This window comes from Nocardiopsis sp. NPDC055551 (assembly GCF_053619415.1).
This window is the reverse complement of the sequence record NZ_JBSHJJ010000006.1, coordinates 230686-346028: the sequence shown is the minus strand read 5'-3', so window position 1 is coordinate 346028 and position 115343 is coordinate 230686. Positions and strand designations below refer to the sequence as shown.

106 protein-coding genes, 1 tRNA gene, 1 pseudogene and 3 riboswitches (2 of these 111 only partly in view) are annotated in these 115343 nt (G+C 69.5%); of the genes and pseudogenes, 47 read left to right on the top strand and 61 right to left on the bottom strand.

Going from position 1 to position 115343, the window contains the following annotated elements:
- Together ACWGSK_RS13685 and ACWGSK_RS13680 are read right to left on the bottom strand one after the other, a co-directional pair.
- On the bottom strand, positions 1–585 hold the 5' portion of the coding sequence (locus ACWGSK_RS13685; protein ID WP_358507546.1) for an SseB family protein. 123 nt of this gene lie to the left of the window's left edge; the window shows 585 of its 708 coding nt (coding positions 1–585); its start codon is at positions 583–585; the stop codon falls past the left edge of the window.
- Between the two features lie 228 nt (positions 586–813).
- Positions 814–1287 carry a MarR family winged helix-turn-helix transcriptional regulator gene (locus tag ACWGSK_RS13680; RefSeq protein WP_358507544.1) on the bottom strand — a complete coding sequence of 158 codons (474 nt, stop codon included), beginning with the start codon at positions 1285–1287 and terminating at the stop codon, positions 814–816.
- Between the two features lie 160 nt (positions 1288–1447).
- Between ACWGSK_RS13680 and ACWGSK_RS13675 the strand changes: the two genes are divergently transcribed.
- From ACWGSK_RS13675 to ACWGSK_RS13650, 6 genes and pseudogenes are all read left to right on the top strand, one after another.
- Positions 1448–1990, top strand: coding sequence for a YceI family protein (locus ACWGSK_RS13675; RefSeq protein ID WP_452455944.1), 543 nt, complete (start codon positions 1448–1450; stop codon positions 1988–1990).
- 244 nt (positions 1991–2234) lie between these two features.
- Positions 2235–2543 carry a DUF2470 domain-containing protein gene (locus tag ACWGSK_RS13670; protein WP_358507540.1) on the top strand — a complete coding sequence of 103 codons (309 nt, stop codon included), beginning with the start codon at positions 2235–2237 and terminating at the stop codon, positions 2541–2543.
- A 117-nt stretch (positions 2544–2660) separates the two neighbouring features.
- Positions 2661–2926, top strand: a pseudogene (locus ACWGSK_RS13665) (hypothetical protein).
- A gap of 21 nt (positions 2927–2947) precedes the next feature.
- Positions 2948–4204: an RNA-guided endonuclease InsQ/TnpB family protein gene (locus ACWGSK_RS13660; RefSeq protein WP_452455943.1), complete on the top strand. Its 1257-nt coding sequence runs from the start codon at positions 2948–2950 to the stop codon at positions 4202–4204.
- 214 nt (positions 4205–4418) lie between these two features.
- On the top strand, positions 4419–7133 hold the full coding sequence (locus tag ACWGSK_RS13655; RefSeq protein ID WP_452455942.1) for a protein kinase domain-containing protein: 2715 nt from the start codon (positions 4419–4421) through the stop codon (positions 7131–7133).
- 98 nt (positions 7134–7231) lie between these two features.
- Positions 7232–8158, top strand: coding sequence for an aldose 1-epimerase family protein (locus ACWGSK_RS13650; RefSeq protein ID WP_452455941.1), 927 nt, complete (start codon positions 7232–7234; stop codon positions 8156–8158).
- Between the two features lie 39 nt (positions 8159–8197).
- Here ACWGSK_RS13650 and ACWGSK_RS13645 read toward each other — a convergent pair whose 3' ends face one another.
- The 10 genes from ACWGSK_RS13645 to fmt form a co-directional block, all read right to left on the bottom strand.
- Positions 8198–8821 carry a nucleotidyltransferase family protein gene (locus ACWGSK_RS13645; protein ID WP_358507633.1) on the bottom strand — a complete coding sequence of 208 codons (624 nt, stop codon included), beginning with the start codon at positions 8819–8821 and terminating at the stop codon, positions 8198–8200.
- A gap of 140 nt (positions 8822–8961) precedes the next feature.
- On the bottom strand, positions 8962–10128 hold the full coding sequence (locus ACWGSK_RS13640; protein WP_358507532.1) for an XdhC family protein: 1167 nt from the start codon (positions 10126–10128) through the stop codon (positions 8962–8964).
- A gap of 185 nt (positions 10129–10313) precedes the next feature.
- A complete protein-coding gene (locus ACWGSK_RS13635; RefSeq protein WP_358507530.1) occupies positions 10314–10775 on the bottom strand; it encodes a PH domain-containing protein in 462 nt (153 codons plus the stop codon).
- Positions 10776–10869: 94 nt separating this feature from the next.
- Positions 10870–11343, bottom strand: coding sequence for a 6,7-dimethyl-8-ribityllumazine synthase (gene ribH / locus ACWGSK_RS13630; RefSeq protein ID WP_358507528.1), 474 nt, complete (start codon positions 11341–11343; stop codon positions 10870–10872).
- A 76-nt stretch (positions 11344–11419) separates the two neighbouring features.
- Positions 11420–12724 (bottom strand): bifunctional 3,4-dihydroxy-2-butanone-4-phosphate synthase/GTP cyclohydrolase II, encoded by a 1305-nt coding sequence (locus ACWGSK_RS13625; RefSeq protein WP_452455940.1) that lies wholly within the window; start codon positions 12722–12724, stop codon positions 11420–11422.
- A gap of 65 nt (positions 12725–12789) precedes the next feature.
- Entirely contained in the window at positions 12790–13428 is a 639-nt protein-coding gene (locus ACWGSK_RS13620; protein WP_358507524.1) for a riboflavin synthase, read from the bottom strand.
- Positions 13429–13544: 116 nt separating this feature from the next.
- Positions 13545–13675, bottom strand: a riboswitch (FMN riboswitch).
- Between the two features lie 67 nt (positions 13676–13742).
- Positions 13743–14744 (bottom strand): phosphatase PAP2 family protein, encoded by a 1002-nt coding sequence (locus ACWGSK_RS13615; protein WP_452455963.1) that lies wholly within the window; start codon positions 14742–14744, stop codon positions 13743–13745.
- A 282-nt stretch (positions 14745–15026) separates the two neighbouring features.
- Positions 15027–15695: a ribulose-phosphate 3-epimerase gene (gene rpe, locus ACWGSK_RS13610; protein ID WP_452455939.1), complete on the bottom strand. Its 669-nt coding sequence runs from the start codon at positions 15693–15695 to the stop codon at positions 15027–15029.
- A 136-nt stretch (positions 15696–15831) separates the two neighbouring features.
- Positions 15832–17295, bottom strand: coding sequence for an RsmB/NOP family class I SAM-dependent RNA methyltransferase (locus tag ACWGSK_RS13605; protein WP_358507520.1), 1464 nt, complete (start codon positions 17293–17295; stop codon positions 15832–15834).
- Between the two features lie 76 nt (positions 17296–17371).
- On the bottom strand, positions 17372–18307 hold the full coding sequence (fmt, locus tag ACWGSK_RS13600; protein WP_358507518.1) for a methionyl-tRNA formyltransferase: 936 nt from the start codon (positions 18305–18307) through the stop codon (positions 17372–17374).
- Between the two features lie 125 nt (positions 18308–18432).
- Between fmt and ACWGSK_RS13595 the strand changes: the two genes are divergently transcribed.
- Complete coding sequence (locus ACWGSK_RS13595; protein ID WP_452455938.1) at positions 18433–20595, top strand: primosomal protein N'; 2163 nt, start codon at positions 18433–18435, stop codon at positions 20593–20595.
- Here the strand turns inward: ACWGSK_RS13595 and ACWGSK_RS13590 are convergent.
- The 4 genes from ACWGSK_RS13590 to ACWGSK_RS13575 all read right to left on the bottom strand — a co-directional run bounded on the left by ACWGSK_RS13590 (position 20592) and on the right by ACWGSK_RS13575 (position 24449).
- Positions 20592–21122 (bottom strand): DinB family protein, encoded by a 531-nt coding sequence (locus ACWGSK_RS13590; RefSeq protein ID WP_358507514.1) that lies wholly within the window; start codon positions 21120–21122, stop codon positions 20592–20594. The genes ACWGSK_RS13595 and ACWGSK_RS13590 overlap by 4 nt on opposite strands.
- Positions 21113–21829: an SAM-dependent methyltransferase gene (locus ACWGSK_RS13585; RefSeq protein WP_358507512.1), complete on the bottom strand. Its 717-nt coding sequence runs from the start codon at positions 21827–21829 to the stop codon at positions 21113–21115. Before ACWGSK_RS13585 ends, ACWGSK_RS13590 begins: the two co-directional genes overlap by 10 nt.
- Before the next feature lie 293 nt (positions 21830–22122).
- On the bottom strand, positions 22123–22923 hold the full coding sequence (locus tag ACWGSK_RS13580) for an SAM-dependent methyltransferase (RefSeq protein ID WP_358507510.1): 801 nt from the start codon (positions 22921–22923) through the stop codon (positions 22123–22125).
- Between the two features lie 134 nt (positions 22924–23057).
- Positions 23058–24449, bottom strand: a complete 1392-nt coding sequence (locus tag ACWGSK_RS13575; RefSeq protein WP_358507508.1) for an aminotransferase class V-fold PLP-dependent enzyme — start codon at positions 24447–24449, stop codon at positions 23058–23060.
- A gap of 64 nt (positions 24450–24513) precedes the next feature.
- A riboswitch (SAM riboswitch) is annotated at positions 24514–24628 on the bottom strand.
- A 215-nt stretch (positions 24629–24843) separates the two neighbouring features.
- Here ACWGSK_RS13575 and ACWGSK_RS13570 point away from each other — a divergent pair.
- The 4 genes from ACWGSK_RS13570 to ACWGSK_RS13555 all read left to right on the top strand — a co-directional run bounded on the left by ACWGSK_RS13570 (position 24844) and on the right by ACWGSK_RS13555 (position 28356).
- Positions 24844–25227: a DUF3870 domain-containing protein gene (locus tag ACWGSK_RS13570; protein ID WP_358507506.1), complete on the top strand. Its 384-nt coding sequence runs from the start codon at positions 24844–24846 to the stop codon at positions 25225–25227.
- A 3-nt stretch (positions 25228–25230) separates the two neighbouring features.
- Positions 25231–26514 carry a CaiB/BaiF CoA transferase family protein gene (locus ACWGSK_RS13565; protein WP_452455937.1) on the top strand — a complete coding sequence of 428 codons (1284 nt, stop codon included), beginning with the start codon at positions 25231–25233 and terminating at the stop codon, positions 26512–26514.
- Positions 26515–26557: 43 nt separating this feature from the next.
- Positions 26558–27748: an acyl-CoA dehydrogenase family protein gene (locus tag ACWGSK_RS13560; RefSeq protein WP_358507502.1), complete on the top strand. Its 1191-nt coding sequence runs from the start codon at positions 26558–26560 to the stop codon at positions 27746–27748.
- 140 nt (positions 27749–27888) lie between these two features.
- Positions 27889–28356 carry a nitroreductase/quinone reductase family protein gene (locus ACWGSK_RS13555; protein WP_358507500.1) on the top strand — a complete coding sequence of 156 codons (468 nt, stop codon included), beginning with the start codon at positions 27889–27891 and terminating at the stop codon, positions 28354–28356.
- Between the two features lie 84 nt (positions 28357–28440).
- Here ACWGSK_RS13555 and ACWGSK_RS13550 read toward each other — a convergent pair whose 3' ends face one another.
- The 7 genes from ACWGSK_RS13550 to ruvC form a co-directional block, all read right to left on the bottom strand.
- Positions 28441–29352, bottom strand: a complete 912-nt coding sequence (locus ACWGSK_RS13550; RefSeq protein ID WP_358507498.1) for a GNAT family N-acetyltransferase — start codon at positions 29350–29352, stop codon at positions 28441–28443.
- Positions 29353–29450: 98 nt separating this feature from the next.
- Complete coding sequence (locus ACWGSK_RS13545) at positions 29451–31631, bottom strand: RelA/SpoT family protein (RefSeq protein WP_358507629.1); 2181 nt, start codon at positions 31629–31631, stop codon at positions 29451–29453.
- 659 nt (positions 31632–32290) lie between these two features.
- Positions 32291–32839, bottom strand: coding sequence for an adenine phosphoribosyltransferase (locus ACWGSK_RS13540; RefSeq protein WP_358507496.1), 549 nt, complete (start codon positions 32837–32839; stop codon positions 32291–32293).
- 143 nt (positions 32840–32982) lie between these two features.
- The gene (yajC, locus tag ACWGSK_RS13535) at positions 32983–33351 is read right to left on the bottom strand and encodes a preprotein translocase subunit YajC (RefSeq protein ID WP_067600762.1); all 369 of its coding nucleotides are present in this window, start codon (positions 33349–33351) and stop codon (positions 32983–32985) included.
- Between the two features lie 314 nt (positions 33352–33665).
- Positions 33666–34739 (bottom strand): Holliday junction branch migration DNA helicase RuvB, encoded by a 1074-nt coding sequence (gene ruvB, locus ACWGSK_RS13530; RefSeq protein WP_358507494.1) that lies wholly within the window; start codon positions 34737–34739, stop codon positions 33666–33668.
- Between the two features lie 18 nt (positions 34740–34757).
- Positions 34758–35375 carry a Holliday junction branch migration protein RuvA gene (gene ruvA / locus ACWGSK_RS13525; RefSeq protein ID WP_358507492.1) on the bottom strand — a complete coding sequence of 206 codons (618 nt, stop codon included), beginning with the start codon at positions 35373–35375 and terminating at the stop codon, positions 34758–34760.
- A 48-nt stretch (positions 35376–35423) separates the two neighbouring features.
- On the bottom strand, positions 35424–35972 hold the full coding sequence (gene ruvC / locus ACWGSK_RS13520) for a crossover junction endodeoxyribonuclease RuvC (protein WP_358507490.1): 549 nt from the start codon (positions 35970–35972) through the stop codon (positions 35424–35426).
- Positions 35973–36163: 191 nt separating this feature from the next.
- Between ruvC and ACWGSK_RS13515 the strand changes: the two genes are divergently transcribed.
- From ACWGSK_RS13515 to ACWGSK_RS13495, 5 genes are read left to right on the top strand one after another with little or no spacing between them, the layout of a single operon-like run.
- Complete coding sequence (locus ACWGSK_RS13515) at positions 36164–36940, top strand: NUDIX hydrolase (protein ID WP_358507488.1); 777 nt, start codon at positions 36164–36166, stop codon at positions 36938–36940.
- Between the two features lie 35 nt (positions 36941–36975).
- Positions 36976–38073: a molecular chaperone DnaJ gene (locus ACWGSK_RS13510; protein ID WP_358507487.1), complete on the top strand. Its 1098-nt coding sequence runs from the start codon at positions 36976–36978 to the stop codon at positions 38071–38073.
- Positions 38074–38119: 46 nt separating this feature from the next.
- Positions 38120–39106 carry a hypothetical protein gene (locus tag ACWGSK_RS13505; RefSeq protein WP_358507486.1) on the top strand — a complete coding sequence of 329 codons (987 nt, stop codon included), beginning with the start codon at positions 38120–38122 and terminating at the stop codon, positions 39104–39106.
- On the top strand, positions 39103–40458 hold the full coding sequence (locus tag ACWGSK_RS13500) for an adenylosuccinate synthetase (RefSeq protein WP_358507484.1): 1356 nt from the start codon (positions 39103–39105) through the stop codon (positions 40456–40458). The genes ACWGSK_RS13505 and ACWGSK_RS13500 overlap by 4 nt, the downstream gene beginning before the upstream one ends.
- A gap of 4 nt (positions 40459–40462) precedes the next feature.
- Complete coding sequence (locus ACWGSK_RS13495) at positions 40463–40888, top strand: PPOX class F420-dependent oxidoreductase (RefSeq protein ID WP_358507483.1); 426 nt, start codon at positions 40463–40465, stop codon at positions 40886–40888.
- A gap of 72 nt (positions 40889–40960) precedes the next feature.
- On the opposite strand, the gene ACWGSK_RS13490 is transcribed toward ACWGSK_RS13495, so the two are convergent.
- The 13 genes from ACWGSK_RS13490 to ACWGSK_RS13430 form a co-directional block, all read right to left on the bottom strand.
- Positions 40961–41707 carry a YebC/PmpR family DNA-binding transcriptional regulator gene (locus tag ACWGSK_RS13490; protein ID WP_358507481.1) on the bottom strand — a complete coding sequence of 249 codons (747 nt, stop codon included), beginning with the start codon at positions 41705–41707 and terminating at the stop codon, positions 40961–40963.
- On the bottom strand, positions 41704–42312 hold the full coding sequence (pdxT, locus tag ACWGSK_RS13485) for a pyridoxal 5'-phosphate synthase glutaminase subunit PdxT (RefSeq protein ID WP_452455936.1): 609 nt from the start codon (positions 42310–42312) through the stop codon (positions 41704–41706). Before pdxT ends, ACWGSK_RS13490 begins: the two co-directional genes overlap by 4 nt.
- A gap of 109 nt (positions 42313–42421) precedes the next feature.
- Entirely contained in the window at positions 42422–43333 is a 912-nt protein-coding gene (gene pdxS / locus ACWGSK_RS13480; protein WP_358507478.1) for a pyridoxal 5'-phosphate synthase lyase subunit PdxS, read from the bottom strand.
- Between the two features lie 232 nt (positions 43334–43565).
- Positions 43566–44081, bottom strand: coding sequence for a hypothetical protein (locus ACWGSK_RS13475; RefSeq protein ID WP_358507476.1), 516 nt, complete (start codon positions 44079–44081; stop codon positions 43566–43568).
- A 17-nt stretch (positions 44082–44098) separates the two neighbouring features.
- The gene (locus tag ACWGSK_RS13470) at positions 44099–45295 is read right to left on the bottom strand and encodes a glycosyltransferase family 4 protein (protein ID WP_358507474.1); all 1197 of its coding nucleotides are present in this window, start codon (positions 45293–45295) and stop codon (positions 44099–44101) included.
- Positions 45288–46187 carry a phosphatidylinositol mannoside acyltransferase gene (locus ACWGSK_RS13465; protein WP_358507472.1) on the bottom strand — a complete coding sequence of 300 codons (900 nt, stop codon included), beginning with the start codon at positions 46185–46187 and terminating at the stop codon, positions 45288–45290. Before ACWGSK_RS13465 ends, ACWGSK_RS13470 begins: the two co-directional genes overlap by 8 nt.
- Before the next feature lie 55 nt (positions 46188–46242).
- Positions 46243–46878 (bottom strand): phosphatidylinositol phosphate synthase, encoded by a 636-nt coding sequence (pgsA, locus tag ACWGSK_RS13460; RefSeq protein ID WP_358507627.1) that lies wholly within the window; start codon positions 46876–46878, stop codon positions 46243–46245.
- 135 nt (positions 46879–47013) lie between these two features.
- Entirely contained in the window at positions 47014–47583 is a 570-nt protein-coding gene (locus ACWGSK_RS13455) for an HIT family protein (RefSeq protein ID WP_358507470.1), read from the bottom strand.
- A gap of 121 nt (positions 47584–47704) precedes the next feature.
- Entirely contained in the window at positions 47705–49402 is a 1698-nt protein-coding gene (locus tag ACWGSK_RS13450) for a DUF885 domain-containing protein (protein WP_358507468.1), read from the bottom strand.
- Positions 49403–49490: 88 nt separating this feature from the next.
- Positions 49491–50087: a GTP-binding protein gene (locus tag ACWGSK_RS13445; RefSeq protein WP_067600800.1), complete on the bottom strand. Its 597-nt coding sequence runs from the start codon at positions 50085–50087 to the stop codon at positions 49491–49493.
- 34 nt (positions 50088–50121) lie between these two features.
- Positions 50122–50538, bottom strand: coding sequence for a DUF742 domain-containing protein (locus ACWGSK_RS13440; RefSeq protein WP_223809137.1), 417 nt, complete (start codon positions 50536–50538; stop codon positions 50122–50124).
- Positions 50539–50636: 98 nt separating this feature from the next.
- Positions 50637–51038 (bottom strand): roadblock/LC7 domain-containing protein, encoded by a 402-nt coding sequence (locus tag ACWGSK_RS13435; RefSeq protein ID WP_067600806.1) that lies wholly within the window; start codon positions 51036–51038, stop codon positions 50637–50639.
- 232 nt (positions 51039–51270) lie between these two features.
- Positions 51271–54507, bottom strand: coding sequence for a sensor histidine kinase (locus ACWGSK_RS13430; protein WP_358507625.1), 3237 nt, complete (start codon positions 54505–54507; stop codon positions 51271–51273).
- Positions 54508–55149: 642 nt separating this feature from the next.
- Here ACWGSK_RS13430 and ACWGSK_RS13425 point away from each other — a divergent pair.
- Positions 55150–56274, top strand: coding sequence for a D-alanyl-D-alanine carboxypeptidase family protein (locus ACWGSK_RS13425; protein ID WP_452455935.1), 1125 nt, complete (start codon positions 55150–55152; stop codon positions 56272–56274).
- 8 nt (positions 56275–56282) lie between these two features.
- Here the strand turns inward: ACWGSK_RS13425 and ACWGSK_RS13420 are convergent, their stop codons facing one another.
- The 7 genes from ACWGSK_RS13420 to ACWGSK_RS13390 form a co-directional block, all read right to left on the bottom strand.
- The gene (locus ACWGSK_RS13420; RefSeq protein WP_358507465.1) at positions 56283–56948 is read right to left on the bottom strand and encodes a hypothetical protein; all 666 of its coding nucleotides are present in this window, start codon (positions 56946–56948) and stop codon (positions 56283–56285) included.
- 87 nt (positions 56949–57035) lie between these two features.
- The gene (locus ACWGSK_RS13415; RefSeq protein ID WP_358507463.1) at positions 57036–57260 is read right to left on the bottom strand and encodes a hypothetical protein; all 225 of its coding nucleotides are present in this window, start codon (positions 57258–57260) and stop codon (positions 57036–57038) included.
- Positions 57261–57388: 128 nt separating this feature from the next.
- Entirely contained in the window at positions 57389–58420 is a 1032-nt protein-coding gene (locus ACWGSK_RS13410) for a LacI family DNA-binding transcriptional regulator (protein ID WP_358507461.1), read from the bottom strand.
- 144 nt (positions 58421–58564) lie between these two features.
- The gene (locus ACWGSK_RS13405; protein ID WP_358507459.1) at positions 58565–59959 is read right to left on the bottom strand and encodes a GH1 family beta-glucosidase; all 1395 of its coding nucleotides are present in this window, start codon (positions 59957–59959) and stop codon (positions 58565–58567) included.
- A 181-nt stretch (positions 59960–60140) separates the two neighbouring features.
- The gene (locus tag ACWGSK_RS13400; RefSeq protein ID WP_358515882.1) at positions 60141–61010 is read right to left on the bottom strand and encodes a MetQ/NlpA family ABC transporter substrate-binding protein; all 870 of its coding nucleotides are present in this window, start codon (positions 61008–61010) and stop codon (positions 60141–60143) included.
- A gap of 70 nt (positions 61011–61080) precedes the next feature.
- Positions 61081–61806, bottom strand: a complete 726-nt coding sequence (locus tag ACWGSK_RS13395) for a methionine ABC transporter permease (protein WP_452455934.1) — start codon at positions 61804–61806, stop codon at positions 61081–61083.
- Complete coding sequence (locus ACWGSK_RS13390) at positions 61803–62759, bottom strand: methionine ABC transporter ATP-binding protein (protein WP_358515888.1); 957 nt, start codon at positions 62757–62759, stop codon at positions 61803–61805. The genes ACWGSK_RS13395 and ACWGSK_RS13390 overlap by 4 nt, the downstream gene beginning before the upstream one ends.
- Positions 62760–63378: 619 nt before the next feature.
- Between ACWGSK_RS13390 and ACWGSK_RS13385 the strand changes: the two genes are divergently transcribed.
- Entirely contained in the window at positions 63379–64428 is a 1050-nt protein-coding gene (locus tag ACWGSK_RS13385) for a coiled-coil domain-containing protein (protein ID WP_358515879.1), read from the top strand.
- Between the two features lie 524 nt (positions 64429–64952).
- Positions 64953–65909, top strand: coding sequence for a DUF3558 domain-containing protein (locus ACWGSK_RS13380; protein WP_358515876.1), 957 nt, complete (start codon positions 64953–64955; stop codon positions 65907–65909).
- An 87-nt stretch (positions 65910–65996) separates the two neighbouring features.
- Here the strand turns inward: ACWGSK_RS13380 and metE are convergent, their stop codons facing one another.
- A complete protein-coding gene (gene metE / locus ACWGSK_RS13375) occupies positions 65997–68276 on the bottom strand; it encodes a 5-methyltetrahydropteroyltriglutamate--homocysteine S-methyltransferase (protein WP_452455933.1) in 2280 nt (759 codons plus the stop codon).
- A 141-nt stretch (positions 68277–68417) separates the two neighbouring features.
- A riboswitch (cobalamin riboswitch) is annotated at positions 68418–68640 on the bottom strand.
- Between the two features lie 181 nt (positions 68641–68821).
- Between metE and ACWGSK_RS13370 the strand changes: the two genes are divergently transcribed.
- The gene (locus ACWGSK_RS13370) at positions 68822–70414 is read left to right on the top strand and encodes a polysaccharide deacetylase family protein (protein ID WP_452455932.1); all 1593 of its coding nucleotides are present in this window, start codon (positions 68822–68824) and stop codon (positions 70412–70414) included.
- Positions 70415–70629: 215 nt separating this feature from the next.
- Positions 70630–72072 carry a polysaccharide deacetylase family protein gene (locus ACWGSK_RS13365; protein ID WP_358514760.1) on the top strand — a complete coding sequence of 481 codons (1443 nt, stop codon included), beginning with the start codon at positions 70630–70632 and terminating at the stop codon, positions 72070–72072.
- Between the two features lie 19 nt (positions 72073–72091).
- On the opposite strand, the gene ACWGSK_RS13360 is transcribed toward ACWGSK_RS13365, so the two are convergent.
- From ACWGSK_RS13360 to ACWGSK_RS13350, 3 genes are all read right to left on the bottom strand, one after another.
- Positions 72092–73267, bottom strand: a complete 1176-nt coding sequence (locus ACWGSK_RS13360; protein ID WP_358514765.1) for a quinone-dependent dihydroorotate dehydrogenase — start codon at positions 73265–73267, stop codon at positions 72092–72094.
- The gene (locus tag ACWGSK_RS13355; RefSeq protein ID WP_358514758.1) at positions 73264–74187 is read right to left on the bottom strand and encodes a proteasome assembly chaperone family protein; all 924 of its coding nucleotides are present in this window, start codon (positions 74185–74187) and stop codon (positions 73264–73266) included. The genes ACWGSK_RS13360 and ACWGSK_RS13355 overlap by 4 nt, the downstream gene beginning before the upstream one ends.
- Positions 74188–74393: 206 nt before the next feature.
- Positions 74394–76148, bottom strand: coding sequence for an ABC-ATPase domain-containing protein (locus ACWGSK_RS13350; protein ID WP_358514756.1), 1755 nt, complete (start codon positions 76146–76148; stop codon positions 74394–74396).
- Positions 76149–76293: 145 nt separating this feature from the next.
- Between ACWGSK_RS13350 and ACWGSK_RS13345 the strand changes: the two genes are divergently transcribed.
- On the top strand, positions 76294–77532 hold the full coding sequence (locus ACWGSK_RS13345; protein WP_452455931.1) for a glycosyltransferase: 1239 nt from the start codon (positions 76294–76296) through the stop codon (positions 77530–77532).
- Positions 77529–78032: a hypothetical protein gene (locus ACWGSK_RS13340; protein WP_452455930.1), complete on the top strand. Its 504-nt coding sequence runs from the start codon at positions 77529–77531 to the stop codon at positions 78030–78032. The genes ACWGSK_RS13345 and ACWGSK_RS13340 overlap by 4 nt, the downstream gene beginning before the upstream one ends.
- Positions 78033–78152: 120 nt before the next feature.
- Here the strand turns inward: ACWGSK_RS13340 and ACWGSK_RS13335 are convergent, their stop codons facing one another.
- From ACWGSK_RS13335 to ACWGSK_RS13325, 3 genes are read right to left on the bottom strand one after another with little or no spacing between them, the layout of a single operon-like run.
- On the bottom strand, positions 78153–78590 hold the full coding sequence (locus tag ACWGSK_RS13335) for a hypothetical protein (protein ID WP_452455929.1): 438 nt from the start codon (positions 78588–78590) through the stop codon (positions 78153–78155).
- Between the two features lie 12 nt (positions 78591–78602).
- On the bottom strand, positions 78603–79379 hold the full coding sequence (locus ACWGSK_RS13330) for a PhzF family phenazine biosynthesis protein (protein WP_358514747.1): 777 nt from the start codon (positions 79377–79379) through the stop codon (positions 78603–78605).
- Positions 79380–79402: 23 nt separating this feature from the next.
- The gene (locus tag ACWGSK_RS13325) at positions 79403–79843 is read right to left on the bottom strand and encodes an Lrp/AsnC family transcriptional regulator (RefSeq protein ID WP_358514745.1); all 441 of its coding nucleotides are present in this window, start codon (positions 79841–79843) and stop codon (positions 79403–79405) included.
- A 133-nt stretch (positions 79844–79976) separates the two neighbouring features.
- Here ACWGSK_RS13325 and ACWGSK_RS13320 point away from each other — a divergent pair, with 133 nt between their 5' ends.
- The 3 genes from ACWGSK_RS13320 to ACWGSK_RS13310 are packed head-to-tail and all read left to right on the top strand — an operon-like array spanning position 79977 to position 83397.
- Positions 79977–81074, top strand: coding sequence for a thiamine pyrophosphate-dependent enzyme (locus tag ACWGSK_RS13320; RefSeq protein ID WP_358514743.1), 1098 nt, complete (start codon positions 79977–79979; stop codon positions 81072–81074).
- Complete coding sequence (locus tag ACWGSK_RS13315; RefSeq protein ID WP_358514740.1) at positions 81074–82087, top strand: alpha-ketoacid dehydrogenase subunit beta; 1014 nt, start codon at positions 81074–81076, stop codon at positions 82085–82087. The genes ACWGSK_RS13320 and ACWGSK_RS13315 overlap by 1 nt, the downstream gene beginning before the upstream one ends.
- Positions 82084–83397, top strand: a complete 1314-nt coding sequence (locus ACWGSK_RS13310) for a dihydrolipoamide acetyltransferase family protein (RefSeq protein ID WP_452455928.1) — start codon at positions 82084–82086, stop codon at positions 83395–83397. The genes ACWGSK_RS13315 and ACWGSK_RS13310 overlap by 4 nt, the downstream gene beginning before the upstream one ends.
- 70 nt (positions 83398–83467) lie before the next feature.
- On the opposite strand, the gene ACWGSK_RS13305 is transcribed toward ACWGSK_RS13310, so the two are convergent.
- The 3 genes from ACWGSK_RS13305 to ACWGSK_RS13295 form a co-directional block, all read right to left on the bottom strand.
- A complete protein-coding gene (locus tag ACWGSK_RS13305) occupies positions 83468–84337 on the bottom strand; it encodes a hypothetical protein (RefSeq protein ID WP_358514736.1) in 870 nt (289 codons plus the stop codon).
- A 714-nt stretch (positions 84338–85051) separates the two neighbouring features.
- Positions 85052–86290 (bottom strand): kynureninase, encoded by a 1239-nt coding sequence (gene kynU, locus ACWGSK_RS13300; protein WP_358514734.1) that lies wholly within the window; start codon positions 86288–86290, stop codon positions 85052–85054.
- Between the two features lie 61 nt (positions 86291–86351).
- Positions 86352–87263, bottom strand: coding sequence for a tryptophan 2,3-dioxygenase (locus ACWGSK_RS13295; protein WP_358514732.1), 912 nt, complete (start codon positions 87261–87263; stop codon positions 86352–86354).
- Between the two features lie 203 nt (positions 87264–87466).
- Here ACWGSK_RS13295 and ACWGSK_RS13290 point away from each other — a divergent pair, with 203 nt between their 5' ends.
- Both ACWGSK_RS13290 and ACWGSK_RS13285 read left to right on the top strand, forming a co-directional pair.
- Complete coding sequence (locus tag ACWGSK_RS13290) at positions 87467–87934, top strand: Lrp/AsnC family transcriptional regulator (protein ID WP_358514730.1); 468 nt, start codon at positions 87467–87469, stop codon at positions 87932–87934.
- Positions 87931–88233 carry a DUF4031 domain-containing protein gene (locus ACWGSK_RS13285; RefSeq protein WP_358514728.1) on the top strand — a complete coding sequence of 101 codons (303 nt, stop codon included), beginning with the start codon at positions 87931–87933 and terminating at the stop codon, positions 88231–88233. Before ACWGSK_RS13290 ends, ACWGSK_RS13285 begins: the two co-directional genes overlap by 4 nt.
- A 22-nt stretch (positions 88234–88255) precedes the next feature.
- Here the strand turns inward: ACWGSK_RS13285 and ACWGSK_RS13280 are convergent, their stop codons facing one another.
- Complete coding sequence (locus ACWGSK_RS13280; protein ID WP_358514726.1) at positions 88256–88948, bottom strand: response regulator transcription factor; 693 nt, start codon at positions 88946–88948, stop codon at positions 88256–88258.
- 55 nt (positions 88949–89003) lie between these two features.
- Positions 89004–90602, bottom strand: coding sequence for a sensor histidine kinase (locus ACWGSK_RS13275; protein WP_358514724.1), 1599 nt, complete (start codon positions 90600–90602; stop codon positions 89004–89006).
- Positions 90603–90698: 96 nt separating this feature from the next.
- On the opposite strand from ACWGSK_RS13275, the gene ACWGSK_RS13270 reads away from it, so the two are divergent.
- Positions 90699–91952 carry an MFS transporter gene (locus ACWGSK_RS13270; RefSeq protein ID WP_358514722.1) on the top strand — a complete coding sequence of 418 codons (1254 nt, stop codon included), beginning with the start codon at positions 90699–90701 and terminating at the stop codon, positions 91950–91952.
- Positions 91953–91977: 25 nt separating this feature from the next.
- Here ACWGSK_RS13270 and ACWGSK_RS13265 read toward each other — a convergent pair whose 3' ends face one another.
- On the bottom strand, positions 91978–92748 hold the full coding sequence (locus tag ACWGSK_RS13265; protein WP_358514720.1) for a DeoR/GlpR family DNA-binding transcription regulator: 771 nt from the start codon (positions 92746–92748) through the stop codon (positions 91978–91980).
- Positions 92749–92976: 228 nt separating this feature from the next.
- On the opposite strand from ACWGSK_RS13265, the gene ACWGSK_RS13260 reads away from it, so the two are divergent.
- Both ACWGSK_RS13260 and ACWGSK_RS13255 read left to right on the top strand, forming a co-directional pair.
- Positions 92977–93753 carry a glycerophosphodiester phosphodiesterase gene (locus tag ACWGSK_RS13260; RefSeq protein ID WP_452455927.1) on the top strand — a complete coding sequence of 259 codons (777 nt, stop codon included), beginning with the start codon at positions 92977–92979 and terminating at the stop codon, positions 93751–93753.
- Between the two features lie 224 nt (positions 93754–93977).
- Positions 93978–94598: a TetR/AcrR family transcriptional regulator gene (locus ACWGSK_RS13255; RefSeq protein WP_358516359.1), complete on the top strand. Its 621-nt coding sequence runs from the start codon at positions 93978–93980 to the stop codon at positions 94596–94598.
- 40 nt (positions 94599–94638) lie between these two features.
- Here ACWGSK_RS13255 and ACWGSK_RS13250 read toward each other — a convergent pair whose 3' ends face one another.
- Complete coding sequence (locus ACWGSK_RS13250; protein ID WP_452455926.1) at positions 94639–96540, bottom strand: GDSL-type esterase/lipase family protein; 1902 nt, start codon at positions 96538–96540, stop codon at positions 94639–94641.
- Positions 96541–96983: 443 nt separating this feature from the next.
- Positions 96984–97056, bottom strand: a tRNA-Ile gene (locus ACWGSK_RS13245).
- A gap of 540 nt (positions 97057–97596) precedes the next feature.
- Between ACWGSK_RS13245 and ACWGSK_RS13240 the strand changes: the two genes are divergently transcribed.
- A complete protein-coding gene (locus tag ACWGSK_RS13240) occupies positions 97597–99426 on the top strand; it encodes a tetratricopeptide repeat protein (RefSeq protein ID WP_452455925.1) in 1830 nt (609 codons plus the stop codon).
- 103 nt (positions 99427–99529) lie between these two features.
- Here the strand turns inward: ACWGSK_RS13240 and ACWGSK_RS13235 are convergent, their stop codons facing one another.
- Positions 99530–100027 carry an N-acetyltransferase family protein gene (locus tag ACWGSK_RS13235; protein ID WP_452455924.1) on the bottom strand — a complete coding sequence of 166 codons (498 nt, stop codon included), beginning with the start codon at positions 100025–100027 and terminating at the stop codon, positions 99530–99532.
- 1 nt (position 100028) lies between these two features.
- Positions 100029–100820: a GntR family transcriptional regulator gene (locus ACWGSK_RS13230; protein WP_452455923.1), complete on the bottom strand. Its 792-nt coding sequence runs from the start codon at positions 100818–100820 to the stop codon at positions 100029–100031.
- 624 nt (positions 100821–101444) lie between these two features.
- Here ACWGSK_RS13230 and ACWGSK_RS13225 point away from each other — a divergent pair.
- The 13 genes from ACWGSK_RS13225 to ACWGSK_RS13165 all read left to right on the top strand — a co-directional run bounded on the left by ACWGSK_RS13225 (position 101445) and on the right by ACWGSK_RS13165 (position 111524).
- Complete coding sequence (locus ACWGSK_RS13225) at positions 101445–101696, top strand: hypothetical protein (RefSeq protein ID WP_452455922.1); 252 nt, start codon at positions 101445–101447, stop codon at positions 101694–101696.
- The gene (locus tag ACWGSK_RS13220) at positions 101696–101845 is read left to right on the top strand and encodes a hypothetical protein (RefSeq protein WP_452455921.1); all 150 of its coding nucleotides are present in this window, start codon (positions 101696–101698) and stop codon (positions 101843–101845) included. Before ACWGSK_RS13225 ends, ACWGSK_RS13220 begins: the two co-directional genes overlap by 1 nt.
- Positions 101842–102492 carry a hypothetical protein gene (locus tag ACWGSK_RS13215; RefSeq protein WP_452455920.1) on the top strand — a complete coding sequence of 217 codons (651 nt, stop codon included), beginning with the start codon at positions 101842–101844 and terminating at the stop codon, positions 102490–102492. The genes ACWGSK_RS13220 and ACWGSK_RS13215 overlap by 4 nt, the downstream gene beginning before the upstream one ends.
- A gap of 103 nt (positions 102493–102595) precedes the next feature.
- A complete protein-coding gene (locus ACWGSK_RS13210) occupies positions 102596–103750 on the top strand; it encodes a hypothetical protein (protein ID WP_452455919.1) in 1155 nt (384 codons plus the stop codon).
- Positions 103751–103961: 211 nt separating this feature from the next.
- On the top strand, positions 103962–104402 hold the full coding sequence (locus tag ACWGSK_RS13205; RefSeq protein ID WP_452455918.1) for an RRQRL motif-containing zinc-binding protein: 441 nt from the start codon (positions 103962–103964) through the stop codon (positions 104400–104402).
- A 26-nt stretch (positions 104403–104428) separates the two neighbouring features.
- Positions 104429–104611 (top strand): hypothetical protein, encoded by a 183-nt coding sequence (locus ACWGSK_RS13200; protein ID WP_452455917.1) that lies wholly within the window; start codon positions 104429–104431, stop codon positions 104609–104611.
- The gene (locus tag ACWGSK_RS13195) at positions 104611–104799 is read left to right on the top strand and encodes a hypothetical protein (RefSeq protein WP_452455916.1); all 189 of its coding nucleotides are present in this window, start codon (positions 104611–104613) and stop codon (positions 104797–104799) included. Before ACWGSK_RS13200 ends, ACWGSK_RS13195 begins: the two co-directional genes overlap by 1 nt.
- A 14-nt stretch (positions 104800–104813) precedes the next feature.
- On the top strand, positions 104814–106523 hold the full coding sequence (locus ACWGSK_RS13190) for a hypothetical protein (RefSeq protein WP_452455915.1): 1710 nt from the start codon (positions 104814–104816) through the stop codon (positions 106521–106523).
- 95 nt (positions 106524–106618) lie between these two features.
- The gene (locus ACWGSK_RS13185; protein WP_452455914.1) at positions 106619–108796 is read left to right on the top strand and encodes a hypothetical protein; all 2178 of its coding nucleotides are present in this window, start codon (positions 106619–106621) and stop codon (positions 108794–108796) included.
- Positions 108797–109045: 249 nt separating this feature from the next.
- A complete protein-coding gene (locus tag ACWGSK_RS13180) occupies positions 109046–109234 on the top strand; it encodes a hypothetical protein (RefSeq protein ID WP_452455913.1) in 189 nt (62 codons plus the stop codon).
- A 146-nt stretch (positions 109235–109380) separates the two neighbouring features.
- Positions 109381–109929 carry an NUDIX hydrolase gene (locus ACWGSK_RS13175; protein ID WP_452455912.1) on the top strand — a complete coding sequence of 183 codons (549 nt, stop codon included), beginning with the start codon at positions 109381–109383 and terminating at the stop codon, positions 109927–109929.
- A gap of 72 nt (positions 109930–110001) precedes the next feature.
- Entirely contained in the window at positions 110002–110433 is a 432-nt protein-coding gene (locus ACWGSK_RS13170; RefSeq protein ID WP_452455911.1) for a hypothetical protein, read from the top strand.
- A gap of 545 nt (positions 110434–110978) precedes the next feature.
- Positions 110979–111524 carry a sce7726 family protein gene (locus ACWGSK_RS13165; protein ID WP_452455910.1) on the top strand — a complete coding sequence of 182 codons (546 nt, stop codon included), beginning with the start codon at positions 110979–110981 and terminating at the stop codon, positions 111522–111524.
- Here ACWGSK_RS13165 and ACWGSK_RS13160 read toward each other — a convergent pair.
- Positions 111490–112527, bottom strand: a complete 1038-nt coding sequence (locus ACWGSK_RS13160) for a beta family protein (protein WP_452455962.1) — start codon at positions 112525–112527, stop codon at positions 111490–111492. The genes ACWGSK_RS13165 and ACWGSK_RS13160 overlap by 35 nt on opposite strands.
- A gap of 163 nt (positions 112528–112690) precedes the next feature.
- Here ACWGSK_RS13160 and ACWGSK_RS13155 point away from each other — a divergent pair, with 163 nt between their 5' ends.
- Together ACWGSK_RS13155 and ACWGSK_RS13150 are read left to right on the top strand one after the other, a co-directional pair.
- Entirely contained in the window at positions 112691–113674 is a 984-nt protein-coding gene (locus tag ACWGSK_RS13155; protein WP_452455909.1) for a bifunctional DNA primase/polymerase, read from the top strand.
- Positions 113675–115343, top strand: partial view of an ATP-binding protein gene (locus tag ACWGSK_RS13150; RefSeq protein ID WP_452455908.1) — the 5' portion only. It continues 110 nt past the right edge of the window; 1669 of the gene's 1779 nt are visible here — the first part of the coding sequence; it begins with the start codon at positions 113675–113677; its stop codon lies off the right edge, out of view.

Genomic DNA, 115343 nt, shown 5'->3' with positions numbered 1-115343 from the left:
CAGTTCGAGGCGGATGCCGATGTCGCCGCGTTCGGAGGAGTGGATGCGTACGCGCTCGATGCCGAACTCCGCGTGCGTCACCCGGTAGATCAGGGCCAACACCTGGGGGTCGTCCTTGGGTTCGGGGACGGTGCCCTGTTCGGCGAGCATGGTGAGGAAGCGGCCCTGGATGGTGTGGGGCACCGGGCCGGACACGTCCAGGACGAGCGCGTCGGCGTTCTCCTCCAGGGTGGCCTGGCAGGCGTCCTGGGCGGTGAACGGAACGGGGCGGGCGTCGGGGCGCCAGCGTCGGACGGCGTCCACGGAGGTGAAGGCGAGTACTCCCCGACGACCGTCCTTGCCGGTCATGATGGGGATCGCGACCTCGCTGTTCTTGTCCTTGGTGAGGCCGCCCACTCCCTCTTCGATCTCGGTGGCCACGGCCACGACCGGGATGAGCACTCGGGAGTCGCTGAGCGCGGCCAGGACTTGGCGGTCGCCGATCTTGCCGGCGGCGTGGTCGCGCAGCCGGGCCTCGACTACCGGGTCGGCGCTGCCGTCGTCGTCGCGGAAGTTCTGGGCGCCGATGATGGATGGTCTGCTCACGGGTTCCGACTCTACCTGGGACGCGTGTCCGTCATGGGAACGCTTCTCGGACAGAACGATGTGACCTCTCCCCTCCTCCGGCCGCGGACGGCCACCGTGCGGGGCCGTCCCCTCACTCGCGCGCCGGCCCCGGTCCAGCTTCACAGGAGTGGGCGGTGTGGGCCAGTGGTTCGCCGAAGTAGGCCCGAAGTGGCCGCGGGTGCGATCAGGTGCCCCTCGGATCCGCTATCAGCCCGGGATCCCGTCGGGAGGGGACTCGGGGGTCCCCCCGAGGGCCCGGACGATCTCACGGAGGCCGTCGACCTGTTCGGGGGTGAGCCGATCGAAGACCAGGGAGCGCACGCGGGTCGCGTGCCCGGGAGCGGCCGCGCGCAGGGTTTCTGCGCCCGTTTCGGTGAGCACCGCCCAAAAGCCCCGCCGGTCGTCGGCGCAGGCCTCGCGGCGAACGTGTCCGTCGCGTTCCAGGCGCGCGATCTGGTGGGACAGCCGGCTCTTGGACACGATGACGGTTTCGGCGAGGTCGCGCATGCGCATGCGCCGGTCCGGCATCTCCGACAGGTGGGCGAGGATCCCGTACTCGGTGAGCGTGAGCCCGTCACGGTCGCGCAGGTCACGTTCGAGCTCTTCGTAGATCGAGGAGTTCATCCGCAGGAACCCGCGCCAGACCCGCTGTTCGTCGGCGTCGAGCCAGGTCTTGTCCATATTCGCCGATTCTAACGGGAGGGGCTTGCCAACCCACGAACGATCATCTAAGCTCCTTCCCAGGAAGATACTTCTAAGGCACTTTGCTACCGAGTAAAGTACTTGATCGCAGGAACCTCGACCCCGAACCGGGTCGTACACAGACACAGGGAGAGACACCATGGCCGCTCAGGAACTCAAGCCCGGCACCTGGAAGATCGACACCGCCCACAGCATCGTCGGGTTCTCGGTCCGCCACATGATGGTCAGCAAGGTCCGCGGTCGCTTCGAGAAGTTCGACGCCACCCTGACGGTCCCGGAGGACGCCACCAAGGCGTCCGTCGAGGCCACCATCGACTCGGCCTCGATCAACACCGACAACACCGACCGTGACGCCCACATCCGTTCGGCCGACTTCTTCAGCGTCGAGGAGAACCCGGAGTTCAAGTTCCGCTCCACCGGCATCGAGGCCAAGGGCGAGGACTTCGTCCTCAAGGGCGAGCTCACCATCAAGGGCAACACCCACCCGATCGAGCTGGACCTGGAGTTCAACGGCTCCACCCTCGACCCCTACGGCCTGGACCGCGCGGGCTTCTCCGCCTCCACCACCATCAGCCGCAAGAAGTTCGGCGTGGACATCGAGATGCCGATGGACGGTGGCGGCGTGGTCGTCGGCGACAAGATCACCATCGAGATCGACGCCGAGTTCACCCGCCAGGCCTGATCGTCTTCGACGGGGGACGTCCCGGCCCGGCATCCGACGGCCGCCACCGGCCGGGACCCCCGAGGTCCCTTCGACCTCGGGGAACGATGTCCGGGTGTGACCGCACGGGGGAGCGGCCACCGCCCCAGGCTTGACGACACCACGTCATAACCCTGAGAGGCCTCGGATATCGTCGACGGAGGAGGGCACGACCCCGCCCTCCTCCGTCCTTTTCGTGTGTCCGCCATCGACAGGAGCCCCGACCGTGCCGTCCAACCCCTTCTCCGCCGAGGTCGTCGCCGCCGTCACCCGCCACATGAACGACGACCACCCCGAGGACACCCTCGTCATCTGCCGTGGCCTGGGTGGAGAACCCGAAGCCACCGCGGCCCGCATGGTGGACCTGGACGCCGAGGGCGGCGACTACGCGATCACCGTGGACGGGACCGAACGCACGGTGCGCGTGCCCTGGGGCGAGACGCTCACCGAACGCGCGCAGATCCGCTGGGAGGTCGTGCGCATGTACCGGGAGTCCTGCCGAAGGCTCGGTCTTCCCCCGCGCCGCGAGCACTGACCCGCGCCCCCTTCCGAAGGTGATCGGAGCTTTTCGGGCGGCGCAGACCCTGGGTTCACCCCCTGGGGGTAGCCGTTCTTCCGCGAACGGGATCATTGAACCGCCCTTTGCCATACGATGAGTCACACGTCCGTCACTCCGTGCTCGATCTGCGGCATCACCTTCCCACGAGCCCTCCACGTGCTCTGGCACCCCATGCACCGACGCCGCGTGCCGGGGGGCTGTGTCGAGGAACGGCTGAAGGAGATCGTGCGCGAGGGATCTCGGGCACCTGAAGTCCCGCCCGCCCGATGCTGTGGACCCACGGCTACTTCGTGGCCACCGTCGGAGGCGCCCTGCTGGGAGCGATCGAGCGTGATGTGGGGGGCCAGGAGAGCCGCTGAGAGGGAAGGGGGTGTTGCACGATGTTGACGGGTCGTCGTTACCGGCTTGCTCTGACCGATGCACAGGCCGCGATGTGTACCGAGTTCGGTGACCTGTGCCGGGCGGTGTGGAACACCGCTCTGGATCAGCGCCGCCAGTACGTGGACCGCTACACCCGAGGCCGGCAGGGGCCTTTCTGCGGCTACCACCTCCAGGCCGCCCAGCTGGCCGAGGCCAAGACCGAAGAGGCCTGGCTGAAGGCGGCCCCCTCGCATGTGCTCCAGCAGACGTTGAAGGACCTGGACCGGGCCTGTCGGGAGAAGGGCACCTTCAACGTGCGCTGGCGGGCCAAGTACCGGTGGAGGCCCTCGTTCCGCTTCCCGGCCGGGAACCTCATCACCGTGGAGAAGCTGAACCGCAAGTGGGTGCGGGCCAAGCTGCCGAAACTGGGCTGGGTGCGGTTGCGCTCCTCCCGACCGATCGGGGGCACGATCCGCTCGGCGACGGTGTCCCGTAAGGGCGGGCACTGGTTCGTGTCGTTCCTTGTGGAGGACGGGTTGTTCACCCCCGAGCACCATCCGGGTACCCCGGTGGGGGTGGACCGGGGTGTGAAGGTCGCCGCGACTCTGTCCACCGGCGAGTTCCACGACCGCCCCTACCTCACACCTGGCGAAAAGGCCCGACACCTACGCCTTCAGCGCAAACTGTCCCAGCGTAAGAAGGGGTCGGCCAACCGGGCCAAGACCCTCCAGGCCCTGGGGTCTATCGCCACCCGTGCGGTGGACCGGCGCGCCGACTTCTGTGGCCGGCTCGCCCACCAGCTGACCACCCGCCACAGCGTGGTGGTGCTGGAGAGCCTGCGCACCACCGACATGACCGCCTCGGCCAAGGGGTTCCTGGAAGCCCCCGGTAAGCAGGTGCGTCAAAAGTCCGGTCTGAATCGGGCCATCCTGGACAAGGGGTGGCACCGGCTCGAACTCGCGCTGCGCAACAGCGCGCGCAGGACCGGCACGCGGATCGTGCTGGTCGACCCCGCCTACACCTCGCAGACGTGTTATCGGTGCAAGGTGGTGGACGCGAACTCGCGCAAGAGCCAAGCCGAGTTCGTGTGCACTTCTTGTGCTCATACCGATCACGCCGATGTGAACGCGGCCAAGAACATCCTTCACGCCGCAGGGCATGCGGTGTCAGCCTGCGGAGACCTCGGGGTTACCCGGTCGACGAAGCAGGAACCGGCGCCCCCGCGAGGGCAGGCGCACCAACCGGCGTTGCCGTTGGTTGGAATCTCCCGCCTTTAGGCGTGGGGAGGAAGTCAATCCCGGGACAGGATCGGGAACCGGAACGGCCTCGGCGGAGTCCAATCGGAAAACGGGGGAAGGGGCGTGCACGCCCCGCCGGCAAGGGGTGGGGACACCCCTCCGCTCGGGCACACGTACGGCCTAGTCTGGAAGGGACGTTCCCTCCCCCGGACGCCCGTACAGCCACGCCGCTCGAAGGATGGATCCGGCCTCGATGGTCACGCCCGACCCCGGTGACGACAACGCACCGACCCGACGGATCGACCCCGTCGCGCCCACCACCCGCGTCAACCCGGCGGTGGGGGCCACACGCTGGGTCACACGTGTGTTCCGACCGGGGGCGGCCCGCCCCCCGGGGCAGGGACCCGACGAGTCCCCCACCCGTGTCGTCCCTCCGGCCGGCGCCGGCGCCACCCGGGTCGTTTCACCCGAGGCCGCGGGCCACTCCCCCGCCGCCTCTCCCCCCGGAGCCGACGCCACCCGGGTCCGACGACCCGCCTCCGCGGGCTCCGTGTCCCCGACCGGTTCCGATCGTTCCGACCGGAGCTCCTGGTGGCGTGTGCTCCTCGGCCCCCTGCTGGACTGGGTCGCCCGCCTGGCCTCGCGTGTGGTCATCGGCCCCGCCGGTGACCTCGACTACGCCGTACCCGCCGAGCTGCGACGCCGCTACCAGGTCCTGGACCGACTCGGCGCCGGTGGTGAGGCCGTCGTCTACCTGGCCGAACCCACCGATTCCCCGGGTCGCCGACTCGCCCTGAAGGTGTACCGGCCCGGCCACGACATCAACCGCGAGCTCCTGGACCGGCTGCGCGCACGCGGCACCGGTTCCCCCCACACACCCGCCATCCAGGGATACGGCACCGCCGCCAGCTCCTGGGGCGAGGACCTGGCCTGGGAGGCCCAGGAGTACTTCGCCCACGGAACCCTGCGCGAGATCATCGACGAGGCGCCCTTGGACGACGCACGCGCCGAGGCCGTCGTGCGCTCCGTCACCGACTGTCTGCACCACTGGCAGGCCGAGCTCCAGCACAACCACACCGACGTCAAGCCGGAGAACCTTCTGGTGCGCGACCTGGACCCACCAGTGGTCGCGCTCACCGACTTCGGCGGCGCCGTGCGTGCCACCATGAGCCGTGTCTACGGCGGACAGGCCATCACCGAGGACTACGCCGCCCCCGAGGTCATCGAGGGTCGGCGCGAGGCGCCCGCCGCCTGGTGGTCGCTGGGTGTGATGGTGCACGAGCTGATCACCGGCCGCCGCCCCGAGCGCGGCGGCAATTGGCTGACCGCCCGCAACACCGAGGTCGACATCTCGGCGATCACCGACGAACGCTGGCGGCTGCTGGCCCGAGGCCTGCTCGCGCCCGCGCCGGCGGCCCGTTGGGGACACGACGAGGTCGCCGCGTGGCTGGCCGGCGAGCGGCCCCGCATCCGTACGGCACGCAGGCTGCGCCCGATCTCGTTCGCCGGGGCCACCCACGAGGACCCGCCCAGCCTGGCCTTCGACCTGCTGGACCGCTCCGACACCGGCGCGCTGTGGCTGCGCAGCCACTGGTCGGAACTGCGTACCTGGCTGGATCGCGAGGTCAACGACTACACCTTCGACCGTTCCTACCTCACCGGCCTGGACGAGCGCCCCGACCTGGCGCACGTGGCCATCAGCGCCCTGGCCGCCCGTTACGTGCCCGGCATGCCGCCCAGGTTCCGCGGCCACGAGATCAGCGCCGACGGACTGCTGACCCTGGCCACCGGAGACGCCAGCCGACACTCGGTGGTGCGCGAGGCCGTGGAGTCGGGCGTGGTGGGGCTCGGCTCCCAACACTGGTGCCCGCACCCCACCTGTCGTTCGGGCGGCTCCGGCCGCTGCGCGCTGCTGGAACGCGTCCAACACGAGGTTCCCCTGTTGGTGCGCCGCGTCCAGGAGACCATCGACGGACTGGTGGGTTCGGGGCCCGACGCGCCCCGACGCCCCGCCGCACACGAGATCGACACCACCTGGGCACGCGCCGTCGAGCTGGTCCTGGCCCCGGAGACCGAGTCCCAGAACCGGTCGCTGCTACGCCGCCAGTCCTGGCACCCGCAGCAGCGCAGCTCCGCGCCCAACGCGCCCTGGTGGACGGAGCAGCGCCGCGCCGCGCTGCGTGACGGCGGCGACCCGCTGACCTCGCGTTCTGCGATGCTCACCGCCCTGCTCCTGTTGCCCGAGGCGGACCGGATCGGCTCGGCCGTCGCCGAACGCGAGCGCGCCGACGGCCGTGCCCGCCGCCAGGACCGGTGGGCCTCCCTCGCCGGTTCGGCACGCGAGAGGTGGGACAGCACCAAGGAGAAGGCGGCCTCGGCCAATCAACGTCGGGCCGAGGCGGCCACCCGCCCCGACAACCCGGCCGTTCCGCACGACCCCACCCGCCCACAAGAGGCCGTCACCCCCAAGGAACAGCGCAGGCTGGCGCGTCGACAGGAACGCGACTCCCGCCGGGTCGAACGGACCATGGGGCAGATCCAGCGGGCCATGCGGGCCGGACGCTGTCGCCGGTTCGCCTACCCGGCCGCCCTGTTCGGCCTCGTCGACGGGTTGGGGCGGGCACTGCGCCCAGAGGAGGGCTTCTTCCCCGAGAGCCCCATGGTGGTGGACGCCTACACCGGGCTGTTGGACTTCAGCGCCAACCCGCTGAGCGAAGGGGCCGCCGCCCTGACCGGGTTGTTGCCGGGTGGGATGGGCGCCTCCTGGTGGTTCCCGGTCCTGCTGGCCGTGGTCCTGCTGTACCTGGGACGCACCTCCGCGAAGGAGAAGGTGAAGGCGCGTCGTCGACTGGCCGCCTTCCGACTGGCCGTGGGAGGTTCGATCCTGATGGTGGTCGTCTTGATGTCCACCGGCCTGCTCGCCCTCGGGTCGGGGGTCCTCATCCCGCTGGACACCCTCCTCGGATGACCGGGTCCGGGCCGACCCGCGTCTCCGCCGGTCCGTACCGGTCACGCTAAGATCGCCGGGTTCGGCGTGGGCCGGACCACGATGAGGAAGGCGGACAGGTGGGCGAGGTGTTCGAACTGCGCTCGGGTGACTACCGAGCGCGAGTGGACCGGGTCGGTGCGGGCTTGCAGGCCCTCACCTGGCGCGACCACGACCTGGTGTGGCCCTACACCCGGGGAGAGGGGCCCCAGGCGTTCCAGGGTCAGTTGTTGGCTCCCTGGCCCAACCGTGTGGCCGGGGGGCGATACACCTTCCAGGGAACCGAGTACCGCCTGGCGGTCGACGACCCCGGGACCGGTTCGGCGATCCACGGCCTGGTGCACGACCAGGACTGGAGCCCGGTCGACGCGCGCGAGGACGAGGTGACCCTGCGGCTGGCCTTCGAGGGCACGTCCGGCTACCCCTTCCCGCTGGAGCTGACCGCCCGCCACCGGCTCTCCTCCGAGGGGCTGACCGTGAGCGTGAGGGCAGTCAACACAGGGGAGGGCGACGCTCCCTACGGTGTGGGATTCCACCCCTACCTCACCCTGGGCAGGCCCCTGGACGAACTGTCCGCGCGCGGCGTGCTCACCGTGTCCGCCGACGCCGGAAGCTGCCAGCCCACCGACGAGAACCTCATCCCCACGGGCGCGCCCGTGCCGGTGGAGGGTGGCGGGTTCGACCTGCTCCCGCCCGGCCGCGATCTGGGCGTCACCGTGCTGGACACGGCCTTCACCGACCTACTGCGGGACGAGCGCGGACGCGCCTGGGTGCGGCTCGGCGGACCCGAGCACCGGGTGGCGCTGTGGGCGGGCCCCGGATACGACTGGCTGCAACTGTTCAGCGCCGACACGCTGGGCGGGGACGCGCACCGTGCCCACCTGGCGGCCGAGCCCATGACCTGTCCGCCCGACGCCTTCAACGGCGGAACCGACCTGTTGGTCCTGTCCCCCGGTCAGGCCGTGGAACACGACTTCGGCGTCCTCGCCGAACCGCTGGTGGGCTGAGCCACGCCGGGGCCCGGGCCGCGGGTCGCGCCCGGGCCCTCAGGCGCGGTCGAGCACCTCACTGAGTCGGGCCAGGTCCTCGGCGGTGTCGATGTCCTCGGGGCTGGCCACGTCGTCGCAGGGCACCGTCGTCACCACGTGCGAGTAGGCGCGCAGGAAGGGACGGGCCCCCACGTCGCGTTCGGCCATGGAGTAGACCGTGGACCAGTGTTCACGGCCCAGCAGCACCGGGTTGCGGGGGTTGCCGTTGTAAGTGGCCGCGGCCGCGCGCGCTCCCTGTTCGAAGGCCTCCACCAGACGGCGGACCGCCTCGGGGGTGACCAACGGTTGGTCGGCCAAAGCGACGAGGACGGCGTCGACGGTGTCGGGGAGGGCGTCGATACCCGTCCGCACCGACGAGCCCATTCCAGTGGACCAGTCGGGGTTGTGCACGGTCACGGCGCCGTCGACCGTGGTGTCGGCGGCTCCCAGGACCACCATGACGCAGGCACAGCCTCCCTCCGCCAGGGTGCGCACCCCGCGATCGACCAGACGTTCGCCACCCAGTTCGACCAGTGCCTTGGGTCGACCGAGTCTGCTACCCGAGCCGGCCGCCAACAGCAGCCCGGCGACGTTCCCCCTGTACTCGACCCCTCCGCCCTCCGCTTCTTCTCCTATAGCCATTTCCCCTGTAGCCATGACGCGATGATGCCACGCGTCGAAGCCGCGCATGGGGCGCCTTCAAGAGCCGGTGGAGGATTTTCGCTACCCCGCGTCGCGATCACCGCGCTGAGCTGCGCGTTCACCACCCGAGGCGTTTCGGTTCACCTTCGAGGGTGACCGAATCCGGCCGGAACCAGCGGGGGCACCGGGGTGTCCCGGTGGATGCGTCCGGTGGTCTCACGCAGTGCGCGCCCGCTGCCGCCCCACCGGCTCTGCACCAGTTCGGCCGCGATGGACACCGCGGTCTCCTCGGGTGTGCGCGCTCCCAGATCCAGCCCGATCGGCGAGTGCAACCGCTCCAGGGCCTCCTCTGGGACTCCGGCCTCGCGCAGTCGGTCCAACCGGTCCTCGTGGGTGCGGCGTGAACCCATCGCACCGATGTACCCGGCCTCGGTGCTCAACGCCCGCTTGAGCACCGGCACGTCGAACTTGGGGTCGTGGGTCAGGACACAGATCGCGGTGCGCCGGTCGATCTCCTCGGCGATCTCGTCCAGGAACACGTGCGGCCACTTGACCACCACCTCCTCGGCGGTGGGGAAACGCTTGGCGGTGGCGAAGACCGGCCGAGCGTCGCACACCGTCACCCGGTAGCCCAGGTAGGTACCCAGGTCGGCGACGGCCGCCGCGAAGTCGATCGCGCCGAACACCAGCATGCGAGGGGCCGGGGCGAACGACTGGACGAACACCTCCAGCTCGTCGCCGCGACGCTGCCCGTCCACGCCGTAGTGCAACAGGCCGGTGCTGCCCTGGGCGAGCATGCCGCGCACGTCGTCGTCCAAGGCGTCGGCCAGGCGCTCCCCTCCCGGGCCCAGGTCGCCCTCGGCGTTGTCGGGCCACACCACTCGGCGATGGCCCACCCTCCCGGGCCCCGAGGGATCGGACACGATGGTGGCCACCGCCACCGGCCGGTGCTCGTCGATGGCGGCCAACACGGCGCCCAGCTGCGGGTAGGTGTCCCTGCTGATCGCCTCCACGAACATGTGCAGGGTTCCGCCACAGGTCAGCCCCACGCTGAAGGCGTCGTCGTCGCTCACGCCGTAGGTGCGGCGCGCCGGGTCTCCGGTGCGGATGGCCTCCAGGGACTCCTCGTAGACGGCGCCCTCCACGCAGCCCCCGGACACGCTGCCCGTCACCTCACCCGAGGTGCTCACCAGCATGGCCGCCCCGGCGTCCCGGGGCGCGCTCTTGTAGGTGTCGATCACCGTGGCCATCGCGAACGTCTCACCTGAGGCGTACAGGTCGGACACGGTCGCTCGGATATCACGCACACGGCACCTCTTCCAGACTTCCTCCCGGCGGGTCGATCCCGAGATCCGCCGGACTCGGTACCAACCTATGTGCCCCACACAACACCGAAGAGCCCCCGTTCCTCCAGGAAACGAGGGCTCGATTCGGTTGCTTCTACGAAGAGGCCCGGTCACGGCGGTCGGCGACCGGTGATCGAGACCGGCGACTAGGCGGGCCGGTTCGGCTCGGCGGCCTCGCCCCGGCCCAGCATCGAACGGAACTCCTCCAGGTTGCGCCGGGACAGGTCACCATCGGCGCTCTGGATCCCCATCACCGGCAGCGAGGTGCCATCGGACAGGTCCACGCACGGCCAGGGCTCCCCCACCGGCATGCGGATGTCCAACACCTCGGGCCACGCCAGGTAGTGGGTGCGGATCCCGTTGATGACGACCACGTTGTCCTCGGTGGCGATCAGCCGCGGACGACCCAGCATGTGCAGCCCGGCGGCGATGACCAACCCCAGCCCGACGATCATGATCCGGTCCAGTGGTCGCCAGTCACCGGGCAGGACGATCGCGAGCACCAACATGGTCCCCACGATCAGCACACACATCCCGTAGGCGACCCAGCGCACCGCCCGGGGACGCCAGGTCCTCGGCAGCTCGGGCCGCTTCGACGCCTCGTCCACAGGTTGTTCCTTCGTCCGCACCGACTGCTCCATCCGTGACCACACGGTCCTGCTGGGATACGACTGCGGCGCGCGCCGACGAGGAGGGTGTGGTTCAGCGACGTAGCCCGCGCAGGGCCACCGCCGTGTCCAGGGCGGCCAACGCAGCCTCGGCGCCCTTGTTCTCGGCGCTTCCCGGCAGGCCGGCACGGTCACGCGCCTGTTCCAGGGTGTCACACGTGAGCACACCGTTGCCCACGGGGGTGGATTCGCGCAGGGCCACCTCCGTCAACCCGTGGGTGACCGATCGGCACACGTAGTCGAAGTGTGGGGTACCGCCGCGGATGACGGCGCCCAAGGCGATCACCGCGTCGTGCCTTCGGGCCAGTTCCTGTGCCACGACGGGGATCTCCACCGCACCGGCCACGTGGATCACCACCGGATCGGAGACGCCGGACTCCTTGACGACCTCCAGGGCGTTGGCGAGCATCGGCTCGATGATCGGGGCGTTCCACTTGGTGGCGACGATGCCCACCGAGAGCCCGTCGGCCTCGACCCGCTCTTGTTCGGGACGTCCTGTACCACTCATGACCGGCCTTTCCACGTGATGACGAACATGCGGTGGGCCCGCCCGACGGCGGGCCCGAACTGGGGGGTGGGGCCCGCTAGCGGGCGACGCCGGCCAGGTCGTGACCCATCCGGTCCCGCTTGGCCAGCAGGTAGGCGAGGTTGTCGTCGGTGACGAACGTGGGCATGGGAACCCGTTCGCTCACCCGCACCCCGTACTTCTCCAGTGCCTCGGCCTTGACGGGGTTGTTGCTCAACAACCGCACCGAGGACACCCCGAGGTCGGTGAGGATCTGTGTTCCCGCGCCGAACTCGCGCGCGTCGGCGGGCAGCCCCAGCCGCAGGTTCGCGTCGACGGTGTCCACGCCCTGGTCCTGGAGGCTGTAGGCGCGCAGCTTGTGCAGCAGGCCGATCCCGCGCCCCTCGTGTCCGCCCAGGTAGACCACGACACCGCGGCCCGCCTCGACGATCTCGGCCATGGCGGCGTCCAGTTGGGCGCCGCAGTCGCAGCGCCGCGAACCGAAGGCGTCCCCGGTCAGGCACTCCGAGTGCAGGCGGGCCAGGACGTCGACGCCGTCGGTGAGGTCACCGTGGACCAGGGCGACGTGCTCGGCGCCGTCTGTGGTGCCCTTGTAGCCGACCGCCCGCCACTCACCGTGCCGGTTCGGCACGCGGGTCTCCACCTGGCGTGTGACCAACGCGGGTGCGGCCTGCTCGGCGGTGAGGGTCTCCCCCAGGGCGATGCGGTGGGCGGCCAACTGCTCCACCGACACCAACTTCAGGCCGTGTTCGTCGGCGAACCGGCGCAGTCGCGGCAGACGGGCCATGGTGCCGTCGTCGTTGACCACCTCGGCCAGGACACCGGCGGGGCGCAGCCCGGCCAGGCGGGCGAAGTCGATGGAGGCCTCGGTGTGCCCGCGACGGGCCAGGACACCGCCCGGTCGAGCGCGCAGCGGCAGGACGTGGCCGGGGCGCACGAAGTCGGTGGCGGTGCTCTCGGCGGAGGCCAACAGCCGGACGGTACGCGCGCGATCGGCGGCGGAGATCCCGGTGGTCACGCCCTCTCGGGCGTCGACGGTGACCGTGTAGGCGGTGCGCAGGCTCTCCTCGTTGCGCGCGGTCATCAGCGGCAGGTCGAGGCGGTCCAGTTCCTCGCCCTCCATGGGCACGCACACCACGCCGGAGGTGTGGCGGATCATGAAGGCCAAGAGTTCGGGGGTGGCGAGTTCGGCGGCGAAGATGATGTCGCCCTCGTTCTCCCGGTCCTCGTCGTCCACGACCACGATGGCGCGTCCGGCGGCGAACTCGGTGATGGCGTCCTCAATCGGGTCGAGGACCACGGTGCCCGCGGAGTCCTGCGAGTCGGTGGTGTCGGCGGACGGGGTGGTGTCGGTGACGGTCATTCCCGCTCCCTGAAGGTACGTCGGTGCTGAGTGGTGGGTGGTGGGCGCTCTAGGGCGCGGGTGCCTCAGGTACGGGCGCTCTCGCGGGCGCGTGCGACGGCGGTGATGCGCTCCACGTACTTGGCGATGACGTCGACCTCGATGTTGACGACGGCGCCGACGGCCAGGCCGCCCAGGGTGGTGGCGGCCAGGGTGGCCGGAATGAGGCTGACCTCGAAGGACTCCTCCAGGGCTCCGGGCTCGCTGACCGCGGAGACCGTGAGGCTGGTGCCGTCCACGGTGATGGAGCCCTTCTCCACCACGTAGGGGGACAGCTCCGGGGCCAGGGCGAAGCGGAGCACGTCCCACTTGTCGCCCGGGTCTCGGGAGAGGAGGACCGCGGTGCCGTCCACGTGTCCCTGGACGATGTGCCCGCCCAGACGGCCGTCGCTGCGCGCGGCGCGCTCCAGGTTGACGGGTGATCCGGGGACGAGGGACCCCAGACTCGACCGGTCCAGCGACTCCTTCATGACGTCGGCGGTGAAGGTTCCCTCACCGAGCTCGACGACGGTCAGGCACACGCCGTTGACCGCGATGGAGTCGCCGTGCCCCGCGTCGGAGCTCGCCAGTGGCCCGCGCACGGTGAGCAGCACGGCCTCGCCGGAGGTTCCGGCCGGTTCGACGGAGATGACCTCGCCGAGTTCTTCCACGATTCCGGTGAACACGCCCTACGTCCCTTCGCCTGCTTCAGGCTCCGGGGAAAAGGGTGTGGGAACGGGTCCACGACGAGTCCGGGTCCGAGTGGGTACGCCGATGGTCGGCGACGCTCGAAACCGTCCCAACGCGTACTGCCTCCCATCCGGACTTTAACCGTCGGTACCGGAATTCCACCGGTTCAACCGGTCGATGGATTCGACCGGGTCGCGGACTATCACCGCCGGTTCGGATTTTCACCGACCCCGGAGCACGCGTTCGATAACTACAGCGATCCCGATCCTAACCCCTTGCCGCTCGGGACGCCTAGCCGCTGTGAGGGGTGTCACCCCTGGTCGATGCGCTCGGCCTCTTGCGCCTTGGTGGCGAGTCCACCGGCGACGAACATCCGCGGCGCGCCGTAGGTGGCCCAGAACGCCAGGACCGCGTAGACGACGAAGGAGAACAGGGCACCGATCGGCCCGCCCAGGTCGCCGAAGAGGACCTCGTCCAGGACCACGACGAGCACGACCACGGAGATACCGAGCGCGAACCGCGACACCCGCGCGGTGATGGTGCCCTCGGCGCTGTACCAGCCCCAGCGGTGGAGCAGGGTGAGCCCGAGCACGCCGCCGAGCAACCCCCCGGAGGCCGTGTACAGACCGGTCAGGGAGTGTCCGGCCGGGTCGGCGGGGGTTGCGCCGATCCACTCGGTGGCCGGCAGGACCCAGTCCCCGCGCACCCCGAACTGCCATGCCGCCCCCAGCGCGCACGGCACCAGGGTGATCAGCAGCAGATAGGAGACCCAACGCGTGGTGTCCAGCGAACTCCACCAGGTGAGCACGCGGTCCTCGTAGCGCAGTATCAGCCACAGGATGAGCGCGCCGATGGACAACCCGACCACGACATCGCTGAAGAAGTGGGCGCCCAGGTAGATCCGGGAGAACCCCACCAACGGGATGATCACCACGGCCGCCCACATCAGGGCGCGGCGGCCCGACCGGATCCCCAGGTAACCCCAGGCCACCATGGCGGCCTGGCTGTGCCCGGACGGCATTCCGAAGCTCCCGTGGTGGCTGTGGCCGGTGATCTGGGCGTCGAACCAGTAGGGGCGCGGCGTGTAGGACACCGACTTGAGCAGACCGTTGACGGCGCCCGAGGCGATGACCGCGACGAGCAGTCGAGCGCCCAGACCGGGGTTCACGCACCAGAAGACGGCGGCCATCAGCACGATGATCACGCCCTGGGATCCCAGGTGGGTGATCAACCCGAGTGGATACGAGAGCGGATCGCCGGCTCCCTGCAACCAGCGGATGGCGGCGCTCTCCGCCTCCCAGAGGGTGTCCATGGCCAGGTGTTGGGCTTGCACGCGTGCTCCACGGGGTCCGGCCTGGCAACGCGCTCACGCCGCGCCGCTCCCTGGGTCACAAGGTGGTGCGGGGGAAGACGGAGCCGCGACCAAGCGAAGGTTCTACGACTACCGCCGAAAGCCTAGGCGCCTTCGCGCCCCCTGGCCAGACCCGGTCCTCAAGGCGGGGCGGGATCCTGGGAAGGGAATGGGGCGGGGCGCGGCCGCACCGGGGTGGTGGGTGCGGGCGGCCGCGCCCCTTCGGAGATGGTCTCTTCGGTTCTAGTCCCGACCGCTCGCCTTGCGAGCCTGGGCCCGGAGGGACTCGACGGCGCTCGCGGGGTCCTGTGCCCCGTAGACGGCCGATCCGGCGACGAAGACGTCGGCTCCGGCCTCGGCGGCGCGTTCGATGGTCTCATCGGAGACCCCTCCGTCGACCTGTAGCCAGACGGAGGCCTCCCTGCTGTCCAGGATCTCACGAGCTCGGCGGATCTTGGGCAGAACCAGGTCAAGGAACTTCTGTCCGCCGAACCCTGGTTCGACGGTCATCAACAACAGCATATCCATCTCGCCGATGAGGTCCGCGTAGGGTTCGACCTGCTCGGCGGGGTTGAGGGCCAGTCCGGCGCGAGCGCCCCGCTTGCGGATCTCCCGCAGGGTGCGCACCGGCGCGCCGGCGGCCTTGGCGTGGATGGTGACGCTGCCGGCCCCGGCCTCGGCGTAGGCGGGCGCCCAGCGGTCGGGGTCCTCGATCATCAGGTGGCAGTCCAGTGGGGTGGGGGTCGCCTTGACCAGGGATTCCACGATGGGCAGACCCAGCGTCAGGTTGGGGACGAAGTGTCCGTCCATGACGTCGATGTGCAGCCAGTCCGCGGTCGGCACGGCGGCGGCTTCGTCCGCGAGGTGCGCGAAGTCCGCGTTCAGGATGCTGGGAGAGATCTGAATTGCCACGTCAGCAGTGTATAGGCCTTGTCCGGTGGTCGGCCCCCGAGACTGGAACACCGCCATACCTCCACCTTTACGAGGTAGATCCGAATATGCCCGTTTCGCCCGACACCGAGGGCGTCGGGCGAAACGACGGGTGACGCTATCCGACCTTGCGGCGCAGCAGGGCCAGGAACATGGCATCGGTGCCGTGGACGTGCGGCCAGAACTGCGCGTACCTTCCCTCCGGTCCGGCGGCCAGGCCGGGAACCTCGTCGAGATAGTCGGGGGCTCGCAACAGCTCCAGGTCGTCCCGCTCGGCGAGCACGCCCTGGACGATGGTGTCGGTCTCGTCCAGGTGGGGGGAGCACGTCACGTACGCCACCACCCCGCCCGGACGCACGGCCGACACGGCGTTGACGAGCAGCTCGCGCTGGAGCGGGGCCAACTCGGTCACGTTCTCCGGGCCCCGACGCCAACGCGACTCGGGACGGCGCCGAAGGGCCCCCAGACCGGTACACGGCACGTCCACCAGGACCCGGTCGAAGACACCCGGCCGCCAGGCGGGTCGAGTGCCGTCGGCGGCGATCGCGCGACCGGCGTCACGCGGGGCCCGGCGCACCGCGCCGGCCACCAGCCCGGCCCGGGTCGGCTGCATCTCGGAGGCGACCAGGCGGGCGTCGCGCTGCCCCGCCAGGGAGGCGAGCAGGCCCGCCTTGCCACCGGGGCCGGCGCACACGTCCAACCAACGGGCGTCGTCCCCGTGGACGTCGACCCGGGTCAGGGCCAACGCGACCAGCTGGCTGGCCTCGTCCTGGACGGCGGCCCGATTCTGGCGTACCTCCAGGATCGCGCCCGGGTCACCCTCCGGCAGGTAGGCGGCGAAGGGCGAGTAGCGGCCCGGCTCGGCGCCGTGCTCCTCCAGGTCGGCGACCTTGGACCGGCCCGGTTTGGCGACCAGGGTCACCTTGGGACGTTCGTTGTGCGCCTGGAGCAGCTCCTCGGTACGGGGCAGACCGGCGTCCTTGGCCCGCTCCCCCAGGGCCCGGGCCAGTTCCTTGACCACCCAGCGCGGGTGGCTGTGCACCACCGACAGGTATCCGCTCGGGTCTCGGTCGCGCTCGGGGGCCACGATCGGGAGCCAGGCGTCCAGGTCGCGAGCGCTCACCTTGCGCAGGATCGCGTTGACGAAACGGGAGCGGTGATGGCCCACCACCTTGCGGGCCAACTCCACCGACTCCCCCACCGCGGCGTGCGGCGGGATGTTGGTGGACAGCAACTGGTGGGAACCCATCCGCAGCAGCGGAAGCACCTCGACGTCCACCGAGGCCAAGGTGCGGTCCACACAGGTCTGCAGGATCGCGTCGTAGGTGCCCTGACGACGCAGGGTCCCGTAGGTGAGCTCGGTGGCCAGCGCGGCGTCGCGGCCGTGGATGCCACGCTCGTTCAGCAGGGCCGGCAACAACAGGTTCGCGTAGGCGTCGCGCTGCTCGACCGCGCGCAGCACGTCGTAGGCGACCCTGCGCGCGGGGTCGCGCGGCTGGGGCGGCCCGGACCGCTGACCGCCCTGGCGGGATCCACCGCCCCGGCTCGGACGACGGTTCTGGGAACGGGACTGCTCGCTCAACGTGTGCTCTGCCTCAACAAGCCGGGGACGTTTGTCGGCGAGCGACCGCGCCCACCGGCCTTGAGACTACGACAGGTCAGCGGCCCATCCGGTCGTCTTCGGTGGGACGCACCCCACGCGCCCAGTCCACCGCGGACATGGCCTTCTTGCCCTGGGGCTGGACCTCACCGAGTTCGACCGGGTGGGTGCTGGTGCCCGCCAGAACCCGCTTCTTGTCCACGAACAGGTGGCCGGGGTCCAGGTCGGGGCGGTCGGCGTCGGTGACGGGGCGGACCGGCCCCACCTTCAGACGAGTGCCGCGGAAGGTGGTCCAGGCGCCGGGGGCCGGGGTGCAGGCGCGGGCGACCCGGTCCAGACGCAGGGCCGTCCAGGTGAAGTCGAGTTCGGCGTCCAGGGGGGTGAGCTTGCCGGCGTAGGAGACGTCGGCGGCGGGCTGTTCGACGGGGACCAGGCCACCGGAGGCGATGCCGTCGATGGTGCGTGCCAGCAGACCGGCCCCGGACTCGGCCAGGCGGGCGAGGAGTGCGCCGCTGGTGTCGGTGGGACGCACGGTCTCGGCGACGGTGCCGAAGACCGGCCCGGCGTCGAGTTCCTTGACGATGCGGAACGTGGAGGCGCCGGTGACGTCGTCGCCGTGCAGGACGGCGTGCTGGACGGGGGCCGCGCCGCGCCAGACCGGCAGCAGGGAGAAGTGCAGGTTCACCCAGCCGTGCTCGGGGATGTCCAGGGCGGACTGGGGCAGCAGGGCGCCGTAGGCGACCACCGGGCAGCAGTCGGGGGCGATCTCGGTCAGCCGGGCCAGGAAGTCGGGGTCACCGGCCTTGGCGGGCTTGAGGACCTCGATGCCCTCGCTCTCGGCGAGCTCGGCGACCGGGCTGGCCGACACCTTGCGCCCGCGCCCGGAGCGGGCGTCGGGCCGGGTGACGACGGCCGCGACCTCGTGTTCGGAGTCGATCAGGGCCCGGAGTGAGGGCACCGCCACCTCGGGTGTACCGGCAAAGACCAGCTTCATGTTCGACCATTCCCCCTCGACTGCGACCACACGTCACTGTTCTACCGCACTCCCCACCGAGAACGCGCCTGTGTCGGGCTTCTCGGGTCCCTGGACCGTCGTGGTCATCTGATAGACCAAAGGTGATGACAGCGCAGCCCGACCAGCCCGAAGCGGCCCTCTTCGACCTGCCTGCGGGGGAGCCGAAGGAAACGGCGAAGGCCAGGGCCGCCTCCGCCAAGAGCCGTCCGCCCGCCAAGCGCAGGCCCGCCGACCGGCTCCCGATCGCGCGTGTCGTGGTGGACACCCCGCTGCCGCACCTGGACCGCTACTTCGACTACCGCGTACCGGCCGACATGGACGAGACGGCCGTGCCCGGCTGCCGGGTGAAGGTGCGCTTCAACGGCCGGTTGCTCGCCGGTTTCCTGGCGGAGCGGGTGGAGAGCTCGGAGTTCGCCGGACGCTTGGCCTACCTGGAGACGGTGGTCTCCCCCGAGCCGGTGCTCACCCCGGAGGTCCTCGCGCTGTCCCGAGCCGTCGCCGATCGGTACGCGGGCACCCTGAGCGACGTGCTGCGGCTGGCGGTGCCACCCCGGCACGCGCGGGTGGAGAAGGAGGCCGACCGGCGCGCGCGTGAGAGGGCACAAGACCTGGAAGGGGCCGAGGAGGACGGGCCCGTCGAGGCGCCGCCCGGCGAAGCCTCCGCCGTGCAGGAGACCGTGGAGGCCGCCGTACTGGAGGTCGACCCCGGCCCCTGGGACGCCTACACGGAGGGTCCGGCGTACGTGCGTGCGCTGCGCGAGGGACTCCCCGCGCGCGCCATCTGGAACGCCCTGCCCGGCACCGACTGGACCGACGCGATCGCGGTGGCCGCCGAAGCCGTCCTGGCCGCCGAGCGCGGCGGCGTGATCGTGCTCCCGGACGGTCGGAACGTGGCCCGGGTGGACGAGGCGCTCACCCGCCGGTTGGGCGAGGGACGGCACGTGGCGCTCACCGCCGACCTGGGGCCGGCCGAGCGATACCGACGCTGGTTGACGGTCCTGCGCGGCGAGATCCGGGTCGTGGTCGGAACCCGCGCCGCGGTCTTCGCCCCCGTGCGCGACCTGGGCCTGGTGGTGCTGTGGGACGACGGCGACGACGTGCACGTGGACCCGCACGCGCCCTACCCGCACTCGCGCACGGTACTGGCGATGCGCGCCCACAAGGCGGGCGCCGGTGCGCTCATCGGCGGGCACACCCGCACCACCGACGCCCAACTGTTGCTGGAATCGGGGTGGGCGCACCCGTTGATCGCCGACCGCGCGACGCTGCGTCGACGCGCCCCCCTGGTACGAGCGGCCGGGGACGACCGTGAACTGGCCCGGGACCAGGCGGCGCGTTCGGCGCGCATGCCCAGCGTGGCCCTGCGTTCGGCCCGGGAGGCCGCCCGGGTGGGGCCCGTGCTCTTCCAGGTGCCGCGCCGGGGATACCTCAACAGCCTGGCGTGCGCGGGCTGTCGCGAACCCGCTCGCTGTGACGGCTGTCGCGGCCCGCTCGCGGTCCGTGGGTCGCACGCCCTGCCCTCATGCGGCTGGTGCGGCCGGGTGGCCGGCCAGTGGGCCTGCCCCGAGTGCGGGGTGACCCGAATGCGCGCGGTGGTGGTGGGCGCCCGGCGTACCGCCGAGGAGCTGGGGAGGGCCTTCCCCGCGCTGGCCGTGCGCACCTCCGGACGTGAGGACGTGTTGCCCGAGGTTTCGAGCAAACCGGCCCTGGTGGTGGCGACCCCGGGGGCCGAACCCGTGGCCAAGGGCGGCGGTTACGCGGCGGCGGTGTTGTTGGACGGGTGGGCGCTCCTCAACCGGGCCGACCTGCGGGCCTCGGAGGAGACGCTGCGTCGGTGGCTGAACGCCGCCGCGCTGGTGCGCCCCGGCGGCACCGTGGTGGTGTCCGCCGAGGCCTCGCTGCCGTTGGTGCAGTCACTGGTGCGTTGGGACCCGGCCGGGTTCGCCGAACGCGAGCTGGCCGACCGTCGCGAGCTGGGTTTCCCGCCCGCGGTGTCGATGGCCTCCATCACCGGCGGCCCCGAGCACGTGCGCGAGCTGCTGGATCAGATCGCCCTGCCCACGGGTGTCGAGCTGTTGGGTCCGGTCCCGGTCGGGTCGGAGACGGCCGACGACGGGTCCCACGTGACCGAGCGCGCGCTGCTGCGAGTCCCGCGCAACGGGATCGGTGAGCTGGCGCGTGCGTTGAAGGCGGCGGCGGTGGCCCGCAGCGCCCGCCGCGACGAGCACCTCGCCCAGGTCCGCGTGGACCCCCTCCGCGTCATTTAGCGGGCACGGTACAGGTCCCGGAGGAGGGCCACCTCGGCTCCGTGGTGGATGAACTCCCGGTTCAGGTGCAGGACCAGCACCACCATCGGGAACTCCGACCACTGGGCGGCCTCGGCCCCGCCCACGGGTACGGCCAGGGCGTCGTCGTCGAGTCGTCCCACGTGTTCGGACCAGGTGAGGTAGGCGGTGCGCAGGCGTTGGCGCGCCTCGGCGGCGGTGGAGGGCCAGTCGATGGTGTCACGGCTCGCGGTGCGGTCGCCGAAGTGCCAGTTGATCCGGGTCTCCAGCACGTCCACGATGATGTGGCCCAGCCGCCAGGCGATCGTGGTGACCGGTGGTGGGACGGGTTCGGGGTAGGCGCCATCGGGCGCGTGTCGGCCGTCCTCGCGCCGACGTACCGTCCAGCAGTCCGGCACCGGTTCCCAGTAGAACTCCTCGTCGGTGAGCCCCTCCAGGCGTGGCCACAACGAGAAATCCCAGTAGAACTGCATCTGGGCGAGGATCTCGCCGTTCCAGTTCACCGCCATCGGGTCGTTCCCCCTCCTCGTCTCGACGCGCGGCCCAATCCTGCCAGAACTCCGCTGCCCTGGGCGGCGACGTCCTCGTCGGGGTAGGGCCACCAGGTGAGGTCGGCCACGCCGGGTTCGAGGGGGAGGAAGGGGCCGAAGGCGCGTTCGACGTCGGCTCGGGGCGCCGTGGAGGTGAGGGCCAGGTAGCCGCCGCCGCGCATGAGTCGGTGCAGGGTGTCCAGGCCCGTGGGCGGGGAGTCGGCTCCGAAGGTGCGGGTCATCAATACGGCGATGGGCTCGTCGAGATCGACGAGCCCACCGGCGTGAAGGCGGCGCAGGAGCGTTTCGGAGCACACGCCGTCGCCGGACGGCACGGCGGAGTCGTCCGGGGAGGCCAGGATCCCCGCGGCGCCCTCGGGGGCGATGTGCACGATGGTGGCGTCGGGGTCGGCGCCGTGCACGCGTTCGGCGGTTCCCTGGACGGGACTGCCCCAATCGACGAACTGGCGGATGCCCGCGTCGACGCTCAGGTAGTCGACGACCCGACCGAGGAAGGCCTGGTGCAAACGGACGTGTTCGGCCAGGGCCGGGTCGTGGGGGACATGGGCGCGGCTACTGTCGCCGAGGTCGACCACGCGTGGTCCCCGCCCGGGCTTTCGAAAGGATGTCCTCCGTCGGAACACGGCCGTGAGGGGGCCTGCCTCAGGTCCTCGGACGTCCGTCACGTTCACGCTCCCCCAGCCGGTTCGCTCGTGGGAGGCAGGACGTCCGTTGTCGGTGGACCGATCGGGTCCGCGACGGTGTGCCCTGCCGTCAGGGCCAGATAGTACCGCTTGTGAACGTGATACCCCGCACACACCCAAGTGAAATGGGCCCTATCGCGCCGTTTGTCACGACCTGCGTCGCAAGTTCTTGTGAGTCCAAGGTCCCGAACTCCCATCCACGAACACCGCGGGCCGACCCGGAGGTTCCGGGTCGGCCCGCGGTGGGACTTCGGGCACCGGCCGGAGACCGGCCGTCAGGGCTTGCGAGCCACCCCGCCGTACTGGTCCAGTCCGCGCCGGGCACCCGCGATCGGGGGCCGCCACAACGGGCAGGGAACCACACCGGGCTCCAGCAGCTCCAGGCCCTCGAAGCGCTCGGCGATGGCCTCGGGGCTGCGCAGCAGGTAAGGCACGTCCCCGTGCTTGTTGCCCTCCTCGATGGCCTGGTTGTAGTCCTCGCTCGTGTCGGCGCCGTCGTAACTGACCAGGTAGCTACCCGAGGGCAGGGCGTCCAACAGCCTGCGCACGATCGGCTGGACCTCCTCGTCGGGGACGTGGCCCAGGATCCCCATCAGCATGAGCCCGACCGGCTCGTCGAAGTCCAACGTCTCGGCGGCCTTGGCCAGGATCGCGTCGGGGTCGCGCAGGTCGGCGTCGACGTAGTCGGTGGCCCCCTCGGGGGTGCCGACCAGCAGGGCGCGGGCGTGCGTCAGCACGAGGGGGTCGTTGTCGACGTAGACCACCCGGGTCTCCGGCGCGATCGACTGGGCGACCTCGTGCGTGTTGTTGGCGGTGGGCATCCCGGTACCGATGTCGAGGTACTGGCGGATGCCCTCGTCCCGGGTCAGGTGGGTCACCGCGCGGACGAGGAACTCCCGACTGGTGCGGGCCAGGTCCCGGATCTCCGGAAAGGACTCGGCCACCACGTCTCCCGCCAGACGGTCGACCGGATAATGGTCCTTTCCACCCATCCAGTAGTTCCAGATCCGGGCCGAGTGGGTCCGGGTGGTGTCGATCTTCGACCCCGGGGCCGGGGCGGTCGAATCGTCGGTCATGCGGTCATCCACCTCGATACGCAGGGGGTTCGCGGCAGGGAACGGGAATTCGACGACCGTGCGCAGAACATCCCGTTCCCACCGGTTTTTCCGCATTGATCATAGACGACGGGACCGCTCCGGGCGTGCTCCGTTCAGAGCGCGTCGCGCGGGTCGGAGGCGGGGACCAACCGGCCGTCGAGGTCGACGTACTCCCAACGCGGCCCATGGGCGACCAGATCCGCCACGGCGCCGACCAACCGGTCGACGTGTTCCTCGGTGGTGCCCACGCCCAGGCTGGCCCGAACCGCCTGAGTGTGCCCCTCGGGCAGCAGGTGGGCGGTGAGCGGGTGCGCGCAGAACAGGCCGTCGCGCACCCCGATGCCGTGCTCCGCGGACAGGGCGGCGGCCAGCAGATCGGCGGGCAGCCCGTCCACCACGAACGAAACGATGCCCACCCGCGCCTGTTCGGGCCCCCACAGGGTCAGCTCGTGCACGCCGTCGATCTGGCAGAACCCGGCGCGCAGGCGCTCCAGGAGGGCGGACTCGCGGATGTGCTGCAGGTACAGGGTGTCCTCGGTGAAGGTGGCGCAGGCCGCGGCCAACGCCACGGCGCCCAAGACGTTGGGGCTGCCCGCCTCGTGCCGGGCCGGAAGGTCGTTCCAGAACACGTCGTGGTCGGTGACCTTCCGCGTCGCGCCACCACCGGACAGGTAGGGCGCGGCCTCTGCCAGCCAATCGGCGCGGCCCGCCAGCACACCCGAACCGAAGGGCGCGTACAGCTTGTGTCCGGAAAGCGCCACGTAGTCGGCGCCGGTCTCGGTGAGGCTGAACGGCAGGTGCGGCACGTACTGGGCGGCGTCGACCACCACGCGGGCGTCCTCGGCGTGGGCGGCCTCGACCAACTCCTCGACCGGCCAGATCTCACCGGTGACGTTGGAGGCCGCGGTCACGCACAGCAGCTTCGGACCCTCGGGGGCCTCGCGCAGGGCGGCGCGGGCGGCCTCGACGGCGGTGTCGGGGGTGGCGGGCAGCGGCAGGCGCACCACCTTCGCGGCGCGGGCGGCCGGGTGTTCCCACGGCAACAGGCTCGCGTGGTGCTCGGACTCGAACACCACCACGGTGCAACCGTCGGGTACGCAACGGGCCAGCAGGTTGAGCGCGTCGGTGGTGCCGCGCACGAACACCACGGCGTCGGTGTCGGGGCGGGCGTCCAGGAAACCGGCGACGCCGCGACGGGCTTCCTCGTAGGCCTCGGTACTGATCCGGGAGTGGTGGCCCGCGCCCCGATGCACGCTGGCGTAGTAGGGCAGGGCGGCGGAGAGGGCGTCGGCGACCGCGGTCAGGCAGGGCGCGCTGGCCGCGTAGTCGAAGTTGGCGTAGTCGACGTACTCGCCGGTGACCAGCTGGACCCCGCGGTCCGGGGTGACGATCGAGCAGTCCGGGGCGGCGCCGACGGGGTACGACGCCCGGCGCGCACGCGCGTCCCGAACGGCCTGGCGGGTGCGGGGGCGACGGGTGGAGTCGAACGGGATGACGGTGGTCATGGGGCACCTCTTCGGTGGGTCGTGGGACCCACGGGGTGCGCCGCTCGACGGCCGCGTCTTCCTGGGTCCGCGCTTGTCCGACACGGTCGTGTCGGGACCTGGTCCTCACCCGGGGCACCCCACCGCGGAAGGAGGGTTGCCGACCAGCTAGCCGGGGCTTGACGCTGGTACTCGTGACCTGTGCCGAAATGTAACACATGGCTCGTGCGCGACGCACCCACGGGATTCGTGTGCTCTGGGACACGCCCCCGCTTGACAGCCGGCGCGACGGTGACGACATACTGGTCTCGAACTGCCCTCACGTCGCGGGTGTCCGGTTCCCCCGGTAACCCTTCAGACGCGAGACTCCAGTCGGTAGGAGTTTTCGCGTGCCCGCAGACGAGAGGTGTGTCCGTTGCCCGGCGACGACCGCGTTCAGCAGCTCTTCCGCAACCCCCGGGTTGTCCTCATATCCGGCTACGCCCGTCTCCCCGATTCGGTGGCGAGCCATTCCCAGTACCAGCGGCTCGGTGTCGTGCTCGCCGTGGACACCGCCGACGACCGGATCGTCGCCGCGGACACCACCCTGCTCACCGACCTGGCCAAGGACTTCTTCCGTGCCCTGGTGGAGGGCGCCTCGGTGACCGAGGACATCGCGGAGATCGTCCAGCGGGTGCAGACGCGGTACGCGGGCCAATCGGGCGCCGCGCTCACCACCGCGCTGCGCCGCTGCCTGGAGACCTACTACCAACTGCGTGACGGCGACCAACTGCCCGGTTCCCCCCACGGCGAGGAGTGACCCTTGAACCCTTCCAGTCACGAATCCACAGAGGAACCCGGGACGGGGGGTGCCCCACTCCCCCTGGCCGGTGTGCGGATCACCGACCTGTCCCGGGTCCTGGCCGGCCCCTACGCCACCATGTTGTTGGCGGACATGGGCGCCGAGGTCATCAAGGTCGAACAACCCGGGCGAGGCGACGACACTCGTTCCTGGGGACCTCCCTACGCCGAGCCCACCGAAGAGCACCGCGCGGCGCACGCCCCCGGCGAGGCCGCCTACTTCCTGTCGGTGAACCGGAACAAGCGCAGCCTCGCCGTGGACCTGAAGGACCCCGACGGGCTCGCCGCGGTCCGGGAACTGTGCGCCGGCTCCGATGTCGTGATCCAGAACTTCCGACCCGGGGTGATCGACCGGCTGGGGCTGGGCTACGAGGAGATCGGCAAGCGCAACCCGGCGGTCGTCTACTGCTCGGTGAGCGGCTTCGGGCCCGAACACCGACCGGAGGGCCGCCCCGGCTTCGACATCGTCGTGCAGGCCGAGAGCGGGCTGATGGCGACCACCGGCCCGGCCGACGGACCGGCCAGCAAGGTCGGTGTGGCGCTGACCGACGTGCTCACCGGCCTCAACGCCGCCGTGGGCATCCTCGGCGCGCTCATACGGGCCAAGGCCACCGGCCGCGGTGAGGACGTCAGCGTCTCGCTGGTCAACTCCACGCTGTCGAGCCTGGTCAACCTCACCCAGCAAGCCCTGATCACGGGGACGGAACCAGCCCGGGTGGGCAACGCGCACACCACCATCGTCCCCTACCAGGTCTTCCCCACCGCCGACGCGGAGATCGTCGTGGCCGCGGGCAACGACGCCCTGTACCGACGGTTGTGCGCGGCCATCGACCGCCCCGACCTGGCCGAGGACACCCGCTACGCCACCAACCCCGAACGGGTGGCGCACCGCGAGGAGTTGGTCGGCGAACTCACCGAGACGCTGACCTCCCGCCCCGCCGACCACTGGATGGACGTCCTGGTCACCGCCGGGGTCCCGGTGGGTCGGGTGCGCGGTGTCCTGGACGCGCTGCGTACCGCCGACGCCTCGGGGGACGACGTCCTGCGCACCGTCGAACACCCCACCGCCGGGCCCCTCGAACAGGTCCGGGCGGGCTTCCGGATGGCGGACACCCCCGTCCCCATGTCCGCTCCCCCACTGCTCGGCCAGCACTCGCGAGAGATCCTCACCGAGTTGGGGTTGACCCCCGACCGGATCGAGGAACTGTTCGAGCGCGGCGCCGCCCAACAGACCGACGTCGACTGACCAACGGACTTCGTACACCACGCACCCCGAAGGGACACCCACCATGAGCGACTCTCGCAAGGCCGCCGCCCCCGACCCGCTCGACTTCCTGGCGGTGGACGCCGAACTGTCCGACACCGAACGCGACATCCGCGACGCCGTGCGGGAGTTCTCCGCCGCGGAACTACTGCCCGAGGTCGCCGACTGGTTCGAGGCCGGCACCCTGCCCGACCCGCGCGGCCTGGCCAAGGCCTTCGGCGACCTCGGGGTGCTCGGCATGCACCTGGAGGGCTACGGCTGCGGCGGTTCCAGCGCCGTAGCCTACGGCCTGGCCTGCCGCGAGTTGGAGGCCGTGGACTCCGGGCTGCGCAGCTTCGTGTCCGTGCAGGGCTCCCTCGCCATGACGGCGATCCACAAGTTCGGGTCCGAGGATCAGAAGAACGAGTGGCTGCCGCGCATGGCCGCGGGCGAGGCCATCGGTTGCTTCGGGCTGACCGAACCCGACTCCGGTTCCGACCCGGGTTCGATGCGCACCCGCGCCCGCCGGGACGGCTCCGACTGGGTGCTCGACGGCACCAAGATGTGGATCACCAACGGTTCGGTGGCCGACGTCGCCGTGGTGTGGGCCGCCACCGACGAGGGCGTCCGCGGGTTCGTCGTGCCCACCGACGCCCCCGGGTTCAGCGCCAACGTCATCCACAAGAAGCTGTCGCTGCGCGCCTCCATCACCGCGGAGTTGGTCTTGGAGGGCGTGCGTCTGCCCGCCGACGCGATCCTGCCCGAGTCCAAGGGGCTCGGCTCTCCCCTCTCCTGCCTCAACGAGGCCCGCTACGGCATCGTGTGGGGCGCGGCCGGTGCCGCCCGCGCCTGCTACGCGGCCGCCCGCGACTACTCGCTCACCCGCGAGCAGTTCGGCGGACCCATCGCCGGTTTCCAGCTCACCCAGCGCAAGCTCGCCGACATGGTCGTGGACGTCAACCACGCCGGCATGACCGCCCTGCGCATCGGTCGTCTCAAGGACCGGGGCGAATGCCACCACAACCACGTCAGCTTCGGCAAGTTCGCGAACGTGGCCGCGGCCCAGCGGGTGGCGGCGACCGCGCGCGGCCTGCACGGCGCCAACGGCATCACGTTGGAGTACCCGGTGATGCGGCACATGGTGAACCTGGAGACGGTGGCCACCTATGAGGGCACCGAGGACATCCACGCGCTGAGCATCGGCCAGTCCGTCACGGGGATCTCCGCGTTCCGCTAACGACCGAGACGGCCCGGGAGGCCCGTGTGGTGACGGGTCGCAGGTGAGCGACGTGTGCCGGATCTCGCCGGTATCCCGGGTGCCAACGGGTGCTCCCAGCCACCACAATGGAGAGCAGCCGAGTGAGGGAGTTGCCCAAGATGGTGAACGAACCGACGAAGCGGTTCGAGGCGACCAAGCTGCGCCGCGTCTCGGACGCGGTCGTCAGCAACTTCGTCAAGTACGGGGTCTGCCCGCAGGAGATGCACCTGCTGACCACCCGGGGCCGCAAGTCCGGATTCTTGCGCACCACCCCGGTGAGTGTGCTGGACAGCGAGCGCGGCCGGTATCTGGTCTCCCCGTACGGCGAGGTGAACTGGGTGCACAACATCCGCAAGGACGGGTTCGCGACCCTGCGCCAGGGCGGCTGGATCGAACTGGTGAGCGTGCTGGAGGTGGACCCCGAGGAGGCCGGAACGGCGCTCAAGGAGTACCTGGAGCACCCGCGTTCGGCGATCGTCGGCCCGTACTTCGAGGCGCCGCCGGAAGCCCCGGTGGAGGCCTTCGTGGCCGAGGCGGATCGTCACCCGGTCTTCCGCGTCGTGCGGTCCACGACCATCCGGATCTGACCCGAGCGCGGACGGCCCGAGCAGGAAGGGCCTGAGCAGAAACGGCCCCGGTCACCCCGTCGAGGGGGTCCGGGGCCGTGGTGTTCACGGGGCGCGACGCACGTACACGCGGCCGCGGTCGACCTCCTCGAAGCCGACCTTCGCGTAGGTCCTCGCCGGGGCCGGATACAGCGGGTTGGGTGCGGTGTTGATGAACACGCGGTCGCCGCCTCGGTGGGCGGTCAGGGAACACGCCTCCAGCACCAGGGCGGCCGCCAGGCCTCGATGGCGGTGGACGGGGACCACTCCCAGGGGTTCGACCTCCGAGGTGCCGCTCTCTGCGTCGAACCACACCACGCAGCAGGCGGCCAGGGAGCCGTCCGGGGCCTGGACGACGAGGTCCAGTTCGGGGTCGTACAGCAGGGACGCACGGGTGGCGTCGTAGTAGGTCCGGGAGAAACGGCTGTTCAGCGATGGGTCCACCGGACCCACGCTCTCCGGCCAGGGCAGGTCGGCGGGCTTCCAGGCGAGGCGGTGGCACTCCACCCGGGCTTCCTCCTCGCCCTCGCGGACGGGCCGGATCACGTACCCCTCGGGCAGGGCCGGGGACTCCTCCGTGGCGGCACGACGCATCCAGGTGTCCAGGGTCCCTTCGTGTGCGAAGCCCGCCTTCTCGGCCAGGAACCGGAGCTCCTCGTCACCGTGGAAGACCGGCAGGTGTGTCCCACCCTCGGTACGCGCCAGGGCCCAATCCAGGAGGGCGGCCCCGGCCTCGGGGTCGGTCCGGGCCCCTTCGAGGGTGACCCTGGTGTGCTCGGAGATGGCGTTGGCGCCGGTGACCCCGGCCCAGGCGACGATCTCACCGTCTCGTTCGGCCACCGCCATCGGCCGGGGCATGTCCTCGGTGGCCGCTTGCCAACCCAGACCACCGGGGTGGGTCCCCACCGGCCACGAGCGCCGGGCGAGCAGTTCGAGCGCGCGAGTGTCCTCGGGGCGCGGGGGACGGAGTTCGAGCACGAGGGCCTGCCTTCACCGGTGGGGGGTCGTGTACGCGCACACGCTAACCACCGGTGTCCCGAGGGTGCCATCGGTTTTCCAACGAACCGGGTGGCGGGTCAGTTGCGCACCCGGAAGACGTCGTAGACCCCGTCCACGCCGCGCACGGCGCGCAGCACGCTGCCCAGGTGGGTGGGGTCGGCCATCTCGAAGGTGAAGCGGCTCTGCGCCACCCGGTCGCGGCTGGTCTGCACCGTGGCGGAAAGGATGTTGACGTGCTGGTCGGACAACACGCGTGTTATGTCGGACAGCAACCGGGAGCGGTCCAGGGCCTCCACGTGCAGGGCCACCAGGAACATGGAGTCCTCGGTGGGCCGCCACTCGACGTCGACCATGCGCTCCTGGTCCAGGCTGGCGGCGTTGGCGCAGTCGGCGCGGTGCACCGAAACCCCATGCCCCTGGGTCACGAAACCGACGATGTCGTCACCGGGCACCGGCGTACAACACTTGGCCAGGCGCGCCCACACGTCACCGTCGCCCGCCACGACCACGCCCGGGTTGCCCGAGCGCTGGCGCGTGGTGGCGGCCTTGGTGGGCAGCGAGGACTCGGCGATGTCCTCGGTGTGGCTGTCCAGCCCACCCATGGAGTCCACGAGCTTGCTCACGATGCTCTGTGCGCTCACCTGGTGCTCGCCCACGGCGGCGTACAGGGCGTCCACGTCCGTGTAGCGCAGATCGCCTGCCAGGGCGATGATCGCCTCTCCGCTGAACAGGCGCTTGACCGGAAGCTCCTGCTTGCGCATGATCTTGGCGATCTCCTCCTTGCCCTGTTCGATCGCGGCCTCGCGGCGCTCCTTGGTGAACCAGTGCCGGATCTTGTTGCGGGCACGAGCGCTCTTGACGAAGTTGAGCCAGTCGCGGCTGGGCCCGGCGTCGGGGTCCTTGGAGGTGAGGATCTCCACGGCCTCGCCGTTGTGCAGCTCGTTCTCCAGCGGCACCAGACGGCCGTTGATACGAGCGCCGACGGTGCGGTGGCCGACCTCGGTGTGCACGGCGTAGGCGAAGTCCACGGCGGTGGCGCCCTCCGGCAGGGAGATGACGTCACCCTGCGGGGTGAAGACGAACACCTCCTGCACCGACAGGTCGAAGCGCAGCGACTCCAGGAACTCGCCCGGGTCCTTGGTCTCCTGCTGCCAGTCGATGAGCTGACGCAGCCACTGCATGTCGGTGGTGCCCTTGGGCTTGGTCTCGGTCCCGGTGGAGTTGCGGTCCTCCTTGTACTTCCAGTGCGCGGCGATGCCGTACTCGGCGCGCCGGTGCATGGCGCGGGTGCGGATCTGGAGTTCGACCGGGTTGCCGGAGGGACCGATGACCGTCGTGTGCAACGACTGGTACATGTTGAACTTCGGCATCGCGATGTAGTCCTTGAACCGGCCCGGCACCGGGTTCCACCGCGCGTGGATGGTCCCCAGCGCCGCGTAGCAGTCCCGAACACTGTCCACCAGGACCCGCACCGCGATGAGGTCGTAGATCTCGTCGAAGCCGCAGTTGCGGGCGATCATCTTCTGGTAGATCGAGTAGTAGTGCTTGGGCCGCCCGCGCACGGTCGCCTTGAGCTTGGACTCGCGCAGGTCGCCCGAGACCGCCTCGATGACCTCCTGCAGGTACACGTCGCGCCGGGGGGCGCGTTCGGAGACCAGTCGGGCTATCTCGTCGAAGCGCTTGGGATAGAGGGTGGCGAAAGCCAGGTCCTCCAACTCCCACTTGATGGTGTTCATGCCCAGGCGGTGGGCGAGCGGCGCGAAGATCTCCAGGGTCTCGCGGGCCTTCTTCTCGCGCTTGGCCTTCTTGGGCAGGTAGCGCAGGGTGCGCATGTTGTGCAGGCGGTCGCAGAGCTTGATGACCAGCACGCGGATGTCGCGGGCCATGGCCACGACCATCTTGCGGACCGTCTCGGCCTGGGTGGCCTCGCCGTACTTGACCTTGTCCAGCTTGGTGACGCCGTCGACCAGGAGGGCGATCTCGTCGCCGAAGTCGGCTCGGAGCTCGTCGAGGGAGTAGTCGGTGTCCTCGACGGTGTCGTGCAGCAGGGCGCCGGCGAGGGTGGCCTCCTGCATGCCGAGTTCGGCGAGGATGGTGGCCACCGCGAGCGGGTGGGTGATGTAGGGGTCGCCGCTCTTGCGTTTTTGGTGGCGATGGTGGTGTGCGGCGACCTCGTAGGCGCGCTCGATCAGACGGACGTCCACCTTGGGGTGGGTGGCGCGCACCGTCTTGATCAGTGGTTCGAGCACCGGGTTCATCGTCACTCCCCGCTGGGCGCCGAGTCGGGCGAGCCTTCTGCGTACTCGCACGGTGGAGGGCGTGGTGGTCGCCGGCTGCCGCCCCTGGGCCCCCTGCCCGGAGACGTCCTGCTCGGATACGTCGGAGGGCGCCGCTTGTTCCGCAGCGCCCTCCGGCCGTTCGTCACGTGGTCTGTCATTGGGACCGGTGTGGTCCCCGTCGTTACGCCCCTGCGGCATACCGGCGTCGGCGTCCCCCCGCGAGGCACGTCCCTCGTCGGCGGTCGTCTCCCGTTCGGTGGCCGAACCCCGCGGGGCCTTCGACCCCTGCTCCCGTGCGGACACCGCTCCGGTCGAGACCACTTCGTTTGGCATGCCTACCTCCCGCGGATCCGCCCGGTGGAGCCGACAGTCCAAGGATCGGCTGCCTCCGGAACGCGTGCGTGTCATCAGGGCCGGTCACCGACGTGGCCGCCGCGGTCACCTCTCCCACCAGTCTAGTGGCGCCCGCCCAGGTGGGGCGGGGTGGCGGAACCTGACCCCTCGTGCGTCGCCGTACTCCGGCGGCCCGATGGTACGCGTAGTGACCCTGGTCACCGATTGCGTCACACCGAGTGCTGGTGTAGGTCAACGAGGAGGAACCTTCGCGCTATTCCCACCGTGCGCGCGAGGTCGTCCGGTCAGACCGAGAGGAGGGTGTGCAGCTCCACGTCGGGCAGCTTCTCGCGTCCTCGGAGCGCGGAGAGCTCCATCAGAACGGAGAATCCCACGACCGTACCACCAGCCTTGTGGACCAACTCCACCGCGGCCCTGCCCGTGCCACCCGTCGCGAGTACGTCGTCGACGATGAGGACACGGCTGCCCGGAGTGATCGCGTCGGCGTGGATCTCGACGGTCGCGGTGCCGTATTCGAGATCATAGGCCTGATCGATGGTGTCCGCGGGCAGTTTCCCGGCTTTGCGCGCCGGAACGAAGCCCGCGCCCAGCGCCATGGCCACGGGGGCGCCGAAGATGAAGCCGCGCGCCTCCAGTCCGACGACGTGGTCGACGCCGGCCCCGCGGTAGGGGGCGCTGAGCCCGTCGACCGTGGCGGCGAAGGCCTCCCGGTGGTTCAGCAGCGGGGTGATGTCCTTGAACAGGATGCCCTCGTGCGGGAAGTCCGGGACGTCGCGGATGTTGGCCTCGATCAAGGCGAGGTCCGCGTCGGGCGTCACAGTGTCGTTGGTCATGGCGGCTCAGGCCTTCGTTTCAGATGGGAAGCGGGTTCGGCTGAAGTCACCGAAAAGCAGCGGTACCGGCCCCGGTGTTCGGGGGCCGGTACCGAAGTCTGTGGTGCGCCACGGGCGCGGGAGGGAACGGGCCCTCCGGGATCCTAGCCCTTGGGCTTGTCGTCGTCCCCGAAGTCCGGACGGTCCTCGACCGGGGTGTCGTCGGCCGCGGGGGTGATGACCTCCCCGACACCGGCCTTGAGCATACGGATACGGGTGCCCGGAGCGATCTCCAGCAGCACGTCCTGGTCGTGGATCTCGACGATGGTGGCGAAGATACCCGCCTTGGTCATGACCTCGACGCCGGGAACCAGGGAGGTCTGCATCTGCATCTCCTGCTGGCGGCGCTTCTGGTTCGGGCGCCAGAACAGCAGCCAGAAGACCAGGAGGATCAGTACGAAGGGAAGCAACATGCCGATGATGCTGCCCTCACCCTGGGGGGCGTCCGCTGCGAGATTGATAAGGCCCTGCACGGGGCGTCCTTCCTGACGGTTCTCGTGGACGACGGCTGTCGGCTCGTGACACCCGTGACGACCACCTTGCGGGTCGCCCGACCACGGCGGCCGGATTCGCACCCGGCGTATACAACGCACCAGAGTGCCAACTCGTTCCGCCGATGTCGAAACGACACCTCACGGGGTGGTGCCCCGCTCTTGGCCGGTACGTCCCAGTTTACGTGGCATGAGTCACCGGTCACCAGCCCCCCGGGTTCGGAGGGCTAACGGTTCGGCCCCGTTTTCGTTCGTGGGCTCCATCGTGACAGGTGGAAGCGGTCGACGCCCGGGCTTCAGGGCGTGGCGCCGTTGGTGCCCGTGGTGCCGCCGGTGTTCGCGGCCGCCTGGGCGGCGCCGAACGCGGCGTCGGGTGGCGGGGTGAGTCCCATGTGCGCCCAGGCCTGCGGAGTGGCGACCCTCCCCCGTGGGGTGCGGGCCAGGAAACCGGAGCGGACGAGGAAGGGTTCGGCGACCACCTCCACGGTCTCGGCCTCCTCCCCCACCGATACCGCCAGGGTGGACAGTCCCACCGGTCCGCCACGGAAGCGGTTCATGAGCACGTCGAGGATGGCCCGGTCCAACCGGTCCAGGCCCAGCTCGTCCACTTCGTACAGTTCCAGGGCGGCGTGCGCGTTGGCCAGGGTGAGCTGTCCGTCGCCGCGCACCTCCGCGTAGTCGCGGACCCGACGCAGCAGCCGGTTGGCGATACGAGGCGTACCGCGCGAACGCCCGGCGACCTCGCGGGCGGCGTCCTCGTCCAGGGGCGCGCCGAGCAGCCCCGCCGACCGGTGCAGGATGCGCTCCAGTTCGGCGGGTTCGTAGAAGTCCATGTGCGCGGTGAACCCGAACCGGTCACGCAGCGGGGCGGGCAGCATCCCGGCCCGCGTGGTGGCCCCGACCAGGGTGAACGGGGCGATGTCCAGGGGGATCGCGGTGGCTCCGGGGCCCTTGCCGACCATGACGTCGACCCGGAAGTCCTCCATGGCGACGTAGAGCATCTCCTCGGCGGGCCGGGCCATGCGGTGGATCTCGTCGAGGAAGAGGACCTCGCCCTCCTGGAGGGTGGAGAGCACCGCGGCCAGGTCACCGGAGCGTTCGATGGCGGGGCCGGAGGTGATGCGCAACGGCGCACCGAGTTCGGCGGCGATGATCATGGCCAGGGTGGTCTTGCCCAGACCTGGACCGCCGGACATGAGGATGTGGTCGGGAGCGCGGTTGCGACGCTGTGCGCTGTGCAGGACCAGGGACAACTGTTCGCGGACCCGTTCCTGGCCGACGAACTCGTCCAGTATTCGAGGGCGCAGTGCCCCCTCGATCCGGAGTTCGTCGACGTCGGCCTCGGGCGAGACCGCATCACGTTCGTGCACGGGGTTCTCCTTCGGGCCTTAGGCGCGGCTGAGTTTACGCAGGGCGCTGCGCAACAGGACGGTGACGTCGCTGGTGGTCTCGGCCTCGGCGGCGACGGCGGAGGCGGCGGCCTCGGCGTCCTTGCCGGACCAGCCGAGGTTGACCAGTCCGGAGACCACCTGTCCCCGCCATGCGCCGTTGGGTCGGGCGGTGGCGGTGGGGTCCGCGCCGGGCAGGGTGCCGTCGGTACTGATCGGCGCCTCCAGCTTGCCCTTCAGCTCCAGCACGATGCGTTGGGCCCCCTTCTTGCCGATGCCGGGGACCCTGGTCAGGGCGGCGGTGTCCTCGGTGTGGACGGCCTGGCGGAGGCTGTCGGGGCTGTGCACGGCGAGCATGGCCAGGGCCAGACGGGGGCCCACCCCCGAGGCGGTCTGCAACTGCTCGAACAGGTGCTTCTCGTCGTCGTCGACGAACCCGAACAGGGTGAGGGAGTCCTCGCGCACGACCATGCTCGTGGCCACGGTGCCCTCCTCCCCCACGTGCAGTCGGGACAGGGCGGAAGGGGTGCACTGGACGGACATGCCGACCCCGCCCACGTCGATGACGGCGCTGCCCGCGCCGCGTGCGGCCACCCGGCCGGTGAGGAACGCGATCATCTGTCATGGACACCCGGAGGGGTGTCCGTCTCCTTCCTGGGGGCGGTGTCAGCGGCCGCGCGCTCGGCGGGCCAGTTCCACCTTGCGGGCGAAGTCCTGTTGGGCCTGGGCCGCCCGGGACTGGGCACCGCCGCGCCAGATGTTGCAGATGGCCAGGGCCACGGCGTCGGCGGCGTCGGCGGGTTTGGGCGGGCCATCGAGACCGAGGATACGCGCCACCATCGTGCCGACCTGCGCCTTGTCGGCACGCCCGTTGCCGGTGATGGCGGCCTTGGCCTCGCTGGGCGTGTGGGTGACGACGGGCAGGCCGCGGCGGGCGGCGCAGACCAGGGCGAGGCCGCTGACCTGGGCGGTGCCCATGACGGTGCTCAGGTTGTGCTGGGCGAAGACGCGTTCGACGGCCGCGGCTTCGGGTTCGTACTTGTCGAGCCACTCCTCGATGCCGCGTTCGATGCCCAGGAGGCGTTGGGGCAGGTCGGTGTCGGGGCTGGTGCGGATCGCGTCGGCGGCGATCAGGCGCAGTGGGCGACCGATGGATCCCTCGACCACGGCGATGCCGCAGCGGGTCAGTCCCGGGTCGATCCCCAGCACGCGCACGTGGTCACCCTGCTTTCCATCGATTCATCGAACGTTCGTTCGCACCATGCTAGCGGCGCGGAGTGACAGCGCCCGCCGCCCTTCGGGCGTGTCGACGCCACCGTCCCGGGACTGGACAGCGGACGAAGCTCGGGTTATGTTGTTCTCGAATCGAGAATTACTCAGATTGAGAACAACCAGAGGGGTCAACGGTGTCCGAGGGGATCGATGGGCGATACGACGACGGGGACGAGCGCGGTTTCCTCTCCTCCTACGACCCGCACGCCTTCGCACCCGCCGCGGTGACCGTCGACGTGGTCGCCCTGACCATCCGCGAGGGCCTCCCCCACGTCCTGTTGGCCCGCCGCGCCGCGCACCCCCAACGCGGACTGTGGGCACTGCCCGGCGGATTCGTCCGTGCCCAGGACTCCGAAGCCGGACCGGCCGACCTCGACCTTCCCGACGCCGCGCTGCGGGTCCTCGCCGAGAAGACCCCGATGCCCACCGAGATCCACCTGGAACAGCTGGGGACCTACGGCGCCTTCGACCGCGACCCGCGCATGCGGGTGATCTCGGTGGCGTACATGGTGTTCGCCCCCGACCTGCCCGATCCCGGGACCGGACGCGACATCTCCGAAGCCGCGTGGGTGCCCTGGACGACGAAGGAGGAGACGGCCTTCGACCACGCCCGCATCCTCGACGACGCCGTCGAACGGGCCCGCTCCAAGCTGGAGTACACGTCGCTGGCCACCGCGTTCCTCCCTTCGACCTTCACCATCACCGCCCTGCGCGGGGTGTACGAGGCGATCTGGGGGCGCACCCTGCACGCCGCCAACTTCCACCGCAAGATCCTCGCCACACCCGGCTTCGTCGAGGACACCGGCGAACTGGCCGACCGCGGCGGCTCGGGCGGCGGACGACGCGCCCGCCTGTACCGGGCGGGCGAGGCCGCCCTGCTGCACCCACCGCTGCTCCGCGGCGCCCAATGACCGGCCCCGACCCACACCCCCGAAGGGAGGACGACATGGACGGCGAATCGCGCACGCACGACGACTTCGACTCGGCCCTGCGCGGGGTCGACATGGCCACCGGGCCCACCGACCTGTTCGGAGCACCGCCCCGGGACGGCCGGATCCCGCCGGACGCCACCGCCGTCTACCGCCGGCTCGCCAGGCTCCTGCACCCCGACACCGCGCCCACGCGGCGACGGGACGACGCGGCCGACGGGTTCGCCCGTCTCACCGACGCCTGGCGCCGCTACCGGAACGCGGTCCAGGGCGGTCCGGGCCTGGACGACCTGGTGCTGACCACCGAGGAGCGCACCTACCACGTCGACCGCGGCCGCCCCGTGGCCGAGGGCGACATCGCCGACCTGCGCGCGGTGCGCTACCGGGACGGGGACCGGTGGCGGGACGCGGTGCTCAAACTTCCCCGCGCGCCCCGCGACAACGACCTGGTGCGGGCCGAGGCCGGCGCGCTGCGGCGTATCCACGAACGCGGCGCGCCCCGCTACCGCGCTTTCAGGCCCGAACTGGTCGGAACGCTCCGACACCGGGACCCGGCCACGCGGGTGGAGCGGCACGGCAACGTCCTGCGGCGGCTGTCGGGGTTCTACGACCTGACCGAGGTGCGGCGCGCCTACCCCGACGGGGTCGGCCCCCGCGACGCCGCCTGGATGTGGCGCCGACTGCTGGTGGCGATCGGCGACGCCCACCGGGCCGGCGTCGTGCACGGGGCCGTGGTGCCCGAACACGTGCTGATCCACCCGGACGAGCACGGTCTGGTGCTCGTGGACTGGTGCTACTCGGTGACCTTCGACGCGACCCGTACCGCCCCGCATGTCCCGGCGATGGTGCCGCACCGCAAGGACGTGTATCCACCCGAGGTCGCCGCCCGGCGCCCCGCGCGACCCGCCACCGACGTGTACATGGCGACCAGGTGCGTGGAGTTCGTGACCGCGGGCCGGTTACCGCGTCAGTTGGCGGCGTTCGCACGAGGCAGTTCGCTGCCGGCGCCCGAGCGGCGACCATCCGACGCGTTCGCCCTGCTGGACGAGCTGGACCAGGCCCTGGAGCGGACCTTCGGGCCACCCCGGTTCCACCCCTTCCACATGCCCGACTGAAATCTCGCCCCCGCACCCACCCTCATCACGATCCACGGAGACAGACATGGGAAGCAGCCACTGGTCCACCGACGCCTACCACGCCCGCCAGGCCTTCCGGGACTCGCGCGGCATCGGAGCGTTCGACTACCACGACAACGCGACCAAGAAGGCGCGCGCCGGCTGGAAGCCGCACCCGACCCTCGACCCGCACGGGGTCACCGTCCGCGAGAGCCGCGACTCCGACGCCCACCCGAACTCGCTGGCGGTGTCGGTGCTGTTCGACGTCACCGGCTCCATGGGAAGCGTTCCACGCGTGCTGCGCACCAAGCTGCCCGACCTGTTCGGTCTGCTGCTGCGCAAGGGGTACGTGGAGGACCCGCAGATCCTGTTCGGCGCCGTCGGTGACGCCACGTGCGACCGGGTTCCGCTGCAGGTCGGCCAGTTCGAGTCCGGCAACGAACTGGAGGACGACCTCGGCAACCTGCTCTTGGAGGGCGGGGGCGGAGGCCAGATGACCGAGTCCTACGAGCTCGCCATGTACTTCATGGCCCGGCACACCGCCATGGACTGCCTGGACGAGCGCGGCCGACGCGGCTACCTGTTCATCGTCGGCGACGAGATGGCCTACGGCGCGGTCAAGGCCCGCGAGGTGCGCGAGGTGATCGGCGACGACCTGGACGAGAACATCGCCTTCCCCGCCATCCTGGACGAGCTGCGACGCCGGTTCGAGGTCTTCTTCATCATGCCGACCGGCAGCGCCCACTTCCGTGACGACCGGGTCCGGACCTTCTGGGAGAAGCACCTGGGTCAGAACCTGATCCTGCTGGAGGACCTGGACGCGGTGTGCGAGACCATCGCCGTCACCGTCGGCCTGGGCGAGGAGGCCATCGACCTGGAGGAGGGGCTTCGGGACCTGGCCGAATCCGGGTCGAACGCCGGCGAGGCCGTCGGCAAGGCGCTGCAGCCACTGTCGCGGGGCCGTGGGTCGGTCGTCTCCGACTCGGACGTGAGCGGGCTCGCCGGTGACGGACCGGGGGTGGACCGGCTGTGACCTCGCACGCGATCGTCGTCGACCTGGGGTTCGGCGACGCCGGGAAGGGGGTGACCGTGGACCTGCTGTGCGCGACCGGTGACTACGGCGCGGTCGTGCGGGCCAACGGGGGCGCCCAGGCGGCGCACAACGTGGTCGCCCCCGATGGACGGCACCACACGTTCTCCCAGTTCGGGGCGGGCACACTCGCCCCGGGCGGTCCGGCCCCCACCCACCTGTCCCGGTTCATGGTGGTGGACCCGTTCGCGTTGGCGATGGAGGCCGCGCACCTGGCGTCGCTCGGGATCGCGGATCCGTTGTCCCTGATCACCGTGGACCGGCGGGCGTTGATCAGCACCCCGTGGCACCGGGCGGCCAACCGGGCGCGGGAGCGGGCCCGGGGCGCGGACCGGCACGGATCCTGCGGGATGGGTGTGGGCGAGACCATGGCCTACGCCCTCGATCACCCCGACCTGGCGCCCACCGTGGGCGACTGCGCCACACCCGCGCGGCTGCGCCGCAAGCTGGTCGCCCTGGCCGAGGCGCTCGGACCGTCCGACCCGGATGCGGAGGGGCTCGACCTGGAGGAGTGCCTGGAGGCCTACGCCGCGTTCGCCGAACGAGTGCGCCTGGTGGACGAGACGTACCTGCCCCGGCTGCTGGCTCGAACCCCGGTGGTGTTCGAGGGGGCCCAGGGCGTGCTGCTGGACGAGTGGCACGGCTTCCACCCGCACACCACCTGGTCCACGACCACGACCGCCAACCCGCTGACCCTGCTCGACGAGGCGGGCCGGTCGGGAGACGCCCGCCGGCTCGGGGTGCTGCGCACCTTCACCACCAGGCACGGCGCCGGTCCGCTGGTGACCGAGGACCCCGTGCTCACCGCCCGACTGCCCGATCGGCACAACCGCGACCACCCCTGGCAGGGGGCGTTCCGGGTGGGGCACCTGGACCTGGTGGCGGCCCGGTACGCGTTGGCCGCGACCGGCGGGGTGGACGCCCTGGTGGTGACGCACGCCGACGCCCCCGAGCGGCTCGGGCGGGACCTGCGCTGGTGCACGGACTACCGGGACGGCGCGGGCGCGCCACTGGACATCGCTCCGGGCCCGACCGGTGACCTGGACCGGCAGGCCTCGCTCACCCGGAGGCTGGCCGACGCCCGCCCGGTGCTCGCGCCGATCCCCGAGGAACCGGCCGAGGCGATCTCCCAGGCCCTCGGGGTGCCACTGGCCGCGGTGTTCTCCGGCCCGACCCGAGCCGACGCGCGCGTGGTCACCGAAAGGGGCCGCGCCGCCTCGGGCCCTTCGGCCCGGGGACGACCGGGACCCGGCGTGTCGAGCGCGCGGGCGCGGGCGCGTGTCGGTCTAGCGTGAGGGCATGGCTTCCATCACCGACCCCGAGGTCCGCGCGTTCCTCACCGAGGGGACCCGTACCGGCAAGATCGCCTACACCTCCGCCGACGGTCGCCCCCTGGTCGTACCGGTGTGGTTCGTTCTGGAGGGCGACACCCTGGTGTTCAACACCGGCCAAGGCACCGCCAAGGCACGTTCCATCGCCCGGGACCCGCGCGTCACCCTGGTGGTCGACCTGGAGGAGCCTCCGTTCGGGTTCGTCCAGGTGCAGGGTGAGGCCCTGGTGTCCGAGGACCCCGGCGACCTGCTCCGCACCGCCACGGAGATCGCCCGCCGCTACATGGGCGCGGAACTCGCCGAGGAGTTCGGCCGCCGCAACGGTGTGCCCGGCGAACTGGTGGTGCGGCTGCGGCCCACCAAGGTGGTCGCCGTGATGAACCTGACCGACTGACGAGACGACGCGGGAACACCTGTGGCCGCACCCCGGGGTGCGGCCACAGGTGCTGAGGAGGAAGGGCGAACCCTAGAGCTCGGCCAGGACCTCGTCGGGGATGTTCGCGTTGGTGAAGACGTTCTGCACGTCGTCGGAGTCCTCCAGGACGTCCACGACCCGCAGGACCTTCTTGGCGGTCTCGGCGTCGACCGGGACCTCCATGGTCGGCAGGAAGCTGGAGTCGGCCGAGTCGTAGTCGATGCCGGCCTCCTGCAGCGCCGTGCGGACCGGGACCAGGTCGGTGGCCTCGCAGATGATCTCGAAGGACTCACCGAGGTCCTCGACCTCTTCGGCGCCGGCCTCCAGGACCGCCAGGGTCACGTCGTCCTCGGTGGTGCCCTCCTTGGGCACGAGCACGACACCCTTACGGTTGAACAGGTACGACACCGAACCGGCATCGGCCATGTTGCCACCGTTGCGGGTGACCGCCACGCGCACCTCGGAGGCGGCGCGGTTGCGGTTGTCGGTCAGACACTCGACGAGCAGTGCGACACCACCGGGGGCGTAGCCCTCGTACATGATGGTCTGCCACTCGGCGCCACCGGCCTCCTCACCGGAGCCGCGCTTGCGGGCGCGCTCGATGTTGTCGGCGGGCACCGAGTTCTTCTTCGCCTTCTGGATGGCGTCGTAGAGCGTCGGGTTCCCTTCGGTGTCCCCACCACCGGTACGCGCGGCCACCTCGATGTTCTTGATCAGCTTCGCAAAGAGTTTGCTCCGCTTGGCATCGATGACGGCTTTCTTGTGTTTGGTGGTGGCCCACTTGGAGTGGCCGCTCATGCGTGTCCTTTCACGATGTCGACGAAGAGGCGGTGAATGCGCGCGTCGCCGGTGAGTTCGGGGTGGAAGGACGTCGCCATCAGGCCGCCCTTTTGTACGGCGACGATCCTACCGGCCTCGTCCGGGCCGGTTACTCTCCCGAGGATCGTGACCTCCGGCCCGACCCTCTCCACCCACGGGGCGCGGATGAAGATCGCGTCGAAGGGGTCCTCGCCGATCCCGTCCACGTGCACGCGAGCCTCGAACGATTCGGTCTGGCGGCCGAAGGCGTTGCGGCGCACGGTCATGTCGATCCCGCCGACCGTTCGCTGGTCGTGGGTACCACCGAGGATCTCGTCGGCGAGCATGATCATGCCGGCGCAGGTCCCGTAGGCGGGCATGCCCGCCTCGACGCGTTCGCGCAACGGCTCCATGAGCCCGTAGCGCAGTGCCAGTTTGGACATGGTCGTGGACTCGCCGCCGGGCAGGATCAGCCCGTCCACGGTGTCCAGCCGTTCGGGCGAGAGCACCTTCACCGCGTGCACGCCCAGGGAGCGCAGGACGGCGATGTGCTCGGCGACGTCACCCTGTAGGGCGAGGACTCCGATGGTGGGTGCGGCGCTCAAGTGCAGTTCCTTCTCGGCCGATGGAGAGGGGCGGTGGGAGCCGGAGTGGCGACGGGGGCGGCGGGGCCTCCGTGGGCCCCGCCGCCCCCGTTCGTTCTCGGGTGCGTCCCTACCAGCCTCGACCGGCGTAACGCTGTGAGTCGGGCTGCTCTTCCAGGTTGATGCCGACCATGGCCTCGCCCAGGCCTCGCGAGACACGAGCGATCACGGCGGGGTCCTCGTAGTGCAGGGTGGCCTGCACGATGGCGTCGGCCCGCTTGGCCGGGTCACCGGACTTGAAGATGCCCGAGCCCACGAAGACGCTCTCGGCGCCCAGCTGCCGCATGAGGGCGGCGTCGGCGGGGGTGGCCACACCACCGGCGGAGAACAGCGGCACCGGCAGCTTGCCGAGTCGCGCGACCTCCTTGACCACCTCGTAGGGGGCGCGCAGCTCCTTGGCGGCGCCGAACAGCTCGGCCTCGTCCAAGGTGCCCAGGCGCTTGATCTCGCCCCTGATGGAGCGCATGTGGCGGGTGGCCTCGACGACGTTGCCGGTACCGGCCTCGCCCTTGGAACGGATCATCGCGGCGCCCTCGGAGATGCGGCGCAGGGCCTCGCCGAGATTGGTCGCACCGCACACGAAGGGGACGGTGAACGCCCACTTGTCGATGTGGTGGGCCTCGTCGGCGGGGGTGAGGACCTCGGACTCGTCGACGAAGTCCACGCCGAGGGACTCCAGCACCTGGGCCTCGACGAAGTGGCCGATGCGGACCTTGGCCATCACGGGGATGGAGACCGCCTCGACGATGCCGTCGATCATGTCGGGGTCGGACATGCGGGCCACGCCGCCGTCCCTGCGGATGTCGGCGGGGACGCGTTCCAGGGCCATGACCGCCACGGCACCGGCGTCCTCCGCGATCCTCGCCTGCTCGGGGGTGACGACGTCCATGATGACGCCGTTCTTGAGCTGCTCGGCCATCCCGCGCTTGACGCGCTGGGTGCCGACGGCGTTCTCGGCGTTGTTCGTTGCGTTCTCGGCCACGGTGATGGGCTCCCGTTGTCGTTTTCCGGTTAGGGGCTCGGCCCCTACGTGCGGGCCTCGGTGCACCCTGGGCCCGCGGCTCACCGGCGCACGCGCGAAGGTCACGCGGACACCGTCGGCGCCGCGCACCCTGGGTCGACCAGGCCACCATCCTAGTCAGGCCCCTTTCGGGACTTTTGGCCAGATGGTCGATTGTCGCGAATCGTGCACTCCACGGTGGAACACGACGGGTTCAGCGGGGCCCCGGGGCGGCGGCTCCGGGCGTCTGGTCGTCCATCTCGAAGAACTCGGGCAGGGCGGCGGTGCCGGCCAGACGCAGGAGCCGGACCAGGCGGGAACGTCGTGCGCGACGGGTGTCGCCGACCGCGTCGTTGTGGAAGACGCGGGCGAGGTGGACCCCGCGCGCGGCGACCCGCACCTCCTGGAGCTCCGGGGCGGTGGTGATGTCGGTGCGTGTGTCCAGGGTTTCGCGCAGGGTCGCCGACAGCGCGCTCTCGGCCAGCTCACGGTGGTCGTCGGCGCGGCGTGCCCGGTTGGCGGCCTCGGCGAGCCCGATCGACGCCTCGGAGGTCAGGTGACCGGAGGCGGCGAGGTCGAGGACGGCCGCGGCCCGGCGCAGCAGGGCGGCGTCCAGCGCCGCTCGCGCGGTCTCCACGCGATGGTGGAGCCGGTCCAACCGGGTGGCCCGCCAGGACAGGTAGAAGCCGGCCAGTACCAGGACCAGCAGGACGGCGGCCACCGTGCCCACGAAGGAGGCGTCACCGATCAGGGCCGCTCACCCCGGCGGTACGAGACGGCGGTCAGGGGCCTGTTTCCGGCCAGGACCGTCTCGTACACGTGGGCGATGTCGGCGGCGACGGCGTCCCAGTCATAGGCGCGCACGGCGGCGCGGGCCGCCCGGGAGAGTTCCGCGCGCCGGTCGGGGGCGTCGAGCAGGGCGGCGGCACGTTCGGCCAGGTGTTCGGCGTCGCCGGCCCGGAAGAGCTCCCCGGCCTCGCCTCCGTTCAGGACCGCGTCGAAGGCCGGGATGTCGCTGGCGACGATGGCGGCGCCCGCTGCCATCGCCTCGGTGAGGACGATGCCGAAGCTCTCCCCGCCCAGGTTGGGCGCGCAGAAGACGTCGGCGCAATGGTAGGCGCGGACCTTGTCGGCGTCGTCGAGTCGACCGAGCAGGACCACACGTTCGCGCAGATCGTCGGGGACACCGGACAGGTCGGGGTGACCCGGTCCTGCGACGAGCAGCCGAAGACCCGGCCGGTGCGGGGCCAGGCGGGTGAAGGCCTCCAGCAGCACGCCCAAGCCCTTGCGGGGTTCGTCCAGGCGGCCGAGGAAACCGATGGAGCCGCCCTCGCCGGGCCATCCGGGGAGCGGGTCGGCGTGCGCGAAACGACGCACCGACACCCCGTTGGGGATCAGTACGGCGTCACCGCCCACGTGTTCGACGAGGGTGCGTCGCGCGGCCTCGGACACGGCGATGCGCGCGTTGACCTTCTCCATGGCCGAACGCAGGGCGGTGGAGGTGGCCGACATCGCCCGGGAGCGCGGGTTGGAGGTGTGGAAGGTGGCGACGATGGGACCGTCCGTCGACCAACAGGCCAGCAGGGAGAGGCTGGGCGCGGCCGGTTCGTGGACGTGCACGAGGTCGAAGTCCCCCTCGGCGATCCAACGGCGCACAAGCGTGGAGGCCCGGGGGCCGAAGCGGACGCGGGCCACCGAGCCGTTGTAGCGAACGGGCACGGGACGCCCCGCCGAGACGAGGTGGGCCGGGGTCGGGTGTTCGGGGTCGCCCACGGGGGCCAGGACGGACACGTGGTGGCCCATCCCGATGAGCGCCTCGGCGAGGTCGCCCACGTGCTGTTGGACCCCGCCGGGAACGTCCCAGGAGTAGGGACAGACGATGCCCACCCGTCGCCCACCACCACCCTCAACGGACTCCTCCGGCGCGGTCGTGGCCCTACCCATGGTCCGCCTCGTGGTCGGAGCTGAAGACCGGCTGCAGCATGTGCCAGTCCTCGGGGTGTTCGGCGATGGCGCCCTCGAACACCCGGGCCAGTGCCTGGGTGGTCTCCTGTACCCGTTGGGCTCGGGTGGGCGCCTCGACGACGGGGATCTCCTCGTGCACACGGATGTTCCAGTACGGGCCGTCGTACCAGAGGGAGACCGGCATCAGGGCGGCGCCGGTGTTCAGGGCCAGGGCCGCCGGACCGGAGGGCATGCGCGCCTTCTCCCCGAAGAAGTCCACCTCCGGGCCGTTTCCGTGGATGTCGCGGTCGGCGAGCAGGCACACCAGGCCGCCCTCGCGCAGGCGCCGGGCGAGCACGCCCACGGTGTTGGCGCCACCTCCGGTGAGCGGCAGCACCTCCATGCCCAGGGACTCGCGGTAGGAGGTGAAGCGCCGGTAGAGGCTCTCCGGACTCAGCCGCTGGGCGACGGTGGTCAGCGGGGTGCCGCGGGCCGCGATCCAGGCGCCGGCGTGGTCCCAGTTGCCCATGTGCGGTAGGGCGGCGACCACTCCCCTGCCGGAGCGGATGTGCTCCTCCAGGACCTCCACACCGCTCTGTCGGGTGTGGGAGAGGATGTGGTCGCGCCCCATGGCGGGCAGGCGGAAGAGCTCGTAGTAGTAGCGCATGTAGGAGCGCATACCGGCCTTGGACAGGGCCCTGAGCCGGACGGTGGGGGCATCGGGGCCCATCAGCCGGCGCAGGTTGCGTTCCAGTCCCCTGGTGCCGCCGTCGTGGGTGCGCCAGGAGCGGTCGGCGATCCGGCGGAACACCGCCCGCCCCACGCTCTCCGGTGAGCGGCGGACCAGTGACCACCCGGCCGCGTAGGCCAGGTCGGCCATGCGTTCGTCCACGTCGCGCTTCCTCGTCCCGCTGCTTCTTCGTCGTTACGGTGCCCGGCCGTGTGGCTCAGACGTCGTTGTCGGTCTTGTGGTCGGCGTCCTCACCCTGCTCTTGGGCGAAGTCGGGGTCGTTGAGACGGGCGCGCGTCTCGATGAGCCGTTGGAGGATGGTGATGAGGCTCATCCCGGCCAGGAGCCACAGGCCGCCGGCGAGGATGTAGGGCACCCCGAGCGCGCTCACGCCGACCGCGATCAGGATGATGACCAGCCGTTCGGTGCGTTCGGCGACACCGACGTCGCAGTTGACGCCCAGACCCTCCGCGCGCGCCTTGATGTAGGACACCATGAACCCGCTGATCAGGCAGAACAGCGTGAGTCCCGCGAGCAGCGGGTCGTCGCCCTCACCGACGAACCACCACATGAGTCCGGCCAGGATGGCGGCGTCGGCGATCCGGTCGAGGCTGGAGTCCAGGAAGGCCCCGAAGGCGCTGGCACTGTCCCTGGCCCGGGCCACCGCCCCGTCGAGCATGTCGAAGAGCGCGAAGACGGTGATGACCACCGACCCCGCGTAGAGCTGGCCGCGGGGATAGAAGTAGAGGGCGCTGATGACGACACCCGCGGCGCCGACGATCGTGACGATGTTGGGGGTCAGGCCGATCCGGGCCAGGCTCCGGCCGAGCGGAGCGGTGACCCGGGAGATCATGGGGCGAAGGATTCTCAGCATGTCTTCTTGTGATCGTAGGACGGGAACGGTCATGGGGGTGGGAGCCGCTGTCCGCTGGGGGTGGCGCGTCACCGGGACGGCGATCTCACGGCTCGGGCCCGGGACCGATCGGGCTCACCCTCGCGGCCAGTGCTCGGTCAGGCGGGTCCGGGTCTGCTCCAACATCTCGGGCAGGATCCCGGTGTCGCCGATCACCTGCATGAAGTTGGTGTCGCCACCCCATCGGGGCACGACGTGCTGGTGGAGATGGGCGGCGATCCCGGCTCCGGCCACCGTACCGAGGTTCAGGCCGACGTTGAAGCCCTGCGGTCGGTGGGAGTCGGTGAGCGCTCGGATGCCCGCCTGCGTGAGGGAGGCGATCTCGGCCGTCTCGGTCTCGTCCAACGCGGTGTAGTCGGAGACGTGACGGTAGGGGCAGACCAGCAGGTGGCCGCTGGTGTAGGGGTAGATGTTGAGGACCACGTAGGCGGTCTCGCCGCGCGCCACGACCAGGCCCTCGACGTCGGTCACCTCGGGGGCCCGACAGAACGGGCAACCGTCCTCGGCCCGCGGGCCGGTGGGCTTGCCCTCGCCCTTGATGTAGGCCATGCGGTGCGGGGTCCAGAGCCGTTCCCGACCGTCGGGGACGCCGGTCCCCACCCCCGTCGGGGTCGCGTTGTCGGGCTCGTCGTCGGCGCCGCGCATGACTCGTCCGTCCCCTCGATGACCGTTTTCTTGCGTCTCGTCCCAGCATAGAAGCGTGGTGGAGCGCCCGTGTCGTGGGCCACGGGCGCTCCGATGACCGCGCGGTGAACGAACCCGCCGCTCAGAGCCCCAGTAGGGCTCGCAGGTGACGCGGGGGCGGGGCCCCGTGGGAGAGCATCGCGTCGTGGCGTTCTCGCTCCGACGCCCCGGGCCGGGCGATCTTCAGGTCGTGGGCGATGTCGGCGACCTCCGCCTGACCGACGTAGTAGGTGGACAGCTGCGCGCTGGTGAGTTCGGCCCGGCGCCACTTGCCGCGGGCCTCACCCTCCTCCTGGTGGCCGCGCTCGACCATCAGGGCGATCGCCTCGGCCTCGGTGATGTCCTTGGTGTGCACTCGAACGTCCAGGATGGCGTTGAGGATCATGCGCAGTCGCATCTTGAGCTGGACCAGGCGCAGCGCCAGGTTCTCCCTGCGGGAGGCCTCGTCGGTTCCATCGGTCCAACCGTGCCCGGCCAGGACCGACTCGGCGTGCACCGCCCACCCCTCGACGAAGGTGCCGCTCCACAGGACCCGTCCCACCCGGGTGGAACCATCGTGGCGGGCGGCGTGGGCCAGCTGGAGGGCGTGCCCCGGCAGCGCCTCATGGGCCATCAGGTTGCGCAGCAGCATCCCGTTGTACTCGCGGAAGAACGACTCCCGCTGTTCGCGGGGCCAGTCCGCGGGCGGCGGGGCGACCGCGACCAGGGTGGGCAGTTCGGCCATGCGGGGGTCCAACGGGCCGGGCGGCTCGCAGTAGGCCACGGCCACCCCACGGCGTGACTCGGGCATCGGCACCACCCGCACCGGGTCGTCGTGCACGGTGACCAGGTCGAGTTCGCGCACCCGCTCGTTCAGGTGCGCCAGGGCCCGTTCGGCGATGGGTCGGACCGTGTCCGCGTCGGTGGCGTTCTCCCGGGCCAGGGCGGCCAGGACCTCGGTCGCCTGCCCCCGATGTCGGGGGCGGCCCTCGTACTCGGCGGCGACCTCCGCCAATTCCTCCTCCGTGGCGATGAGGTCGCTCTCGGCGCGCACGCGCAGGGCCTCGGGTGAGAGTTCGGAGTCCAGGGTGTACCAGAGCCGAGCGGCGAAGACCCGCTCCCCCAGACGGGGATCGGCGGTGGCGAACTCGTTCTCCGCCCGCAGCCACGAGGTGTACTCGTCCACGGCCGCCAGAGCCGCCTCACGGGATCCCTCCAACCGGGAGGGCGGGGCGGACGCGGTCGCGGCGAGTACCGGAAGTGTGTCGGTGAGCAGCGTGCGGGCGCCGGCCAATTGGGCCAACGCGGTCTCCGCGTGCGCACGCGGGATACCCGGCCCCTCCGAGAGTCGCTCACGGGCGGTGGCCAGGTGGTCGGGAAGGGCCGCGCAGCGGGCGGCCAAGGCCTCCAGGCGCTCCGGCAACGGCAGGGAGTCGCGTTCGAGGAGGACGTGCAGGGCCTCGCCCGGCGCGTAGGTCAGGGGATCCCAGGTGTGCGGCCGCAGTTCGGTGGTGTGCCAGAGATCGGCCGATACGCGTGAACGCAGGACCTCCAGGTCGACCGAGTCCTCGGTCGGCAACAGGTCCTGGTCGATCTCGTCGAGGGAACCGAGTGCGTCGGTGAGGGTCGCCACACGGCGCGTGTCGGCCTCGACCGTGTGATCGGTCAACCGGTGGGCGCCACGGACGTCGCCGAGGTCCAACGCCCATTCGGGCGCGTCCTCCAGCAACGCGTCGAGCACCCGCTCGGCGACCTCACGGAACCGTCGGGTCATCGCGGCGGCGTCGGAGGAAGAGCTCATCCGGCCATGATGCCGGCACGGACGCCCGGTTCCCGTCAGACGGGAACCGGGCCGTGCTCGTGCGGGACCCCGGCCCGGGAGGTTCCGGTCACCGCCAGGAGTTCTGACCCCCGGTGGAGGTGGGCTGTTGCCCTGCGGCGCCCTCGGGGTCCCCCACCGTGATGGCGTGCTCGACGAGGGTGATGAGCGTCGACTTCGTGGAGCCCTTGTCACGGGCGTCCACCTGGACGATGGGGATCTCCGGGCTGAGCGTGAGCGCGTCCCGGACCTCGTCCGCGGCGTGGGGGTAGTAGCCGTCGAACCCGTTGATCGCGACGATGAAGGGCAAACGCGCCTCCTCGAAGTAGTCGATCGCGGGGAAGCAGTCCGCCAGCCGGCGGGTGTCCACCAGCACGACGGCACCGATGGCGCCCTTGACCAGGTCGTCCCACATGAACCAGAACCGGTGCTGTCCGGGGGTGCCGAACAGGTACAGGATCAGGTCCGAGTCGAGGGATACACGACCGAAGTCCATGGCGACGGTGGTGGTCTGCTTGTCCGGCGTCTTGGCGAGGTCGTCCACACCGACGCTGGCGCTGGTCATGACCGCCTCGGTCGTCAGCGGCACGATCTCGGAGACAGAGCCGACGAATGTCGTCTTCCCGACACCGAAGCCCCCGGCGACGACGATCTTGACCGACGTCATCGCGTTCCCCCCAGCACCGCCTTCCTCGGCTGGGCTAGAGCTTGCGAAGTCCACTGAGCACCCTTTCAAGCAGGTTGGTGTTGGGGCGAGCTTCGTTGTTGAGCGAAGACCTGATCTGGACCAGTCCCTGCTCGGACATGTCCGCCACAAGCACCCGCGCCACGCCGAGAGGCATCCGCAACAACGCGGAGATCTCCGCGACGGAACGCCATTCCCGGCACAGGTCACTGATCGCCTGCCATTCAGGCGTCAGCATGCCCGACTCGTTCCGGGCCGCCTCCGTGGCCGAGATCAGCGCTTCCAGTGGAAGCTGAGACTTCGGCTTGGTACGGCCCTTGGTGACCGCGTACGGACGCACCAGCGAACTGGGCGCGCTGCTCGACGCGGGTCGTTGGTCATACGGTTGTTGGATTGGTCGAGGAACATCTCCGCCGCCCGGCACGGCCGGCATCCCTCCCGTGGGGGGATGGCCCGGCTGTTGACCGAACCACGAGGCGCTCCCGGCATCTCTACTGTGAGGTGCCACCACTTCCTCCTGTCGGTGGTGGATCAGTGGATTCCCGAGGTACGCGCCGTTGGTGTCAGCGCCCTCCCGGCCCGCTCTACGAGCAGGGTCATCTCGTACGCGACCAGACCGAGGTCGCTCTCGGCCGCCGCGAGGACCGCGAGGCAGGAGCCGTCGCTGATGGCCATGATGAGCATCAGCCCCCGCTCCATCTCCACGACGGTCTGGGCGACCGCTCCACCCTCGAACACCCGGGACGCTCCCTGCGTCAGGCTGGACAGGCCGGAGGCGATGGCCGCCAGCTGGTCCGCCCTGTCGGTGGGGAAGCCCGAGGATGACGCCAACGGAAGGCCGTCCGAGGAGACGACGATCGCGTGGGCGACATCGGGTACCCGGTCGGCAAAGTCAGTGATCAACCAGTTGAGTTCATTGACCTGTCGACTCATCTGATCTCCTGTCCAAGTTCGCCGGCTGGTCTTTTGGCACTGCTACCGCCGGCACGGCATGTGACAGCACTGCCTCTGCGAACTGCCCGGCCCCTCCCGTGGGGGAAGCCGGGAGTCTGGTGTTGTGTTCTCGTCAAGTGACGGGTGTGGTGCGTCCGAGAAGCTCGATAGATGCTATTGCATCCTGCTTCCCGGAATAAGAGGGACCCCGTCCCACCACTGGCCACGTGAGTCACTCCTCCGCCGGATTGTCGCCAAGTCGGGTACGCCCGTCCCGGACGCCCTTCTGCAGGCCCGTGAAGCGGTTGCGGACTCGGTCCGCGCTTCGTGTGGGCATCTGCTTGAAGTTCTCCGGCTTGGGTGCGGTCCCTGGGACAAGGTTTGCCTTGGGAACTCGTTTTGGCAAGCCCGAGGTGGTCAGACCACCCGCGAGCGGCTCGGCGGCGGTACGCGCGGCCTTCCAACCACGGTCCGCGGCGGAGTTCCAGTCCTGGTCGGGACCCTGGGCCGGTTCGGCCCGCGGGGCCTGTTCGGCGCGCGGAGCGACCTCGCCGGCCGTGGGACGGCCCTCCGCAGGCGGGACCTGCGGGATCGGACCGGTCTCGGTGGCGTCCACGGTGGGTCCACCACTGCGACGCTTGAACCAGTTGGACTCGATCGCGTCGAAGATCGGCAGCGAGTCGGAGCCTTCACCGGCGGGCGTGGGGGGAACAACGGTGTTGTTCGGTCCCTGAGCCCCACCATAGCGGCGCGAGAGGTAGGCGGTGGAGCCGTAACCCTCACGGCTGTCACCGATACCGCTGCGGCGACCACCGGTCTCGTTGGGGTCGGCCTGGGCCGGCTGCTGCGACTGCTCCGGACCGGCCGGCGCGGGATCCCAGGCGGAGACCGCGGGGAACGACTCGGTGCTGGCCTCGTCGTACCGACCCGCGCCCCGGCCGGAGCCGGTGTCGAACGCACTCGTGCGGTGGGTCCCGGTGTCCGTGGGAGCGGCCTCGGTACGGCCACCGAACGCGTCGTAGGAGTCGGTCTCCCGCCGCTCGGCCTCGGTGGGCCGACGGAAGGCGCCGGTGTCGGCACTCGGTCGACGGAAGGCACCGGTGTCCGGTGCGGAGAACGATCCGGTGTCGGTGTTGCGCGGCGCCGGGTCGAAGAGGCTGCGACCGGTCTGTTCCGGCTTCGGCTCGTCCTCTTCCGGCGTGTCGTAGGGGTCCACCACGGAGCCGACGTTGTCGCCGAAGGCGCCGTTGGTGGGGGAGATCCCCTCGGCCCGCTTGGGTGCTTCCCAGACCGAACCGGTGTCACCGCTCTTGTCGGTGTTCCACAGGTCCTGTCCGCTCGGCGGGTGCTCCTCGTCGCGGGTACCCGCGCCGGGCGTGCGCTTGGGCAGGCCACCCAGCTCGCCCGGGGAGAGACCCGCGCCGTCCTGGTTCTCCCAGGGGTCGCCGGGCTCCTGCGCCGCCGGGGTGGCCGCGAAGGCCGCCTGGGCGTCGGCGAAGGTGTCGGGCGTTCCCGCGGAGAGCTCGGGACGGGCGTCGGGGCCGCCCAGGGCGTGCTGACCGTCGACCGGGGTGATGAGGAGGTCCGGCGGGAAGGTCACGACCGCGGTGGTGCCGCCGCCGTGCGCCTCCTTCAGGCTCATCTTGATGCCGTGGCGGTGCGCCAGGCGCGAGACCACGAACAGACCCATGCGGCGCGAGACCGCGACGTCGATGACCGGCGGGGCCGCCAGTCGGGCGTTGACCCCCGCCAGGTCCTCGGGCGCCATGCCGATGCCGCTGTCGGTGACGTCGACCTGGACGGCTCCGCTGTCCAGGTTCTTGGCGCTGACGAGCACCTCGGTGTCGTGCGGGGAGAACGCGGTGGCGTTCTCCACCAGCTCGGCGACGAGGTGGATGACGTCGTTGACCGGACGGCCCAGGACCGAGATGTGGGAAGGGGCGCGCACGTTGACGCGCTCGTACTGCTCGACCTCGGAGACGGCGCCACGGAGGACGTCGACCAGCGGGACGGGCTGAGCCCACTTACGGGTGTTGTCCTGGCCGGACAGAACCAGGAGGTTCTCGTTGTTACGACGCATACGCGTCGCGAGGTGGTCCAGCTGGAAGAGGTCGGACAGGCGGTCGGAGTCCTGTTCGGACTGCTCCAGACCGTCGATCAGACGCAGCTGCCGTTCCACCAGGGTCTGGCTTCGACGCGAGAGGTTGACGAACATCGCGTTGACGTTGCTGCGCAGCGCGGCCTCGTCGGAGGCCAGTGTCAGGGCGACGCGGTGAACGTCGTCGAAGGCACGGGCCACCTCGCCGATCTCGTCGTGGGTGTCGACCTCGATGGGCGTCACCTTGACGGTGTCGGGGACCGCTCCGGCCTCCTGCATCCGGTTGATCGCGTCCGGCAGGTCGCGTTCGGCGACTCGACGGGCGCCGTCCTCCAGGATGCGCAGTGGGCGCACCAGGGAGCGGACCACCAGCGAGGTCAGGATGAAGACGGCCAGGAGCACGCCGGCGACGATGACGAGGTCCATGATCGTACGCAGCAGGGCTGTGCCGCGCAGGTCGTTGGCGTCCTCGGCGATGCCCTCGGCAAGGCCGGTCTCGACCAGCTGGAGACGTTCCAGGGCGACGTCGGCGATGGCCTTGTAGTCCTCGGGACCGTCGTTGGCGGTCACACCGGTGAGGTCGTCCCCGCGCTCGGCGCGGTACATGACGCGCATGCGCATGGTGGAGACCTGGCTGACCTCCAGACCGGTGAAGTTCTCGTCGAAGATCGCGCGCTGGTTCGGGTTGGCCGCCTGAACGAAGTTGGAGATCTCGTTCTCGTAGCGGGCCCGGCTGGAGTCGATGGCCTCGGAGATACCGCCGGTCATCGAGTTCCGCGCCAGGGAGTGACCCATGAGCGCCGTCTCGTAGGAGAGCTGGTCTCGCGCGTTCGACAGCGCGGTGAGGGCGCGGACGCTCTCTCGCAGGTCGGTGTCGTTGGTCTCGTCCGCGATCGTCTGGTTGAAGTCCGCGAGGGACCGGACGATGGTGCGGTACTTGGTGACCACCGGAAGGACCGTGATGCGGGTCTCGTCCACCTCGGTGCGCAGGGCTTCGAGAGTGGCGAGCTGACTGCGCATCGTGGAGAGCCGGCCTTGGGCCAGGTCCCCGTCCATCTCGCCCATGTCGTCCAGGCGAGCGGTCAGTGTGCTCTGGAGGTCGCGGGAGGAGTCCCGCTCTTCGTCCAGTTCCTGACGGAGGGAGTCCGAACGATTGCTCGGGTCCGCACTGTCGGAGATGTAGACCGCGCTGGCCGTGCGCTCACGGCCCAGTTGGTTGGCCAACTCCACGATGAGGACGCCGACCTCGGCTCTGTCCTCGATGTGCGCGTGGGTGACGGTCGAGACCGAGGCCTCGTAAACCCTCAGACCACCGAGCGCGAGCGCCACGGCGGTGGGAATGACGATGAGGGCCACCAGTCGGGAGCGCACCCGCCAGTTACGTGGCCGCCACCAATTGGCTCTGCGCCGGGGCTTGGCATCGGCGCTGTCGGCCTGCGCGGCCTCGCTCTGCGCGCCGGCCCCGCTTTTCGTCGCTCGTGTCGACACGGACCCTCGCAACCTTTCGTGTCACCGCCTCGAACGGCTGTTGAACCCAGGGGTTGGACCGCTCCGGACCGGAAAATCGGTTGAGACCACGTGGTCCACCAGATAGAGAAAACGGTGGGAGTGTGGGGAGATGTGAAGACTGTCCGCCGGACTCGCCTGGGAGGAGAGGAGCCGCGCACCTAGAAACTTCGAGGTGCGCGTGCGGTGGATAGCGTATCAATGGGCGCGAAGCACTCGCTTCGGTCGTTTGGTGCCGATCCGCAAGATCATCATCGTTCACCCAGGGACATAATGCCCCCTACGTCCACATTATGACCAATCACCCAGGTCAGACGGGGAGACCGAAACCACCTCAGACATTGAGGTAACTATTTGGACACACCCCCACTCCATTACCAAGAGCGACGACTCGTGACATCCTGACAGGACACATATGCAGGTCCGGGGGAGTTTTCGGGAATGCGCACCACACGACGCTCAAATGCGAACACTCAGAGTGATGCTTCTGGCACTCTGGGCTCTACTATGGAATCGGATCGGGCCGGCACACTCGAACATATTTCGGTCATAGGCCTGCTCCCGTTGAGCGTCACCCTGCTGTGCGCGCTCTCCCTCGCCGCCCCCGCCGTGGCCGAGCCCGCCGACGAGCTCCGGACGCTGCGCGTCGAACTCGCCACCGCCCGATCGGAGGTGGCCACCCTCCGAGACGAGGCCACGGAGAAGATCGACCTCTACAGGGAGGAGGCCGGGCGGCTGGAGGAGGCCACCGAAACACGAAGGGCCGCCGACCGACGTTCGCGAACCGCGGCGGAGCGCCACGACGACCGACGCCTGGGCGCCGCCCGCCAGGCCGCCGGCGCCTACAAGGGGGCCGACCTGAGCATCACCCGCGCCTGGGCCGGCCCCGAAGGTCCCGTGGGGCTCCTGGAACGCGGCGCCTACCTCACCCTCCTGGGCGAGCACCGCTCCGCCGACGTGAGCCGGTCGGAGGCCGCCAAGGTCGCCGCCACCACTCTGGCCGAGGCCGCCGGTACCGCTGAGGAGGAACAGGCCGAGGCGACCGACGCCGCCGACGAGGCCCGCAAGGAGGCCGAGGAGGCGATCGAGAGGCAGGAGGAGCGCGCTCGGGATCTACTCGAACAGCAGACGGAGCTGGAGGAGGCCCTGGCCGCGTCCGACGACGGGCGGGGCTCGGGCGAGAAGGGGCGCCGTGACGGGACCCCGCCGGCCTGCGAGGGCGCCTGCGATCCCGGCGACACCACCGGGCCGGCGAACGGTCATGTCCCGGACACGATGCTGTGCCCGCTCCCCCAGACCGGGGAGAGCCTGCGCTCCGACGCAGCGGAGGCCTTCATCGAACTGGACGGCGCCTACCGGTCCGAGTTCGGCCGCCCGATGTGCGTGACCGACTCCTACCGGCCCTACCACGAGCAGGTGCGACTCTTCGAGGAGATGCTGCCCGGCATGGCGGCCCACCCCGGGACCAGCGCGCACGGGATGGGCATGGCCGTGGACCTGTGCGGGGGCGTCAACGAACCCGAGACCGTCGAGCATCGCTGGATGCTCGAACACGCCCCCGAGCACGGATGGGACAACCCCGACTGGGCGCGCGGTGGGTTCGAGCCCTGGCATTGGGAGTACACGCCCTGACCCCTCGGTCAGACCTGGGAGCCGACCCTGACCTCGAAGGTGCCGAGCTCGCCCACGTCGACGAACAGCTCGTCGTCGACCTCCAGAGCCGGTGTGACGACGGTGAGCAGCGCCCGCACCCGACCGGGACCATGGGCGAGCCCCTCGTCCTCCAGGTCGACCAGGCCGCGGCCGTTCTCCTCGTCCTCCACCGAGGTGGCGATCTCCACCGTGCCACCGACGATCTCGTCGGCGGTGGTCAGGACCGGGCCCAACATCAGTTGCACCGCGTCCCCGGTGGCGTCCAGCCACAGGCACGCGGGCGTGTAGGCCAAGGCCTCGCCCCGGCCCACGGTGAGCGCGGCCACGCCGACACAGGCGGTGCGGGCCTCGGAGAGCACGGCGTCGTCGACGCCGCGCACCATCTCAGGGTGGATCTCCAGCTCGCGGTCGCCGATCCGGACCGGGACCAGGGCGGTGGGCGCGACCGGGGCGCACATTCGCGTCTCCGGTTCCACGATGATCTCGATGGCGTGCTCCACGGCGCGCTCGTGTGCGGCCTCCAGGACCGCCGGACCGCCTTCCAACAGCCGGTCCAGGGCGCCCTCGTCGGGGCTGCCCATCACGTCGCCGTCGTCGAGCGCGCCCACTCGGGTACCGCCGCCGCTCGGCGACAGATAGGTGACCCAACGCAATGCGCCCACTCCCCGTGCTGGTCAGGCTCCTCGCGAGGTCGGTCCCCGCGGTCGTCCATCCCACGCGGCCATGGTCCCACCGCGCCCTCAGGTGGCGACCACCGGGCCGTGTTCCTTGCCGGTCCCGGCGCAGCCCCGACAGGGCTCGTCGATCCGCGACCAGACGATCACACCGCTGAGCTCCCGATACGGCCGTTCCGGCCGCCACCATCCGGTGCCACGGCAGTACCGGCATTCCAGCCCGTCCCGATCGCACCAACCGCACCCGGCGATGGCGCATCGGGCGTGGGTGGGCTCCCCCGTCGAATCCATGCGCTCCCACCGTCCCGAAACCTGGACCAGCCTCGCACAGGCCGGACCGGCGAGTCCAGAGGGACGAAAGGGACGAAAGTCCGGGTCAGCGGCGTTGTCGGGGTTCTCGTACCGATCCGGACCCCGGTTCAGGCCGACTCGCGAACCACCAGGTGGGTCTCCAGCGTGACCCGTTCGGAGTCGGCGGCACGTGGGATGGCCACGTCCACGAGGAGTCGGGCCATCTCCTGACCCATCTGGACGGTGGGTTGGTGGACCGTGGTCAGCGCCGGGGTGCTGTGCTGGGCCATGATGCTGTCGTCGAACCCGACCAGGGCCACGTCCTCGGGCACGCTCAGGCCGCGCTCGCGCAGGGTACGGATGGCGCCGATGGCCATCATGTCCGAGGCCACGAACAGGGCGTCCGGGTTCCCGCCCTGGTCGAGCATCTCCGCCATGGCCACGGCCCCACCATCGACGCTGAAGTCGCCCTGCACCACCAGGTTCGGATCGACCTCACGGCCGCTCTCGGCCATGGCCTCCCGGAAGCCCCGCAGACGGCTGATGCCGGCGTTCATGTCCTGGGGGCCGGTGATGGTCCCCACGCGTTCGTGTCCGGTCTCCAGCAGCCGGCGCGTGGCCATACGCCCGCCCTCCACGTTGTCGATGTCCACGAAGAAGCGCGCGGGCACCGCCTCGGAGTAGGGCCGGCCTCCGTGCACGACCGGCACGCCGGAGTCGGCCAGCCGAGAGGTGAGGGGGTCGTCCCGGTGCAGGGAGACGAGCATGGCGCCGTCCACGTGCGAGCCGCTGAGGTACTCGCCCACCCGCTTGTGCTCGGCGTCGCCCCGGGCGGTGGTGAGCATCAACTGCAGGTCGCGTTCGTGCAGCACCGAACTCACGCCGCGGATGATGTCGGCGAAGAACGGGTCTTCGAACAGTCGGTCCCTGGACTCCGAGACGACCAACGCGACCATGTCGGTGCGTCGGGTGACCAGGGTGCGCGCGGCATGGTTGGGGCTGTAGCCCAGTTCCGAGATCGCGTCGTGGACCGCCTCGCGGGTACGAGGGCTGACCTGTGAGGATCCGTTGATCACCCGGGATACGGTCCCCCGGCCGACCCCGGCCCGCTGCGCCACCATTTCCAGGGTCGGTCGCTGTCGACCGCCGCTCTTGGCCACTTCGAGGCTCCTTGCGCGTTCTCTACCGATCCGACCGGACCTTCCGGACGGCGGGCGTGGACGGGTTCGGTCCCGTGCCCGGGGCCGAACCCGTCCCGGAGCGCGTGGGATGCCCCGGAGGGACACCCCACGAACTCTCGTGGTTCACCGTGTGGGGAACCTCCCGGTCCTGGCCAGTTCGGCGTACCAGTGGCCCGTGTCCTTGACGATGCGCTCCTGCGTCTCGTAGTTCACGTGCACGATGCCGAATCGGCGGGAGTACCCCCACGCCCATTCGAAATTATCCAGTAGGGACCACGCGAAGTAGCCGCGCAGGGGGATCCCGGCGTGGATCGCCTCCTTGGCGGCCCGCAGGTGACCCTCGTAGTAGTCGGTGCGATCCACGTCGTGGACGGCGCCGTCGACCACGGTGTCCTCGAAGGCGCAGCCGTTCTCGGTCACGTACAGGTCGATGCCGCCGCTGTCGCCCGCCAGTCGTTGGAGGACGTCGAACAGGCCGCTGGGGTCGATCTCCCATCCCATGTGGGTGACGGGCAGCCCCTGGGAGACGTGCACCTCCTCGGGGTCGGCGCCCAGCCAGGCCTCGCCCTCGCCGCTGACCAGGGCCGGGTCGAGGCCCTTGGCCGAACCCGCGACGAACTCGGGCGAGTAGTAGTTGACCCCCAGGAAGTCCAGGGGGGCGGAGATGGTGGCCAGGTCCCCCTCCTTGACGAAGGAGAAGTCGCTGATGTCGGCGAGGTCCTCCAGGACGTCCGCCGGGTAGGCGCCCTTGAACAGGGGGTCGGTGAAGATGCGGTTGCGCACGCCGTCGGCCCGTCGGGCGGCCCGGGTGTCGGCGGCGTTGGCCCCGTGCGGTCGGATGACCGCCTGGTTGTGGGCCAGGCCCACGGTGGCCGGGTGACCCGTGGAGCGGATCGCCTCGACCGCCAGGCCGTGGCCGAGGAGCAGGTGGTGGGTGGCGGCCAGGGCCTTCTCCGCGTCCCGGTGTCCGGGGGCGTGGTGGCCGTTGTGGTAGCCCAGGAAGGCCGAGCACCAGGGTTCGTTGATGGTCATCCAGTGGGAGACCCGGTCGCCGAGGGCGTCGGCGACGACCTTGGCGTAGTCGGCGAAGCGCAACGCGGTGTCACGTTCGGGCCAGCCGCCCGCGTCCTCCAAGGGCTGGGGCAGGTCCCAGTGGTAAAGCGTGGCCCAGGGCTGGATGCCGGCTTCGAGGAGACCGTCGACGAGGCGGTCGTAGAAGTCGATGCCCGCCTGGTTCACCTTGCCACCGCCCTCGGGCAGGATCCTCGGCCAGGCGACGGAGAAGCGGTAGGAGCCGAGGTTGAGGCGCTTCATGAGCGCGATGTCCTCGGTGTAACGGTTGTAGTGGTCGTCCGCGGGGTCACCGGTGTCCCCGTTGAGCACCTTGCCCGGGGTCTCGGCGAAGGTGTCCCAGATACTGCGGCCTCGGCCGTCGGCGGTGGTGGCGCCCTCGATCTGGAAAGAGGCGGTGGCCGCCCCCCAGAGGAAGCCCTCGGGGAAATCGTTCGGGTTACTCACTGCTTTGTTACGCACCTTCCATGACGAGCGAAATCAGCTTGGGAGCGCTCCCATAACGGAAGCAGAAGCCACGGGTCAAGTCAACTCGCCAGTAGGCCCCCGAAACCCAACCGTTACCGACATGGCTCGGGCGTCGAAGGCGGATCCGCCTTCGACGCCCGAACACGAGACCTCTGGTCCCCTAGTCTTCGTCGTCGTCCCGCATCCCGCCCATGGGGATGACCACGCCCTGCCAGCGCTCCTCCATGAAGTCGCTCACCTCCGGGCTGTGCAGCAGCTCGTCGAGCCGCTCGATCTCCTCGGACTCGGCGTCCTCCGTGCGTACCACCAGACCGTTGCCGTACACACTGCCCTCGGTCTCCTCCCAGGCCATCACGTTCGCGTTCTCGGCCAGGTCGGCCTCCAGCGCGTAGTTGCCGTTGACCACGGCCGCGTCCAGGTCCTCCAGGGAACGCGGCAGCTGCGCGGCCTCCACCGGGGTGAGGGTGATGTCGAGCGGGTTCTCCTCGATGTCGGACTCCGCCGCGTTGTCCCCGGCGCCCTCGGACAGGGTGATCACGTCGTTCGCATCGAGCAGGTTCAGCGCCCGGCCCATGTTGGACACGTCGTTGGGCACCCCGATCTCCGCGCCCTCGGGGAGCTCCTCCAGGTCGGAGAACTCCTGCGAGTACAGACCGAAGGCCTCCAGGTGCACGTTGCTCACGTACTCCAGGTCGGCGTCGGTGTTGCCCTGTTGGTACTCCTCCAGGAACGGGACCGTCTGGTAGTAGTTCGCGTCCAGCTCTCCCTCGACGAGGGCGGCGTTGGGCTGGTTGTAGTCGGTGTACTCGACCACCTCGATGGCCAGGCCCGCGTCGGCCGCCAGCTCATCGTTCACGAACTCCAGGATCTCCGCGTGCGGCATCGGTGTGGCCCCCACCTTCAGGGTCACCACGTCGTCGTCGCCACCACCCTCGTCGGCCCGCTCACTCGGGCTCCCGCACCCCGCCAGCAGCACGGTCGCGGCGCCGAACACCGCGGCGCCCCGCAGTACGTTCGCTCTCCTGGTCATGGTTGTCTCCTTGCCGTTGGTACCGGACGACTCGGGGGGAATCACGGGGGGCGGGATCGAGAGGGACGCGTCAGCGCCTGGACAGTCGGCGCACCAACAGGTCGCCCAGGCTCTGCGCGACCTGCACGATCACCACGAGCAGGATCACGGTCGCCCACAGGTAGTGGTCGTTGAAGCGCTGGTAGCCCTCACGAATGGCGAGGTCTCCCAGACCGCCTCCGCCGATGGCGCCGGCCATCGCCGAGTAGGAGATGAGCGTGACCACGGTCATCACCAGGCCGGCGATGAGCCCGGGCATGGCCTCGGGCAGCAGCACCTTGCCCACGATGGTGAACTTGCGCGTGCCCATGGCGTGCGCGGCCTCGACGACGCCCCGATCCACCTCGCGCAGCGCGGTCTCCACCAGGCGCGCGAAGAACGGGATGGCGCCGATGCTGAGCGGCACGATGGCGGCAGTCGGGCCGAGCGTGGTGCCCACCAGGAAGCGGGTCAGCGTCAGCACCGCCACCATCAACACGATGAACGGCAGCGAACGGCCGATGTTGACGATGGCGCTGAGCACCGCGCGCGCGGCCGGGGCCGGGATGAGGCCGCCCTTGTCGGTGGCCACGAGCAGCACGCCGAGGGGCAGACCGAACAGGACGCTGAAGACCGTGGCCCACCACACCATGTAGACGGTGTCCATGGTTCCCAGCCACAGGCTCGGCCACATGTTCGGCCAGTCCCGGACGAAGTCGGTGATCGCGGTCACCGCGTTGCCCTCCTGGGCCAGGTAGAGGATCTCGTTGGTGATCACTTTCCGGCCTCCTCGACCAGCAGGCCGTTCTCGGACAGGTAGGTCAGTGCCTCACGACGACGGCTTCCACGCATGTCGACGCTGAGCCGGCCCACGGACTGACCGGCGACCTGCTCCACACCGCCACCGAGGATGTTGACGTCCACGTCGAACCGACGGGTCAGTTCGGACATGAACGGTTCGTCGAAGGAGCGCGGGTAGGTGATGAACACCGTCTCCGGCCCCCCGTGCTCCGGCAGCGGGAACAGCGAACGCGCCAGCAGCGAACCGGGGGTCCCGATCAGGTCCAGGACCCGGCCGGACTCACGGAACTCGCCGTCCTCCATGATCGCGGCGGAGTCACAGATCCGCTTGATCACGTCCATCTCGTGCGTGATGAGCAGGATGGTCAGGCCGAGTTCGTCGCGCAGTCGGCGCAGCAGCGCGAGGATGGACTCGGTGGTGACCGGGTCCAGGGCGGAGGTCGCCTCGTCGCTCAGCAACACCTTGGGGTCGGAGGCCAGGGCGCGGGCGATGCCCACGCGCTGCTTCTGGCCGCCGGAGAGCTGGGAGGGGTAGGCGCGGGCCTTGTCGCCCAAGCCGACCAGTTCCAGGAGTTCACCGACCCGGGTGGCGCGCGCGGCGCGGGACATCCCCGTGACCTCCAGCGGGAAGCCGACGTTGCCGGCGACCGTACGCGAGGAGAGCAGGGCGAAGTGCTGGTGCACCATGCCGATGTGGCGTCGGGCCTCGCGCAGGCGGGCGCCGCGCAGCGAGGTGAGTTCCTCGTCCCCGACGCGGACGGTGCCACCGTCTGGGCGTTCCAGGAGGTTCACCGAGCGCAGGAGGGTGCTCTTACCCGCACCGCTTTGGCCCACGACCCCGTAGATCTCGCCGGACTCGACGTGCAGATCGACCCCCTTCAGGGCTTCGATCCGACGTTTCTTCAACCTGTAGGTCTTGTGGAGACCCACTGCGTCAATCACGGTTTTCCCATCGACGTCTGGCGGTGGTGTCACGGCTCCCACGCGCGTGGGGGCGCGGAAGGAGACCGGACTCAGCGTGGGGGTCGACGCCCGCATCCGAGCGTACGAAGCGCGCGGTGGGCGAGCGGCGGCGACGCGCCGGAGCGGCGGTCGGAGGGCGCGGTGGCGCCGAACGGGGCGGGTTCTCGCCCTCGGACTCAGGAACGACGGGACGGACGACAGCGACCACCGGGCAGAGGTACGCACCGCCGGGTGGTGTCCGCCAAGGTGACGGGGGTCGTTTCGTAGTGTTCAGGAGCCATCACGGCACCAACTCAACCATCTCGGATGCCTCGATTCGGCAAAATCCTTGACCCGAATATGGTTATTTAGACCACACCTACGGCTTTGTTGGGGGATGTGATCACCTCGTCCCTCCCGAAGACCCGTGAGAATGCTTAGACTCATTACCGTCCCGTGACCTTTCCCCCTTCGAGCGGGGTGAGTGCGGCGCGGCCCGCGAAGACGACGTGCCCCGCGCCCCGTCCGGGAAAGACGAGCATCTGCGTCCACAGCGTCCCCGTGCCCGCTATGGGGTCCGTGTGTGGGCACGAGGAGCGACCACACCTTGCAGTCAGACGATCCGAGCCGAGTGGCCGACCACGCCGACTTCTGGGCGCCCGATCCTCCCGTCCGCACCTGGCGGGAGCTGATCGCCGACTGCGCGCGCCCGTTTCCGACGGTCGTGCGCACGAACCCGACCCCGGGCCGCACCGCGGCGGTGGTCCTGTCGCTGTTGGCAGCCCTCGCCCTGCCCGCGCCCGCCTTGGCCGCGCCGGTCCCCCGGGACAACGAGGACATGGGCACCCTGGAATCGCGCGCCGAGACCCTCACCGAGGAGTACAACGGCGAACTCCGGGACATGGAGAACGTGATGGAGGAGGCCGACCGCGCCCAGTCGCGCGCCGACTCCACCCGCGAGGACGTGGAGGCCGCCCGTGGGCAGGTCCGTTCCCTGGCGGTGGCGACCTACACCAGCGGCGGAATCGACCCCTCCATGTCGCTGTTCGTCGAGGCCGAGCCCGACGAGGTCATCGAGCGCGCGGTCGTCATCGACTACCTGTCCACCAGCAACCAGGACAAGATCGACCAGCTGGACCAGGCCCTGTCCCGGGACGAGGTCGCCCAAGAGAACGCCGAGGATCGCTTGGCCGAGGCCGAGGCCGACATGGACGAGCTGGAGGATCGTCGCATGGACGTCCGCCGGCTCATCGCCGACCACCCGGAGCAGCCCATGCGACCGCCGGACAACATCACTCCGCGCACCGAGCAGATGCGCGACCTGGGCATCGAGATCTTCGGGCGCGGGTCGGAAGTGGGCGGTGTCGGCTGCTACCGCGCGGTGGGCGGCTGGGTCGTGGGTGAGCACCCCAAGGGCCGGGCCTGCGACTTCATGGTGGACGGCAACGGTTCCATGCCCCCGGAGGACCAGGTCGAGCGCGGTTGGGACATCGCGAACTGGGCCCGGGACAACGCCGACGACCTCGGGGTCATGTACGTGATCTACCGCCAGCAGATCTGGGACGTGCGTCGAGGCGACACCGACTGGCGCCCGATGTCGGACCGCGGCAGCATCACCGAGAACCACTTCGACCACGTGCACATCTCGATGTTCTGATCCCCGGCGGGTGCGGCGAACACGACTTCCCCGCACCCGTCCTCTCGGGACCAAGGGCCGGAAAGGACGGCCCCTTTACCGGTGAAACGACTCGAAAAACCACACAGGATAATCACGATCAAGTCACGCCAAGGGTGACGTGTGGCTCGACCGGAACGAATCGATGACGATTCGCCCCGTTACCCCTGGCCCGCTACGCCGCTCCCCTTAAGGTCACGGTTAGGATGCTTGTCGTCCCGACCCCCGGTCGCCGTGGCCCGTCCCCTCGGCATCATCTCGGCGGTCGGAAAGAACCCCGCGCGCAGTCGGGGCATCCACTCACGACACGGGGAATTCCCGCTCCTCGCCGTACCGCACTCGCCCGCGGACCGGCGTTGGTCCCGGGCTCTCCTCCCCCACGGTCTCCCGTGCCGTCACCCACCCGGCGATCCGCCGGCGGCCGTCACGGGAAACTCGTGAGAACCCACCAATGGGCACACGCGTCCCAGAGAACACGGCCAACACTTCACCGGGCGAGGGGAGCCATGAGCGAAAACGGACCTTACAACCAGCCTCCGCAGAACCCCTATGGGGGCGGCACCGGCGGGCAGCCTGGCTACGGCCAGGGCCCCTACCAGGGCGGCCCCGGTCAGGACCAGGGCATGTACGCGGGTGGCCAGCCGCCCTACGGTGGCCCCGGCGGTCCGGGTGGACCCGGCGGATACCCCCCGCCCCCGCCGCCCCAGAGCGGTGGTGGCGGCGGCAAGGCCGGCCTTTGGGTGGTCATCGGCGGCGGCGCGATCATCGTGGTGCTCGTCATCGCCGTGATCGTCATGCTCGTCACGCGTGACACCGGCGGCGAGGAGATCGCCACCGGTCCCGACACCACCCAGGGCACCGAGGAGACCGACGAGCCGGTCGACGACGACACCGAGGAGCCCGACTCCGGCGGCGGTGACGGGCCCGCCGGGGAGCCGCCCTACGCGCTGCCCATCGAGCCCTGCGACGCCATCACCGAGCAGGTCTCCACGGACTTCATCCTGCGGGACGACCCCAGCAAGAGCGTCTCCGACAACCGCGCCAGCTGCACCGCCACGGGTGACGCCCCCGAGGGCAACCCGGAGCGCGCCTACAGCAGCCTCTGGTTGGAGTACGCCACGCCCTACGCCGGCAGCGACTCCGTCGAGGGCGCCTCGTCGGACTACCAGGACTCCCTCGCCAACTACACCGGTGGTAGCGACTACTACCCGGAGGAGAACCTGGAGGAGGAGAAGGAGATCGACGGTCTCGGCGATGAGGCGCACCTCATCATCACCGAGAACATCATCCTCGACGACCCCGCCCCCACGGCGATCATGCTGGTCCGTTCGGCCAACATGAACATCGAGATCACCTACCAGGTCTCGGACTTCGAGGGCTCCGACCTGACGATGGTCGACGACGTCGAGGCCCTGCTCACCAACTCCGCCGAAGAGGCGATCGCCCTGCTCGGCGCCGAGTAGGAAATCACCGGCTCCTCCCCGGAAGAAACGACGAGAGGGGGCCGCGGCTTCGTGCCGCGGCCCCCTTTTCGTGCGTTCGGGGTGGGATCAGAGGTCGGCGCGCACCCGGCGGGCCGCCTCCACCATGTTGCGCAGCGCCTGCTCGGTCTCGGTGTAACCGCGCGTCTTCAGACCACAGTCGGGGTTGGCCCACAGGTTCGCGGCGTCCACGTGCGAGACCGCCAGTCGCAGCGAGGCCTCGATCTCCTCGACCGAGGGCACCCGCGGCGAGTGGATGTCGTACACGCCCGGACCGATCCCGCGCTTGTAACCGCGCTCGCCCAGGGCCTCCACGAGCTCCATGCGCGACCGGGCCGCCTCGACGCTGGTGACGTCGGCGTCCAACGCCTCGATCCCGTCGACGATCTGGTTGAACTCCGAGTAGCACATGTGCGTGTGGATGGTCGTGCTCGACGCGACCCCGGAGGTGGCCAGTCGGAACGAGTCGACCGCCCACTTCAGGTACGCCGCCCGCTGTTCCTCGCGCAGCGGAAGCAACTCGCGCAGAGCCGCCTCGTCGACCTGGATGTGCCGGATGCCGGCCCGCTCCAGGTCGGCGACCTCGTCGCGCAGCGCCAGACCCACCTGGCGGGCGGTCTCACCCAGCGGCTGGTCGATACGCACGAACGACCAGGCGAGCATGGTGACCGGACCGGTCAGCATGCCCTTGACCGGCTTGTCGGTGCGCGACTGGGCGTAGGTGATCCACTCCACCGTCATCGGCTCGGGACGCGAGACGTCCCCGAACAGGATCGGCGGGCGCACGCACCGCGAACCGTAGGACTGCACCCACCCGTTCTCGGTGGTGGCGTAGCCCTCCAGCTGTTCGGCGAAGTACTGGACCATGTCGTTGCGCTCGGGTTCGCCGTGCACCAGCACGTCCAGACCGATCTCCTCCTGGAGCGCGATGACCCGGTCGATCTCCGCGCGCAGGAGCGCCTTGTAGTCCTCGGTGGGCAGTTCGCCCCGCCGGTGCGCGGCGCGGGCGCGACGCAGCTCGGCGGTCTGCGGGAAGGAGCCGATGGTGGTCGTGGTCAGCGGTCGCAGGGCGGCCACGTCCCGATCCTGGGGACGCTCGTAGGCGTCCGGGCCGAGGGCGTCCAGGCGGGCGCGCACCCGGGCGTCGGTGAAGGACGCGTCCCGCGGCTCGGACGCGCCCTGGTAGTCGGCGTCGGCTCCCTCGGAGAGCACCCGACCGAGCAGCGCGACCTCCCTGGTCTTCTGCTCGGCGAAGGCCAGGGTGGAGCGCAGCTCGGGCGCCAGTGAGGTCTCGGCGTCCAGGTCGATGGGCACGTGCAGCAGCGAGCAGGAAGTGCTCACCGTGAGCTCGTCGGTCAGGGCCAGGAGGGTGCCCAGTTCGGCGACGGCGGCCGGCAGGTCGGTGCGCCAGACGTTGCGGCCGTCCACCACGCCCGCGACCAGGCGGGTGGAGCCCAGCCCCGAGACGGCGGTGAGGTCGGAGGCACCCTCGGAGTCGGTGACCAGGTCCAGGCCCACGGCCTCGACCGGAGAGTCCTTGAGCACGCGCAGGGCGGCGGCGCCGATGGAACCGAAGTAGGTGGACACCAGGAGCGAGGGACGCTCGGTGAGCGACCCCAGGCGCTGGTAGGCGCGCTCCAGGTGGCCGACGGCGGCGCGACCCTCGTCGGTGGCCAGGATCGGCTCGTCGAGCTGGACCTCGGTGACGCCCGCGGCCGACAGGTCGCTCAGGAGCTTGGCGTAGGCGTCCAGGAGCTGGTCGAGGAGCTCGATGGGCTCCCAGCCCTCGGGAGCGTCCTCGGCGGCCTTGGCCAGCAGCAGGAAGGTCAGCGGACCGACCAGGACCGGGCGGGTCTGGAAACCGGCCTCGGCGGCCTCACGGAACTCGGCGAGGGGCTTGTCGCCGACCAGGCGCGGGCGGGTGCTCGGGGAGAGTTCGGGGACCAGGTAGTGGTAGTTGGTGTCGAACCACTTGGTCATCTCCAGCGGCGGCGCGCCCTGCTCGCCGCGGGCGAGGGCGAAGTAGCGGCGCAGCTGCTCGTCCCGCTCCTCTGCCTGGGCCGGGGAGGTGAAACGGGCGGGCACGAGGTCGAACAGGACCGCTGTGTCCAACACCTGGTCGTAGTAGGAGAAGGTGTTCGACGGGATGTCGTCCACTCCGGCCTCGCGCAGTCGGGCGTAGACGCCCTTGCGCAGGTCGGCGGCGACGGCGTCGAGTTCGGCGGCCGTGGTGTCGCCCTTCCAGTAGGACTCACTGGCGCGCTTGAGTTCGCGGGCGGGGCCGATGCGCGGGTAACCGTGGACCGTGGAGCGCACGGACGGCCCGGAGGCCGCGGGGTTGCTGACCATGAAGCTTCTCTCCCTCGTCGAAAGCCGGGTACCGGCCACGAGAGCGGGGCGAGGAGCGCGGCACGACGAGGGGCTCACCCGGGGCGCACGTGCCTGACGACCTCGGCCCTCCCTCGGGGCGCGGGACCACCGGCGGCACAGGCGCACCACCGGGTGGAGGCAGGTCTTCGGACTCGTGGGCGTTTCCGACGTCGTGCGCCGGTCGTCCTAATGATCACCGCTTCCCGGTTTTCCGACTTTTCCGGTCGGATCACCAGTGCTTATGGCGACGCTCGTTCCCACATACCGCTGCGGGGCAGTCCCGGATTCGCACCGGGTTCCCTCTTTCGACACACTCCGACCGACCGGAGCGGGCTCCGGGAGTCGATGGTGGGAGTGTGTACCTTCCACGCCTGCAAGTATAGGGAGCACCCCCTTCGCCCCTGCACCCGGCGTGACCCCTTGGCCCGGAGCACACCAGCGAACCCATTTCGTGTGCCCGGCATCACACCCGATACCAGCGTTACGCGAAAGACCCCCGTCCTTTCGCGAACGTTCGTCTGACGATGAGCGTGGAGAGCCCCCAGGTGAAGCAGCAAGACGGTCCCAGCATGGCCCCCGACCGCCCCGTTCTCACGGCAGCGATCGCGATGGTCGTCCTCTTGGGACTGGTGCTGTCGGCGACACGACCACCGGGCCTGCCCGAGGACGGAGTCATCGAGAGCATCACACGGAACGTGGCGGTGGACACCGACGACGACCTTCCGGCGGAAGGTTCCGAGGAGGGGACGACCGTGGTGGACACGGCCGCGCTCCCCGGCACCGAGGAGGCCTCGGTCGACTACGAGGGCGACAGTGAGGTGGCCGTCGCCTACCCGGCCATCCCCAACGCCGACCCCCTCACCGACTTCCTGGACCGCACCCTGACCGACCAGGTGCACGCCTTCGACGCCGCCAACCCCGGCGCGGCCTCCTTCGAGGGCGAGTGGCGGTTGACCGCCGCCGGTGACGGGGTCGTGGGCGTGCGGATCACCACCACCGAGACCGACTCGGAGGAGACCCGCGTCGGTCACAGCACCTACTGGTACGAGACCGACGACGGCTCGGTGCACGGTTCCAGCGGCCTGCTCGCCGGACAGGACGAGCTGGCCGCGCTCAACGACCGCGTACTCGAAGAGGTCCCGGACACCGTGGCGGCGGTGTCCCTGTACCCGATCAGCGGCCTTTACGACTCCCTCGCGTTCAGCCCCGAGGGCGACCTGATCGTGGAGTTCGACGATGGACAGGTCGCGCCCACCTCCGAGGGTCGCGTCGGCGTCGTGATCGAACGCGACGAGGCCGAGGAACTGCTGTCGGAGTTCGGGGTGCGGGCGCGCGACGCCGCGACCAAGGGCGTCGAGGAGTTCACCGTGGCCGCGGCCCCCGAGGCGGAGAAGGATGGCACCGGCGTCGCCTCCCCCGGTGAGATCTCCCCCGTCGACGACGGGATCGACTGCACCGACCCCGAGACGCGCTGCGTGGCGCTGACCTACGACGACGGCCCCGGCGGCCGGACCTCGGAGCTGCTGGACACACTCGCCGAGCACGACGCCAAGGCGACCTTCTTCGTCACCGGCCACCCGGTGATGGAGGACCCGTTCACGGTGCGCCGCACCTACGCGGAGGGCCACGAACTGGCCAACCACACCCTGGCCCACCCCGACCTGGCCACGCTCGGCGCCGGAGGCGTGCGCGCGGACCTGGACCCGGTCCAGGCGCTGGTGTACCGGGAGACCGGATACACGATGGACCTGATGCGTCCGCCCTACGGTTCCACCAACGACACCGTCGCCCAGGTCACCGAGGAGATGGGCATGGCCCAGATCCTGTGGAGCGTGGACACCAACGACTGGAAGGACCGCAAGGCCGGTGTGGTCGCCGACCGGGCCGTGGACGGCGCCTCGGACGGGGCGATCATCCTGATGCACGACATCCACGACACCACCATCGACGCGTCCCGCGAGATCGTCCGTGAGCTGGACGAGCAGGGCTACACCATGGTGACGGTCTCGCAGTTGCTCGGCACCCCGGAGCCGGGTCGCAGCTACGTCGACGGGGTTCCGGAGGAGCCCGAGGACGAGGAGTCCGAGGGGGCCCAGGGGGCCGCCGAGGACGGCTGACGGGGATCCTGGGATTACCGGGCCCGGGGCGCTGTCCACATGTGGACAGCGCCCCGGGCCCGGCGTTCTTCTCCCCTATGTTGCTCCCATCAGGTGCGGGAGCATCCGCTTTCAGGGAGAGGGAGCCGGGTTTGTCGTCGAGCGAGAACGCACCGGGACACACCACCGCCCGACGTCGTGGGAGCGGTGGGGGACGGCTCTGGCCCGGATCCCTGATGGTCGCCCTGGCCCTCCCCCTCGCCGCGTGTACGCAGGACCCGGCGGGCGGCGGCGACCCCGAGTCGATCGGAGTCCTGTCCGCGGAGATCGGTGACGGCGTCCGGGAACGGACGACCGGCGCGGAGGGGTACGAGGATCACCACCACGTCCCGGAGGCCGAGGTCGCGGTCTCCCTCCCCGAGTTCGCGAACGCCGAGCCCTTCACCGAGACCCTCGCGGCCCGAGCCGACGACGAGGTCCAGGACTTTCGCGCGGGAACCCGCGACCCGGTGAGCCTGGACATCGACTGGGAGCTGGTGGCCGCCGCCGACGGAGTGCTCGGGGTGCGACTCCTGCGCACCGAGGAGGACATGCACGGCCTTCGCGAGGGCTATTCCACCTACTGGTACGACGGGACCACCCGGCACACCGCCTACTCCACCGAGCTGCTCGCCGGGCAGGAGGAGCTGGACGCGCTCAACGACATCGTCCGCGAAGACCTCTCCGAGGACGTGGAGGTCGACCCCGACTCCCTGTTCCCCGTCCTGCGCACCTACGACTCCATCGGTTTCAACGGCGACGGCGACCTGGTGGTGGAGTTCGACGACGGGCACCTGTCACCCGTGGAGGAGGGACACGTGCCCTCCGCCGAGTTCGGCCGCAAGGTCGTGGTGGTCGACCACGAGACCGCCGCGCCGCTCCTGTCCGACCTGGGCGAGCGGGCCAGGGAGGCCTCCCTTGTGGACGAGACCGATCTGACGCTGCCCACCGCCGAGGACGACGACGCGCAGGACCCACCGCCGCCCGGGGTGTTCGTCCCCCATGTCCCGGACGTGGACTGCTACGACGGCGAAACGCGTTGCGTGGCGCTGACCTTCGACGACGGTCCGGTAGAGGCCACACCACACCTGTTGGACATCCTGGCCGAGGAAGAGGTCACCGCGTCGTTCTTCCTGAACGGAGGCCCCACCCTCACCCGGCCGGGGGTACTGCGTCGCGCCTACGCCGAGGGCCACGAGATCGCGAGCCACGGCGACGTGCACGACCCGATGAACCGGATGGAAGCCGAGGAACTGCCCGCCCAGGTCGCGGCGGTGGGAGCGATGATCCGCAGGCAGACCGGGCACACGGTGGAGCTGTTCCGGCCACCGTTCGGCGCCACCGACGAGGACGTGCACGGGGCCATCGCCGAGCAGGAGCTGGTGGAGACCATGTGGACGGTGGACAGCCAGGACTGGGAGGACCTGAAGCGCGACGAGATCGTGGAGAACGTGATCGGCCGGGTCGAGCCGGGCGCGGTGGTACTGATGCACGACCCGCTGCCCGAGACGCTGGCGGCCGTCCCCGAGATCATCGAACGCCTGCGGGGACTGGACTACGTGTTCGTCACCTCGACCCAGGCGATGGGCCACCCCGAACCCGGCTACAGCTTCCCCGAGGACTGGGACGGCGACTGGTGACCGGTCGCCGTCCCGGGCGTCAGCCGGCCTCGGTGGTCTCCGGGACCACCTTCAGGGCGGGGGCCGGGGCGTCCACACCCACGGCCTCCTGGATCGACCGGTAACCGGCGGCACGCACCAGGCGGGCCAGCCCACGGTGGATGCCGCGCGGCCACAGCGGACCGCCATAGATCAGACCGGTGTAGCCCTGCACCAGGGTCGCCCCGGCGCGGATGCGCGCCCAGGCGTCCTCAGGGGTCTCGATACCGCCGACGGCCACCAGGGTGACGCGGTCGCCGACCTTGGCGCGCAGCCGGCGCAGCACCTCCAGGGAACGCGTCTTGAGCGGGGCACCGGACAGGCCGCCGGCGCCGGCCTCCGTCACCCGCTCCTCCGGGGCGTCCAGCCCCTCCCGGGAGATGGTGGTGTTGGTGGCGATGATCCCGTCCAGGCCCTCGGCCAGGGCCAGGTCGGCGACGGCGTCGACGTCCTCGTCCGCCAGGTCGGGGGCGATCTTGACCAGCAGCGGCAGCGTGGGGCGGCCGGCCTCGACCAACGCCGCGCGGACCGCGGCCAGCAGGGGGCGCAGCTGTTCCACGCCCTGGAGGTTGCGCAGGCCGGGAGTGTTGGGCGAGCTGACGTTGACGACCATGTAGTCGGCGTAGCGGGCCAGTCGTAGGGCGCTGAGCGCGTAGTCGGCGGGAGCCTCGGCCTCCGGGGTGACCTTGGTCTTGCCGATGTTGACCCCGAGCAGGGGACGTTCCCGACCTGCGCGGCCTGCCTGGCGCTCCAGACGGGCCTGCTCGTGGTGCAGCCGCTCGGCGACCAGGGCCGAACCCTCGTTGTTGAAGCCCATCCGGTTCACGATGGCGCGGTCCTCGACCAGGCGGAACAGGCGGGGCCGTGGGTTGCCGGGCTGCGGGTGGGCGGTGACGGTGCCCACCTCCACGTAGCCGAAGCCGAGCGCGGCCAGGCCGCGTGGGCTCTCCGCGTTCTTGTCGAACCCGGCGGCCATGCCCAGGGGGCCGGGGAAGTCCCGGCCCAGGGCGTGCACGGTCAGCTCGGGCTCGCGCGGCCCCAGGACCCGGGTCAGGGTCTCGGCCACGCCGGGGATCGCGGTGACTCCGCGCAGTGCGGCGAAACTCAGCTTGTGGGCCCTCTCGGCGTCCATGTGCCGAAGGACCGAGCTGAAGAGGATCTGGTAGAACACGGCTATCCGTTTCCGTCGCCCTCGCGCTCTGCGAGGAAGCGTTCGAGTTCCGCGCCGAGTTCGTCGGCGGTGGGCAGGCCTACTTCGTCCTCGCCCAGCGGGGAGCCCGGGGTGTCGCCCTCGGAGCGCGAGGACATGATGTCGTCGTACTGGCGTTCCAGGTTGGTGACCACACGCTGGATCTCCTCGGAGGACGCTACCTGCTCGGCGATCTCCACATCGGTGGTGGCCGCCGTCTCCTCCACCTCGGTGGTGGACACGGCCAGTCCGGTGGCCCCGGTGACGTAGCCCAGGGCCGCGATGGCCGCGCGCGGGTACTGGGACTGGGACAGGTAACTGGGTACGTGGACGGCGTAGCCGATGAAGTCGTGGCCGCTCTCGCCCAGGCGGAACTCCAGCAGCGACACGGCGCTGCCGGGCACCTCGACCCGACCGATCCAGGGTGTGTGACCGGCGACCAGTTCGGGGCGGGTGGAGTGCGGGGTGACCGTCACCGGGCGGGTGTGCGGAACCGCCATGGGGATCCCATGGGTGCTGACGGACAGCGAGACGGTGAAACGGTCGACCAGCCGCTGGACGGCGGCGACGAACAGCTCCCACTCACGGTCCGGCTCGGGGCCGTGCAGGACGAGGAAGGGCGCGCCCTCGTCGTCGTGCATCCGGTACAGGGCCAGTTTGGGCGCCGTGTAGTCGATCCAGGTGTTCTCACGGAACGTCATCGATGGGCGACGGTCGCGGTAGTCCACGAGCCGGTCGGTGTCGAAGGTCGCGATCTCCTCGGCGGAGAACCGTTCGAAGAGCAACTCGGCCATCTGACGTCCCGCGTGTCCGGCGTCGACGAAGCCGTCCAAACAGACCAGCATCGCCTGCCCGGCGACGTCGTCGAAACCGGGATGGAGTTGGTACAGATCTGCGGGGTCACGCACCGGATTCTCGTCTCCAAAGGGGTCGGGAACGCAGGACGGCACTCACACCGACATCGGTCCGAGATGTTCCGTTTCGATGTCCTTCGGGGCTACCGCACCCTGCGTTTCCACAATACCGACCCGCCCCGACCAACGACCGGCCTCGACCCCCTCCGGGTGACCACGGACACACCGCGGCCACCCCACGGGCGGGTCCCGGCGCGAACTCAGCGTTGTTCGGCCACCCGCATGCTCCGCAACCGGTTGAGGACGGCTGCGATCTCCTGCCTGCGCGGCAGCGCGTAGTCCCCGGCGAAGTCCTCACCGAGCAGGGTCACGCCCCGCTCGGCCAGACCCTCCTCCAGGGAGTCCAGGGCCTCGGCCAGGGTCCTCCCACCGTCCAGGTGGCCACCGGCCACCAGGGCGCGCAACGCCAGCCCCGCTCCGGTGATCTGCCCGGCGTCGACGAACTGCTCCACCGCGCGCACGTCGATGTCGCTCTCGCCGAACACCAGCACGTCCATGTCGCGTCGCTTGAGCTTGGACCGCCCCCGGTCGGTGCGATCGTCCACCGACGCGCGGTCCACGATGCGGGCGCGTGGCAGCGCGAACTCCGCGTCGGTACGATCCCGGGCCAGGTCCCGGGCACGTTCGGTCACGTCGTGCGGGTGGTAGGCGTCCAACATGATCACGTGGTCGGCCACGTCGAAGTAGTCGCCGCTGCCGCCCATGACCAACACGGTCGAGACCCCGTGCTCTCGGCGCAGCGGGCGCACCAGGTCGACGAAGGGCACCAGGGGTTCGCGGTCTCCGTGCACCAGGGACTGCATGCGTTCGTCTCGGATCATCAGGTTGGTGGCGGTGGAGTCCTCGTCCACCAGCAGGGTGCGCGCGCCGATCTCCACCGCCTCACAGATGTTGGCCGCCTGCGAGGTGGAGCCGGAGGCGTTCTCGGTGCGGAAGTCACGGGTGTCCGCCCCGGTGGGCAGGTTGCGCACGAACGGGCTGACGTCCACCCGCTCCACCCGGCGACCCTCCTCGGCGCGGATCTTCACCGCGTCGTCCCTGGTCACCACCAGTTCCCGGCCGTCCTCGGGTACGTGGTCGTACACCCCGCGCTCCAGGGCGTGCAGCAGGGTCGACTTGCCGTGGAAGCCGCCGCCCACGATCAGCGTGATGCCCTCGGACACCCCCATCCCGGTCACCGTGCCCCGGTGTGGCAGGTCCACGCTCACCCGTAGGGAGTCCGGGGAGGTGAAGGGGACCACGCCCTCGCCGCGCATGGGTTCGTCGCTGATCCCACTGAGGCGGGGCAGGATCGCCCCGTCGGCGACGAACGCCACCAGTCCGCGCTCGGCCAGAGAGGCGCGCAGCGCGACGGTGTCGGCCACACTGTCGGCGAAGGCACGGGCGGCGTCCTGGTCGATCTCCTCCCAGTCCAGGTCGTCGACCAGCTCGGGGACGGTGCGGCACAGCTCGCGTTCGGCGGTACGGCCGTCGATGCGCCGCCCGTGCCCGGGCAGGTCCAGGCCGATCCGCAGGTCCAGTGAACCGTCCGCGCCCACCTGGCAGGACGAACGCGCGATGACCTCCTGACCCCCGGTGTCGATCCGCAGCAGCGACCCCTTGAGTCGGCGGCGGGCCAACCGGCCGAGGAAGTCGGCGGTGGCCCGGCGGCGCACCGGATCGGCGTAGGCGCCGCTCGGGATCCCGGCGTCGGGACGGAGGATGCGCACCCGCGAGGGTGGGGCGAACGGGTCGGCCTGGACCCGCTCCACGGTCAGGGTGAAGTCGCCGAAGTCCCAGTCGCCCTTGAGGGACTTGTAGCGCCCGTAGGAGGCGCCGTCCATCCTCAGCAGTTCCTGGGACAGACGGGCGTCGTCGCGCACGCCGCGGATGGGTTCGGGTTCGGGCCTGCGGCCACCACCCCCACGGCCACCGCCACCGCCACCTCGGTGACCGTTCCCCTGACGTCCCGACATCGTTTCCCCCAGTTCGGTGTACTGCGCTGCCCCGCCAGGTTAGGACTTTCCAGAAGTTCTCGCTCCGAGCCTGTGGACAACGTTGCCGTGTCGCGGACCGGGCGACTACGTTGCCTAGAGGCCCTTCCAGACAAGGAGTTCCGCCGTGAACACGGTCCTGTTCGCCCCGGAGACCTTCAACCTCGCCGAGACCACGCGGGCGATCGAGGTGGCCCGTCGACTGCGGGACCGGTACGAGTGCGTCTTCGCCGGTTACTCCGAGCGCTACGCGGGGCTGATCGAGGAGGCGGGGTTCGAGTACCACGCGCTCACTCCCCCGCTCAGCGAGGAACAGGCCGACCAGGCGATCCGCTTCGACCAGGGCGCCGGGCTCGAACACCCCTTCACCCCCGAGATGTTCCGGGAGCGGGTGGAGAGCGAACGCGCCCTCAACGCCCTGCTGCGCCCGGCCGCGACCGTCATCGGCAGTACCCTCAGCCAGTTCGTGTCCGCGCGCGCCGACGGCGTCCCCCTGGTCTACGTCAAACCGTTCGCGTACTCCTGGCCGCACCTGCGCCAAACCTCCGCGCTGCCCGTCGTCCAGGGGCACGGTCGCCTCGCCCGCGCCGTCAACACCACCGCGGCCCGGCTCCTGCGCGAGACCGCCCGGCACACCACCCTCAAACCCCGGGGTTGGGTCCGGATCGCCCAGGAGAACGGCGTGCGCCTGCCCCGGCGCACCGTCGACGCGCTGGACGGCGACCTCAACCTCGTCGCCTCCATCCGGCTGCGCCCCTACCTGTTGCCGCCGAACTACCGCTGGGTCGGGCCGGTCTACGCCCACCTGGACCACGAACTCCCGCCCGAGGTGCCACACCTGGTGCGCAAGGCCCGCAAGAGTCAACGCCCGGTGGTGTACTTCGCCATGGGCAGCTCGGCGAACCGGGACATCGTCCTTCGCGTCCTGCGTGAGCTGTCCCGTCTGCCCGTCACCGTCCTGGCCCCGGTCGCCCGCTACCTGGTCCCCGACGACCACCCGGAACTCGGAGAGCACGTGCACGTGTTCGACCTGCTCCCGGCGCATCGGCTCGACGACCTGATCGACGTCTCCGTCATCCACGGCGGCGAGGGCACCGTGCAGACCGCCGCCGCCTCCGGAAAACCGTTCGTGGGTATCGGCCTGCAGTTCGAACAACGCTGGAACGTCGACGAATGTGTACGCTTCGGCAACGCCGTGGGGCTCAGCCCCCGACAAGCCCACGGAGAGTCCCTCCGCCGCGCCTTCGAAGCGGTCCTGCACGACCCGGCCCTGCGCGCCCGCGCCCAGGACCTGCGCGAGCACCTCGCCCACACCGACGGCGCCCGGAACGCGGCCGACCACATCCACGCCCTGATCACGAGATGATCCGCGTCGAGCCGGTCTTGGAGCTCCCTGACGGAGCCTTCCTACCGCTGTCCGGTGACCTCTCCCCCGCCGAGCTGACCATCTTTCTGCGCGAATGGACCGACTACAACGGTGTCGAGAGCCTGCGCGAACTCCTCACGGAGGAGATGACCCTCGTCCCGGGAGGCCTGCGCACCGTCCACGCCTCCGGAACGGGCGTGAACCCGGGCTGCTGCTGCGGCCTGGAGTACCGGCGAACCTGGCTGGGCCTGCTGGACCGACTGCCCGTGTGGATGGGCCACGACCCCGGCGTCGACCAGGAATTCGTAGGCGACAAGGTGCACCTGTCCCAGGAGGGCCGAGAACAGCGCATCGAGATACCCCTGCGGGATCTGCCCCACTTGCTCGCCCAGGCCCGTGGCCGGCTTCTGGGCCTGCTCGCTCTTGTCGAGGCCGGGGAGGGCCCGGAGGTCGCCGCCCTTCTTGATCGCGACCTCCACATCACCGACCCGTTCCCCTGACCGCGTCGGCTCAACACGTCGGCTCCCGGAAGGGGTGGCGTGAGTGAGTGGGGTGGGTTGGTGGGGCGCCTCGGGTCGGGGCCCCGCCCACACACCCCACACCCGCCCAACAACCCCTGGTCAGCCACCAGCGGTACCGGAGATGGTGGTGCGGAACGCGCGGTCGTGGTCGTCGACGGGCGCGTCATCCAGCGACGCGACGAACACCGCCACGGCCCGACCACCACCATCCCGGAGTTGCTCCGACACCTCCACCCAGTGGTGATGGTTGGGGTGTTCCATCTCGGTGCACCCCACGGCCGGGGACAGACCGGCGATGGCCGTGTCCAGCTGCTCGGGGGTGAGCTCGTAGGTGGCGGTTCCGGAGGTGTGCCCACAGGCACGCCCCAGGGCGATGGCGGGGAGGAGGCGCTCACCGACGTTGACCAGGGTGAAACCGGTCTCGCCCCCTTGGTGCACACCGACGGCGTAGGCGGCGGGTCGCTCCCAACCGGGATGTTCCTCCTCCAGTCGGGTCAGTCCGGCGACGATCTCGTCCCTGGTGTTCCACTGCTCCATGGGGGATCCCTTTCAGACCTTGAGGTCGCCGGTGGCGACGGAGACGGCGTGCCCGCCGATGTGGACCCGGTCGCCGCGCCAACGCAGGAGCAGGTCGCCGCCGCGCGCTGAGGCCTGGTGGGCGGTGAGTTCGGTGCGGCCCAGGCGTTCGCCCCAGAAGGGCGCGAGCACGGTGTGGGCGCTGCCGGTCACCGGGTCCTCCGGTACGCCGGAACCGGGGGCGAAGAACCGGGAGACCATGTCGTACTCGGTACCGGGCGCGGTCACGATGATTCCACGCGCGGGGATGTCGCGCAGGCCGTACAGGTTCGGCTCCAGGCCTCGGACGGCGGCTTCGTCGGCGACCTCGACGAGCAGGTCGTCGGTTCCGCCGCGACCGACCCAGAGGGGTTCCACGCCCAGGTGTTCGGCGAGTCCTTCGGGGGCGTCGATCTTCTCGGCCGGTCGTGAGGGGAAGTCCAGCCACAGCCGCCCGTCCTCCGCGGTCACGGTGAGGGGACCGCTGCGGCTGCTGAAGCGGTAGGGCCCCTCGACACCGAGTTCGGTGAGCACGTGTGCCGTGGCCAGGGTCGCGTGCCCGCACAGGTCGATCTCGACTTCGGGGGTGAACCAGCGCAGTTCACGCGTGCCGTCGGCCAGGGGGCGCGTGAAGGCGGTCTCGGAGAGGTTGAACTCGGCCGCCACCCGCCGGGCCCATGCCTCGTCGTAGGGACCGTCCAGGACGAGTACGGCCGCGGGGTTGCCCTTGAAGGGTCGGTCGGTGAAGGCGTCGACGACTCGATATTCCATACCTTCAGGGTAGGACGTGGCGGTCACTGTAGATGTGGCTCGTCCAGGATGAACATGGTCTGGGTGCTCTTGACCTCGGGCAGGCGTTGGAGGCGTTCGAGGACGAACGTGCGCAGCGCCGCGGCGTCGGTGACGCGTACGAGGAGGAGCAGGTCGACGTCGCCGGAGACGAGTGCGGCGTGGTCGACCTCGGGGATGTCGCGCAGGTATTCGCGAAATCGTTCCCAGGAGTGCTGTTCGATGCGCACCGACACGTAGGCGGACAGGGCGGTGCCGTACTTCTCAGGGTCGATGACGGCGGTGAAGCCCCTGATCACCCCGTCGTTGCGGAGGCGTTCGAGCCGGGAGTAGGCGTTGGCCCGGGAGATGTGCGCGCGCTCGGCGACGGCGCGGATCGACATACGACCGTCATCGCGAAGGAGGGCGATGATCCGACGGTCGGTGTCATCCAGCTGCACGGCCATGTGTCTTACCTCATACCGTCCAGGTGATGGACATATTAGATGTTCTGTACCGGGGGGCACCATGCCGAGCAATTCGTCCAGCATCGGCGTGGAGGGATCGACAATATGGGGTGATTCGGCTCATATTCAAGACATGAAGCACACCGATGAGCGAACTCGTCCGGTTCCTCCCCTGCCCTCCCAGGAACCGGTGCGCCTCGTGGACCGGCACGGCGGCCGTCGCGAACACTCCTCGTTCACCGCTCCCGACCCCGCCGTGCTCGCCGAACTCCACCGAGCGATGGTCATCGGACGCCGCTTCAACCAGCAGGCCGGCACCCTCGCTCGCCAGGGACGGCTCGCGGTCTACCCGTCCTCCACCGGACAGGAGGCCGCGCAGGTGGGCGGGGTGCTGGCCCTGGGCGAACGGGACTGGCTCTTTCCCAGCTACCGCGACAGCGTCGCCATGATCACGCACGGCGTGGACCCGGTGGAGACGCTCACACTCTTCCGCGGGGACTGGCACTGCGGCTACGACCCGCCCCGTTACCGCTGCGCCCCGCAGTGCACCCCGTTGGCCACCAACGCCTCGCACGCCGTCGGCCTCACCTACGCCGCCCGACATAAGGGCCACGACGTGGCCGCCCTGGTCCTGATGGGCGATGGGGCCACCAGCGAGGGCGACGCCCACGAGGCCTACAACTTCGCGGCCGTGTGGAACACCCCGGTGGTGTTCCTGGTCCAGAACAACCACTGGGCCATCAGCGTGCCGCTGCACCGGCAGAGCGCGGCCCCCACGCTGGCCCACAAGGCGGTGGGGTACGGCATGCGCGGCCACCACGTGGACGGCAACGACGCCGCCGCCGTGCACGCCGTGGTCGCCCACGCCCTGGCCGAGGCCCGCGCGGGCGGCGGCCCGGCCATCGTGGAGGCGCTCACCTACCGGGTCGATCCGCACACCAACGCCGACGCCCCGCAGCGGTACCGCGACGACGGCGAGGTGGCGTACTGGGTCGAGCGTGACCCGTTGATCCGTATGGAGACGCTGCTGCGCAACGAGCAGATCGTCGACGACGGACTCCTGGAGGTCTACGAACGCGACGCCGAACGGGTCGCCACCGTGGTCCGCGACCGGATGGCGGGCGAGGACCGACTCGACCCCGCGTCCCTGTTCACCGACGTCTACGCCGAGGTCCCGCCGGTGCTGGAGCGGCAACGGAGCGAGCTCGCCGAGGAGTTGCGGGAGGTCTGATGGCGCACACGTTCCCCACCTCCGAGACCACCATGGGCGCGGCCCTGAACCGTGCCCTGCACGACGCCTTGGCCGCCGACCCGAACGTGCTGGTCTACGGCGAGGACGTCGGACCGTTGGGCGGGGTGTTCCGGGTGACCGACGGGCTGACGGCGGCCTTCGGCGAGGAGCGCTGTTTCGACTCGCCCCTGGCCGAGTCGGGGATCGTGGGCACCGCGATCGGGATGGCCGCGTACGGGCTACGGCCCGTGGTGGAGATGCAGTTCGACGCCTTCGCCTATCCCGCGTTCGAGCAGGTCACCTCACATCTGGCGAAGATGCGCAACCGGACGCGCGGCGCGGTGACGCTGCCCGTGGTGATCCGTGTCCCCTACGGCGGTGGGATCGGCGGAGTGGAGCACCACAGCGACTCCTCCGAGGCCTATTACACGCACACCCCCGGACTGCGGGTGGTCACCCCGGGCACGCCCGCGGACGCCTATTCGATGCTGCGCGAGGCCATCGACTGCGACGACCCGGTGCTGTTCCTCGAACCCAAGCGCCGTTACTGGGCCAAGGAGGCCGTCGAACTGCCCGTACGCACCGAACCCATGGAGCGTTCGGTGGTACGACGGTCCGGCTCCGACGCCACCCTGATCGTCTACGGCCCCATGGTGGCCACCGCTCTGGAGGCCGCCGAGACCGCAGCCGGCGAGGGGCGCGACCTGGAGGTGGTGGACCTGCGTCAACTGGCCCCGTTCGACGACGCCACCGTGACCGCTTCGGTACGCCGGACCGGCCGCGCCGTGGTGGTGCACGAGGCTTCGGTCTTCGGCGGCTACGGGGCCGAGGTCGCCGCGCGCGTCACCGAACAGTGCTTCCACCACCTGGAGGCCCCGGTACTGCGCGTGGGTGGGTGGGACGTCCCCTATCCCCCACCGAAGCTGGAGGAACACCACCTGCCCGGGGTCGACCGGATCCTGGCCGCCGTGGACCGCCTGCAGTGGGAGTCGGAGTGGGTGGAGGACCGGTGAGCACCTTCGAACTCCCCGACCTGGGTGAGGGGTTGACCGAGGCCGAGATCGTGTCGTGGCTGGTGAGCGCGGGCGACGAGATCGCCGTGGACCAGCCGGTCGCCGAGGTGGAGACCGCCAAGGCCACCGTGGAGGTCCCCTGTCCCTTCGGTGGCGTCGTCACCGAACTGCACGGAGCGGTCGGCGCGGTCGTCGCCGTCGGCGCTCCGCTCATCTCCGTCGCCCCCGCCCGACCCTCCGGGGCGGGTGGCGACCCTCAGATCACCGTGCCGAGCACACGGGAGGCCCCGGACTCCGCGGGCGGCAACGGCGCCGCCGACCACAGCGCGGATTCGGGTGCCGTCCTGGTGGGCTACGGCACGGGAACGGGCGCGCGGCCCTCACGTCGTGCCGCCCGCGGGTCGGGCGGGCCGCCTCGATCAACGGCGATCGACGGCTCGCCCACGACCTCCGATGGGCCGACCAGGGTGATATCGCCCCTGGTCCGACGGCTGGCACGGGAGCACGGCGTCGACGTGTCCGCGTTGCGCGGCAGCGGAGAGAACGGGCTGGTGCTGCGCCGGGACGTGGAGTCTCGGATCGCCTCTGCCCCACCGCCCCGCACGTCCGAGGAACCCGGGGTGCACCGTGCGCCGTTGCGGGGCGCGCACCGGACCATGGCCGAAAGACTGTCGCGTTCACGCCGGGAGATCCCGGAGGCCACCGTGTGGGTGGACGCCGACGCCGGCGCGATGATGGAGCTGCGTTCACGGCTCAACGAGGCGGCGCCGGACCGGCCGGTGAGCGTACTGGGCCTGGTCGCCCGGTTCGCGCTGCTGGGTCTGGCCCGCTTCCCCGAACTCAACGGTCACTTCGACACCGAACGCGGTGAGACCGTGCGCTTCGACGCGGTGCACATGGGGTTCGCCGCGCAGACTCCGCGCGGCCTGGTGGTCCCGGTGCTCGCCGACGCGCACCGCCTCACCACCCGTGAGTTGTCGGCGCGGTTGGGCGAGCGCGCCGAGGCGGCGCGCTCCGGTTCCCTCGGCCCCGGCGAGTTGTCCGGCGGGACCTTCACCGTCAACAACTACGGGGTGTTCGGGGTGGACGGCTCGGCGGCGGTGATCAACCACCCCGAGGTGGCGATCCTCGGCCTGGGTCGGATCCTGCGTCGTCCGTGGGTGGTGGGCGACGACGTGGTGCCGCGCCCGGTGGTGGAGCTCACCCTGGCCTTCGACCACCGTGTGTGCGACGGCGGTGTCGCGGGCGGTTTCCTGCGTTGGGTGGCCGACTGCGTGGAGCGCCCCGAACTTCTGCTCGGCGACATGTGAGGAAGGGCCGCGCGATACGCGCGACCCTTCCTCTGCCCACTCTCCGGTGAACCGTCCGGGGTGGTGGTCTCTACTTGTCCTTGCCACGCAGACGGTCGATGAACGAGGCGATGCCGTGACGGCCGTCGCTCTCGGCCATGAGTCCCTTGCCGCTGTCGTCGGTGGCACCGGCGTGGGCGCCTGAGGGACGACGGATCCAGGCGAAGGCCAGCGCGATGAGGATGGCGGGGATGATCGCCAGGGTCAGCAGGCCGGCGGCCGAAGGGGTGCCCTCGGCGTTCATCAGCCCGAAGCCGGACAGGTCGTTGGCCGCGGTCTCGGCGGTGACGCCGTCGTCCTGGCCCTCGTCCTCGGAGGTCGCGGGAGCGGCGTCCTGCTGCTCCTCTTCCTCGGTCTCCTGCTCGTCCTGCTTCTCGGAGGAGTCCTCGGACTCCTTCTCGGCCTGCTCTTCCTCGGGCTCCTCCTCTTCCTCTTCCTCCTGGGGCAGGTGCTCCTCGGGGACCGGGGCGACGGCGTTCTCGCACTTGTTGTCGGGCTGTTGGAAGGGGTGGGGGGCGCCCTCTTCACCGTTGCCGTCGCCCCATTCGGTGATGAAGTACTCGACCTCGGCGTGACCGTTGCCGCCGTCGACGACGAGGGTCTCGTCGTTCCACTCCTCGCCCATCATGTCGGCGAAGGTCTTGCCGTCGATGTCCAGGAGGACGTCACAGTCGTTGGAGGGCTCACCGGGACCGCGGTCGCCGATGAAGAACTCGTGCTGCTCACCCTCGTACTCGATGTAGCCCTCGGTACCCAACGGCCAACTGGGGCTGGAGAAGAGCCCCTTCTGCATGGGCTCGCCACCTGCGGGCGCACCCGTGTCACCGTTGATGCCGGAACCGTCGTCCCAGAAATAGGTCGCGGTGACTTCGCCGTACTGGATGGGAGTGTCGTTGCTCATGGATTATCAGCCAGGTTGGTGACAGGGCCGAGAAGGCCGCCCAGGACAGGTCGGGGCACACGGGGGCACGCGGAGCGGCACACGGTGGGTGAGATCAGGTCATGGGGCTTCCCGCGTCGCCGGCGGCGAGCGGCGGGTGGGAACGGGGGGCCGGATCGGCTCCGCCGTAACAGCCGGCACTTGGATTCGCGCGGCTCGTTCCCTGAGACGAAAAGAAGGCCTCGTCTTCCCTTCCGGCCTGTGGCCGGTCAAGGGCTCGGCACCGGCTCGTTAAAGATCAATAACGAACCGGTCACGAAGGACACTAACCCAGCGGTTGGCAAAGTACCGAAGGATTCTGGGTAAAATGACGGTCGGCATTCGTGCAATTACCGTATGACGCCACCCGACAAAGGGCCTGAAACCACGAAAAACCCCTGACCACAGGGGACCCAGGGTCTGAACGAGGGCGGCGAAGGGGCCCGATGGTGACCCTCGCCATAAACCGAGATACATGGCGCGAGACCACCCGGAACCCCTCTCAAAGCCCTCATAACGGCCGGTAGGTCACGACACGCCGCATATGTCGGACGTGACTTCGGAGGGGCCTGTCGTGGTAAAGGACACGCAAGTCCATGCCGGCCCGGGGTCAGGTCACATCGGTCGAGGTCCATCGGACGTAAAGAACTCCCCGGTGGGTCGTCCCACCGGGGAGTCGATTCCGGGTCATCCGGGTCAGGTGACCTGTGACCTCCGGTTGAAGCGCTCGTCTCGCCACTCACCCGACTCCACGACCTCCACCAGGTGGGCGGCCGCGTCGAAGACGTCCACGTAACGCAGGTACAGCGGCGTGAACCCGAACCGCATGACGTCGGGGGACCGGAAGTCACCGATCGCGCCGCGTTCGATAAGCGCCTGCACGATCGGATACCCGGCGCCCTCCTCCGGTTCGAGCAGGGACACCTGACTGCCACGACGATCGTGTTCGGCCGGGGTGATCGAGGACAGTCCCACCGAAGCCGCACGGGCCAAGAACAGGTCGGTCATGGCCAGGCTCTTGGCCCGCACCCCTGCCATGTCGGCCTTGGCCCACACGTCCAGCCCCGCCTCCAGCGCGGCGTCCGCCACCAGGGGCTGTGAGCCGCTGAGAAACCGGGAGACGCCCGGGGAGGGCTCGTATTCGGGGGTGAAGTCGAAGGGGCGGGCGTGACCGTGCCAGCCGCTCAGCGGCTGCTCCGCCGTGGTGTGGTGGCGACGGGCCGCGTACAGGAACGCGGGCGCGCCGGGACCGCCGTTGAGGTACTTGTACGTACACCCCACGGCGAAGTCCACGTCCTGGCCGGACAGGTCCATGGGGACGGCTCCGGCGCTGTGGCACAGGTCCCAGACCACCAAGGCGCCGTGTTCGTGGGCCATTCGGGTGATGCCGGCCATGTCGCGCAGCACGCCACTGCGGTAGTCCACGTGGCTCAACAGCACGACGCCCACGTCGCCCCTGGCGAGTTCGGCGGCCAACGCGGGGCCGTCCGGGTCGATCCGGCGCTGGCGGGCGCCGGTCAGGGAGACGGCGCCCTCGGTGACGTACAGGTCCGTGGGGAAGTTGCCGGCCTCCCCCAACACGACCGATCGGCCGGACAGGCGCAACGCCGTGACCAGGCACTTGAACAAATTGGCGGAGGTTCCGTCGCCGACGATCACCTCGTCGGGGTCGGCGCCCACCAGAGGGGCCACCTTCGCGCCCAATGTGCGCGGCTTGTCCCACCAGCCGGCGTCGTTCCAGCTACGGATGAGGTCCTGTCCCCACTCGCGCTCGATCATGTCGGCCACCCGGCCGGGGGTGGAACGCGGCAGCGCGCCCAGCGAGTTCCCGTCGAGGTAGATCACCCCTTCGGGGAGGACGAACTCCTCGCGGAGGTGGGCGAGGGGGTCGGCCGCGTCCAGCGCGGCGCAGTCCTCACGGGTGGTGGGTGTCATCGGGTCCCGCTTCCTACATAGATCCGGTGGGCCGGGGTGGCTCGAAAGGTTCGGGTCGACGTCAGACCGTGCTGCGCAGCGACCACAGCTCGGGGAAGACGTCCTTCTCGACGTTGCGGGCCAACCAGTTCAGTCCGTTGGACCCGCCACTGCCGGGCTTACCCCCCATGGTGCGCTTCACCGCCATCAAGTGCAGGTGACGCCACCGGGTGACCCGCTCGGCGACGTCCAGCAGTCCCTCGGCCAGCAGGAACAGGTCGTTGCCTGGACGGTCGTCCTCGTAGACCCCCAGCCAGACGCGCTCGACCTCGGCGGAGGGTTCGTACTCACCGGTCCAGTCGCGCTCGGTGACCGTGGTGGGGACCGGCAGACCGCGTCGGCCCAGCAGGCGCAGCGCGGCGTCGTACAGACCGGGGCGTTCCAGGATCTCGGCGAGTTCGGCGGCCACACCGGTCATGCCCTTGTGCGGGCGGATCATGGCGGCGGACTTGTTGCCGAGGAGGAACTCCAGCTTTCGGTAGCCGTAGGACTGGAAGCCCGAGGCCTCGCCGAAGGCGTCCCGGAACCGGTTGAACTGGGTGGGGGTCATGTCGGAGAGCAGCCCCCAGGAGGAGTTGAGTACGTCCTGGACGTTGCACGCGCCGCGCAGCGCGACCAGGGCCGCGGGTACGTCGTCGGCTTCCAGGGCGTCGCGGGCCGTCTCCCACCGTCGCTGTACCTGGGGGAAGAGCAGCTCCATGACCTGGGTGGTGACGATGAACGCGGACTCGGCGGGTTCCTCGGTGCGAGGTCGCTCCAGGTCGAGCAGGGTGTCGATGCCCACGTAGTCGACGTAGGGGGTGTTGTGGTCGAAGGCCAGGGTCGGCTCGCCCTTGTTGCTCTCGGCCTTGCGGGCCCGGGCCGTCGCGGCGTCCTGCGCGCCGCCCTCGGCGGGTGCGTAGGGGCACTGCTGGACGGACGTGTTGGAGAGCATGGTCTCTACCCCTCGGGTACGGCGTGGCTTCGGTGTTCGCACGCCCTGCGGCGCCACCGGGTTCCGCCGTGCACGGCGCCGTGAACGTGAGCTCACATGATCGGACATATCACCCAGGGAAGGAATGGCCGATGGTAACGCGGATCCCCCATCGGGTTTACATTCATTACTGGAAACCGATCTCGACCTTGGGAACGAAAAGCATGGCCCCACACACTCCCCTCCCGTTGGACGGCGTTGACCAGCGGATCCTCCACGAGCTCCAACAGGACGGGCGTCTGTCGTTCAACGAGCTGTCCCGCCGGGTCAACCTCTCGGCGCCCGCCGTGGCCGACCGTGTCCGCAGGCTCACCGACCGCGGGGTCATCACCGGCTACCACGCGCACGTCGACCCGGCCGCCGCCGGGCTGCCGGTGACGGCGTTGGTCCGGATGGAGTGCTTCGGCGCCCACTGCCTGCTGCGCGAACGGTCCTCGCTGGAGCTGCCCGAGATCCTCCAGGTCCACCGGGTCACCGGTGACGCCTGCTGCTTCCTGCTCATCGCGGTGCGCTCCATGGAGCACTTCGAGGAGGTCATCGACCAGCTCGCCGAGCACGGTCGGCCCTCCAGCACCATGGTCATGTCCAGTCCGGTGCCCTGGCGCGCGGTGACCGCACCGGAGGCGTCGTGAGCGTCCTGGTCGACAGCCCGGTCTGGCCCGGTCCACGCGGATGGCGCTTCGCACACCTGGTCAGCGACGTGTCCCTCGACGAACTGCACGCCTTCGCCCGCGAGCTCGGGGTTCCCGAGCGCGCCTTCGAACGGGACCACTACGACATCCCCGAGCACGTACACGCCCGGGCGGTGGCGCTCGGCGCCGAACACGTCAGCGGACGCGAGTTGGTCACCCGGCTGCGCGCCTCGGGGTTGCGCAGGCCCAAGCACCGGCCGATGCTCGACCGGAGAAGCCGGCCCTCGTCGCAGGTCTGACGCGGCCGTTCGATCTCGGCGCTCACGTCGGCCCGGGCCCGAGCCTCCCACCGTCGTCGGCGTCCCGCTCCACCAGGCCCGCCTCGTAGGCGAGGATGGCGGCCTGGACCCGGTTCTTCATCCCCAACCGGCCGAGGATGGCGCTCACGTAGCTCTTGACGGTGCCCTCCACCAGGAAGAGCCGTCCGGCGATGTCGGCGTTGGACAACCCCGTGCCGACCAGGGCGAGCACCTCACGTTCGCGATCGGTGAGTTCGGCCAGACGTTCGGCGGCGGCGGCCTCCCTGGCCGCCCTCCCGGAACCGATCCGGCTGATCACCTGCCGTGCCACGTGTGGGGACAGGTAGGCGCCACCGTCCGCGACGGCGTGCACTCCGGAGATGAGCTGGCGCGGGTCACCGGCCTTGAGCAGGAACCCGGCGGCCCCGTCACCGAGCGCCTGGGCGATGTACTCGTCCTCGCCGAAGGTGGTCAGGATGACGACCCGGGTGTCCGGCGCGAGCTTGCGGAGTTCGGCCGTGGCGGCCAGGCCGTCCATCCGGGGCATGCGGATGTCGAGCAGGGCGACGTCGGGGCGGTGGGCGAGGACGAGTTCCACGGCCTCGCGTCCGTCCGCCGCCTCGGCCACCACCTCGATGTCCGGGTCGCTCTCCACGATGGCCCGCACACCCGCGCGGATCATCGCCTCGTCGTCGGCGAGCAGCACCCTGATCACGAACGTTCCTCCTCGGGGGTCGGTGGTCCGCGGGAAGCATCCCACAAGGGCCCGATCACGGCCCCCGCAACTCCTCCTTGCTGACCAGGACCCCGTCCTCGTAGCAGAGTTGGTAGAAGTCCGCGTCGGTGTCGGACGCTCCCTGATCGACCCGGTACTGGTCGCAGTCGGGGTCGGGGTCGGCGACCTCTTCGAGCTGTGTCGTCTGGTCGAGCGGGTAGGCGGGCAGCAGGGGGGCGAGTTCGTCCTGGTCGCGCCCCACCTCGACCTCGGCGTAGTCCTGCGGGGAGAGTGTGGACTCCGTGAGGACGTCGAGGACGAACAGGTACATCAAGACGGCCACGGCCATGAGCAACATGATGGGAGCGGCGAACAGCGCCACGGACCAGTTCCGGACCCCGCGACGGGCATTGTGCCGGAGCCGGTCGATCTCCGCGGCGCCGTCGGTGCGGATCTCCTCGTCCGGAACCGCCTCACCGTCCAGAGGCAGGATCGCGCACACCTCCCAGCCGTTCTCGGCGGGACCGGCCGCGAAGGTGCCGCCGGTCAGCCGGACCCGTTCCCGCAGGCCGGCGAGTCCACGGTGACCGCTGACCGCGCCCTCCCCGGAAGCGCCCTCGGTGGCGGTGTTGGTGACATGGACCGCCAACCTTCGGCTGTCGGCGGTGAGCCGCACCGTGGCCCGCGACTCCGGGGCGTACTTGACGACGTTGGTGAGGGACTCCTGCACCACCCGGTGGGCGGCTCGATCCACCATCGGGGCCAGATCCTCCATCGGTCCCTCCTGGACGAGCATCACCCGGAGTCCGGAGTCGCGGACCCGTTCGACCAACGCGACGACGCTCTCGCCGGCGGGGCCGGTGGGCGCCGACCGCTCGCCTTCGTCGTCGTTCAGGACCCCGATGATCTCGCGCAGGTTCCGGGTGGCCGAGACCGCGGTCTCCCGAAGCTCGACCACCTTCTCCCGGTGCCGTTCGTCCAGGTCGCGGGCGACCTCCAGGGCACCCGCCCGGAGCGCGATGAGGGTGAGTTCGTGGCCCAGGGAATCGTGCATGTCGCGGGCGATGCGGGAACGTTCGCGCATCCTTGCCTGGTCCGCGGTCAGCCGTTGCTCCCGGCGTGACCGGCGGGCCTGTTCCCATCCGCCCTCGATCAGTTCCACGTGTTGGCGTCGGTAGACACCGACCAACCACGGCACGGCCACGGACAACACGGTCACCAGGAGCGAGAGGATCCAGATCACCGGTTCCCCGCCCATCCCGCTGCGCCACACGTCGGCGAACACCACGACCGCGAACACGATGAGGATCGCCACCGGCCTCGCCTTCGGGGAACGCCGTCCGGCCAGGTAGGACGCGCACGTCAGCACGACGACGAAGGCCAGGAGCAGGTAGCCGAGGATCATGGCCGCGCAGGGGGCGAGCAGCGGATGGAGACGGCCGAGCAGTACCACCACCACCGGCCCGATGAGCGCGCCCAGGACTTGCCAAGGGCCGAGGATGTCCAGCACCGACAACGCGTACAGTTCGGCGGCCATGAGCAGGTAGAAGCCCAGTGTCAGGAAGACGTCGCGTACGACCGCGCTCCGGTCGGGCCAGCCGGGCCCGGGGGTGAGGAATGAGCGTGGCCCGCCGAGGGGATGGGGGTGGTCCATGGGAGGGAACCTACACATTCGCGAACCCGAATCGGGACTTCGGTGGACCTATCATGGGATGGTTCGCGGCCGAGGGCGAGTACAGAACGAGGGCGGATGTCACCATTTGAAACCCTGCGGCGCATGCACCGGATCGCCGGTTGGCCGTTGCTCCTCGCCACCTTCCTGGCCCGTCTCCCCATCTCGATGACCTTGATCGGGCTCCTCACGCTCGTCACCGTCACCACCGGCAGCGTCGCCGCGGCAGGGCTGGTCTCGGGCGCGTTCGCCCTCGGAGAGGCCGTGGGCGGCCCCGTCATCGCCCGTTTCGCCGACCGTCACGGGCAACGTCTCCCGGTCCTGGTCACGGCCTTGGTGGACACCGTCCTGATCGCCGCGCTCGTCATCGCGGTGATCGCCGACGCCCCCTTGGCGGTGCTGGTCGCGCTCGCCGCACTCGGCGGCCTGTGCCTGCCCCAGGTCGGCCCCATGGCACGCACCCGTTGGGTGGTACTGATCCGCGAGGGGCCCGAGCGCGGCCTGGAGCGCGAACGCTCGGTGTCGGCCGCCATGTCCGTGGAGGGCGTACTGGACGAGGCGTCCTTCGTCCTGGGCCCGGCGCTCGTGGGCATTCTCACCGTGACCATGTCCCCCACCGCGAGCGTCATCGGCGCCGCCGTGCTCCTGGGCGTGTTCGGCACCGTGTTCGCCCTGCACCCCACCGCCCCGTCCGGCAGCGCGCCGGCGCCCGGTAACGGCGGGCGCATCCTGCGCCCGGCCCTGATGGTGCTGACCGTCCCCATGTTCTGCCAGGGCCTGTTCTTCGGCGGGATGTCCACGGGTGTGACCGCCTTCGCCGACAACGCGGGCCACGGCGACCTGTCGGGGCTCATGTACGCGGTGATGGGGACCAGCAGCGCCGTGGCGGGCCTGCTGATGGCCTCGTTGCCGGTGGGGTTCACCCTGACCGCCCGCACGCGAGTGGCCGCCGCGGGGTTGGCCCTGCTCACCCTGCCGCTGTACCTGGAACACGGTCCCGCGACACTCGCCGTGACGCTCTTCGCGCTCGGCTTCGCGATCGGCCCGCACATCGTGAGTCTGTTCGGTCTGATCGAGCGGGCCGCTCCGCCCGAACGGCTCTCGCAGTCCATGGCCATCGTACTGAGCTGTCTGATCCTCGGGCAGGCGCTGGGTTCCATGGTCGCCGGGGCCCTCGCCGACGCCCACGGTCACTACGGCGCGTTCGCGCTGGGGACGGCGGGCGGTGTCATCTCGCTGGCGATGACCACCCTGGTGATGCGGGGTCGTTGGTACACGCGCCGGAACGAGTCGGCCCCGGAGGCGCCCGCCGAACCCTCGTTGAGGACGTAGTCGGTGCGCCGCCGGGGCCGGGGCGTTATTCGCTGGGGACGATCTGGAGACGGATCTCGCGCTCGGTGAGCTCGTCCACCGCCGAACGGGGCAACCGGTCGTCGGTGACGATCAGGTCGAACTCCTCCAGACGGGCCACCCGGAAGGTGCCGAACTTGCCGTACTTGGTGCTGTCCACCACCAGGACGCTCTTGGAGGCGATGCGCAGCAACTCCTGCTTGGCGATCACCTTGGCCTCGGACGGGGTGGTGGAGCCGCGGTCGACGTCCCAGGAGCTGCTCGCGATGAACGCGAGGTCCACGTTGACCTTGCGCAGGAAGTCCGCGGTGAACTGGCCGACCGAGGAGTGGTCCGAGTGCGAGACCACGCCACCGGTGTGGATCAGCTCGATGCCCGGGTACTCCATGAGGTGGCCGACGACGTTGAAGTCGCTGGTGATGACGGTCAGCCCCACCTTGTCGGTGAGCAGCGGCACCATCTGCAGCGTGGTCGTGCCCGCGTCCAGGTAGATGGTGAAGTTCTCGCGCACCAGGTCGGCGGCGGCGCGCGCTATGGCGCGCTTGGCGGGGACCTCCAGCTGGGCCTTGGCCAGGTAGGAGGGTTCGCTCTTGAGACGGGCGGCCAGACGCACCCCGCCGGTGACCGACAGGACCTTGCCGTCGTTCTCCAGGGCCTGGATGTCCCGGCGCACCGTCATGTGGGACACGGACAGCATCGACGTGAGCTCGTTGATACTCAGCACATGGCGCTCCTGGAGGAGTTTGAGGATGTGCTCTCGTCGTTGGTCCGGAATCATCGTTCGCCTCACACTCGGGGCCTGCCTGAGGGTGCCGTGCCGTCACGACACCCGATAACAAAGTTTCCCAGTTCGTCGCGGTCGGAACGGACCGACGCGACGTGACAACGCTCGCACTGGGTCCGCGGGGGACCATCCATGCGTCCACAAGCCCGACAGGGACGGCCTTGGTAGGCGTTTTTCCTGTTTGCGCCACGTGCGGCGCCGGTTTTTGCGACCCTTGGACACATGACGTTGTCCATCGCACTACGCGGAGACACCGCACGCTACCCGGGTAACACGCTGCCGGCCCTACGTTCAGCCTTGCGCGGCGGGGTCGACCTGGTCAAGATCGACGTCCACCTGACCGCGGACGGATATCCCGTCCTGGTGGACGAACGTGTCGTGACCGTCCCGGGTTCCCAGACTCGCCAGGTGGGTGAACTGACCCTGGCCGAGCTCGCCGCCGCTCGCGAGGACGTGGAGCGGCGTGTCCCGACACTGATGGAGGTCCTGGCCGAGTTCTGCGGCCGGGAGGCCTCCCCGCTGATGATCGACGCGCTCACACCCGAGACGGCCCTGGCCGCCGACAAGGTGTTGCGCGAACACGGTTTCGTCGATCAGGCCCTGTTCACCGGACCGGTGGAGGTGCTCCGGGCGCTGCGCGAGCGCAGCCCGGGCGCGCGGCTGATGCTGGCCTGGGATCGGCCGGGGGCCCCACCGCAGGACCTGGTGCGTTCACTGTGTCCCACTTTCCTGGGCACTCACTACACCCTGTTGGACCGGGAAACGATCGGTGAGATACACCGTTCCGGTCACCGGGTGGTCGCCTGGACCGTGAACGAATTCCCGGAGATGGCACGACTCATCGGAATGGGAGTGGACGCACTGGCCACCGAACGCGTCGACGACCTGGTGTCGTTGACCACCGGCCGGGCGCAGGCGCCTCCGATACCCGTGGAAGCCGATTCCGGTGCCCTTCCCCCCGTTGCCCCCGGGGTGGCCGGCGCGAATCGGGTTCCCTGACGATCCGCACGTGTCAGGGGTGGAGGGAGGGGTCCGTCCACCCCTGACGAAAACGCCGAAAGGTACATCGACCACTTCAACCAGAACATCGACAACATACGTATCGTGATCTCGACATTCCTCATCGAGTTTCGCCGTTCCACGCAATTCGCCACCCCTTCGGCGATATCCTTGGCGCCCTTCCCCTTAAAGGCGTACGACGACCGACTGAGATAACCAGAGCAATGACGGCCGACCTCTCCCCTCACGCACTGCGCACCACGGCCCCCGTCCTGGAATGCGCCGCCCGCCTGTTCGACGAACACGGCTCTCGCGGCATGCCCATGTCCGTCCTGACCCAACGGATCGCCGTCGAGACCGACATCGACGCCGCCGACCTACGGCGTGCCTTCCCCACGCGTTTGGACCTGATCCACGCGGTCGTCCTGCACGCCACCCACGAGCACGTCCAGGACCGGCTGGCCGCCGACGATCCGCGTGCGAGCGCCACCGAGCGCATGGCCGGCCTCGTGCGCGGCCACATCATCGGTGGTTGGAAGCACCGCACCGCCCTCGCGCTCAGCCGCGAACTCATGCCCACCCTGCGCGCCATCGACCCCGCCCGATACCGGGAGATCGCCGGGCTGTACCGCGCCCTGCGCGAACGCGTGCGGGAGATCGTCGTCGCCGGGGTCACCGAAGGCCGCTTCGTGGTGACCGACACGGGCGGGGCCGCCGACAAGGTCCTGGAGACCTTCGACTCCCTCGTGCACTGGTACGACCCCGAGGCCGGGTTGAGTCTGCGGGACCTGAGCGAGGTCTACGTCGACCTGGTCATCCACCACCAGCTGGGCTGTCCTCGCTGAACCGTGCGGCTTCCGCCCCGGGCCGTGCCCCGCCTCCGGGTCACACCCCGAGCAACTCGTACAGGTCCACCGACTCGGCGATCGCGCGCAGACCCGCGTCGTTGGGGTGCAGGTGGTCACCGGAGTCGTACTCGGGCCGCATCCGCGTCGGGAACTCCGGGTCGCGCAGCACCGCTTCGAAGTCCCACACCCCGGCGAACGACGACTCCGGGTCGTACGCCTGTTCGCGCAGGTAGGAGTTGACCCGGCTCCGTTGTTCCTCCACCGTGGCCGTGCAACGCGGCGATCCGGCGCACGGCGCCAACGTCGACACGAACACCCGCACGTTGTGGTCCCTGCCCATCCGCGCCAGCCGGTTCAGACCCGCGATCACCTCCTCGGAGGAGGCACCCCAGCGCAGGTCGTTGATGCCCGCGAACACCACCACGGTGCCCACGCCGCTCTGCGAGAACACGTCCCGTTGGGCCCGGTGCAACATGCTCACACCGTTGGCGTAGACCGAGACGCCCTCACCCGGGTAGCCGTCGGCCGTGACCCGGTTGCCGGCCACCCCCAGGTTCAGCACACCCGGGTCGGGCAGGTCCCGGCTCGCGTGCAGGCGCTGACTGAGCACGTCCGGCCAGCGCCGGTGGGCGTCCCTGGTCGAACGGATGCCGTCGGTGATGGAGTCCCCGAAGGTCACCACCGAGCCCGGACCGTCCGTCACCTCGATCCCGGTGAGGAAGGGCCACTGGTCCACCTCGCCCGTGTAGGGCTCACCCGAGCGGTCCAGGGTCTGGTCTCCGCTGCCCGGGGGGCTGGTGTAGTTGGTGTCCACCGCCGCGTAGTGGATCGGCGCCGACCGCACCTGTTCGGGCAGGTGGATGCTGACCAGGGCCTCGGTCTGCGGTGGTAGCAGTACTTCCACAGGGTCGCTGAACAGGCGACCGCCGGCCGGGATGACGGCACCGGGCGCCCCGTCGAAGGTCAGTGGGACGGCCGCGCCGTACGTGGCCGGGCCGTCTCCCTGCAGGGCGATGGACGCCGCCCCGATGGTGACCGGACGCGCGGCGAAGGTGTTGTCCAACCGCACGCGCACCTTGTGGCCGCCGGTGGTGGAGCGCACCGCCAGGCGCAGGGTCTGGTCCTCCCAGGGACCGACCTCGGCGTATCCGGAGGTGGCGCGCGCCCAGGTTCCGGTCCACTCCTGACCCGCCGGGCGTCCGCCCACGGAGAACACGTGCATGTTCGCTCGGGGGTCGGCGACCTCGGGCATGACCACGTGGTCGACCTCGCGGCCGGGGTCCAGGGGGATCGAGCGCGCGTATAGGCGCACCGAACCGATGGCGTCCTGCCCGAAACCGGTCGAGAAGTTCGCGTAGGGAAGGGTCAGGGCGGCGTCTCCGGCGGGGCCGGCCACCCACTCCGGGACGACCAGGTCGAACTTGTGCTCCTCACCATCGGTGTAGACCACGCTGCCCACACCGCGAACGTCGGCCCCGGTGCCGTCGGTGCGGGTCCCGGTGGCCAGGAAGGTCACCGAGTCCATCCGGGTGGGGACGTCGGTCAGGGCGAGGCGTTGACCTTCGGCGACCATGTGGTCGGGGCGTCCCTCCCCGTAGGCGGGCAGGCGCAGCTCGGTGTCCAGCAGGGTGACCTCTCCACCGGGGAGCCAACCGGCGGATTCGAGCGTGCGCGCGGACAGGCTGTTGCCCGCGCCGTCGAGATCGCCTCCGTCGGCATCGCCGTCCTCGGAGACACCGGTGCGATCCAGCAGGGAGGCCAACGGGAGGGCGTCCGAGCGCTCGGACTCCGGCACGGAGCGATAGGTCACCTCGAAGGCGTCCTCAGGGCCGATCCCGGTCAACAGGATCGCGCCCGCCACGGCCACCGCGACCCAACGCAGGGCCTGGACGGGTCGAGGCCGCCGCCACCCCGTTCGTGTCGATCGACCTCCGTCCACTCCACGCCTTCCCCCGGTCGCACCATGTCCTTCGACCCGTCCGACGTACTCATCCCGGCGTTGGTTGCCGAGACCTGGGACACGTCGGGCCCCTCGGGCCGGCCGCCAGTTTAGGGGAGGTCGGGCTACCGGCCCGCCCCTCGCCGGTCACTGAGGACGGACCCACATGCCTCGATTCCGAACGGTCTTTCTGCTTTGTGCGAGAAATCCCCCATATGCATAAACGGGAGAACCATTCGGACAAAGGTCACGGCAGTCGAGAGAGTTGCCCAACCCCACCCAGAGCGACCGTTTCGGTAGAGCCGGGAACAGCGACGGCCGAACGGCACGGGAGTAAGCGCCCCGGTCCGCGCCGCAACGATCCGTAGTCACTCGGATAACGAGAAAAGCGCCGCTGGCCTGTATCCGCAGGCCGGCAGCGCTTTTTGCATGCTGGGAAGGAGTAGGCCGGGCAGGACTCGAACCCGCGACCCAGGGATTATGAGTCCCAGGCTCCCCACACTGCCCTACCGGCCCTGACCTGCGGCGCAACGTCTTCGCTATCAGTGCGCCGAGGAACTTCAACGTGTATTCCCCGCAGCGACCCTCACCCCCAATGGCTAGCCAGTGGGGGGTTGTGCGCACCGGTCACTTTTAGAGACTAAGAAGAAGTAGCCTCCGCAGCCTCCGCACAGGACCACCGACAGACGCTGATCTGCGGAAACATGCGGATCCTGAAGAGGAACACCAGCCTCCGCACAGTCTCCTCAGCCCCCGGTTCAGCCTCCACCCCACAGAGAACTCCCATAGAGTGACAGAAGTCATACTCTAGCCCCCTGGGAGGCTCCGTGGAGCTCGGGGAGCACCGAGTCGAGGAGCCCGAGTACGCACTTCGCGTAGGCCAGCTCGACAGCCTCCGCCAGCATGGATGGCGGCTCGTCTCTGAGGTCGTTACCAAAGACCCCTGCAAGAGCTACATCAGTACCCAGTGGCCTAGCGATCCACAGGAACCTTACGATTTGACTGCAATTCTCAATAGAGAAGCTCTTTACCAAGAAGGACAACGAACATACTTGCATGTTCATCAGAAAGGAGTTCACCTTGCGCAATAACATCGGAGGCAAAGTATCAGGAACCTCTATTCAAGCCGAAACGATCCACAATGTTTCAATCCAAAGAATAAAAGAAAACAAAACCAACAACCAACCTCCTGGAAAGCCAATTTCCGCCCTCAAGGCCGACCCTCGAATGCTAGGAGTACATTCAGCTCGCAGGGGAATTGATGGATCACCACTACCTCCCTACGTCGAGCGAGATAAGGACGTAGAATTGCAGGCCCTACTTAGCCTATCGGCAGACCAGGGAGGTGCGATACTAATCGAAGGCGACTCGACTTCCGGAAAGACCCGGAGCGCACTTCATGCCGTCAGGAAAAAATTACCGGAATCGCTAATTTTCATCCCCACCCCCGGGCAAGACATAAATAATATTATCCCGCATATATCCACAGAGAAAAACCAGGGCCCTTCCATCATTTGGATGGATGACTTGCACCGGTTCCTCGGGCTAGGCGAACGCGGACTAAACGAGCAAGTAATGGACGATCTTCAGAATTGCAGGGCTCTCCTTGTAGCCACACTGCGCTCGGAATTCTCCGATATCTATCGTTCTCCACAGGGGGGAATCTCATCAATAGATGGGGGTCACTGGAAGGCGGCTCATGGCGAGCGTGAATCTATATCGCTACTACTGAGGAGGTTTGCCCGGGTCGAGCTTGAGAGAAATTGGTCGCTAGAAGAAGTTAACAGAGCTCGAGAGACAGGAGACGACCGCTTAGAAGAGGCTGCAAATTACCACAACACTCATGGTATTGCCGAATATATTGCAGCTGGTCCAGAACTCCTACGCAAATGGACTCAGGCTCGCAGGTCCACTCACCGGGGAGGCCACCCAAGAGGGCATGCAATCGTAGCTTCTGCAGTCGATCTAGCACGGACAGGTCTCCTCTCCGCAGTCACAAGGCAAGTGCTCGAGCAAACGCACCAGCACTACCTAGAAGGCGTCGCTGTACTTCGCCCTGAATCATTTAGCGAAGCACTAGAGTGGGCACAACAACCTGGACTAGGAGCGAGCGGACTTTTACTTCCCGCCAGTGATAATAATCAAAATTGGCGCGCCTTTGACTACCTAATCGAGGCAACATCTTCCCCTATCCCTAAAGCTGTATGGAGGATTGCTGCCAACCAGACAGAAAACCATGACGAACTTATGGCGATTGCCATAAACGCTCACTACTCCGGCCAGAATGAAATAGTCATGGAAATCTGCGGACCTCTCGCCCATAAGGGCGTGCCAAGGGCCATGAATCGAGTGGGTTACTGGGCACAAAGCAAGGGCTTAATAGACGAGGCCGAGGAATGGTACAAAAAAGCAGCAGCTGCCGGAAATACAAATTCCCTAGTAAACCTAGGATCAATCATGGCAGAGCGAGGCGACTACGCCCTCGCTGAAGATTTTTACCAACAAGCCGTCACTGCAGGAAATAGTACCGCCTTCTTTCACCTGGGACTTATGTTCGATAAAAAGGGTAATAAAAAAGAAGCGGAAGCATTCTATCGTCGTGCCATTGAAAACGGGAGCACGAAAGCCTCAGGACTACTAGGTACAATCCTCCACACCCAACACCGCTGGAAGGAAGCCGAAAAGTTCTACAGAAAAGGAGTCGCATCAGGAGACAGGTACGCTATTTACAATCTAGGAATCCTCCGAGAAAACCAAGGACACTACAGGGAGGCAGTTCAATTACTGCGCGAAGCACTAACACACTTCAACGAAGACGACGAAAGTTCTCCATTGACTTCCGCAAGGGAGATCATAGACCGCTGGAAAGACGCAACCTCTGATTAGCAATCTATTTTTCGGTTAACAAAGCAGCAATCCCGGGGATCCAAACTTTTTTTCTGTGACCCCACTATCTCTACTCTTTAAGCCACGGAATATGAACCTATAGCTAGGTAGATGGTGATACGTAGGCTTGGGCGGGGATAGAAGTTCCCGCAACGTCATGCTGAATCGCAGCGAGCCGTGCCCAGTCGAGATTCTCGTAGAGGCGGATCGCCTTCTGGTCTTTCTCCATTACGTCGAGAACCAGTCGGTGACCGCGCTCTTGTGCCCATTGCATGGCAGCCTCCGTCAACTTCCCCCCGAGCCGGTGCCCCCGAGCCGCCGGGGTGACGAACAAGCGCGCCAACACGTAGACCGGCTGGTCGCTCTTCTCCTTCCACAGCATCACCGCGGCTTCGTCGTGGGGCTCGCTGACAAGGACGTGCCCCACGGCCTTCCCATCCAGTTCTGCGACCCAGGCGGCCGTGAGCCCAGGAGGAGTGAGCCACCCCAGGGCATCATCGACCCCCTCGACCGGATAGCCGTCCTTGGCATGCACTTCTCGGAGCGCGGCGGCACAAGCGGGAAGGTCGTTCTCAGTGCGGGGGCGGATTCTGGCCGTCATGTCATCCCTCAATCGGCATGTCGTAGTCGAGTCCCCCGAAGTCTGCCCTCATGACGAAGTTCGTCACCTCGAAGGCAACCCCGTCCTGGTCGAATCCGGTGTGGAGAACATCGAGAACCGGGACCCCGTCCGGCAGATGTAGGCCGTGCACTTCTTCGGGAGTCGGCATGCGTGCCGTGACCTCTTCTCGGCTTCGGGTGATGGGGTGTCCCAGTTCCTCGAACCGCGCGTACAGACTCCCCTTGCCCAGTTGAGCTGAGGTCGCGAGGACACTGCCTTCCGCGATCGACCAGGGGATATAGGTGACTCCTACCTGGACCGTGTACTCGGAATCGTCATCGCTCGCGTAATACCAGTTCTCCCGCCGCACGACCGTGGGCTTGCCGGCCTCCAGCCCGAGGCGTTCCGCCACGTGGTCGGGAGGTGTCGCCTTCTCGATCGAAGTGCAGTCGACGCGAGGTGTGAGCCCCTGTTTCGCCAGTTCGGCACGGTAGGGCGACAGGCCGGTCGCTTCCCTTAGGCGCTTCGAGTAGCGCTCCCCGCCGAACCTGAGCAGCTTGCGCTTCCGGCGCACGAAGACCCCGCGGCCGTGCTGGACATCCACCAGCCCTTCCTCCGCCAGGAGCCGGATGGCCTCCCGGGCGGTGTTGCGGGCGCTCTTGTAGCGCTCCGCCAGCTTCCTCTCCGACTCCAGCTTGTGGCCAGCCGGAAGCTCCCCTGAAGCGATCGCCTCCCTGATTTCGTCCGCGATTCGCCTACTCGGAAGCCTCTTGTCCTGCGGGTTCTCGCTCATACAGAGGAGTCTACCCAACTGGCTCAAGCCAATAGCTTGACTGGCTTAAGCCAGCATGCTCTACTGGCGTCATCGCCACTGGCTCAAGCCACTTGATCCAGTGCGGGAGCCCGGTAGAGGACTCCGGTGACCGGGGCAGAGCCCTGTCCGCCGTGTGGAATCTCGGAGCGTTCGAGCTTTAAGAAGCCCCTGCGGCACATAGCGAGCAAGCCCTGACCCCATCCCGAGCAGACAAGGGACGGCGAAGGGAAGACGTGGCCACGGCACCCCGACAAGGGTGCGCCGGCTGGTGAACAACCAGCGGTACGGAATGGCCGCGCCGCACCCCTGGGGTGCCCGTCCGCCCCCGATCTCCGTGACTCAGCGAGGCCGGGGGCGAGCGGGGTCACCAGGGACACACCCGCTGACCACTCAACGGACGGAGAACCCCATGATCGACCTGCTGGCCGCCCCTGAGTTCGGCCTGATCGCCCTGGCCGCGATGCTCACCTCTGGCGTGGTCCTGTTGGTCATCGCGGTCCGCGCCGCGAACCGCTGACCAGATCCCAAACAGCAGAAGAGCCCCGCCGGGATGCCGCCCGGCGGGGCTCTGACACACCCACCCCACCTGCAAGGAGAGAACGAGTGCGTACCGCCATCATGCCGCCCCCGGCCGCCCCGGAAACTCTGGACCTGCCCGACTCGATCACCCCGGCCTCACTTACCGCGCTCGACATCACCGAAGCCGAATACCTGTGGGTCGACCACCTGTCCGACGAGACGGAGGAGGAGCGCGCCGCCCGGCTCACCGCCGGGGCGGACATCCTTCACGACCGCCTTTCGGAGATCGCCTCCCGATTGGTGGCCCCCGAGGTCATCGAGAACTGGTCCCGCTGATGATCGCGCTCCTGTTGATGCTCTTGGCCGCATTCGTGGTCTTAGCCCTGGTCGTGCTGTTGATGCACCTGACCGGCGGCCTCTTCTTGATCACTCACGAGCGCACCCTCCCCCGAACGAAGACCACCACGAAGGAGAACGTTCGATGAGCCGCTTGATGCACCGCACCTGTGACACCACTCTGGCCGCCCGCGAGTCCGAGCTGCGCGAGAGCACCACCCGCGCCGCCCGCCTGGAAGAGGCGCTCGACACCGAGATCGCCCGAGGCAAGCGCCGCCTGGACCAGCTCGCGCAGTCCGGTGACGCGCTGCTGGACTCCCGAATCAACGCCCAGATCGAGCGCAAGGCCGCGGCCGCTCGGGAGGCCGCGCTCCTGGAGGAGATCGACTCCCTCCAGCACCGGATCACCGACCTGGAGGAAGAGGACACCTCCCGCGAAGCGACGCTGGAGACCCGCCGGCGGCGGGTTGCGGAGATCGCGTTGGGGGGCGCCTGGTACGGGCCCGGGTTCGAGAGTTCACCGGGACGTGTGCAGGTTGCTCAGGCCCTGCTCGCCCTGCTCCTGGCTAGCTACGACGTCACCGTGACCTACCAGCGTGACGGCAACAGCAGCTGGTACTGGGCGATCGACGGCGACCCGATCAACCCCTACCGCTACAGCCACTCCAGCGCCACCTCCTCAGAGGAGGTGCTCCTTCGGCGGTACGGGTTCACCGACTCGGAGCTGTCCCAGATCCGCCGCGACGCCGAAGCCGCCTACCGCCGGATGCGGACCCTGACGGAGGACGACTTCTGATGGATCGCCACATCGCCGCCTTCGGCCTTTTCATCATGGCTCCGGCCGTGGTCATCGCCCTCATCGTCATGGCCTTCCAGGCCTGAAAGGAGACCCCCACACCATGAGCAAGCCCAAGAAGACCGACGTGCCGGCCACGGTGGACGCCTCCCAGGTACAGGAAGCAGTCCAGGCCGCCAAAACGCTGGCGTCCATCCCGGGGCAGGAGCTCCTGGAGGAGGCCGCGCACAACCCGGCGACCCGCCCCAAGTACGACACCCTCACCGCGCAGCGCCTGGAGCGCGAGCTGGAGCTGACCCACCAGCGCCGGCTGCGGGCCGCCGAAGAGGCAGACCGCAAGGAAGGCGAGACGGCCGAGATCGACCGCGCGATCGCCGCGGCTCGCAAGGCCACGTCGCCGGCCCGCACGGTGCTGGACATGACCCGCCACCAGCGCACGTTCGGCCGCGTGGTCCTGACCGCATCCCTCGCACTGAGCATCGGGTCCGCGATGGGGATGGCCGAACTGGTGGACAGCATGGACGGCCCCGTGCCGGTGGGCTACCTCGCAGAGGTCGGGCTGACCGGGTTGTCGACCACGGTGATCATCTGGCGCGGCATCCTGGCGCGGGCCGGCGCCGAGATCGAGGACACCACACAGAAGCTGTTCGCGTTCCTGGTGGCCGTCCCGCTGCTGGTGTCGATCGTGGGGTCCTCGATCGGGTCCGGCCCGGTCGGCGCCGCCTGCTCGATCGGCAGTGCGCTGTTCGCCGGTCTGGCCTACCTGATCAACACCAGCGCGGCCGCCACGATCGGTCAGGCCATCGCCAAGATCGACGCGGCCACCAAGAAGAACGACAAGAAGGAGGAGGTGGCCGCCCCGGCCGCCACCCCTGACGGCCCGCTTCCACGACGCCGCCCCCGCACCGAGGACACCTCGGTCGCGGACACCGGGATCGGGGACCGGGCGGCCGCGTGGCTGGAGGAGATCACCGCCGCCCGCCAGGGGGTGGACGAAGGGGCCGCCACCCCTGACGAGAGTGACCGCCAGGGAATGACGGAGACCCCGGCCACCCCGGATGTTCTGGGGCTTTACCCGGACCTGGAGGGCACCCGCTGGGAGATCATGCTGGCCATTCACGCCTACGGCCGGGACATCTCCAACCGCCAGCTCCACAAGCTGACGCGGAAGTCGCGCGACACCATCCGCACCCACCGCACGGCCCTGTGGCACGACAGCTACAGCGCCTTCGACCCCAACAAGGTCAACGACTCCTGATGATGATCCGCCACCCCTGACGGCCTTCTCCGTCAGGGGTGGCGGTGCCTCGCTCCGGCGGGCGCCCAGAGTCCCCGCGCCGCCCATGGCGCGGGGGCTCTGCGCACTACTCCGGCATCCCGAGCGCGGCCGGCAGACGCGCGGCCTTCGAGCCCGCGAGCCACGCCCGCCCGGAACCGCCACCCCACCGACAACTCAGAAAGGAGAGCACGTGGCCGCTTCCCCGACCCGCTTCCTCGACCCGACCGGCACCCGCTTCGGCATCCCCACCTACCCGTGGGGATGGTCCAAGCACTTCGACACCGACCTGGGCACCAAGGCTCAACTTCGCGAGCAGGGATTGAGCATCGCGGGTCTGGAGGTGGTGGCCCAACTGATGTGGGCCTCACGCAGGGCCGGGAACGTGGCCGGGGTACGCACCGCGAACCTGTACCGGCCCTCGCTGGCCCGGCCGGTCCGTCCCTTGACCTTGGCCCAAGAGCGCGCCCTTCTTCGCGCGCACCTGGCACGGCACACCTGCACCGAGTGCGACCGGATCTGGGACTTCTACCTGCCCACCGGCAACGACCGGATGTGCCCGCCCTCGTTCGGGTGCGCGGCCTCTGAGTCCCTGGTGGCCGAGTTCGAGGACCTGATGGCGGTGGCCGCCTGATGGGCCACCGCACCACGATCCGGCCGGTGCCGGTCCCTCAGTGGACCCTGCACCGGCCGCTGTGCACCTGCGGATGGGCAGGCGACATCGTGCGCACCCACCCGCTCGCCCGCGACCAGGTCGACGAACACCTGGCTAGCGAACACCCCGACACCATCCCCGTACCCGTGGCGCAGCCCGCGCTGTTCGACCTGCAAGGAGATCCCTGATGCTCCGTGGATGCCTGGCCCAGATCATCACCTGGGGCCTGATCGGTGCCGTTGTCCTGTGGTTCTTCCGCGCTCCTGAGTCCGTGGCCGGGCTCATCTCCGGAGCGTTCGGGCTGGTGACCGGCGGGGCTGACGCCCTGGGCCGGTTCGCGACCGCCCTGACCCCCACCATCAGCAACTTGTTCTAACTGAGGAGGTTGACGTGACCGTCACCGATGACCGCCAGGAGGTGCCCGACGCGGCCCCTCTTCCAGCCGAACCCTCCCCACCGGACACCGAACCGGACGGGGAGCATCACGATCAGGAGCACGAGCACGACGCGGATGGTCCGCCGCCGCTACCGCCGCTGCTGGAGACCGGCGCCTCGACTCTGGCCACCGCCGGGTCGGGCCTGTACGCCGCTGCCGGCCCGGCCGGGCTGGTGGCCGCCGCCGGCATCGCCACGGTGGCCGGGGTGGCCTACGGGATCCGCCACCACCAGAACAAGAAGAACACCACCGCAGGCACCACCGGTGCCGGGCGTAATGCTGCTGGTGGTCGGGGCCAGTTCTTCGGCTCCCCCGCCCTGGGTGGGGGTCGCGCCGGTCGTTCGGCCCGCTCGGGTACCGCGTCCGGCCGCTCCGGTGGCCGCGGTGCCGGCCCCGGACCGGGCGGGGGTCGGCACCGCTCCTCGCGGGCCGGCTCTGGCACTCTGGCCGGTGCCGGTGGCCGTAGCGCCCGCAGCGCCGGGCGCGGGGCTTTCGGTTCCTCGGGATCCTCCGGTCGGGGCGGGGGCCGGGGCCTGTTCGGTTCCGGCGCCTCCCGGGCCGGCACCCGCTCCTCCGGTGCCGGCTCCGGTGGTGGGTTGCTCGGTTCGGGTGCTTCCCGTTCGGGGCGCTCCGCCACCGGTCGGGGCGGGGGCCTGTTCGGCGGTGCGGCCGGCAGCCGTTCGGCCGGCTCCTCCAGACGCTCCCCGGGCCGTAGAGCCACCGGTGGTGGGCTGTTCGGTGGTGGGGCCGCAGGGCGTAGCGCACGCCGCGCCCGGGGCCGTTCCACCGCCATCACCGATCCGGCCATCCCGACCGGATCGGGTCGGGGCCCGATCCGCCGGGCGGTGCGCCGGGGCTGGGAGCACCCGCGCGCACACCGCGCCCGGGTGCGGGCCCGCAAGGGCTGGCACAAGAGCCGGGTCCGCACTCGTCGGATGGCGAGCCGTGCCCGAGTGCGGATCCGTTCGCACTCCCAACGCCTGGGCGACTACCTGCGCAAACGCAAGTGGGCGCTGCGGGTCCGGGGGTGGGGAACCTCGTTCTCGGACTGGTGGTCCCGCCTCTGGGACGGCCTGCGGGGCCGGGCCTCCGACCCTCGCTACGGCCGGCTCAAAGGCTGGCAGCTCACCGCTGCCGCCGCCGCGATCGGCGCCCTGGGTGCCGGCAAGAAGAAGAACACGCCCCGCCCCCCGCTGGTCGGGCGCATTATCGGCACCGCCGCCCCCACCCCGGGGGACGCCGGGCCGCTCACCATCGCCGGACGCACGCTTCTGGCGCTCACCACTGGAGAAGGAGAAGCACCGTTGGCACCCGAGGTTCAGAGAGTCAAGGACGCGGCCGAAGAGATGAAGGCGGCTCTGGCCCTGCTGGGTGGGTCCCAGGTCGGGATGCTCACCTACGAACAGGGGCTGAAGGAGCTGGGCCCGGTACTGGGGATCATCGCGGACGGGCTCAAGGACATGGCCACCACCGCCGAAGACGAACAGCCCCTCGACGGGAGCGTGCTGGAGTTCTTCGGCACGATCGAGGACGCCGCACGCGGCGCCTCCCAGGTCGCTGACGAGATGCCCGGTCTGTTCCGGGCCGCCCACGAGGTGGAACTGGAGCGGCTGGAGAACCCGCGTCGGGGCGAAGAGAAGTGGGACGTCTCCCAACAGCACTGACTCTGACCAAGCACATCACGGCACCGCCGAAAGGGGCGGGACCCGCGCGGGTCCCGCCCCTTCTGCCTGACCCCTGACCACCTCCTGGAGGAGACATGGCCGCGCCCACCACGCCCCCGAAGAAGAAGCGCAAGACCAAGGCCGACCTGGAAGCACACAAGCGCCGGTGGTCTCACGAGCAGGGACCGTTCCTGGGTGCGGTCAACGCCGCCTCCGCCGCCCTGGCGGTGGCCTCGGTCGGGTCACTGCCCGAAGTCGCTTTGGCCGCCGGGGCCCCTCTGGCGGTCGGTGCGATCGGAGCCACCGCCTCCTTCAGCCGGTCGGCCACCTCCAAGGCCCCGTGGCTGCCCCGGTTGTATCGGCCGGCCCGGTGGATCGGTTACACCGGTTGGTGCTCCTGGACGCTGGCCGCCGGCACCCCCTGGGACTTCACCGCGATGACCGCTCTGGGGGTGGGCACCATCGCCGCCGCGCTCCTCCAGCCCGCCTCGAAGTCCTTCGAGATCGCGGCCGAAGACCGGGCCTCCGCTGAGGAGCGGATCAAGGTCCGGGCTGGTCTGGCGGGGAAATGGGAGAGCAGGATCAACCGGATCTGTCGCATCCCCCGCCCGGGGGTGCGGGTGACCGACATCGCCGAGTGGATGATGCCCGACCCCGACAACCCCGGGGAGGAACGCCAGACCGGGATGTCGATCGTGCTGGAGTTGCCGGCCGGTTCTTCCTCGTGGAAGACCATCCGCCAGCGGGCCGAAGACCTGGCCTCGGACGCGGACCTGCCGGACGCCTGCGGGATCGAGGTCACCTCCCACGGCTCCCGGCGCCGAGTCCTGCTTTTGGTCTCCCAAGTGGACGCCCTGGAGGGCGACATCCCGGCCGGTGATGACTTCTCGCCGCTGTCCATCTACGATCCGCTCCCGGTGGGCATGCACCGCGACGGCTCCTACGTCAAGCTTCCACTGAAGTGGAAGTCGATGGCGCTGGTGGGCGCCACCGGGTCGGGCAAGTCCGCGCACCTCTCACTGGTCATGCGCCAGTTGCTGCGGTGCACCGACACCTTGGTCATGGGCATCGACTTCAACGGCGGCAAGGCGTTCCTGCCGTTCCTGCGGCCGTGGCTGGAGGGCACGTCTACCAAGCCCGCCATCGACTGGGTGGCCACCACCCCCAAGGAAGCACTGCTACTGCTCGACTTCCTGATCGGCGCCATCGCGACCCGTAGCGCCGGGTACGCGGACCTGATGGCCGAGGTCAACGACGACAAGGTCCCTTCCAGCCCGGCGATTCCGCACATCGAGCTGATCACCGATGAGGCCGCCGACCTGCCCCGCAAGATCAAGGACAAGCTCGTGGAACTGTCCAACCGCTCTCGGGCGGTGTCGATCCGGCCCCTGACCTGTGCGCTACGTGCGATCTCGGCCGGCGGGGAGCAGTTGCCCAAGCCGCTGCTGGCACAGGCCGGCGTCCGCACGGCCATGCGGGTCAACGAGGAAACCGAGCTCAACCACATGTACGGCTACAGCCGCGGGCTGCCCAAGGCTGACGAGATGCCCGAGGCCGGCTACGGGTTGGCTCAAGCCGACCCCGCGCACGCCCCCCGCATCTTCAAAGGGCTTCTGGTCAAGCCCACCGACTCCAGCAAGGTCGCGATCGAGACCGATGAGCGCCGCCCGGTCCTCGATGAGGTCACGATCAACACCGCCCGCGACACCTACCTGCGTCGATGGGACCGGGCGCACGCCGCCGGATGGTTGGGCACCAAACCTCCGGCCGCCCCGACCACACCAGCACCGTCCGCTCCGGTCCCCGACACCGCCGGCAGTGACCGGCCGGTGCAGCGCCTGGAGGAGATGGACCTGGGCGGGGCGGTGGAGAAGGCACGCGCCAAGAAACGGGAGTTGGAGGACCGCAACCGCCGAATGCGGGCCGCTCGCGATTCCGACGACGGGTTCGCCGAGATCGTGCGCGGCCTCCAGGGCCTCACCCCGCCTGAGGGTGGCCAAGTGCCCCGGCTCCTGGCGGTGGCGCTGGAACAGTCCACCGACAAGGGCGTGCATTACTCCGTGCTGGAGGAGACCACCCGGTTGCCGGGTGCTCGTATCCGGGAGCTGATGTCCCTCCTCGGGCTGCCTCCGGTGGACGCCACGTTCCGGATGCACCCCGGGACCGATTCCCCGAAGAAGCGCGGTTACCGGCGCCAGGACTTGGACCGGGTGGCCGCGGGAATCCAGCTCGGAGACGTCCAGGTGCCGGCCGAAGTTCGCGACGCTCTGTGATCGGTGGGTGCGTCCCACCTGGGACGCGCCCACCGTCCCACCCCGGGGACGCTGCTGGGACGTCCCAGCAGCGTCCCCTCATCGTCCCAGGCTCCTGGGACGCCTTCTGAACTGCGTGTCCCAGGCTGGGACGCTGCCGCGTCCCACCCCCTCCAACCGGTCTCCACCGGGCCTACGGGCGGGTGGGGCGAGAGCGTCTCTGCCCTGGGACACCTCCCCCGCACACATCGACGGAGAGTGATACCCGCCATGGACATCGACTGGCCGCGCACCCTCACGGTGGGCGGCATCACCGCCGCCGTGATGGTGTCCATCTACCTCGCGGACACCTACGAGGGGCTCCAGTCCGGAGAGGGGCCGGCCGGCTTGGCTCCGCTCGTGGGGATGACCGCCGGACTCCTCACCGGCCTGTTGGCCGCCAACCTGTTGTTCGCCTGACCGGGTGACGGCCCGGGACTCCCCACCGCGAAGGGTGGGGCGTTCCGGGGGGCCACCCGGCCCATCACAGACCGCCCGCTCCCCCGATCTCTGTTGGCGCAGTCCAGGGGGAGCGGGCGCCCGACTCCAAAAGGAGCACCACCATCATGACGAAGCCGTGCGACGGCACCTCGGTCGGCATCTACATCTGGTCGACGGACCGCACCGAGCTGCTGATGATCGAACGCAACACCGCCCCGGCCGGCATCGCCTGCGTGTCCGGGCATGGAGACCTCACCACCGAGCACCCCACGTTCGAGGCGGCTGCTCGGGCTGAGGTGTTCGAGGAGATCGGCCTGGAGGTCACCGGCCTCAAGCCGCTGCCGGGCGGTGGGTTCCACCCCGGCCGGTGCCGGCGCCCCGGATCGACCGGCCACCGGTGGCACCGGTTCGAGGCGACCGTTTCCGGGGACCTGATCATCTCCCCGCGCGAGGTACGCCGCGCCGGATGGTGGTCACTGCCCGAACTCCAGCACCTGGCGGAGAGGACGGCCGACTACGCGGCCGGCCTCATCACCGCCCCGGCGTTCGCCGCGCGCCCCGGCCTGGAACCGGTCTGGTGCCACCACATGGCCGAAGACGGACACATCGACCTGGACGCCGAAGCCCTCGACGCGATCGAGACTCTGGCCGCCACCCCGCCCGTACAGAACTAACACCCCAACCACGCCCCGGTCCCCTGCGGCCCGGGGCTTTCTCATGGCCAACCACACGAAAGGGAACTGGGCATGTACGAGCACTCGGACGTCAAGACCGGCCTGCGCAACTGGGCGGAGGGCTCCTGCGCTGACCGCGCCGCGGTGGAACTGCTCATCGAACACGACCGCTGGCTGAACCGGGCGGACTTCGTCCGCTGCATCGACGTCATCCCCGAGGCTGAACTGTTCGACCCGGACCGGCCCGTCGCGGTCCCCGACTGGAAGCGGATCTCCGCCGGTCTCGCCGGCAACGAGTTCCCCGCCTCCTCCTCAGAGGTCGCCATCCTGCGCATCGTGCTCTCCCTGGCGGACAACACCCCGGTGTGTCTGCAAACCGCACTGATGGGGCTCGACAGCACCAACGCGGCCGCCGTCGTGGACGCCGTGATCACCACGACCGGTGCCGGTCTCGACGTCCTCGCTACCCGAGGCCCGGAAGCTCGACGCCGCGTCATCGACTGAACGACGTGACCCTCCAGCGACTCACCGGGCGCTGGCTCTGCCCTCCCCTCACGGGGCGGGCGGGGGGACCGCCCGGTCCACCACACAACGACGGCCCCACCCTCAGCTTGCAGGCGCGGGTGGGGCCGTCTCTCTCACTCGGAGAGGACCACATCCTATGCACACCACGACCCAGGTCGCCGAACGCCCCTGCCCGCAGTGCGGCGACTGGTACGACATCAGCGACCCCGGCGCCTCCTACCCGCACAACAACCACTGAGAACCCTGTGCATCCGCCTCGGGCACGGGCCCCGGGGCGGGATTTGAAGTTGGACGCCGTCGGAGCCGACCTGGACGACGCGCCTGCCACTGATCCTGTGCCCCGCCAGGGGTCGGACTGTCGCCACGAAGGTCCGGCCCCGCCTCCCTTGGAAGACGACTCTGCAACATTTTGGTGGGGGCCTCCAAGAAGGGAGAACGAGTGAGGAAGGATGGCAGGCATCTGTGATCCGATGAGAATGGGCCAAGGCATGTCGCAGCCGCTACGAGACGCTGACATACGCGAGGTGCTGGCCACCGAGCTGCAGGCCCGTTACGCCGATGACCCCCAGACGCTGATCCGGCACGAGTTAGGATTGTGCGCTGGCGAACGCCGAGTGGATCTGGCTGTGATCAACGGGGAGATGGTCGGCTATGAGATCAAGAGCGACGTCGACAGGCTCGACCGTTTGGCTGATCAGGCCACGGCCTACGGGCGCGTATTTGATCGGATGTTGATCGTGACCACCGATCGCTATATCGATGCCGCTGTCGCAATGTTGCCGTTGTGGTGGGGGGTCTTGCGCATACACCACAGCCAAGACGGTGTTTCCGCAGAGCGAGTCCGTGCCAGTAGGCGAAACAAAGGGCAGGACTCCTTCGCCCTAGCACAATTGCTCTGGCGCGAAGAGGCCCTGGCCGAGCTCAAAAGCCGCGGCTTAGCGAAAGGGCTATCGAAGAAGCGGCGCTGGATCGTATGGCAGCACCTTGCCCAGGCTATGCCATTGGACGAACTCCGATGTGTGGTTAGAAGTCGCCTTAGGGAGCGCCCAGAGTGGCCAAGCGGTGCTTGACCACTTCGAAGTGTCGGGCCATCCCTAACGATACCCACTTTGTGGCGTTCCCCCAACCCTCACGTTTGCGCGCGCCAGCGGCAATCTGCCGATCCGCCCAGGAGAAGGATTCCCCCTCCCAATCCGGGCTGTCGATCACTTCCTGGCAGATGTCATAGAAGGCGTTATTCCCCTCATCCTTTGTGGCTTTCCTACGGTAGACGATCCACGCATCGTCTCGTGCATACCGAAGGTTGGGATAAGGCCCCCTGAACGCCGGTCCTGTTTGAGTGGCAGGGTGGTTGGTGGCGTAATCACCATAGTGAAGATCGACCCCGTTCGATTCGCCGAGGGCGAGGTTTCGCCAGAGCTGCACTTCAAAGCGCGGAAGGATGTTCTCCTGATCGAAGTCAAGATGGCTGATCGTACTGGGGAATGAACCGCACAACAGGGTGACGCTTCTCCAGTTGCGCCTTGCGGCCCACTGCACTGCCTCCTGTGCGCTGCGTGAGATGCGATCAACGGTTCGCTCAGAGTCGATCTCGGCATAGTCCAAGACGAGATCGATCTCCTCGGAATCAGCATCTAGGGTACCCAAGAGCAGAGGAATTCGAGATTCAGCCTCAGCGATATCTGGGTCAGCTTCCGCAGATCCTAGGCGCAATAGGTATCCACTCTGGTATTTTTCACTGATTCGTTGAAAAATATCCAGTTCAGCGCAACCATCGCCCAGGCGAATTACTGGCACAACCGATATTTTCCAAGCCTCACCATCTGATTCTGACTCTCCTTTGCTCCTGAGCGCTTCTTCGATCTCAACAAGCGCTTCGCCCCTTGAAGGTCCTCCATCCAGGGCAATAGAAACTCCCGTAGGGAGTTTCGTTAGGTAACCACCCAGCCTTCGCGCCCCACCCTCTTTGGCATCCACTACCTGCACAAGGGGGAGAGTGGAATCGAATCCAGACAGGCCCCGAAGAGCTTCCATTTCTCCCATTTTTCCCTTGATTGCTGGAACGTATTTCACCAAGGTGAGCCTTCTTTCTCAGTCCAGGGGCACGGTTTTCAATCAATGCTTCCACTGAAGGCAGCAAGAGTTCTAGAAGACTCAAGGGACAGAAAACCCTCGCCTGAGTGACACATCTGTCACCTTTCCATCTATTGCACTAAATAGACAGGAGGAGTAAGAGATGCACCACCGCTTTGCGTTGCTCGACTACGCCCTGGCCGCCGCCCGCCGTGGCTGGCCCGTCTTCCCCCTCACCCCCGCTTCCAAGAAGCCTCCGTTGGTCCGTGGGTGGGAGCGGGCCGCCACCACCGACCCCGATCGGATCCGCGCCTGGTGGAAGCAGTGGCCAGAAGCCAACTACGGCATCGCCACCGGCCCGGCCGGACTGGTCGTGGTCGACCTCGATGTCGCCAAGCCCGACCAGGACCCGCCACGGCCGTGGAACCGACCCGGCGTCACCGACGGGACGGACGTCCTCGCGCTCCTGGCCGAAGAGGCCGGGCAGCCGTTACCGCTGGACACCTTCACCGTCCGTACCCGTAAGGGCGGGCTGCACCTGTACTTCACCCACCCCACCGGCCAGAAACTGGGCAACACCAGCGGTTCCCTGGGATGGCTGATCGACACCCGAGCCCACGGCGGCTACGTCGTGGGCCCCGGTTGTCCCGTCACCGCGCCCGACGGATCGGGTCGCTACGAGGTTCAGGCCAACGGCCGGCCAGCGGCTCTGCCGGGGTGGATTCAAAGGAGCCTGCTTCGCAGGCACGATTCCCCGGATCGGCCCACCACCAGCGCATCCCCGTCGACGGGGCCCGTACCGGATGTGCTGAGCGCGATCACCACCGATGACCGCCGCCGAGTGGCCTACCTGCGGGCCGCCGTGAACGGGGAGCTAGCCAAGGTTCGGGCTGCTCAGCCCGGTACCCGCAACGAGAACCTCTACATCGCCGCCGCGTCCCTGGGACAACTCGCCCGTGAAGGGCTCCTGGAGGCCGGCTGGATCACCACGGCTCTTCGTAACGCCGCCTTGGAGGCCAACGCGGGCGGTGACCCCAACTCGGCCCGAGAGATAGAGGCCACCATCCGATCCGGTCTCGCCAAGGGGCTACGAGAGCCCCGCCGCACCCGAACCAACCGACCAAGACCAGGAAGGACGGCCGCATAGATGAGCGGGAACAGCGACGAGAAGAAGCCCTCCCAGGCCACGCTGCTGATCGAGATGGCAGACCGCCGAGTCGACGTGGTCGCCGGCGGTGACGGGCGCACCTACGCGGTGCGCCGTGGTGGGCCCCACATCGCGTTCCCGCTCCTACGCAAGGACGGGCTTCGAGCCGAGTTGGCCCGTCGGTACTACGAAGAGCACCAATCGGTGCCCTCTCAATCAGCGTTGACCGACGCGATCTCCGTTCTGGAGGGACGTGCCATGAACCAGGACCCCCAAGACATCCATCTGCGCCTTGCCACCCACCGCACCGAGGACGGCGACCAGGTCGTCATCGACCTGGGTAGCAAGGACGGGCGGTGCGTGGTGGCCGGCCCCCGCGGCTGGCATGTCACCGAGCACTCCCCGGTGTTGTTCCGCCGCACCAAGCTGACCAGTCCGATGCCCGACCCCGGACCGGCGGGCCGCACCGACCAGGGGTTGGCCGGCCTACGCGGACTGCTCAACGTGGACGAACCCGCGTTCCGGTTGATCGTGGGGTGGCTGGTCGCCGCCATGATGCCCGACATCCCCCACCCGATCCTGGCCGCCAAGGGCGAACAGGGCACCGGTAAGAGCACGGCATTGGCCATGCTGATCAACCTGGTCGACCCGTCCCCGGCACCGCTCCGGTCCCTGCCCAAGGACATCAAGACCTGGGCGACCGTGGCTTCCGCCTCCTGGGCGGTGTGCCTGGACAACGTGTCCACCATCCCCATGTGGTTGTCGGACACCCTGTGCAAGGCCGTCACCGGTGACGGCCTGGTCGACCGGGCCCTGTACTCCGACGATGACGTGTCCGTGCTGTCGTTCCGACGGTTGATCGCGCTCACCTCGATCGACACCGGCTCCCTGGCTTCGGACCTGTCCGAGCGGATGCTCACCGCCGAGTTCCTGCCCATCAAGGGCGACCAACGCCGCACCGACGCAGAGGTCAAGAAGGCGTTCGATCAGGCCGCCCCCGGGATTCGGGCCGCCCTGTTGGACCTGCTGTGCCGGGTCCTGGCCGAACTGCCCCACACCCACCTGGCGGAGCTGCCGCGCATGGCCGACTTCGCCCGCATCCTCGGTGCCCTGGACACCGTCATGGGGTGGGACACCCTGGCCACCTACCGGGCCGCCTCCCAGGTCTCCAGTTCGGATCTGTTGGACGCCAAGCCCTTCACTTCCGCCGTGGCCGACTTCGTCGACGAGAAGGTCACCTGGACCGGGTCCATCAGTGAGCTCCTGGCGCTGATCCCCGCTCCCGAGGTGCGCCCGCGTTCGTGGCCCATCGACGCCACCCGCGCCTCCGGGCAGCTCAAGCGGGACGCCCCGGTGTTGCGCGACATCGGGATCACCGTGGAGAAGGCCAGCCGGTCCCAGGACCGGCACCGCCGGCAGCTCTACACCTTCACCGCGCACGCGATCCACGCACAGCCTCCGCAGGTAGAGACGGCCGCCCCGATCGAGGTGACCGGGCAGGACGCCCTTCCCTGGAGTCAGCCGGCCGCCGGTGGCGGTGCGGAGGCTACGCGAGCAGCCTCCGCAGACTCCACATCAGGCCCCGCGCGAAACGCCAGTTCAACGGCGGTCCTGGAGGCTACGGACCCTGCGGAGGCTGACTTCCCCCGACTCTCTGGAAGTGGCCCCC

What these genes read in the sequence shown, in the direction of transcription:
- ACWGSK_RS13680 (WP_358507544.1), bottom strand. Translation starts at nt 1,287, where the DNA reads ATGGACAAGACCTGGCTCGACGCCGACGAACAGCGGGTCTGGCGCGGG.
- ACWGSK_RS13675 (WP_452455944.1), top strand. Translation starts at nt 1,448, where the DNA reads ATGGCCGCTCAGGAACTCAAGCCCGGCACCTGGAAGATCGACACCGCC.
- ACWGSK_RS13660 (WP_452455943.1), top strand. Translation starts at nt 2,948, where the DNA reads ATGTTGACGGGTCGTCGTTACCGGCTTGCTCTGACCGATGCACAGGCC.
- ACWGSK_RS13655 (WP_452455942.1), top strand. Translation starts at nt 4,419, where the DNA reads ATGGTCACGCCCGACCCCGGTGACGACAACGCACCGACCCGACGGATC.
- ACWGSK_RS13645 (WP_358507633.1), bottom strand. Translation starts at nt 8,821, where the DNA reads ATGGCTATAGGAGAAGAAGCGGAGGGCGGAGGGGTCGAGTACAGGGGG.
- ribH (WP_358507528.1), bottom strand. Translation starts at nt 11,343, where the DNA reads ATGAGTGGTACAGGACGTCCCGAACAAGAGCGGGTCGAGGCCGACGGG.
- ACWGSK_RS13625 (WP_452455940.1), bottom strand. Translation starts at nt 12,724, where the DNA reads ATGACCGTCACCGACACCACCCCGTCCGCCGACACCACCGACTCGCAG.
- ACWGSK_RS13615 (WP_452455963.1), bottom strand. Translation starts at nt 14,744, where the DNA reads ATGGACACCCTCTGGGAGGCGGAGAGCGCCGCCATCCGCTGGTTGCAG.
- fmt (WP_358507518.1), bottom strand. Translation starts at nt 18,307, where the DNA reads ATGAAGCTGGTCTTTGCCGGTACACCCGAGGTGGCGGTGCCCTCACTC.
- ACWGSK_RS13595 (WP_452455938.1), top strand. Translation starts at nt 18,433, where the DNA reads ATGACAGCGCAGCCCGACCAGCCCGAAGCGGCCCTCTTCGACCTGCCT.
- ACWGSK_RS13590 (WP_358507514.1), bottom strand. Translation starts at nt 21,122, where the DNA reads ATGGCGGTGAACTGGAACGGCGAGATCCTCGCCCAGATGCAGTTCTAC.
- ACWGSK_RS13580 (WP_358507510.1), bottom strand. Translation starts at nt 22,923, where the DNA reads ATGACCGACGATTCGACCGCCCCGGCCCCGGGGTCGAAGATCGACACC.
- ACWGSK_RS13575 (WP_358507508.1), bottom strand. Translation starts at nt 24,449, where the DNA reads ATGACCACCGTCATCCCGTTCGACTCCACCCGTCGCCCCCGCACCCGC.
- ACWGSK_RS13560 (WP_358507502.1), top strand. Translation starts at nt 26,558, where the DNA reads ATGAGCGACTCTCGCAAGGCCGCCGCCCCCGACCCGCTCGACTTCCTG.
- ACWGSK_RS13555 (WP_358507500.1), top strand. Translation starts at nt 27,889, where the DNA reads ATGGTGAACGAACCGACGAAGCGGTTCGAGGCGACCAAGCTGCGCCGC.
- ACWGSK_RS13545 (WP_358507629.1), bottom strand. Translation starts at nt 31,631, where the DNA reads ATGAACCCGGTGCTCGAACCACTGATCAAGACGGTGCGCGCCACCCAC.
- ACWGSK_RS13540 (WP_358507496.1), bottom strand. Translation starts at nt 32,839, where the DNA reads ATGACCAACGACACTGTGACGCCCGACGCGGACCTCGCCTTGATCGAG.
- ruvA (WP_358507492.1), bottom strand. Translation starts at nt 35,375, where the DNA reads ATGATCGCGTTCCTCACCGGCCGGGTGGCCGCACGCGGCGCGGGCAGC.
- ACWGSK_RS13510 (WP_358507487.1), top strand. Translation starts at nt 36,976, where the DNA reads ATGGACGGCGAATCGCGCACGCACGACGACTTCGACTCGGCCCTGCGC.
- ACWGSK_RS13505 (WP_358507486.1), top strand. Translation starts at nt 38,120, where the DNA reads ATGGGAAGCAGCCACTGGTCCACCGACGCCTACCACGCCCGCCAGGCC.
- ACWGSK_RS13495 (WP_358507483.1), top strand. Translation starts at nt 40,463, where the DNA reads ATGGCTTCCATCACCGACCCCGAGGTCCGCGCGTTCCTCACCGAGGGG.
- ACWGSK_RS13490 (WP_358507481.1), bottom strand. Translation starts at nt 41,707, where the DNA reads ATGAGCGGCCACTCCAAGTGGGCCACCACCAAACACAAGAAAGCCGTC.
- ACWGSK_RS13470 (WP_358507474.1), bottom strand. Translation starts at nt 45,295, where the DNA reads ATGGGTAGGGCCACGACCGCGCCGGAGGAGTCCGTTGAGGGTGGTGGT.
- pgsA (WP_358507627.1), bottom strand. Translation starts at nt 46,878, where the DNA reads ATGATCTCCCGGGTCACCGCTCCGCTCGGCCGGAGCCTGGCCCGGATC.
- ACWGSK_RS13455 (WP_358507470.1), bottom strand. Translation starts at nt 47,583, where the DNA reads ATGCGCGGCGCCGACGACGAGCCCGACAACGCGACCCCGACGGGGGTG.
- ACWGSK_RS13450 (WP_358507468.1), bottom strand. Translation starts at nt 49,402, where the DNA reads ATGAGCTCTTCCTCCGACGCCGCCGCGATGACCCGACGGTTCCGTGAG.
- ACWGSK_RS13445 (WP_067600800.1), bottom strand. Translation starts at nt 50,087, where the DNA reads ATGACGTCGGTCAAGATCGTCGTCGCCGGGGGCTTCGGTGTCGGGAAG.
- ACWGSK_RS13440 (WP_223809137.1), bottom strand. Translation starts at nt 50,538, where the DNA reads ATGCCGGCCGTGCCGGGCGGCGGAGATGTTCCTCGACCAATCCAACAA.
- ACWGSK_RS13435 (WP_067600806.1), bottom strand. Translation starts at nt 51,038, where the DNA reads ATGAGTCGACAGGTCAATGAACTCAACTGGTTGATCACTGACTTTGCC.
- ACWGSK_RS13425 (WP_452455935.1), top strand. Translation starts at nt 55,150, where the DNA reads ATGGAATCGGATCGGGCCGGCACACTCGAACATATTTCGGTCATAGGC.
- ACWGSK_RS13415 (WP_358507463.1), bottom strand. Translation starts at nt 57,260, where the DNA reads ATGGATTCGACGGGGGAGCCCACCCACGCCCGATGCGCCATCGCCGGG.
- ACWGSK_RS13400 (WP_358515882.1), bottom strand. Translation starts at nt 61,010, where the DNA reads ATGACCAGGAGAGCGAACGTACTGCGGGGCGCCGCGGTGTTCGGCGCC.
- ACWGSK_RS13380 (WP_358515876.1), top strand. Translation starts at nt 64,953, where the DNA reads ATGAGCGAAAACGGACCTTACAACCAGCCTCCGCAGAACCCCTATGGG.
- metE (WP_452455933.1), bottom strand. Translation starts at nt 68,276, where the DNA reads ATGGTCAGCAACCCCGCGGCCTCCGGGCCGTCCGTGCGCTCCACGGTC.
- ACWGSK_RS13370 (WP_452455932.1), top strand. Translation starts at nt 68,822, where the DNA reads ATGAGCGTGGAGAGCCCCCAGGTGAAGCAGCAAGACGGTCCCAGCATG.
- ACWGSK_RS13365 (WP_358514760.1), top strand. Translation starts at nt 70,630, where the DNA reads ATGGTCGCCCTGGCCCTCCCCCTCGCCGCGTGTACGCAGGACCCGGCG.
- ACWGSK_RS13350 (WP_358514756.1), bottom strand. Translation starts at nt 76,148, where the DNA reads ATGTCGGGACGTCAGGGGAACGGTCACCGAGGTGGCGGTGGCGGTGGC.
- ACWGSK_RS13340 (WP_452455930.1), top strand. Translation starts at nt 77,529, where the DNA reads ATGATCCGCGTCGAGCCGGTCTTGGAGCTCCCTGACGGAGCCTTCCTA.
- ACWGSK_RS13335 (WP_452455929.1), bottom strand. Translation starts at nt 78,590, where the DNA reads ATGGAGCAGTGGAACACCAGGGACGAGATCGTCGCCGGACTGACCCGA.
- ACWGSK_RS13330 (WP_358514747.1), bottom strand. Translation starts at nt 79,379, where the DNA reads ATGGAATATCGAGTCGTCGACGCCTTCACCGACCGACCCTTCAAGGGC.
- ACWGSK_RS13325 (WP_358514745.1), bottom strand. Translation starts at nt 79,843, where the DNA reads ATGGCCGTGCAGCTGGATGACACCGACCGTCGGATCATCGCCCTCCTT.
- ACWGSK_RS13320 (WP_358514743.1), top strand. Translation starts at nt 79,977, where the DNA reads ATGAAGCACACCGATGAGCGAACTCGTCCGGTTCCTCCCCTGCCCTCC.
- ACWGSK_RS13315 (WP_358514740.1), top strand. Translation starts at nt 81,074, where the DNA reads ATGGCGCACACGTTCCCCACCTCCGAGACCACCATGGGCGCGGCCCTG.
- ACWGSK_RS13305 (WP_358514736.1), bottom strand. Translation starts at nt 84,337, where the DNA reads ATGAGCAACGACACTCCCATCCAGTACGGCGAAGTCACCGCGACCTAT.
- kynU (WP_358514734.1), bottom strand. Translation starts at nt 86,290, where the DNA reads ATGACACCCACCACCCGTGAGGACTGCGCCGCGCTGGACGCGGCCGAC.
- ACWGSK_RS13295 (WP_358514732.1), bottom strand. Translation starts at nt 87,263, where the DNA reads ATGCTCTCCAACACGTCCGTCCAGCAGTGCCCCTACGCACCCGCCGAG.
- ACWGSK_RS13290 (WP_358514730.1), top strand. Translation starts at nt 87,467, where the DNA reads ATGGCCCCACACACTCCCCTCCCGTTGGACGGCGTTGACCAGCGGATC.
- ACWGSK_RS13275 (WP_358514724.1), bottom strand. Translation starts at nt 90,602, where the DNA reads ATGGACCACCCCCATCCCCTCGGCGGGCCACGCTCATTCCTCACCCCC.
- ACWGSK_RS13270 (WP_358514722.1), top strand. Translation starts at nt 90,699, where the DNA reads ATGTCACCATTTGAAACCCTGCGGCGCATGCACCGGATCGCCGGTTGG.
- ACWGSK_RS13265 (WP_358514720.1), bottom strand. Translation starts at nt 92,748, where the DNA reads ATGATTCCGGACCAACGACGAGAGCACATCCTCAAACTCCTCCAGGAG.
- ACWGSK_RS13260 (WP_452455927.1), top strand. Translation starts at nt 92,977, where the DNA reads ATGACGTTGTCCATCGCACTACGCGGAGACACCGCACGCTACCCGGGT.
- ACWGSK_RS13255 (WP_358516359.1), top strand. Translation starts at nt 93,978, where the DNA reads ATGACGGCCGACCTCTCCCCTCACGCACTGCGCACCACGGCCCCCGTC.
- ACWGSK_RS13240 (WP_452455925.1), top strand. Translation starts at nt 97,597, where the DNA reads ATGTTCATCAGAAAGGAGTTCACCTTGCGCAATAACATCGGAGGCAAA.
- ACWGSK_RS13235 (WP_452455924.1), bottom strand. Translation starts at nt 100,027, where the DNA reads ATGACGGCCAGAATCCGCCCCCGCACTGAGAACGACCTTCCCGCTTGT.
- ACWGSK_RS13230 (WP_452455923.1), bottom strand. Translation starts at nt 100,820, where the DNA reads ATGAGCGAGAACCCGCAGGACAAGAGGCTTCCGAGTAGGCGAATCGCG.
- ACWGSK_RS13220 (WP_452455921.1), top strand. Translation starts at nt 101,696, where the DNA reads ATGATCGCGCTCCTGTTGATGCTCTTGGCCGCATTCGTGGTCTTAGCC.
- ACWGSK_RS13215 (WP_452455920.1), top strand. Translation starts at nt 101,842, where the DNA reads ATGAGCCGCTTGATGCACCGCACCTGTGACACCACTCTGGCCGCCCGC.
- ACWGSK_RS13210 (WP_452455919.1), top strand. Translation starts at nt 102,596, where the DNA reads ATGAGCAAGCCCAAGAAGACCGACGTGCCGGCCACGGTGGACGCCTCC.
- ACWGSK_RS13195 (WP_452455916.1), top strand. Translation starts at nt 104,611, where the DNA reads ATGCTCCGTGGATGCCTGGCCCAGATCATCACCTGGGGCCTGATCGGT.
- ACWGSK_RS13185 (WP_452455914.1), top strand. Translation starts at nt 106,619, where the DNA reads ATGGCCGCGCCCACCACGCCCCCGAAGAAGAAGCGCAAGACCAAGGCC.
- ACWGSK_RS13180 (WP_452455913.1), top strand. Translation starts at nt 109,046, where the DNA reads ATGGACATCGACTGGCCGCGCACCCTCACGGTGGGCGGCATCACCGCC.
- ACWGSK_RS13175 (WP_452455912.1), top strand. Translation starts at nt 109,381, where the DNA reads ATGACGAAGCCGTGCGACGGCACCTCGGTCGGCATCTACATCTGGTCG.
- ACWGSK_RS13170 (WP_452455911.1), top strand. Translation starts at nt 110,002, where the DNA reads ATGTACGAGCACTCGGACGTCAAGACCGGCCTGCGCAACTGGGCGGAG.
- ACWGSK_RS13155 (WP_452455909.1), top strand. Translation starts at nt 112,691, where the DNA reads ATGCACCACCGCTTTGCGTTGCTCGACTACGCCCTGGCCGCCGCCCGC.